This is a genomic window from Leucothrix pacifica, from assembly GCF_003172875.1.
GTDB lineage: Bacteria > Pseudomonadota > Gammaproteobacteria > Thiotrichales > Thiotrichaceae > Leucothrix > Leucothrix pacifica.
In genome coordinates this window covers 1-81,495 of the sequence record NZ_QGKM01000075.1, presented here as the reverse complement: position 1 = coordinate 81,495, position 81,495 = coordinate 1, and the positions used below count along the sequence as shown (strand labels likewise).

Below are 81,495 nucleotides of genomic sequence, written 5' to 3'. Positions count from 1 at the left end.
TTTCAAGCGATTGCCCTGGGCCTGCCTCCTTGATACGTTAGCCAAGAGTCTGGCCAGACAGAGTTAACACCGCCTGTTCCAAACTTATCTGGCAGCGAGCGATGCTTTAGCTACTGCAACCTGAAGCAATACCTGCTCAGGAGCCGTGCCACCAATGTGATTACGAGCAGCTACAGAGCCTTCCAGCGTCAATACATCGAAGACGTCCTCTGTAATGACATCAGAGAACTGTTTCAACTCCTCCAGTGTCATTTCACTTAAGTCCTGCTTGGTTTCAACACCAAATGCCACCGCTTTACCAACCACCTCATGCGCATCACGGAAAGGCATGCCTTTTACTACAAGGTAGTCCGCAAGATCCGTTGCTGTTGCAAACCCTTGCATCGCAGCACGACGCATGCTCTCAGGCTTAGTTTCAACATACGGCATCATATCCGCAAAAGAACGCAAGCTACCGATCAAGGTATCAACTGTGTCAAACAGTGGCTCTTTATCTTCCTGGTTGTCCTTGTTGTAGGCCAGAGGCTGGCTTTTCATCAGTGTCATTAGACTAATTAAACTACCGTATACACGCCCTGTTTTACCACGTACTAACTCAGGCACATCCGGGTTTTTCTTTTGAGGCATGATTGAAGAGCCTGTACAAAAGCGATCAGGCAAGTTGATAAAATCAAACTGGGCAGATGTCCAAAGTACTAGCTCCTCAGAGAAGCGCGACAAATGCATCATGATGACACTAGCTACTGAGGTAAACTCGATAGCAAAGTCGCGATCGCTCACACCATCCAGTGAATTGCGCGAAGGACGATCAAAACTTAACAGCTGTGATGTAAATTCACGATCAATCGGATAACTGGTACCTGCTAAAGCTGCAGACCCCAGAGGCATCACATTGATACGCTTGCGGCAGTCCAGTAAGCGCTCATAGTCGCGCTCCAGCATTTCATACCAAGCCATCATGTGATGACCAAATGTGATTGGCTGAGCCACCTGAAGATGAGTAAATCCTGGTAAAATTGTATGCGCTTCCCGCTCTGCAAGCTCTACTAAGCCTTGCTGCAAACGCGTGATTTCACCTGCGATAAAATCGACCTGCTCACGTAACCATAAACGGATGTCCGTAGCGATCTGATCATTTCTTGAACGACCTGTGTGAAGCTTCTTGCCAGCAATCCCAATGCGGTCTGTCAAACGCGCTTCGATATTCATGTGCACATCTTCCAGCGCAATAGACCATTCAACTTTTCCTTCAGCAGCATCTTTGCGAATTGCTGCTAAGCCCTGTTGAATATCGGCCAGCTCTTGTGCGTTTAGCACACCGACTTTGTGCAGCATTTCAGCATGTGCTTCAGAGCCCTGAATATCCTGATTTGCCAAGCGCTTATCGAACATAATAGAGGCTGTAAAGGCCTCGACAAAGGCATCCGTATCCTCTGCAAAACGCCCACCCCAAAGTTTGTTTTCAGACGTTTTAGTGCTTGTTTCTACAGTGTTTTTTGACATATTCGTTAAGCTTCCAGCAAGTAAAATGTGATTGATCAGCTTAGCATATTGTGGAACAATAGATAAGCGTTGAGTAATTGGCGATGAGCGATAATAAAATAACGATAACAGTTTTTAATGCCCGACTAACGCAACAAATTAGGCGACGACCTAACAACCGTACATAGCGCGGTTTACGTAGAATAATAATAACAAACTATTGAGGAAGCTTTCCGGATTCTTGCGCCATAAATGGCCCTGATAAAGAAATAATAATATTAATGTCAGTAACGGAAATTGATACCCAACGCTTAGGATTCTTGCCGAACCTTTGCTCATTCAAAGCAATATTGCGTGTCGCGATAGCCGCTGAAGTATTAGCAATGGTTTTGGCATTAGCATCGGCAGCTGATACCTATCAGGCCTCTGTGCTAAAGCTAATTCTGACCTCTGTCTTTGTGCAGTGGGTTGTGATCAGCGCCACGATTAGCTTGTGCTTCTATCACAAGTTCGCGGGTCCTCAGGATGTGCTTCGTACGTCTGTTGTAGCGACCGGTATCGTTGTGTTCTTTACCATCTGCGCATCTGTACTGACCATTATGACAGACAGTTACCAGAAGGTAGGTGAGATTTTTTACTGGGATACACCTTTTATCCTGAGAAATATCTTCATCAGTGTAGTGATCACTCTGTTCGCCTTACGTTATTTCTATATTCAGAACGAACGAGATGAGCATCTGCGTGCTGACTCCGGAGCAAAGTACGACGCACTACAGTCACGCATGCGCCCTCATTTCTTATTCAATAGTTTGAATAGTATCGCGATGCTTGTGCATCAGGATGCTGATCAGGCAGAAGAAGCGATTCTTGATCTGGCTGATATTTTCAGAACCACGCTGGATAAGCGCAACAGAATTCCATTACGTGAAGAGCTCGATGTAACACTGCGTTATTTGCGTATGGAAGGCTTGAGACTAGGTAAACGACGACTCAATATCGTCTGGGATATGGACCGCAACACATTGCCATTCGACATGGAAATCCCCCCTTTGTTGTTACAACCACTTGCGGAAAATGCGATTTATCACGGAATTCAACCCCGTGAAGAAGGCGGAACACTAGGAATCAGCTTGTACGATGCTGGTGACAAACTGGATATCGTAATCACCAATCCTGTTCCTCCGGAAGGTACTAACTCGCACCAAAAAGGAAATCATATTGCACAGGAAAACCTTAAGAACCGCCTGAAGCTTGCTTATGGCAATCGTGCAAACTTACAAATAAAAAGATCGCGCCATCAATACCGCGTCTCATTCTCGATCCCGAAGGAGTAATAATAATGACAATGAATATACTCGTCGTTGATGACGAAGAACTAGCTCGTAAAAGAATACAAAGTCTACTTGCAGAGAAATCTGACTACAACGTATGTGCCGAAGCCGAAAACGGGGCCGAGGCATTAATGATGGTGGAACGTCACCAACCGGATTTGATTTTGCTGGATATTACCATGCCTGTCATGGATGGCCTTGAAGTGGCCAAGCACCTTGCCAGCATGCCAAATCCACCAGCCGTAATCTTCACGACCGCGTACGGAGAATACGCGCTTGAAGCCTTTTCAACAAAAGCAACAGGGTATCTAATGAAACCAATAAGACAAGAACAATTATTAAAAAGTCTGGAACAAGCCCGTTCATTAAACCGTGCTCAACGCTCGGAAATGCTGGATAAAACCGAAGACGCGATGGCTAATCGTAAGCACATTTGTGCTCGCCGCCGTGGTAATCTGGAACTGATTCCTATCGAAGATGTTTATTATTTCCAGGCAGATCAGAAGTACGTCACTGTACGCCACAAAGAGGGTGAGGTGATTATCGAAGAGTCTCTGAAGTCATTGGAAAATGATTTGTCAGAGCGCTTTATTCGTATTCACCGTAACGCACTGGTGGCTAAGAGTCGCATTAGTGGTCTATCAAAGTCTCCGATCGGTCGAGTTAAAGTAACCATTGACAAGATCGAAGACGAGCTGGAAGTTAGCCGACGCCATGTCGCCGAAATCCGTCGCTTTGTTCGTGAGCGTTAATATAAAAGATAGTTACTAACTTTGCGTTAAATTGGCCAAGATCAAATGCTTATCTATTTCGTGGTGGCATTCGATTCTTGGCCATATTAGTATTCGCTCAAACAAAAAATGGTTCTCCATGGGCGCTACCGCAACAAATCAAACCGATCAAGAATCTCTCAGACCCTACTTACGTAACTTTGGTAGTGGCTGCATGAGCTACTCTACTCTTCAGGACGAACTCCGACATTTCGTGTTAGAAGGCGTTGGCTACGTTGCCTACCTTCCTTTTAAGCATCTATTCTGGAGCAGACAAGGTCATCGGGTGGTCATTGGGAACCCTGTGTGTGACCCTGCAAATTACACTCAAATACTCAGCGCTTTTTTAGCGGATTCGAAACGCGTGATTTTCGTTCATATCAATGCTGAATGTGGTGATGCATTGACCTCACTTGGTGTGCAGGTGAATGGGTTTGGGATTGAAACTGATTTACCTTGTAGTAATTTTGATTTATCTGGAAAGAAAAGAGCAAAGCTTCGTCAATGGCGCAACAAATGCGAACGCGAAGGCGTCACTGTTTTTGAAAAATCGATCACAGACTTTGAATCACACGATACTGTAAAAGGTCTGAGTCAAGCGTGGCTTGAAGCTAAAGGAACACGCGAGTACGGCATTTTATCGCGCCCGTTTAGTTACGAATCAGAACCCGATGTCAGGAACTTCTGGGCCTCTCATAACGATAAGCTCATTGCAATGGCAGTGTTTGATCCTATTTACAGGAACAATCAAGTCATTGGCTATTATCACAATGTCGACCGGATACTTCCCGAAGCTCCAAATGGCACAGGTGCTTTTCTGATCATGGAGGCTATGAAACAGTTTGAGGCGGAAGGCAAAGCCTTCGTTAGTTTGGGGATGTCGCCACTGTTTATGATCCAATCACGACCGGGTCATAACAAAAATCAAAAGACTCAGAGAATTCTGAAATATACTTATAAAGAACTGAATTTTATTTACCCATTTCAGGGTAATGCCAGTCACAAACAGAAATTTGCCGGTAATCAAACTCAGGTTTACATCGCGGCTACCGAGGGGAATACCTTATGGCAGGTTCTGATACTATTAAAAGCATTGGGCTCACTGGAAATCAATAAAGACACGCTAAAGATTTTCGGTCATATCGCCAAAAAGAGCGCTACTCTCATTAGGGGCAATTCATGAAATACTTCACACCTCCCTACCCTGAGCGGCACAAAACTAAGCCCAGTGCGATTAAAGCTATTCTTCAGGCTAGACAAGATTTACTGTCAATCTGGACAGAAGACTCGTTCAGGTTTGAGTTCATGTCCCAACAGATTCTCAAACAAAAAATCTTTATTGCCAACGACCCACGCATTGTCAAAGATGTATTTGTCACCAAACACCACATCTATGAGAAGAAAAGTCCTCAAATGCAACGCGCACTGGAACCATTACTCGGCGATGGTTTGTTTATCAGCGACGGCGATACATGGACTTCGCACCGCCATATTCAGACACCGCTATTTCATACGGGGTTCGTGCAGAATTACAGTAAAATCATGGTTAACACCATTACTGAAATCGTGGATGAATGGGCAAACCAAAAAAGCTCAACAGTCAATGTGCTCCCTGAGATGGGCAGATTAACTGCAGAGATTATTTCCAGAACCCTGTTTGGTGAAAACCTGGGAAAAGAAAAAGCCTCCAAAGTCGTTAAAGCATTTGCAGATTATCAGTCATCAATCAAGCAAACACCACTGAGTAGCTTTACCGACATCCCAAACTGGACAGACAAATTTAGTATAAAAAGTCACATGGCAATGCGGGCCGCTAAACGCATTCATGCTGTCGTTGATGAAATTATCGATAAAGCTAGTGAAAAAGAAAATCAGGAAACTCTGGTTGCTCACCTACTCGCTGCGAATGAGGACAGAGAGTCGGAAACTGCACTGACCAGAGAACAGATTCGTAACGAAATTATTGTACTGTTTATGGCTGGCCATGAGACCACTGCTAACTCTTTGGCGTGGGTGTGGTATTTAGTGTCTCAGTCACCGGACGTTGAAGCTAAACTTCATGCTGAACTGGATGAAGTACTGGGTGATAAAATTCCAGACTTTTCAGACGTGTCAAAACTACCCTATACCCGTGCGATCTTTGACGAGGGTATTCGCCTGTATCCTCCGGTTCCGATTCTTTCCAGACAAGCATCTGAAGATGATGTGATCCGTAAGAAGAAAATCCCTAAAGGCTCTCTAATGCTGGTTGTGCCATGGCTACTTCATCGGCATAAAAAACTATGGGATCAACCTGATACCTTTATACCAGAGCGATTTTTACCCGGAGCAGAGAACAAACCAAACAAGTTTGCTTACGTGCCTTTCAGCGCGGGACCACGTGTTTGTTTGGGCAAGAGCTTTGGTATTGTTGAATCCGTCCTATCAATCGCGATTATCGCTCAACGCTTCCGTTTAACACTGCCAGAAGGCACTGAAGTGTTACACGAATGCAGACTGACTTTGCGCCCAAAAGGCAATCTTCCTATGACGCTTGAGAAGCGGGACAAGTCTACAAAAGCTTAAGCGCGATATTGCTACAAACCTGCGCTATCGTGTCACTGTGTTGCCTGAATTCATATGATTTAAGTGCTCGATCAGTGACACAAAACATTGCTTATGTTAGCCTGATCTTTTGATTTTTTTCGGCATCATCAATGTCTAAGCGCGTAAAAATTTGCGGTATTACATCGGCTACAGATGCACTCAATGCATGCGATGCAGGGGTCGATGCACTTGGCTTCGTTTTCTATGAAAAGAGTTCACGCTACGTCACGCCAGAGCAAGCCGCCGACATCTGCCAAACACTGCCACCATTCGTGACCACCGTCGGCTTGTTCATGAATGCGGATCAACAGCAAGTTGAAGACACACTATCAGTCGTTAGTCTTGATCTATTACAGTTTCACGGACATGAAACACCAGATTTCTGCCAGAGTTTCGATAGACCCTACATCAAGGCTGTTGGTATTAACGGGATGGAAGATTTCGCAAAATACGCCGACCAATACACCGATGCGCTAGGAATACTCATTGACAGTCATGCACTGGGAAAGGCCGGTGGTACGGGAGAAACATTTGACTGGAAATTACTCCCAAAAAATTATTCAAAACCGATTATACTTGCCGGCGGATTGAATCCCGATAATGTCGCTGACGCCTGCAAAGAGACATCCGTCTATGCGCTTGACCTGAGCAGTGGTGTGGAATCTTCACCTGGCATCAAAAGCAAAGCTAAAATCGACGCATTAATGCGAGAGGTAAAACATGTTGAATCCTGAAATAGATCTTAATACCGTTGACTGGAATGCCATGCCCGATCAGGCAGGTCATTTCGGCATTTATGGCGGACGTTTTGCTGCTGAAACGCTGATGGAGGCGATTGAAGAGCTTAGTGATGCTTATGAGAAGTTAAAAGATGATCCTGAGTTGCTTGCGACCATCGATCGTGACTTGGCTTTTTATGTTGGACGCCCCAGCCCTCTGTACCATGCAGAACGCTGGTCAAAAGAACTGGGTGGGGCACAGATCTACCTCAAGCGTGAAGACCTGAATCATACTGGCGCTCACAAAATCAACAACACGATTGGTCAGGTACTGTTAGCAAAGCACATGGGTAAAACCCGCATCATTGCAGAAACAGGGGCTGGTCAACACGGTGTAGCCACTGCCACTATCTGTGCGCGACTCGGTTTAGAGTGCGTTGTATATATGGGATCTGTTGATATTGAGCGGCAGGCACCCAATGTATTTCGCATGAAGTTATTAGGTGCTGAAGTACGTGCAGTAGATTCGGGCTCAAAAACACTAAAAGACGCATTGAATGAAGCAATGCGTGATTGGGTAACGAATGTCGACAATACCTTCTATTGTATTGGCACAGTAGCCGGCCCGGACCCTTACCCTAAGATGGTTCGTGACTTTCAGGCCGTGATTGGTCGTGAAGCGAAGCGTCAGTGTATTGAGCAAACCGGTCGTCTACCTGATGCATTAATTGCCTGTGTTGGTGGCGGATCTAATGCTATTGGCTTATTCCATGACTTCCTTGGCGATACCGATGTAGAAATCTACGGTGTTGAGGCGGCAGGACGTGGGCTAAACACTCAAGAGCACGCTGCACCACTATGCAAAGGAAAGCCGGGTGTACTGCATGGTAACCGCATGTACTTGATGGCTGACACGGATGGCCAAGTCGTAGAAACTCACTCAGTCTCTGCAGGATTAGATTATCCGGGTGTTGGTCCGGAGCATTGCTGGCTAAAAGACGTTGGCCGCGCTAACTATGTCGGCGTCACAGATGATGAAGCGATGGCCGGTTTCCATGCTCTGACGCGGATCGAAGGCATTATTCCGGCACTAGAGTCGAGTCATGCACTGGCTTATGCCATGAAAAAAGCACCGGAAATGCGTCCCGATCAAACAATCGTCGTATCACTGTCTGGTCGCGGTGATAAAGATATTAATACCGTTGCAGCCCTTGAAGGAATTACATTATGAGCCGCATCAGCAGTACTTTAGAAAACCTCAAGCAACAGGGTAAATCCGCACTCATTCCATACGTTACTGCGGGTGACTCAGATCCTGGCCTTACCGTCCCACTGATGCACTCAATGGTAAAAGCGGGCGTAGATGCGATAGAGCTTGGTGTACCGTTTTCTGACCCGATGGCCGATGGCCCGACGATTCAATTAGCTTGCGAACGCGCACTAAAGCACAACACTAGCCTGCACGACGTGCTGGATATGGTAAAAGAGTTTCGTCAGACAGACGACAAAACGCCCGTCATACTAATGGGCTACCTCAACCCACTTGAAGCAATGGGTTATGAAGCGTTTGCTGTTGCTGCTAAAGAGTCTGGCGTTGATGGCATGCTAACCGTGGACTTACCACCTGAAGAAGCGCATGACCTTCTGTCGGCACTAAAAGCTAACGATGTAGACGCAGTATTCTTACTGTCACCAACGACCCGTCAACACCGAATCAAACGAATTGTTGAAGCAGGCTCTGGTTATCTGTATTACGTTTCCTTAAAAGGGGTTACTGGTTCTAATAAGCTAGATGTTGCAGATGTTGAGTCGCACGTCAAAAATATTAAAGAATACACAGACTTACCGGTTGGCGTAGGCTTTGGTATTAAAGATGCGGAGACTGCCGCTGCAGTAGCAAAAGTTTCAGATGCTGTTATTGTAGGCAGCGTATTGGTCAAAATGATCGAAGAGAACCCGGATGATGACGACATCATCATCACTAAGACGAGTGAATTACTGGCCGATATGCGCCAGGCAATGGATAAAACATTATGAGTTGGTTTGAAAAGCTACTGCCTTCAAGAATCCGTACGGAAGGCTCTACCATAAAGAAAAAGTCAATTCCGGAAGGTTTGTGGCATCAGTGTCCTTCTTGCAGCACGGTGTTGTACAAGCAGGACTTAGAAAAAAACAATGACGTCTGCCCAAAGTGTAATCATCACGTACGTATCAATGCACGTCGACGTTTAGATACGTTTTTGGACAAAGAAGGACGTCAGGAAGTTGCCGAGAATATCGGACCGGTTGATATTCTGAAGTTCAAAGACTCAAAAAAATATAAAGACCGCTTAGCTGATGCACAAAAAAAGACCGGCGAAAAAGACGCACTAATAGTGATGAAAGGAACAGTCTTTGGTGTCCCTGTTGTGGTCGCAGCCTTCGATTTTGAATTTATGGGCGGATCCATGGGTTCGGTTGTTGGTGAACGTTTTGTTCAGGGTGTTAATGTCAGTATCCGTGAGCGTATCCCCTTCATAGTGTTTACTGCCAGTGGTGGTGCTCGTATGCAAGAAGCACTTTTCTCTCTCATGCAGATGGCCAAAACCAGCGCATCCTTGACAAAGTTAGCGGATTTGGAAATTCCTTATATCTCAGTACTGACTGACCCAACCATGGGTGGTGTATCGGCAAGTTTTGCGATGCTCGGAGATATCCAGATTGCTGAGCCAAAGGCGTTGATTGGGTTTGCAGGGCCTCGCGTTATCGAGCAAACCGTCAGAGAGACGCTGCCTGAAGGCTTCCAGCGTAGTGAGTTCTTACTGGAAAAAGGTGCGATTGATCGCATCATTCACCGGAATCAACTCAGAAAAGAAGTCGCAGATTTATTATCAATGATGCAACATCGCCCTCGTCCGGAAGGATTGGATCAGCTTGAAGAAGAGACAGTTATCGAGTTGAGACAACCTGATACTCAGGAAATCCCGAGCGAACTGATCAAAACTGAGGAAGCTGTTACGGAAGAAATCATTGATCCGGTCGTTGAAGAAGTTAAACCTGCTTCCGATACTCCTCCGGAACCGAAAAAATAATCATTTAACCAGAATCTGATAAACCATGAGTCGAACCTTATCCGAGTGGCTTGATTGGCAAGAGAGCCTTCATCTATCAAGTATCGACTTAGGACTAGACAGAGTCGGCAAGGTTGCTCTGCACTTAGCGCTGAGTTCTTTGCCGATGCCCGTCATCACAGTCGCAGGCACCAATGGTAAGGGTTCAAGCGTTACCATGCTTGATAGTATTTACCGTGAGGCGGGCTATCAAACCGGCTGCTATATCTCTCCGCATTTAATCCGCTACAACGAACGGATCAGTATTCATGGGCAACCCGCTTCAGATGAGGATATCTGTGAAGCATTTGAAGCCATAGATCAGGCTCGTGATGACATTAGCCTAACCTATTTTGAGTTCGGCACCCTTGCAGCCGCTTACTTATTTAATAAGTATCAAATTGATGTCGCTATCTTTGAAGTCGGCCTCGGTGGACGTCTGGACGCAGTTAATCTGTGGGATGCAGATTTGGCGCTTATCAGCAATATTGACATCGACCATATCGACTGGCTTGGCGATGACCGTGAGCAAATAGGCGTTGAAAAAGCCGGCATCATGCGCAAAGGTAAAACGGTCGTCAGTGGGGATCCGAATCCTACACTCAGCATTCAGTCAGAAGCTGAGCGTATAGGCGCTTCACTACTTCAACTAGGCAGAGACTATCAATGGCATCCTGGTGAAACTGATGACATCTGGTATCTAACAGCTACCGGCTCAGGCAGTCTGGTACTGCCAAAGCCATCTTTGCGGGGCAAGTTTCAACTCAATAACGCATCCATGGTCATTACCGCGATTAAAAGCTTCTGTGACCAACTACCGGTAAATGACGATAGTATCCGCCAAGGGCTTACAAAAGCACGCGTCATCGGTCGCTTGCAAAAATTAGGTGAATGCCCCGAGTTATTGGTTGATGTCGCTCATAACCCGCAGTCAGCGCAAGCCTTAGCAGATTATTTGAGTGAAAATCCAACTAGCGGCAAGACTGTCGCACTATTTTCTGCATTAGCGGATAAAGATCTGGAAGGTATTTTAGAACCACTGCGTAACTCTTTCGAGGCGTGGCACATTGTCCCTCTCGATGGCCCCAGAGCTCAGGATACGCAGCAACTTCTGGAAAAAATACAGCGCTACGGAGTGAATGGAACGCTGGAAACGCATAGTGACTTCAATGTAGCCATAAAAATGTTACAAAACACCCTGAATTGCGAAGATAGGCTAGTAGCCTTTGGCTCTTTTCTGGTAGTATCCGGCTTTATGCAAGGCTTAACTACGCCAGAATAGCAAACTGTGACTCTATAAGATTCAATGAATTACATGCTATACCTGAAGCGCTACACTCAGTCTTGTGGGGGTTGTTACTAAATTAAAAGATTAAACTTGCCAGACATCCACCGAAAAGCCATTCGCTTGTCGATGTTGGCGGTATTCAGCTTAAAAAGGAAGCTAAGGTATGAATAGAACGACAGTTAAACGTGGTATTGGAGCGGTTATTTTAGCGCTCATCGCTGCTGCTCTTCTTGCATTATTACTCAAAGATAAAGCCGCGCAACGTCAGGACGTTGTTGATATGGCACTGCCGGGAACGACTGAAGGTAGCATTGAAAGCTCTGGCAGCTCAACACGTTTGCCACAACTGAGCACAGACAATAGCGGAAATGGCACGGTGATTGCTCAGGCAGGTCAGGAAGCGGTCAGTAATGCTGCGACAACTGCAACGGATACCGTGGCACAAACAGGCACTTCAGTTAAAGATGCAGCAAGTAACGCTGCGGGCAATGTTATTGCTTCAGCTACCGCGGTGGGTGCAACTGCAGCTGCTACAGTCGCAGCATCTGGTGAAGCGGCCGGCGACGCTGCACAAAAAACGATTGATTTCTCAGTACGTGCGCCACAAAAAGCATCTGAAGAATTTCGTGAGCTTGATCTGGTCAATAATGGCGATGCAACAGCACCTGCGGCAACATCAGTTGCAGCTACTACCAGTAACACACAAGCAAGTCAGACTGTTGCTCAGGAAAGCGTAACGGCTGCTCCTGCTAAACCGGATCAGGGCACAGTCATCGCAAGCACTAGTGCACGTCAGGCAGCGCCTTCAACGACTCGCTCAAGTGGCGGCGGACAAGCTCGCTTAATTGACGAAAAAAGAACGGCAGCGCCGAAGTCTTCAAGAACTACTCAGGTCGTCAGACAAAGCGCTCCGGCAAAACCTGCTCCAAAAGCAACGGAAGCAGCTAAGCCTGCACCTGCAGCAACAAGTCAGGCGAAAAACGGTTACGCTATTCAATTATTAGCAACCTCTAGCTCAAGCCGTGCCAATGATCTGAAAAACGTGATGGCTGGAGAAGGTTACCCAACATACGTCACCAGAACACAGCAAAATGGCAAGCTGCTTTATCGTGTGCGTATCGGTCAATATAGCAACCGCACTGCAGCAGCAAATGCTCAGGCAGCTATGAAACGCCGTTACAAGAAAAACACGTATGTTAACCGTAGTGCAATCGTAGCCCGTTAACTACACACTTGCCTCGGGGCAGGTACATGGATGTATCTGCCCGCTATACTAATAACGACTATCTGGGTGAATACAAAATGGAATTAAACTTTATTGATATCGGTATTGTTGTCTTTATCGTAATTACAGCACTTGTCGGACTTGCACGTGGATTCGTGTGGATGGGATTGTTCTTAATCACATGGATCGCGGCAGCTGTATTGGCCTTCCTATACCATGATGAATTGATGGTCGCCCTGCCCTTCAAGCTTTCAAGCAATGTATTCCAGATGATTGTCGCTGCGCTGATCATTTTCCTCGGTATACTGTTTGTCGGCACACTGATAAATTACTTATTCACCAAAGCGATTCGTGCGATTGGTCTTGGCAGTGTGGACCGCTTGCTTGGCGCAATTCTTGGACTGGCTTTAAGTGGCTTCATTATTGCGATGGCAACAATGTTTATCAGCCTGACTAAGTACACAGAAGAGCCAATGTGGCAAACGTCAATTCTGGTACCAAAATTTGCCGATGCAGCTAACTGGATTCAAGCCAATGCTCCGGAGCAAATGACCGCACTACTTAAAGAAGCTGGCATCAACAACACGCCAGAACAACCAACACTTTCAAATTAAATTTCAGAAAATATAGGTAACACCCGCATGTGTGGAATTATCGGTATCGTTAGTCATTCGGCAGTTAATCAGGAGCTGTACGATGGACTAACCGTCCTACAACATCGAGGGCAGGATGCCGCAGGCATCGTCACCAGCGACGGACGACATTTATGCTTACGCAGAAAAAATGGCTTAGTGAAAGAAGCCTTCAGAACCAGCTCTCACATGCGCAAGTTAAAAGGTAAAATGGGTATCGGGCATGTTCGTTACCCTACTGCCGGCAGCTCTTCTCAAGCTGAAGCACAACCTTTTTATGTCAACTCTCCCTACGGTATCTCACTCGCACACAACGGTAATCTCACCAACAGCAGCTCACTGCAACGGGAGCTGTTTGAACAAGACCGCCGACAGATCAACACCGAATCTGACTCAGAAGTCCTGTTAAACATCTTTGCCCAAGAGCTTCATCACCAAAACTCTTACCGGGTCACTCCGGACGATATATTTAAAGCTGTCGCAGGTGTTCACAAGCGCTGTAAAGGTGCTTACGCGGTAGTGGCAATGATCACTCGCGATGGTATTGTAGGATTTCGTGATCCACATGGCATTCGTCCACTGATCTATGGCGCTCGCAAAACAGAGGGTGGCATCGACTACATGCTGGCATCTGAGAGCACTTCATTAGTCACTCAAGGCTATGAAGTCGTCCGTGACATTATGCCCGGCGAAGCCATCTACATTACCCATGACGGTGAAGTGCACACGAAACAATGCGCTGAAAACCCAACGTACAACACCTGCTTGTTTGAGTACGTTTATTTCGCCAGACCTGACTCTGTGATTGACAATGTATTCGTACATAAAGCACGCATGCGCATGGGTCACAAGCTCGCTGAAAAAGTGCAAAATGAATGGAAAGATCACGACATTGATGTCGTGATACCTATCCCTGATACCAGCCGTACATCGGCTCTGGAAATGGCAATGACATTAGGTGTTAGCTACCGTGAGGGTTTTATCAAAAACCGCTACATCGGTCGTACCTTTATCATGCCGGGACAAAAACAACGCAAAAAGTCAGTTCGCCAAAAGCTCAACCCTATTGATCTTGAGTTTAAAGGTAAGAATGTGATGTTAGTGGATGACTCAATTGTCCGCGGCACAACCTCTAAAGAAATTGTCCAAATGGTCCGCGATTCTGGTGCCAAAAAAGTCTATTTCGCATCTGCATCACCACCCGTCAGATACCCTAATATCTACGGTATTGATATGCCTGCAGCGAATGAGTTAATCGCACATGATCGTACTGAAGGTGAAATTGCTGAACTTATGGGTGTTGATCGCCTGATCTATCAGGACCTGAACGATCTGAAAGACTCAATTACCGAAGGTAATAATGAACTTGTCGAGTTTGACTGCTCTGTATTTAACGGAGAGTATATAACCGGTGAGAATAAGGCTTACTTTGATGAGTTACAGCAAAAACGCGCTGATTCTTCCAAGAAGAAAAAGAATAAACGTGCTGCTGTGGACATGTGTAACAGCCAATAAGTAACAAGCTCATCAGTATGAATAAACAGCCGGTCTACTCTAGCCTCACGGGTAATCAGGAGTTGCTGGATCGGCTGTTCTCAAACTTCTCAGATCACATTTCTAATACGATGTTGCTGGTCAATATCTCTCAGCAATGTCTCTATCATCTACAAGATAATACACTGATCAATAAGTACATTATCTCTAGTGCTCTCAACGGTGTGGGTAGCGAAAACAACAGCGGAAAAACCCCACTTGGCGCACACTGCATTCAAGAGAAATTCGGTGATGACGCGCCCATTGCCACTATCTTCAGGGGACGAGTAGACACTGGGGAGTTGGCTAACATTCTAACTGATCAAAATACTACTAGTGATGCGGATAACATTACTTCACGCATCCTGCGTCTGGCAGGCCTTGAGCCGGGACTTAATCAAGGTGATGGCGTCGATAGTTATAACCGCTACATCTACATACATGGCACTGATGAGGAAGGCAGACTGGGTCACCCCGCTTCCCACGGCTGCATCCGCATGGCTAATCAAGACATTATCAATCTATATCCCACGCTTGAGCTCAATACGTTCGTTTATATTTTTGCAGCCTGACCCTCTTAGTTTATCGGAACACCCAATGTAAGAAGCCCCGAATCACATCCAGTGAAACGGGGCTTTATTAACAACTGTCGAGTCAATCTTTAGAGTAATACTTTCTCAATGCCACCTTTCGTGACTTGTTGTACGAATTGATCAGACCAATCCTTACCCAACATGTTATTACACATTTCAACTACAATGTAATCAGTATCCAGGCCGGTTGATTCTGAGTAACGCGACAAACCTTGCTGGCAAGCCGGGCAGTTAGTGAGAATCTTGACGTTTCCATCTTTAGCCATTTCGTCACCTGTGAACTTCTTCACGCCCTGCTTCAATGTTTCTTCCTTACGGAAACGAAGCTGACTCGCAATGTCCGGACGACTCACTGCAAAGGTACCTGCCTCACCGCAACAGCGATCGGTCAGTGCTACCTGCTTACCCACAAGGGTAGACGTCACCTCTACTGGATTGTATTGCTTAATAGGCGTGTGGCATGGGTCATGATAAAGGTACTGTACGCCCTTAACACCATCCATTTTCATTCCCTTCTCCATCAAGTACTCATGGATATCTAGCAAACGGCAATCCGGGAATATTTTTTCAAACTGATATTTCAGCAACTGATCCATACAAGTACCACAAGACACAATAACAGTCTTAATATCCAGATATTTCAGTGCTTGTGCTAAGCGATGAAACAGGACGCGATTCTCAGTAGTGATCTCGTTGCCCTTTTCAATATCACCACCCGATGTCTGCGGATAACCACAACATAAATACCCTGGTGGCAGGACCGTTGTAGCGCCTACTTCATAGAGCATAGCCAGCGTTGCCATACCGATTTGCGAGAACAAGCGCTCAGAACCACAACCAGGGAAATAGAACACCGAATCGCCCTGTGGCTTTGTCGGATCACGCAAGATAGGTACCGTATTGCTATCTTCCAAGCCTAAGGTTGCACGCGTCGTTCGCATTGGAACACCCACAGGAAGTGGGTGCTTTACAAACTGTATCACTTGCTCTTTGATAACCGTTTTACCTGTTGTCGCAGCAGGCGTTTCATCTTCAGCTAACCAATTTAGCTTCTTAAACAGCTTGTGACCAAACCGTTGTGCTTTAAAACCAGCCTGAATCATTCCCCCACGCATTAATTTAATAGTGGTTGGGTCTTTGATATTCAGAAACGCCATCGACGCTTTGGTAGTGATATTCGATTTTTTCTGCCCGCGCGACTTCAAAATGCTGCGCATGCGAACCGTGACATCACCATAATCGATATTCACCGGACAAGGATTCAAACACTTATGACACACCGTACAGTGATCTGCCACATCATTCATTTCTTCCCAATGACGCAGTGATATACCACGGCGTGTTTGCTCCTCGTACAAGAACGCTTCAATCATTAGGCCTGTCGCTAAGATCTTGTTACGCGGTGAATACAATAAGTTGGCACGCGGAATATGTGTTGTACACACCGGCTTACACTTACCACAACGCAGACAGTCCTTAATATCATCATTCAGTGCACCCAGCTCATTGTGCTCCATCAACAAAGCTTCACGCCCAACTAAGCGTAGAGATGGCGTATAGGCGTTCTCAAGACCAGAGCCTGGCATCAATTTACCACGATTGAAATGACCTTGAGGATCAACTAATGCCTTATAGTCTGCAAATGCGGTACTGATTGATTCATCCAGATACTGCATTTTGGTCAAACCGATACCATGTTCACCGGAAATAACACCATCAAGACTCAGTGCCAACTCCATAACTTCATCAACGATATGTTCTGCTTCCTGCATCATCTCATAATCGTTGGAGTTGACCGGAATATTGGTATGAACGTTGCCGTCCCCCGCGTGCATATGAAGCGCGATAAACAAGCGGCTAGACAAAATCTTCTTATGAATTTCCTCCAACTTGTTGCGTAATGGCTTCAGTTCGTTTCCGGCAAATATTTCCTGAACTGGCAACTTTACTTCGCGTTTGTACGAGATAACCAAATCACGACGCAAAATCAGATCAACAATACGGTCGTCAGGGCGCTGAGCTGCCTTCACTGCATCATCTAATAAATGCTCAAAGCTTGTCGCTGGCTCAAATAAATTATCCAGCAGCGTCTGCCAGTAATCACGCTTTTTACTTAAATGATCTGCTGCGTGCGCTTTCTTATTTTTCAGGAATTCAGCGCTTTCATCACTGGCTTCGAACTTAGCCTGATTCTGCAGCTCCGGACTCGCACCTGCCAGATTCTCAAGCACAGCATCAATCAGTCTCAATTTATTCTTGATGGACTGCTTAACGTTGATGGTCTCGATGCCTTCCGTGTATTCCGCAAGATTTTGCAGTGGAATTACGACATCCTCATTAATTTTGAAAGCATTGGTATGGGCAGCGATCGCCGCAGTACGCGAACGATCCAACCAGAAACGACGGCGAGCTTCAGGGCTAACCGCTGTAAATCCTTCGGCATTACGCGCATTGGCCAGCTTGATCACGGTTGAAGCCGCTTCAGCAACAGCCTCTTCAGACTCACTCACGATATCTGCCAGTAACACCATCTTCGGCAACGTACCGCGAGCGGCTTTAGGCGTGTATTTTACCGCTCTGACATAACGCTCATCCAAGTGCTCAAGGCCGGATAGCAACACAGCTTTGTTATTATCGAGATAGTCTTTTACTTCAACAATCGCCGGTACCGCTTCATGCAAGTCAGTACCATAAAACTCCATACAAACCGTGCGAATATTCTCAGGCATGCGGTGCAGTACCAGCTCTGCAGATGTAATCAGGCCATCACAGCCCTCTTTTTGAATACCCGGCAATCCACCAAGGAATTTGTCCGTAACATCCTTACCCAGACCGTCTTTGCGGAAGAAACGACCTTTGTACTTTAGAATCTCAGGCTCACCCTTTTGCGTAACACCATCGTTTCCGTAGCGAGTCACACGGAACTCAACATCTTCCTGATCATGGATTTTACCCATGTTGTGATTAAGTCGCTCAACCTCTAACCACTCAGCGTCTGGCGTCACCATTTTCCAGGACACCAAATTGTCTAATGCCGTTCCCCACATCACCGCCTTTTTACCACCGGCATTCATGGCAACATTACCACCAATAGTCGAAGCATCCTGAGACGTTGGGTCAACCGCAAAGACTAAACCATTTTCTTGTGCTGCATCAGAGACACGTCTGGTCACAACACCTGCACCAGCGCGTATCACAGAGATAGCTGCACCGTTTTCTGACACACCTTCACGCAGGAAAATCTCACTTAGCCCTTCCAGCTTTTCAGTATTGATGACAGCACTCATTGCATCCAATGGAATGGCACCACCGGTATAACCCGTACCACCACCACGTGGAATGACGGTTAATCCAAGGGCAATACACTCTTGTACTAAAGCTGCAATTTCTGCTTCAGTATCCGGTGTTAATACAACGAACGGTAACTCTACACGCCAGTCAGTCGCATCAGTAACGTGCGAAACACGTGCCAAGCCATCAAACTGAATATTATCTTTTCGGGTTAGTCCTTTAAATGCCTGAACTGCTTTCTTGCGCAAGTCATAATAAGACCCAAACCACTCACCAAACTCTTCAACCGATTTACGGCTGTGCTTTACCAGCTCCATCGTCTCGTGATTACCGGAAGCACGTTGCTGTATACCATCCAGACGCTGATTCATGGTGTCAATAAGTGACTGACGACGCCCCTGATTTTCCAGCAAGTCATCCTGAATGTAAGGATTGCGCATGACAACCCACATATCACCCAGAACCTCCAGCAACATATGCGAGGATATACCTGTTTCGCGGGACTCGCGCAGCGACTCTACCAGCTCCCAGGAGCGTGGGCCGAGTAATCGCAAAACGATTTCACGATCAGAAAAAGACGTATAGTTATAGGGAATTTCGCGATATGGGTTCTCAGTACTCATGACTCTGTCAACTTATTTACCGGGTCGGTATTGTAACCTGATTGAAGCTGCGTTAAATATAAAATATGCTAAACCCACTGTTTATTTACAGCACTTTCATAACAAGCATCAATATCTTATATATTTTAGAGACTTAGCCCCTGTGAAAATAAGCGCGGCGGAAGGAAAAACCCTGAGAAAGTGACGATTATTCTCTACTGATGTAGTAACTTTCAGCACCTTAATAAAATGCTAATCGCTTACTAAAAAACAATGAGGGAATATAACAGAGTTGGGGGACTCTGACGCTAGTCATCAAATCGGTTCAGCGTCATAAAGATACGCGTCAGCGCCCAATGATATAGTGGCCAAATAATCAAACTACCAGCTAGTGATAACCAATATAACCATGCTGCCGGAGAGTTACCCGTGAATCCCAACACCCAAAGATTAATCAGCATGTAACTACCCAATGCCACTAAGAGCACGGTTAATTGATGAGTTAGTGTGTGCACATTGATACGCAAACGCAGACGCATGGTAATAAATACCACAACGGTGAGACCTAGTGCGTGCTGCCCCAAGCTCGAGTTATACATTGCATCCAGTAACAAGCCTGCAATCCATGCCAACACAATACTCACCTTGCGCGGCATAATCAGCACCCAGTGCACCAAAGTGAGCGCCACCCACTCAGGCCGCCATGTGAGTAGATTGTCGGGAACAGGCAATAAAGTTAGCGCAAATGCCAGCAGGATCGACGCTAAAATAGCGCCGCGGAAGCGCAGTATATATGACTCCATCGCTAAGGTTGCTCCTCGGCTTCTGGTTCTTCTAAGACAGTTTTGTGATTAAATCGCCAGATCAATAACACTTCACGGCTCTTACTGAAATCAACCATGGTACGGGCATTGACCCGCATAAACGAATCACCAGGGTTATAAGCAACCGTCGCTACTGAGGCAACCGGGAAGTCTGCCGGAAACAATTGACCAAGGCCGGAACTGACAAACGTATCTCCGGATTTAATATCGACATTAGCCTCAACATTTTTTAGCTCTAGCTGATTAGTATTCCCTGAACCAACCGCAATGGCACCAAGGCCCGTTCTCATATTTCTGACCGGAATAGCATGACGACTATCAGTCAACTGCAGCACAATTGAGGAGGATGGTGAAACACTAAACACCTGACCGTATATACCATTACCAGCCAGCACAACTTGCTTTAGGTAAACACCGTCTTTACTGCCTTTATTGATGCGAATTGTTTTGCGGTATTGATCATTCGAGACCGAGAGAATCTCCGCCAGCATGAATCGCTCCTGTACGGCAGGAGTCGCATTGAGTTGCTTGCGAAAACGAATGTTTTCTTCCGCGATGGAGCGATATTTTTGATCTCTTGCCGCATAGATACCGACGAGCGTTTCGAGCTTCTTATTCTGCGCCATCATTTCGCTGTGATTTTTAAAAAAATCAGAAACCGAAGTGGCTACCCGAAAAGGAAAGTCTACTGCTACCTGCAACGGGTGCAAGATGATATTCAGTGAAGTACGGATGGGCGCAAGACTGGATTCACGGTAATCCATCAAAATCATGGCAATAGAAAGCATCACTGCTACCAAAAATTTTATAAGCAGTGAGCTTTCAAGCCGATTTTCGCCTAACTCGTCGATGAGAATTACCCAGCTAGATTGTTATAAATATTTTTAGAATTAGCCGTACTGTGAAGAGTAGTCAGATGTCCAGAAGTCAAAACCGTCGTCATCCATGCGCTCCAATATGCGACCACCACCACGTGCTACACACGTCAATGGGTCATCGGCAACTAACACCGGAATACCTGTCTCTTCCATAAGTAGGCGATCCAAATCACGCAACAAAGCTCCGCCGCCTGTCAACACAATTCCACGATCCGCAACATCAGCACCCAACTCAGGAGGCGTTTGCTCCAGTGCCGTTTTCACTGCACTCACAATACCGAACAACGGCTCTTGCAGTGCTTCAAGGATTTCATTACTGGTCAGAGTAAAGCTACGAGGCACACCCTCAGAAAGGTTACGCCCTTTCACAGTGATCTCCATTAGCTCCTTACCAGGATAAGCAGAGCCGATTTCACATTTAATTTGTTCAGCCGTCGCCTCACCAATCAACATACCGTAGTTACGTCGAACATAACTGATGATTGCTTCATCTAAGCGGTCACCACCGATACGAACCGACGCGGAGTAAACGATGCCGCGTAATGACATGATAGCAACTTCAGAGGTACCACCACCAATATCCAACACCATTGAACCGACAGCTTCATCAATCGGCACACCCGCACCGATCGCTGCGGCCATTGGCTCTTCAACCAAGTATACTTTTCGTGCGCCAGCACCCATTGCTGAGTCTTTAATCGCGCGACGCTCAACCTGAGTCGCACCACATGGCACACAAATCACCACGCGTGGGCGAGGACGTAATATCCGGCCACTGTCCACTTTACGAATAAAGTGTTGCAGCATTTTTTCAGTGTAGGTGAAATCAGCAATTACGCCGTCTTTCATCGGGCGAATTGCAGTGATGTTAGATGGTGTTCTACCCAGCATCTTCTTCGCTTCAATACCGACTGCCTCGATTTTCTTTGGGCCACCTGGTCCGCGATCCTGACGAATAGCCACCACAGAAGGTTCATCCAGAACAATCCCTTTGCCGCGCATGTAAATAAGCGTATTTGCAGTTCCCAGGTCTATCGAAATATCGTTAGAAAACAAGCCGGAGAAAAATTTAAACATATGAATCCATTTCTAATTGTCGTGGCAAAAACAGCCGTGTTTGAGCGGTTCTGAGATTTATTCTCTAATGTAGCAATGCAGCGCGCTACGGGCAACCATTAGCATCATTATATTGATCATTATCGGGCAGATTATAACTGGATATTTCTTTATCGTTAATGAATACTTCGTGCTAAATTTATACAGCGCTACCCTGTGTTAGTCTACTAAGTCCCACGTGAACAAATGACCACTATGATCCCATTACTACACTACAAGCAATTTGGTGAAGAATCACCCAATAAAAACATCATTTTATTGCACGGTCTGCTGGGGTCTATGGACAACTGGCGAAGTCAGGCATCCAAGCTTGCTCAGCATGACGGCTATCGGGCGATTACGCCGGATATGCGAAACCACGGCCAGTCACCTCACATTAGCGGCATGCGTTACAAAGACATGGCGGAAGATATACTACAACTTGCAGATCACTTGAGCATTGAGCGTTTCGACTTACTCGGTCACTCAATGGGTGGCAAGGTCGCCATGTATCTCGCACTGAATCATGCGGAACGTCTAAACAAGCTAATCATCGTTGATATCGCCCCTAAGCCTTATGAGTTGTGGCACATTCCGGTATTTAAAGCTTTGTTGTCGTTGCCTGTTGCTGAGTTTACATCCCGCAAGCAAGCAAATGACGAACTCGCTAAAAGTATTTCAAATGACGGCGAGAGAGCTTTTTTACTGAAAAACCTCAAAACAACGGATGCCGGTGGTTACGAATGGCGTTGCGATCTACAAGAAATTACGCGCACCTACCTTAACATCGCGAGTTTTAATGTCGCCAACAATGTCAGGTTCAATAAGCCTTGCCTGTTTGTGAATGGTGGTAAATCACCCTACATTGATGCGGAGGAAGATAAGGAGCTGATAAACGGGTTGTTCACACAAGCCACGATTCAAACAATATCAGAAGCAGGTCACCTCCCACATGTCGAGACACCTGCCGACTTTTACCAACGAATTCAGACATTTCTGCAAAACTAACCCACACAAAAACATCGCTCTGCCGAATTATCGTTCGTCTGATTGTACCGTTGGTGACTTGTCATCGGCGCATCATTTGGCATAATTGTGCTCATACCCCGATATAAAAATAATAAATATAAGAGTACATCATGACATTAACCCCACTTGGAAAAACGCTTTGTATAGCGATAATACCGTTGTTGTTTAGCGGTTCAGTGTTGGCAAACACCAGTTTTATTGATGACTTACAATTACTTGGAAATGATCGGTATGAGCAGTCTGGCTTGAGCGCTAGTGACTTCATGGATATCACGGCACCACCTCCACCGCCCAGACAATCTGTTCAGATACCGGTGAATACCTTTACTATTTCGCCTTCTCTTCGGTCGGGACTGAGCCATGCGGCTCGCTATTTGCGAACACAGAATCCGAATCTGGCGGTAGCGCAACGGGGCGTTAATGTATCAAACCGCACACTTGCTCAAACTTTGCATGCTCTTCTGAACTGGGGTGGCGATATCGCCCCACATGCGCTACAGCAGCAATTCGACCTGGTACCTTTACTTAACGGTGAAAGTAAAGCCAGTAAATTCACAGGCTATTACACACCAATTATTCAAGCCAGCGCCAAGCCGGATGCACGTTATAAATACCCCATTTACCGGGCACCAATGAGCCAGCAATTACGTCATCTAAGCCGAAGTCAGATCAGTAATGGTGCGCTGAGAAACAAAGGTCTGGAAGTTGCGTGGACGAATGATCCAATCGGTTTGTTCTATATGCAGGTACAGGGTTCGGGGATTTTGGAATACAGCAATGGGAAACGTGTTTCGCTTAGCTTTGACGGCTCTAATGATAAACCATTCCGCAGTCTATCCCTCTTTATGAAGCAGCAAGGACTGATGAAAGGCAGTATGGGACGCGAGCGCATCCAGAAATGGTTATATGCCCACCCTACTTACCTGACAAAGGCAATGAACAGTAATCCCAGATATGTCTACTTCAAACCCGTACAACGCGGTGTATTAACCGCGTCAGGCATGCCAATTATCCCCGGACATTCTGTCGCCGTTGATACCAATTACATTCCTTTTGGTTCAGTGGTACTTGCTGAAGTGCCCATTATCAATAGTAAGGGACAAACGATGGGGGCTGAGTGGAAAATTCTGCTGCCTCAAGACCGTGGCGCTGCAATCAAAGGTCCGGCGAGAATGGATATTTACACTGGCAAGGGCGAACAAGCGCGCCAGATTGCCAACCAGCTGACCGGGCACGGACGGGCATTCTTACTGCTCAATCGTCAGGGAACTCAACTAAGTCAGCGCGCGATGCAGGCAAGTGATCACCCGACGCTATAGAATTATATTCGACGACTTCTTTAAGGTACGGTTAATAGCTTAAACCGTACCGTTCAAGCTTGTGTACTATCTAAAAAGTGTTGATACAGTATAAATACGTTAAGTGTTATACTCGGAGTGAACGAAACAACGTTAAATCGTTCAATATAAACGATAACAGTAATCAGCATAAGCTGTAGCGAGAATTCTAAGCGTGAGTCAAAAGCCCAATCGATTATCAGTTCCGGTAACCCTCATCAGTGTCGCGACACTAGCGGCTTGCTCAGGTAGTGCACTGGCTGCAGAAGCTGGCCTGTCTCAGGATTCAATTATCAGCATTGTTGTTGCCGCAATTTCCGGTGGTGCATTTGTTACCGCACTGTGGGCACTTTTATTGGGCCGCAAGTCCATGAAAAAGGACAGAGAGTTTGTCACCACACTGAAAAAAAATATCGTGCGTGACCAACGTACCATTGATAAATCGCTACGTTCCATTGAAACCAATGAGGTTCGTGCTGAGAGAATTATTGACCGACTGGTCTATCAAAATAACGCCTTGATCAGCAAACAACACCATGCCTGGTTAAGTGCCGAGAAAATACAAGAACTAGCCGCCCAATCTGAAAGCATTGAGGCTAACTTGCAAGAGCGCAGTGAAGCGCTGGAACGTCGGATTCAACAAACCCAACATATTTGGGATGAGCGCTTGGGCGAAACAGAAAATACAGTTTTACGGGTAGAACAAGAACTCAGAGATGGTCTTAATCATTTAGAAGTGGGTATTAAACGAGTTCAGCAACAAGATGCGCATTCTTACCAACTTGCCCAACACATTACCGCTCAACATAATTTACAATTACATACACTCGAAGCTAACAATGAGTTGGCTGAGCAAGTACGCGCCCGTTTGGATACAACTTTAGAAGAATCCACTCAATTACTCGAACACCTACGCAGTAATCAAGCTAAAGCGGATGCTGCCTACGAACGCTATATGGAGAGCATCAGTGGTTATGAAAATGACCTCTACACAGAGTATGATGCCGCCTTCCAGAGCGCTGACATGGCTCGCCAAGAACTCAGTGCGAGCGTTGACGAAAGCCGCATACACGTTGAGAGCTTACGTCGTTACGAGGAACAGAGTCGCGTTATTAAAGAAACCACTGAAAGCAACCTGAAACAGCTAGATGTCAAGGCGATTAACCAGCTCTCTGATACGCTTGAAACGACACAACAAACCTTCCAATCGCTCAGCAAGAAAGTCGCTGAAGCTCAACAAGCGTTGAATAGTCTGAACGAAGCTGACCTAAATCAAGCCTCATCAGATCACAAACAAAATAGTAATGGCTCTGGCGAAACGCATTATTATCAGGAAGCCGTGGGTGATAACAATCTGGTTCCTTTCTTCAGCTCACGCAAGAACAAAGACACTAAGCACTAAGCACTAAGCACTAAGCACTAAGCACTAAGCACTAAGCACTAAGCACTAAGCACTAAGCACTAAGCACTAAGCACTAAGCACTAAGCATCATGAGCTTGATATCAGTCTGACTCAAGCTGTAAGTCCCACATTCTTCGATACTCACCATTCGCCTGCATCAACTCGCTGTGAGATCCGCGCTCAATGATCGTTCCCTGCGACATAACCAGTATCTGATCAGCATCCACAATGGTTGATAAGCGATGTGCGACCACTAAGGTGGTGGTAGTTGCCGAAATTTCTTTTAAAGTGCGCTGGATGGCTTGTTCGGTCGTACTATCCAATGAAGAAGTTGCCTCATCAAACACCAAGATCGCCGGACGCTTCAGAATTGCCCGGGCAATTGCCACCCGCTGCTTTTCACCACCGGATAGCTTAAGTCCGCGCTCCCCTACTTTGGTATCCCAACCCTCTGGCAAGCTCTCGATAAAATCCTCTATCTGCGCCATGGAAGCTGCCTCACGCACCTCCTGGTCAGTGGCATCAAGCTTACCGTACTGAATGTTGTAGCGAATAGTGTCATTAAATAGCACGGTATCCTGTGGAACGATCCCAATACCACGCCGCAAACTGTTTTGTTTCACCTCACGAACATCATTACCGTCAATGAGCACCTGACCTTGATTTACATCATAAAATCGGAATAACAAGCGTGCCAGTGTCGACTTTCCTGCACCACTATGCCCTACTACCGCCACAGTTTGACCAGCAGGAACCTCAAAGCTGATGCCTTTAAGAATTTCACGATCATCCTGATAACCAAAGTGCACCTGATCAAAGCGGATTTGGCCTTGCTCAACATTCAGATCGGTCGCAGAGTCTTTGTCTTCAATTTCAGGTGTGCGCGAGAGTAGCTTAAAGACCAAATCCATATCTGCCAGTGTGTATTTAAACTGTCGATAAATTATTCCCAGTGCCCCCAACGGTATGAACAACTGCAGCATAAAAGCATTGACCATTACCAATTCACCGATAGTCATCTGCCCATCCACCACCTGACTAGCGGCAAAAAACATAATAATGGTCACACCAATCGCGATAATGGCACTCTGTCCGAAGTTCAGAACTGACATAGAGGTCTGGCTCTTAACCGCCATACCCTCCCACTCTGACAAGGTTTTATCGTAACGAGTCAGCTCCAACTGTTCATTATTGAAATACTTCACCGTTTCATAATTGATCAAACTATCAAAGGCGTGAGTATTCGCTTCAGAATCCAAACGATTCATATTATGCCGATAATTAATCCGCCAATTACTAATCAGGACCGTGAACAACGCATACACCGCGATTGTGCCAAAAGTAATTAGTGCAAAAATACCATCGTAGTTAATTAAGAGAATGGCCGCAACGAGCGTAAATTCTACAAAGATGGGAATAAAACTGAATACCAGAAAGTTCATCATGGTACTAACGGACCGAGTACCCCGCTCTAAGTCGCGACTAATAGCACCGGTCTTTCGTTCCAGATGAAAACGCAGCGATAAATTATGCAGGTGCTCTAATACCTGATTAGAAAGCTGCCGCATCGCGTGATAACGCACTCGAGCAAAGACTGTGTCACGTAACTCGCTAAACAAAGAATTCGCCAGTTTTAACGCACCATAAGCAAGCAATAAGCTCACAGGCAACACCAGCACCTGAGCAGTTTTGTCAAAGCTATCTACGATATCGCGAAGTACCAGAGGAACACCAATATTGGCAAACTTCGCCGCAATCAGACACAACAATGCAAAAATGGCACGCCCACGATAAGCCTGCAGGTAGTAAACAATCCGTTTGATGTTCAGCCAATCGTTTCGGTCGTTGTGCTCTAAAGTGTCACGTTTTACGTACATGAAAAAGCCCCCTGATAGAGGGGGCTAATCATAGAACATTTTTAAGCTATCCGTCGGCTTATTGCCAGTGGAATCACGATTTAGCCGTTGCCGGTCGGCTCGTTGTTATAGAGCTTGGATACCGGACCAACAATTAGCTCATCAGGACGATAGACTACTGAGGTATCTTTATCGTCATAATCTAACTGATCCAGAAAATAACGCATACAACTGATACGAGCTCGTTTTTTATCGTCAGACTTCACCACCGTCCAAGGGGCATCTGCCGTATCCGTATTAAAAAACATGGATTGACGAGCTGCGGTGTAATCATCCCAACGGTCCAGTGATTCGATATCAATCGGGCTCAGCTTCCATTGTTTCAACGGGTCATGTTTGCGCGAACTAAAACGTCTTAACTGCTCCTGACGCGTCACTGAAAACCAGAATTTGAATAAAATAGTATCTGAATTTACCAGCATGCGCTCAAACACCGGAGCCTGACGCATAAATTCCAGATGGTCCCGGTCAGAACAAAAGCCCATCACCTTCTCAACACCTGCCCGGTTATACCAGGAACGGTCAAACATCAAAATCTCACCCGACGACGGTAAGTGACGGATATAGCGCTGGAAATACCACTCTCCCAACTCTCGCTCACTGGGTTTTTCCAAGGCAACTACTCTGGCAATACGAGGGTTCAGGTGTTCGGTAAAGCGCTTAATCGTACCTCCTTTACCTGCCGCATCACGTCCCTCAAACAACATGACGATCTTCTTGCCTTTTAGCTTTGCCCACTTCTGTACTTTTAACAGCTCAATCTGCAGCAGGTACTTCTCTCGCTCATACTCGGCCAGTTTCATTTTTTCAGCATAGGGATACTGGCCATTGGCATTGGTGATTTTTAGCAGATCTTTACCAGACATACTAATTGAGCCATCCATGACTTTCTTAGCATCGGTTAAGCCGACCAGTAACTTTTGAACCTCCTGCTTATTTAATTTTACTTCAGGGCTTTTTTGAGACTGTTTGGATTCTGATTTGTTTTTCTCATTCTTTGTGGACATGACAATTAACCTGATAAATAAAGAGGAAATTAACAAACGCTGAGGGACTATTCAATCACTCATAGCTCAACACCTGCATCAGGTAAACTCAAGTCATTGTTTTACCGTTACCTGTGCTTATATTTCTTGTAGAAACCCTTATAACAAAGCACGCCCTGTGGGATAATGCAGGATACTTTTTTACGGATATATCCTCATGGCTGAACGAATTCAGAAAATGCTCTCCCGCGCGGGTTACGGCTCCCGACGAGAAATTGAACGCTGGGTGGAAGAAGGTGTGATTCTGGTGAATGGACATAAGGCCACTCCCGGACAGGCTATTGAGGAAACAGATCAGGTATCGCTTCGAGGCCAACGCTTAAGACTTCAGTCCCGCCTTCAGTCTAAACCGCAAGTGTTAATTTATCACAAGCGTGTCGGTGAGATTTGCACGCGTAATGACCCCGAAGGTCGGCCCACTGTCTTTCAAAACCTGCCAAAGCCACACAGTGGACGCTGGATTCAGGTCGGACGCTTAGATATCAATACCGAAGGTCTACTACTGTTTACCACTGATGGTGAATTGGCAAATCGCCTGATGCACCCCTCTTATCAAATCGAGCGCGAATATGCGGTACGGGTGATGGGGATTGTTACAGAAGAGATTCTGGCAGCGCTTAAAGCAGGGGTTATTCTGGAAGACGGCCCAGCTAAGTTTGAAAAGATCACTTTTGCTGGTGGTGAAGGCATTAATCAATGGTATCACGTGGTGCTGCATGAAGGCCGCAACCGTGAGGTTCGCCGTCTATGGGAAAGCGCCGGACTTAAGGTTAGCCGGTTAACACGCGTGCGCTATGGCACAGTGAGCATGCCACGCTACTTAAGGCTAGGCTATAGTGAAGAACTGGAAGTGAAAGCATTACGTAATATCTATAAGAGCGTGGACATGCCGTTTGATGAACCAACCCCACCTAAAAAATCCCAAGCCGGGAATAAAAAATTTGGCGGTAAGGGAAAATCTCGCCGATAAATCACATGGGCAACTATTTAATCAACCGAATTGACAATAAATCGGGGTAACAATTGTCACTTCGGTTTGTTTGCTGTCCCAACCTGACACTGGCAAGGGCAGAAAGTGACGATAACCACCTACAAAAGACAACTTTCTGGTAATGACGAAAGGTAGGTCTAAAAATAAAAACGATTTAATAACAAAGACTTAAACTCATTCAGCTAAAGTTTGGCATGCCAAATGCAATATCCTTTTCAGTTACAAACTAACCCCTTAAATAAAACAACATAATAAGAGAGATATAAAAATGAAAAAACAACTCCAGCAAGGTTTTACACTAATCGAATTAATGATCGTAGTAGCAATCATCGGTATTTTGGCATCAATCGCATTGCCGGCTTACCAGACGTATGTTGCTAAGTCTAATATTACCTCGATCCAAGCCTCGGCAGCAGCGGGTAAGACAGAAGTTTGGCAACACTACATTGACAATGGGGCAATGCCAGTCCCTTCTACCACTGTCATTCCTGGTTTGTTCGCAGTAATGGGTGGCGATGGTGTAGCAGCAAATAGTGGTTTACCAGGAGGAAGTGTGACTTCATTTACAGTAAGTAGCGATGGTACTGGTACTAACAACGTATTGACAGGTACCGTAACGCTAGCTGGAATCAACGGTAACGTTAATACTGAAACGATTGCTTTCGCATACATCGATGATGGTGACGCGCTTAAATTCACATGTACTCCTAGTGCCAACCTTGATAACAAGTATCTACCAAAGCAGTGCCAAGACTAAACATTAAACTGTAAAGTTTATAGTTACAGAGGCTCGGGCAACTGCTCGGGCCTTTTCATGTTGATAAACAATTAGCAACAGCAAAAGAAGCAGTAAGACTATGAAAAGCAATCATAATTCAGGTTTCACTCTCATTGAGCTTATAATAGCTGTTGCTATTATAGGTATACTCACCATCATTGCGATACCTGCTTACCAAACATATGTAGCCAAATCCATTCTTTCAACTCTACAAACCTCCGCTTCAGCCGGAAGGTCAGGAATGATGAGCAGATATATGGAGTTAGGTGAGATGCCAGAAGAAGGTATTGGAGAGAATGGAATAAATCAACCAGGAAGCATTACGCAAGGACTAATTAATTCTCTAAGTATATCGCCATATCAATCTTCTTTCACATATACCAAAGATGGCTCAAAAAAAGCATCCATCATTATTACACTGGCTAATGTCAATGGCTCTGTGAATACGAAAAAGTTGAGCTTTGTTTTCGAGGATATTGGAGGTGCTCTTACGATGTCTTGTATTGCCGACTCGAACCTTGCCCCCAAATATATACCCAAGAACTGCACACAATAGTATTATCATTGGATAAAATTATGTAATTCAGAAACAAACCCTTATGGTACTCGCCCAATCTGTAAATGGGCTAATTATATGCTCTATTCAAATACCAAACACATCCTCTGCATAGAAGACGAAGCCCCCATTCGCGACATGCTCCGCTTCTCCTTGGAACGCGAAGGCTATACCGTTCACGACGCTGAAAACGCCGCCCAAATGAACGAACAAATCAGCCAGCAACGCCCTGACCTGATTCTAATAGACTGGATGCTACCAGATTCCAGCGGCCCTCAGCTCATCAAACAACTGCGTAACGAGTCTTTCACCCGCGACATCCCCATCATCATGCTCACTGCCAAAGCAGAAGAGCAAGATATGATTCAAGGTTTAGAGTCCGGTGCAGATGACTATGTCAGCAAACCCGTCTCTCTAAAGTCACTCAACGCACGCATTAAAGCATTACTGAGAAGAAGTGACGCCTTCAATTCAGATGACATTATTCGTTACGAGCCTCTGGAGTTAAATCTGTCGACTCACACGCTATCTATTAATGGAGATAACTTAACAATTGGCACCACCGAGTTAAATCTGCTGCGCTATTTCATGCAAAACCCGGAAAGAGTTCTCAGTCGCGCCCAGTTACTGGATCATGTGTGGGGGCAAAATACATTTATCGAGGAGCGCACGGTGGACGTGCACATTCTAAGACTCCGTAAAATCCTCAAAAAGCAATCAATGGAGCACCTACTGCAAACCATTCGTGGCAGCGGATACAAACTTTCACGCTAAGCTAAATATTTCAAACCTTGTCATAAACCTGTCACATAACCCAACTATAGTTCCGCTCATCGAATTACACACTAATGTTTAAGAGAGAAACGGAATGAAAAAGTTACCATTATTTATCGCTGCCGGGCTTGTCGTATCTGCTTCTGCCGCTTCTGCACGTGATTATATTGAAATTGTTGGATCTTCAACAGTTTACCCATTCACTACCGTTGTTGCTGAAACATTTGGTAACAAGACTAAATTTAAGACTCCAAAGATTGAATCAACCGGAACCGGTGGTGGTGCTAAGCTTTTCTGTTCTGGCACAGGCATCGACACGCCAGACATCACTAACGCTTCTCGTCGTATGAAGAAAAGCGAGTTTGATACTTGCCAGAAGAACGGCGTAAAAGACATCATCGAAGTCCAGGTTGGTTTTGACGGGATCGCTTTTGCTAACTCTAAAAAAGCAGAGCAGATGACGCTCACTCGTAAAGATATCTTCCTTGCACTAGCTAAGACAGTACCGGGCAAGTATGAAGGCGAGTTAATGCTTAACCCGTACAAGACGTGGAAAGATGTTAATCCAGAACTTCCAGACATTAAGATCGAAGTACTAGGTCCTCCTCCAACCTCTGGCACGCGTGACGCATTCGCTGAGCTGGCACTGGAAGGTGGTTGCAAGGCTTTCCCTGCAATTGCAGCGCTGAAGGATACTGATAAAAACCTTTACAAAGCAACTTGTCACGAAGTTCGCGAAGATGGTCACTTCATCGAAGCAGGTGAGAACGACAATCTTATCGTACAAAAACTGGAAGCAAATCCGAACGCACTAGGCGTATTCGGCTTCAGTTTTCTTGATCAAAACTCTGACAAAGTCCACGGTTCAATCATCGATGGTTCAGAACTAAGCTTCGATAGCATTGCAGATGGTGATTACCCTGTATCCCGCCCTCTATACTTCTACGTAAAAGCGGCTCACATCGGTAAAATTCCTGGTATCAAAGAATTCCTGACTGAGTTTGTATCTGAGGATTCATTCGGTGAAGACGGTTACCTGCTTGAAAAAGGTCTGATCCCACTTTCTGAAGAGCAACGTGAATCATTCCGCGCAGCAGCAACTAACATGACTCCAATGTCAATGTAAGCAACTGCTTGTCGCGTAACAGCCTCGGACTTTGTCACTAAAGTCTGGGGCTTGTTTTTGAGTTAGTGAAACGGGTTTATTCCGGACTGAGTCAACTTCAGAAGTCACAACCCTAAAAATAATTTCTGGATGGCTCAGACCCGAATAAATCTCAAATGCTAATTAACAGTGTATATAATCCTCAACCAATTCGGATAAAGTGAGTTTGGCATGCCTTTAAATACGATTCTTATTACCTTGCTCCTATTGCTGGTCTTCAGCTACTTCATAGGCAAAGGGCGGGCGATAGCGGTATCTACAACAAAAAGTAACGGGCGTCGTAATTTACACTCGCTTCCTTCTTACTATGGTTACATGGTCGCATTGTGGACAGTCATTCCTGCAATCGCTATCTTAGTCATTTGGACAATATTTGAGACCCAGATCGTGTCGAGCCTGACTTTCTCGTCACTCCCTGCTGAGCTTCAGCAAGAAGGTCAAAGCTCGTTTGGATTATTACTGAATGAGGTAAAAAATGCCGTCCAAAGCGGTCAGGTCGACTCCTTCACTGACCCGGTAAAAATAGCCGCTGCAGAGCGTTATGAGAGTGTCAGATCAATCAGTTTACTCGCTAAGACAGTGGTTGTATTAGGCGTTGCATTGGTATGCTTATACTTGGGCTGGCGCTATATCAAGCCTGAAACTCAGGCGCGTAACAAAGTAGAAAGTATCGCTCGTTGGGCGATGATTCTTTGTGCGTCAATTGCTATCCTGACCACTGTGGGCATCGTCTTCTCGGTAATATTCGAATCGGTATTATTTTTTAAGTCAGTCTCCATTACAGAATTTTTATTTGGTACAAAGTGGAGCCCGCAAACCTCTATTCGTGCAGATCAGGCCGGCAGCTCTGGCGCTTTCGGTGCCGTTCCATTATTCGTTGGAACATTGTTGATCTCGCTCATCGCATTGATTATCGCGGTTCCACTGGGCTTGATGTCTGCGATTTATCTTTCAGAATACGCAAGCTCAAGATTCCGCTCTTTTGCTAAACCTACGCTGGAAATACTGGCGGGTATTCCGACCGTTGTTTACGGATTTTTCGCCGCACTAACAGTAGCACCATTTATACGAAACCTTGGTGAATCCTTAGGCTTAACGGTTGCCTCAGAAAGTGCATTAGCGGCAGGCCTGGTAATGGGCATCATGATTATCCCATTCGTATCATCACTCTCTGATGACGTCATCAATGCCGTCCCTCAATCACTACGTGACGGTTCCTTTGGAATGGGTGCAACAAAATCTGAAACGATCAAACAAGTGGTTATTCCAGCCGCATTACCCGGCATCATTGGTGGAGTTCTGCTGGCAGCCTCGCGTGCGATTGGTGAAACCATGATTGTGGTCATGGCTGCCGGATTATCCGCTAACCTGACATTCAACCCATTGGAAGCAGTTACCACCGTCACCGTACAAATCGTTACCCTGCTGACGGGTGACCAAGAGTTTGATAGCCCGAAAACACTGGCAGCATTTGCATTGGGTCTGGGCTTATTCCTGATCACACTGCTCCTCAACGTTATCGCACTACACGTCATTCGCAAGTATCGCGAACAATACGACTAAGCACCGGAAGAACTTAGCTATGAATAAAAGCACACAAATTGTAGAAGCCGGTTTACAAAAACGGTACGCAAAAGAAAAGCGGTTCCGCCTGTATGGTCTGATATCAATCCTGATCAGCCTGGCGTTTCTGGTGATTCTGTTAGCTGACATTATTGGAAAAGGCTACCCTGCCTTCCAGCAAACCTATGTGAAGCTGGATGTCACCATTGATGGTGAAGTGTTGGGTTTAACGGCAGAATCTCCTGAAGACAAACTTTACAGCGCCTCCTATTCGAAGGTCATCAGAAACGCACTCAGAGAGAAATTCCCTGGCGTGACGGATCGAAAACAAAAGCGCGCCTTAAGCAATTTGGTGAGTAAATCAGCCGCTTATGAATTGCGCGACATGGTTGTTGAGAATCCAAATCTTATTGGTACGTCTGGCTCCTATTGGTTCCTTGCCAAAGATGATGTAGACGTCTTCATGAAAGGTAATATTGACCGCAATTTACCTGAGAGTGACCGCCGGATAAAAGACTATCAGCTGGAATGGATCGATACCCTAGTCGCTGAAAATCGCCTTGAAAAACGCTTCAATACTGTATTGTTTACGGAAGCTGATTCCCGTGAACCAGAGCAAGCAGGTATTCGCGGTGCATTAATGGGATCGCTCTACACAATGCTGATCACCATGTGTCTGGCATTCCCGATTGGTGTTGCTGCCGCTACCTATCTGGAAGAGTTTGCACCACAAAATAACAAGTGGGTTGATCTGATCGAAATCAACATCAACAACCTTGCAGCCGTGCCATCAATTGTATTTGGTCTGCTTGGTTTGGCGGTCTACATCAACTTCTTTGGCGTGCCCCGCTCCACTCCGTTGGTCGGTGGTTTGGTGCTGACCTTAATGACCTTGCCGACGATTATCATTGCGAGTCGTGCTGCGATTAAAGCGGTTCCACCCTCAATGCGCGAGGCTGCTTTAGGACTAGGTGCATCAAAAGTGCAAACCGTATTTCAGCATGTTTTACCCATGGCCATGCCGGGTATTCTGACAGGAACGATCATCGGTATGGCGCAGGCGCTGGGTGAAACAGCTCCCCTACTCATGATTGGTATGATTGCTTTCGTTTCTGATATCCCGCAAAGCATTATAGACCCGTCAACGGTAATGCCTGTACAGATTTACTTATGGTCAGACAGTCCGGAGCGAGCCTTTACAGAACGTACATCAGCAGCAATTATAGTATTACTGGCTTTCCTGATTACCATGAACTTAGTGGCAATCATGCTGCGTAAGCGTTTTGAGAAGCGCTGGTAGCCCCAGCCCCACACATTGAATAGTACACTGACATACACTACACACTAATTTGCAGGACGATGCTGAAATGAGCACTGAAATAGCTGATAAGAACCGCGATGAATTTGACATCGAAATACTAAATACGGTTGGAAAACCGTTTATCGACAAGCCCGAAGATATCAAAATGGCCACGCGTGACTGTGACGTATTTTACGGTGATAAACAGGCAATATTTGGTGTGGATCTCGACATCGGTAAAAACGAAATCATTGCCATGATCGGCCCTTCAGGTTGTGGTAAATCAACCTACCTACGTGCGCTAAATCGCATGAATGACACTATTGAAATTTGCCGTGTATCCGGCTCATTGACACTGGATGGTCAGGACATCTACAGCAAGAAACAAGACCCGGTTCTGCTACGTGCGCGTGTTGGTATGGTTTTCCAAAAGCCAAACCCCTTCCCTAAATCAATCTACGACAACGTCGCCTACGGTGCTCGCCTTCACGGTTTAGTCAGCAACAAAGCGGATCTGGATGATTTAGTTGAAGCCAGTTTAACTAAAGCTGGTTTGTTTAAAGAAGTTAAAGACAATCTACAAAAGCCGGGTACGGGTCTATCAGGTGGTCAGCAGCAGCGTTTATGTATTGCACGTACCATCGCGGTTGACCCTGAAGTTATCCTGATGGATGAACCAACTTCTGCACTTGATCCGATAGCAACGGCTATCATCGAAGAACTGATGGACGAGTTACGTCACAACTACACCATTGCGATCGTGACTCACTCCATGCAACAGGCGGCACGTATTTCACAACGCACCGCTTATTTCCACTTAGGAAAACTGGTAGAAGTGAATGCTACCAACGATGTCTTCACTAACCCTGAGCACCAATTAACTGAAAATTATATTACAGGCCGATTCGGCTAAGGCACGGGATAATTATGGAAAACGGAGATCATATTCTTCAGTCCTATGATCAGGAACTGGAAGAAATCCGCAGTAAAGCCCTTGAAATGGGTGGACTGGTAGAAAAACAAGTTAGCAATGCACTTCAGGCAGTATTAGAGCGTGATGTAGAGCTGGGTGAGCACGTAGCTTCATCAGACGCTGATATCAATGAGCTGGAAGTTGAGATCGACGAGGAATGTGCAAGTATTATTGCACGTCGTCAACCAGCTGCCGGCGACCTTCGCTTGCTACTGAGTATCATCAAGATCACCACTGATCTTGAGCGTATCGGTGATGAAGCAGAACAGATTGGTCTGTACGCGTCACAACTGGGAAATCATGTCAGTAATCAAGGCATGAGCGCACAACTACGTCACTTAGGTGAACTGGCGCATAGCCTGTTGAAGCTGGCGCTGGATGCATTCGCACGAATGGACGATGAGCAAGCGATGGACGTTGCTAAGAAAAGTCGCCGCGTCAGCCGTGAGTTTGATGACTTATCACGCATATTAATCACTCACATGATGGATGACACCCGCAATATCAAAAATGCCCTGCGCGTAATCTGGTGTGCGCGTGCCTTTGAGCGTATTGGAAACCACTCAACCAATATTTGTGAGTTCGTTATCTATCGGGTAAAAGGTAAAGACATCCGTCATACCAGCCTGAAGAAAATTCGCAAAAAGCTTTACCCTGAAACACTGAAAGACAAGAAATCAGACGACGAATAAACTCAGTCCGCTCAGTCTTGAAAATAACCGCATACCTGCTTCAGGATGCGGTTATTTTTTGTCAAAAAATAAATAAAACCAGTCTAACCTTGTCATATCTCTGACATATAACTTTGTTGTAATAACGGCACTCTAAAAATTAATGTCGATGTAACAATTATCATGGAAACGATACTCCTCGTAGAAGACGAACAGCCCATCCGCCAGATGTTAGGTTTTGCGTTGTCCCGTGCAGGCTACAGAACCCTTGAAGCAGGCGATGCACGACAGGCTCAAATTTCTCTAAGTGAAACACATCCTGACTTAATTTTAATGGACTGGATGCTTCCTGATGCCACCGGTATTGAGCTGATTCGCCATATCAAACGAGATAGCTTTAACAGCGATATACCTGTTATTATGTTGACGGCTAAATCCTCTGAAGATGACAAGATTACCGGACTCAATTCAGGTGCTGATGACTACGTAAGTAAGCCATTTTCTCCTAAAGAATTGATCGCCAGAATTCAGGCAGTATTGCGAAGGAATACTTCCCGCCAGACAGAAGATGAAGTACTCACTGCTCAGAATCTGCGTCTGGATAAAGGAAGTCATCGCGTTACGATTGACGGTAATTCACTTGAACTGGGGCCAACAGAGTTTCGTCTGCTCAATTTCATGATGGAAAACCCAAATCGAGTTTATAGCCGAGGCACCCTACTGGATCATGTGTGGGGCAGGAATACCTATGTTGAGGAACGTACCGTTGATGTGCACATCTTACGATTACGAAAATCACTGGCCCCTTGGCAGTATGACAAACTTATCCAAACCGTCCGTGGTGTTGGCTACCGCTTCTCACCGAATGAGTAAGCATGCCTTATGAGCTGGAACGACTATCTCAACAAGGTAATCGTACCTGAACTCAAACTTCTCAGTCTTATCGTGATTGCTTGCTTGTTGATATCAACAACCGGCATTCCATTCCTGTGGTTAATTATTCTCGGTTTACTGCTGTTCACCGGCTTTCATATCTATCAAATGAAGCTGCTGCTGACGTGGCAAGCCAATAAACAGATGAAAGCGCCACCGGATGAATTACGCGGTATCTGGAGCGAAATTTCGACGCAATTCCACCAGCGAAATAAACACCATCGCAGCACTGAAGCAAAATCCCGTCACCTCATTGCTCAGTTCCGAAAAGTCAGCACCGCCCTGCCGGATGGTATTTTGATTCTTGACTCACTCAACCGGATTGAGTGGATGAATAAACGGGCTTCAAGTTTGCTTGGTCTTCGTCAACAGCAAGATCGCGGCAGTAACATCACCAATCTGGTCAGAGATCCGAGCTTTGTGAAGTTCTACAATAGTAGCGGTGAAGATGAGAATTTGAGACTCGACTCTCCGGCTGGCAATAACATAAAACTCGATATTCGGCTCCTTCCTTTTCACGATAAACACCTGATGATTGTGCAGGACTTCACCAGACTGCATCACATGGAAAAGGTACGCCAGGACTTCGTTGCGAATGTATCGCACGAGCTACGCACACCACTCAGTGTTGTCGTTGGCTACATAGAAACACTGGATGATGATGACTCTCCGGAAATGGAACCTTACCGCGCTATTTTCTGGCAGATGAAACAGCAATCCGATCGTATGACTCGCTTAGTTGAGGACTTGCTAACGCTGTCCAATCTGGAAAACGAACAACACATCAATCACAACAATGAAGTCGCCGTTCCTAAAATGCTGGAAGGAATCGCTGATGATGCCATTATTTTGAGTGGAAATAAGAACCAAAACATTACTCTGGAAGCGGATGAGAGCCTCTGGCTAAAAGGCAATACCCGTGAGCTACATGGTGTCTTTTCAAACTTAGTCTCCAACGCAGTCAACTACACACCCGAGCTTGGTGAGATTGCTATTCGTTGGTATGAGTCTGATGATCATCTCATTATGGAAGTTGAAGATAATGGAATTGGTATTGAACCACAGCACATTAATCGGCTAACTGAGCGCTTTTATCGAGCGGATAAAGGGCGCTCACGCGACGCAGGAGGAACAGGTCTTGGCTTAGCCATCGTCAAGCATGCCTTGCAACGCCACGACGCTCAGCTGTCTATCAGTAGTGAATTTGGTAAAGGCAGTGTATTTCGTTGCTTATTCCCTACTGAACGTGGCATTGATGCCCCTTCCATAGAAGACACCGAAGACCATATACTTAGCGCTTAGCCCCACTAAGGACAGGTCTTATGACTGCTATTGAAAGCGGATCAGCACTACACCAACAAATGATTGGATGGCGTCACTGGTTACACCAACACCCCGAACTTTGTTTTGAAGAATTTAAAACCAGTGACTATATCGCCGAGGTTCTTGAAGATTTAGGCGTACCGTTCCAGCGGGGTCTTGCCACCACTGGCATCGTTGCTACCATCAAAGGGCAATATGAGGGCAAAAGCATCGGACTACGCGCCGATATCGATGCTTTAGAAATCACCGAAGCAAATGACTTTGCTCACAAGTCACTACACGAAGGCAATATGCATGGCTGCGGTCATGATGGTCACACCACCATGTTACTCGGAGCAGCTGCTTATCTGATTAATAACAATGATTTCAAGGGCACTGTCCATTTGATATTCCAACCCGCTGAAGAAGGTGATGCCGGGGCAAAACAAATGATGGATGAGGGCTTGTTTGAACAATTCCCCTGTCAGGAAATCTATGGCATGCACAACTGGCCGGGCTTGCCGGCTGGTCAGTTTGTAGTACACGACACCGCAGTAATGGCAGCGGTTAGAACGCTGAAGATTCTCATCACTGGTAAAGGTGGGCACGCTGCAATTCCCGATCAAACCATTGATCCGGTATTAATTGGCTCACATGTGATTACCGCCTTACAAAGCATTATCTCACGCAATATGTCTCCGGTAGACGCCGCAGTCATCAGCATTACTCAAGTCTCCGCTGGTTTCACTCACAATGTGATTCCGGATGAAATGAAACTCACCGGCACACTGCGTTTCTTTAATCCGGAGCATGGCGTTATGTTGATTCGCCGTATCCGTGAGTTGGTGGAGAGTGTTTGCGCTAGTTTTGGAGCCACCGGTGAACTCACTGTGATTGGTGATTATCCCGCGACCATCAACACTCCACCTGAAGCTCAACACTGTGCCGATGCAGCTGCTAAAGTGGTTGGTGCTGATAATGTTCAACGCAATATGCCACCGAGCATGGCTGCAGAAGATTTTGGTTACATGCTGGAAGCCCTACCCGGTGCTTACATTTGGATTGGTAATGGTGAGGGCGAAGGTGGCTGTATGTTGCACAACGCACATTATGATTTTAATGATGATGTCTCTCATCTCGGTGCGAGTTACTGGGTGAAGTTGGTACAAGACAGACTGAGCTAGTCACTCAACTCCAACAGGTTTAACTATGCGGGTTTAATAGCAATATTTAACTGAGTCGGATGAGTTAGCTTGAGTATCACTATCCTGCTCTGTCTCAAGCTTAAGCTGCCCCAATAACAACTGAAAATCCTCCGCCAGAGGCGCATGAATCGATAAGGCATCACCGGTCACGGGGTGTGCCAGATTCAACTCTCTGGCGTGAAGCATTAAACGCTGCAAATCAAACTGCTCCCGCAAAAAGGTATTTTGCTTGCCATCACCATGCGTCGTATCCCCCACTATGGGATGAAAAATATGCTTCATATGACGACGCAACTGATGCTTCCGACCCGTTTTTGGGTACAACTCCACCAATGAATATCGCACCGTTTCATAGCGTCCCACTGCAAACGGCAACTCAGTTTTGGCGAGTTGTTGATAGTGAGTGACTGCAGATTGCGCGCTTTTATCCTGACTTACTAAATTATCTGTCATTTTATCCCACTGTTCTTGCAATGGGTAATCCACAACCCCACTATCTTGCGTATAGCCTCGTACAATCGCCCAATAGCGTTTGTGCACTGTTCTAGCGGTGAACTGTTGAGTCAGCAACGCGGCTACTTCAGAAGACAAGGCGAATAACAACACTCCGGAGGTTGGTTTATCCAAGCGATGGACTGGATATACACGCTGCCCAATCTGATCTCGTGTCAGTTGGATAGCAAAGCGAGTTTCATGCTTATCGATGGGACTACGGTGTACCAATAATCCTGATGGTTTATTGATCGCAACGATGTGTTCATCTTGGTAAAGAATATCCAGCATAAAAATTAGCAACTCGCTGTTATATGTATAAATTTTTTTTAATTAATTGGAAAACAATTAGTAATCAAACGCGTGACAGAATCTACGCAACAATTAATCAGTGGAGGTTAAAATGGTTAGCCAGGCAATTCAGCCAACAACAGTTAAAGCATTCAGTGCTTTAATGCTAACAGCACTTTTATTCGTTACATCCCTACCCGCCAAAGCGGAACTACCTAATCTAATGGATGTGATTGAAAAGAATCGTAACTCAGTTGTCAATATTGCAACCAAAGGCGCTAGCAGCACTTCGCGCGGTGGCAGTGGGCAGTTTGATCTTGACGCATTACCCCCTCAGTTACGTGAATTTTTCCGTAGCATGCCTTCTCCGGACTCACGCGGACAACGTCCGAGTCAGGACTTTCAGTCACTGGGTTCAGGCTTCATTATTTCAGACGATGGCTACGTAGTCACTAACGCTCACGTTATTGATCAGGCCGAAAGTGTTCGTGTAACACTTAAAGACCGCCGTGAACTAGACGCTAAAGTCATAGGTGTTGATGAAGCGACTGATATCGCCCTGTTAAAGATCGAAGCCAAAAACCTTCCGGCGGTTTCACTGGGTGACTCTGCAAAGCTGAAAGTAGGACAATGGGTTGTTGCCATCGGCGCACCATTTGGTCTTGAGCACAGCGCTTCGCAAGGTATCGTAAGTGCCTTGTCACGTAGCCTTAACCAAGCCAGCACCACTTATATCCCATTCATCCAGACAGACGTAGCGGTTAACCCCGGTAACTCAGGTGGCCCACTGTTTGACCTTGATGGTAACGTGGTTGGTGTGAACTCCATGATCTATAGCCGCAGCGGTGGCTATCAGGGTATATCATTCTCCATTCCGGTTAATACCGTGAAAAACGTCACCAATCAGCTCAAAAGCAAAGGCTTCGTAAGCCGCGGTAAGCTGGGTGTATTGATTCAGGACGTAAACCAAGAACTCGCTGACTCTTTCAACTTACCGGGCCCGAAAGGCGCATTGGTAGCTAACGTTGAGAAAGGCAGTGCAGCTGATACCGCTGGTCTGAAACGTGGTGATGTCATCATTGGTTTCAATGGCGTTAGTGTGTACAAATCTGGCGACCTGCCACCACTAGTTGGTAACACCGAAATTGGAAAACGCGTTCCTCTGACGCTGATCCGTGGCGGCAAAGAGAAAGTCTTTAATGTAGTTGTCGGACAGCTGGATAAGAAACAAGGCAGCGCACAGGCAACGAATACTCGCTCCAAAGATACTTTCGGCGTAGTCGTTGGCTCACTGGATGATGAACAGCGTAAAGCGATTCGTTCTGATAAAGGCGTGGTTGTGAACCAGGTAATGGGTGACAGTCTTGCTGAGAAAGCTGGTATTGCCGTCAATGACATCATTATCTCGTTCAACAATGTCGAGGTCAGCTCAGCAGATGAGTTAAAGAGTGCGATCAAAAACGCACCGAAAGGACGCTCGGTACCCGTACTGGTGATTCGCGATAACTCAGCTCGCTACATTCCGGTACACGTTCCGGAGTAAACAAGCTTCATAGGTAGTACCCTTTGCGCCCCTTAACACTGGGGCGCTTTTTTGTCTGGAATAAACAGCAAATTACAGTTCGATATAGCCCTGCTTAGGCTTTGAATCATTATCACCCGACTCATCATCATCATCATCTGACTCTGGCGGACGTGTTATTTCACTCTCACCGATATCATGAATCTGGTTGAGTTTGTACTGCAGGTAATACACCGAAAACAGCACCAATAAAACACCATTCACCCACAAGCGCTTACCGGGATATGCACCGGTTAACTGATTCAGCAATGTGCGGAAGGTAAATAACCACACCATAGTCATTGCAAACGACATCAGCGCAAAGATACCCTGCGCTTCGACCATCGCCATGCCCAAAGTTGTGCCAGGAAACAACATGCCCATGGCTGACATCAAAAAACTAATCACACCGATGGCAACGGTTGAGTTTGATAACCAATCCGGAATTCGTTTATCAGCCGGTACACAACGGTTAATCATGGCATTACGTGTGTAGATCCATGCATACACATAAAGTCCAAGCGTTAATAATCCCAAACCAATAAACAACAGCGTCGGCAGGCGTGGAAACTCCTGAATAAACTGATGGCCATTCTTAAGCGGTGGCCGAAGGTCTGATTCTGGCGGAGTGAAGGGATTGTTCTCAGACATTGCTGATTCCTTAGTTAAAAATCGTTTGAGGCGCAAGAATACTAGAGGCTGACGCCTATTGTCACGACTACAGACCATTTGTTTGATGCTCAGGTTCAAAAAGCGTCTAAAGACGTGGTTAACAACCGCGAGTCATAACAATCTGTAAGTAAACCCTAAGCCGGAGTTCTGCTAACATTCGTTCAAACAACAAGGCGATCCACATGTATATAGACCAAAAAGATAAAGAACCCAGCTCCAAAGGCGAAAAAATCTTTGTGCTTGTGCTGACATTACTGTTTTTCTTTATGATGAGTATGGAAATGATCAGCAACTACGAACCCCGCAAACTGGGCATGCTGTTCTTTGTTCTTTTCTGGATACCGTTGTTATTTCTGCATGAATTCGGACATGCACTGATGGCAAAGCTGTGTGGCTGGCAGGTAAAACGTACGGTGATTGGTTTGGGCGGTGTACTGCACAAAACCACCCTTTTCGGTGCCCCCATGGAAATTCGCATGATTCCACTGGAAGGTTTCGTCAGTATCGCGCCGGAGAATTTGCATTGGGTTCGTATCAAACATGCGCTGATCTACTTTGCAGGCCCCGGTATTGAACTGTTGGTGTTCTTACTGATTATGCTGTTTTTGGGTACTGATCAGATTTTTGCACTGCACGACAACTATTATCAAATCGCACTACAGAGTCTGGCGTTTGCGGCCTTAGTCGGCGCAGTGATAAATCTGATTCCGCTGGGAATTCGCACCGCTGAAGGGACAGCACCCAATGATGGGCTGGGGATTATTACCAGCCTCACCAGTAGTAAAATGGATTATGAATTATGGATTCGTAACAACCAGAAGTCGTCAGACTAGCGACCCGTTGATTCATCAAATAAGTAGTTAAGTGCGAATGCTGCAAACTCCGGAACGCAGCCTGCATGCGTTGACTGTGTTCTGTCACAGTCCGTCAAGGTAACGTCAACCCCTTCATATCCATTCATTACGCTAGCTGCTGCAACAGAGTTAGCGTAAGGCACGATCTGATCATCCGCTCCATGAAACAAACGAATCGGTGCTTTGGGTGCCCAGTCATACACATCGTTTTTCTCAAGTTGATACTTAAGCGTTAACTCACCAGTGATGCTCGCGTAATCTCTCAAGAAATCACCATCAAACAGCTCGTCCATATTACGCGGCAAAATACTATTGATCGCACTGGATGTTCTGGAGCCATCATAATATCCATCCACCGTGAGGTGATGTGGCGATGCAATGGCCCGCACAGTCAGATTATCCAACTCATAATAACGGTCGTATGCGTGAACCATATAACCAAGCGTTGCAGGAGACTCGATGCGCTGAGTATTTAACAACATTTCGTCCACCGTGCCTCTCACATCATACGGCCCCGCGCCAATCACACTGCCTGTCACGGTGAACTCGTCTGGGTAATCGGTCTCCATTGCTTTATGTGCCGCCATACTGGTGTATGCACCTTCGGAGTAACCTGCTAAAAACAACTGACTATTTAGACTGATGTCATTATCCGCAGCATAAATACGTGCCGCACGAATCAGATCGATTACGCTATTGGCAGATGGTGCAGCCTGAATAAACGGGTGCGTCATCGCGTTGGATGCACCGTAACCGATGTAATCCGGCGCGACGACCACAAAACCTGCTGTCGCAGCATAAGCCGGTGACAGATCAAATAAAGGGTCGTTACTTGGCACAGAGAGATTCGAAAAAATCGTCGCGTGCTGATAACTCAACATAGGACTTGATCCGGCTTTATTCGTAGGGAATGAGAACGTGCCGGATGCCTTCACAATATCACCACTCTCCAGCGCTGTATTGTAAATCAGCTTCACTACTTTAATGCTGTAACTTACCTCTGAGCCGGCAGCCAAAGCCGCAAAACTCAACGTCCCAGGGGCTGAATACTCCGCAACAAACTCACTACTCAGTAACGCTCCGCGCTCAACAGACGCTTGCCCACTGCTATCTTTATCACTACCGCCACAGGCACTCAAAAGCAACATAGCCAGAATCGGCAAGGCATGTAATTTCAGTTTTCTAAGAATTCCCAGCATAATCCGTCTACAAGCAGTACAAATAAGACTCCATTCTATCAATTTACAAGCCGCTTTGTTGAGTTAAATAACCTCACCACCGGGTTTGATCGCGACAATCTGAACCACTGCCCCCATGCCCGTATGCAAGCTGCCCTCTTTAATTTCCCGCTCAAGTGCTTTGGCATGCACGAATTCCAGTCCGGCAAGCTCCTGTTTAAGATCATCCAATGACATCATTAAGTCCGCCACAGGTGGCCCACCGGTTTTAAATGCCAACTGCTCCGGACGATATGCTTCCAAAATAAATACGCCACCGGGACGTAAACCTGTCACGACTTTTTGATGCAGTGCTTTACGAATATCAGACGGTACATGACAGAAAATCGATACGATACCATCCCAACTTTCCGGTTCGATCTCATACTCCGCCAGATCAGCAACCTGAGTATTGATATTCACATAACTTTCGTCAGCCAGGATTTCAGCTTTTTCCAGCCCGACAGCAGACGCATCCACCGCCATCACGTCATAACCTTCCCGTGCCAAATAGACGGCATTGCGGCCCTCACCTTCGGCAAGGCATAACACTTTATTACCGGTAATTCGATGGCTGACGTCGTTTAAAAACTCATTCGGCGTTGTGCCGTAGACATACTCTTCCGTGCTATAGCGTTCGTTCCACATAAGAAAACCTCCATGTTGATTTTCGGGTTCAATACATTCACGCAGAGTTAGCGTGTATCATAGGCGGATACTGTTAAATATTGGATCGCACGATGGCAAAAACAACCTTGTTCTGGCACGACTACGAAACTTGGGGGATCAATCCGCGTAAAGACCGAGCATCTCAGTTTGCAGGTATTCGCACGAATTTGGAATTAGAAATTATTGATGAGCCTGTTATGTTGTATTGTCAGCCAGGCCCCGACTTCATTCCTCACCCCGAAGCCGTCTTAGTCACCGGAATCACACCACAAAAAGCCGCCGCCGAAGGAGTCAGTGAAGCAGATTTCTTCCATCGTGTTAACGAACAACTCAGCAAACCCGGCACCTGTGGGGTTGGCTATAACAGCATTCGCTTTGATGACGAAGTCTCGCGCTTTGGCTTTTACCGCAACTTTATCGACCCTTACGCCCGTGAATGGCAAAACGGCAATAGCCGCTGGGACTTGCTGGACTTAGTTCGCATGACTCACGCACTGCGCCCTGATGGCATTGAATGGCCGGAACGTGAACCCGGTATTCCCAGCTTCCGACTCGAACACCTCACCGCTGCCAATAATATCGAACACGAAGGCGCACACGATGCACTGGTTGATGTCCGCGCCACTATCGCGATCGCCAAACTCATCAAAGAGAAACAACCCCGCCTCTACGAATTCTACTTTGCACTGCGCCAAAAAAACAAAGCCGCGGAATTACTCAATTTAGAAAAGCAAAAAACCGTGCTGCACATCTCCGGGATGATTCCGGCAAGCATGGGCTGTGTTTCCCCCATCGTACCGCTAATGCAGCATCCGGTTAACAGTAATGAATTCATCTGTTTTGACCTGCGCCAACATCCGCAGCAGTTACTCAATGCCAGTGTTGAGGAAATCGAATACAGCCTTTACACACCCAATGCTGAGCGCGACGACGATAGCCCGCGCATCGCATTAAAAGGGGTGCATATTAATAAATGCCCTGCGCTAGCCCCCACTAACACACTGACACCCGAGCTTGCTGAAAAGTGGCAGATTAACTGGGATGAGATCGAGCAACATAAGCAGTTATTACTGGCAGATAGCGGACTGAAAGCTAAGCTGAAAGCGCTGTATTCGGCCCCGCGCGACCATGGGCCGGTCGATGCAGACTCCGCGCTTTACAACGGCTTTATTAACAATGAAGACCGCAAACTGTGTAACTTCGTGATTAATCAATCTGCAGAGCGATTAGCCCATGAGAATATTGCGTTTTCTGATCCGCGCTTGCAGACCTTGCTATTCCGTTATCGGGCGCGTAACTGGCCTGAAACCTTGGACCAGCAGGAACAGTGGAAATGGCAGGAGTTCTGCCGTGCACGCCTGATTGATGGTGAGTTTGGTTGTGAGTTTACGGCGAATGATTTTCAGGATGTGATGCAGGATATTGCTCAGCGAGATTTGAGTGATGGGCAGAAGGTGGCGTTGCAGGGGCTTTTGGATTGGGTTCAGGGGTTGCAGTAGGTGCGAGTGGATTGGCTTGGAGCATGAAAAACTAGAAATGGTACAACACCAAAAACTAATTTTCGTACAACACAATAAGCGAATAATGGTGGAACACGATAAGCGAATTATCGCGACTGAAATCAGTTGCTTAAAATCTCATATTGAGATATTTTGATCTCATGCATATTATCACTCGCAAACGCGTTATCGAAGCTGAAGAGAAATACCCTCAGGTTGCTACTGCTCTGAGAGGTTGGTATCAGACTATCAATCAGGCTGATTTCAACAACTTTTCTGAACTGAAAAACACGTTTAACAGTGTAGATAAAGTGGGTGATCTGTATGTCTTCAATATTGGCGGGAACAAATTACGCTTGATCGCTGCCATACATTTCAATACTGGACGCGTTTTCATTCGGGCCATTTTGAATCATACCGAATACGACCAAGGCAAATGGAAGGAGTAATTCACATGAGTGCAATACAAGAAGCCATGAATCACTGGGAGTACATCGCACCTGTACTCACTGTGCCTAGTAATGAGAAGGAATATAACAAGCTAGTTGATGACCTTGACTCAGTGCTTGACGCTGGTGGAGCAGATGAAAATCATCCACTTGCAGGGCTTGCTGAGCGTATGGGTGATTTAGTTTCTGCCTATGAAAATCAGCAAGGCTTAGTCCCACAGTCTACAGGCATTGATGCGCTTAAATTTTTGATGGAAAGTCATCATATAAAACAATCAGAACTTTCTGAAGTGGGCAGCCAAGGTGTTGTTTCTGAGGTGCTATCTGGCAAGCGATCGCTAAATGTTGAGCAGATTAAAAAGTTGTCTGGACGGTTTCAGGTTTCACCGGCTGTTTTTATTAGTCCTCTTCAAGGTTAAAACCACCGTCTTTAGACGGTCAGATTTATCTGCGATACTTTTCCTTTCAGCTAAGTTTACAGCGGAGAGGCTAAGATGGCGTATCGGTATGGCAGCCACACAGTTTTCAAAATACAGTATCATTTTGTTTTTGTAACAAAATATCGTTACCAAGTACTTACAGGTGATGTGGGAATCAGAGTTCGTGAATTAGTGCGTCAGACATGCGAGGTCTTTGAGATAGAAATTCTGAAAGGGGTTATGAGTAAGGATCATGTTCACTTACTCGTTTCAGCACCACCCACAATGGCTCCCAGTGAAATCATGCGGCGAATTAAAGGACGGAGCTCAGCCAAACTATTTGAGTCCTTCCCCGACTTAAAGAGGCGCTTTTGGGGACGGCACTTTTGGGCTCGAGGCTATTTTTGTGTAACCTCTGGTGATTTAACGGAAGAAATGATTAAGGAGTATCTTGAGCATCACTTCGAGCCTAAAGGAGACGATAATTTTAAAACGGAAGATTAGACGGGTCTACTTGACCCGTATCCGGACTTTCAGTCCTTTATGCTAACCCACCTGCTTTAGCTGGTGGTTGTTGAGTTAATAAGCCGCCTACGTCCATGAACTTTATCGCCGTCAACCACTTTACTTTGGTTAACAGACTCTAACGCCTGCAACACATCAGACTGAACATTAATATTGTCAGCAATTCGCTGTAATGCCGAGCGGGTATTAACCAGCGCCACTCCACAGTAGACTGCTCATCAACAAAATTACACCGTTGATTCATGAGAGTTTCAGTCTATAATCGATGAAACTCTAGCCATGAGCAGCCGATATGCCCACAAACGCCCCCGCGCAGCCCGAACACTACGATATCTTTATCAGTTATCGAACGACGCGTCGCCCGTGGGTAGAAACACTGGCACATAATCTCACCGCACAAGGCTAAAAAGTGTTCCTCGACGCATGGGAGCTCACCGCTGGCGACAACTTTACCCGCAAGATTTTTAGCGCAATGAAACACTCACGATGCGCGCTACTGATCGCGACACCCGAAGCAGCTGAGTCTGGCTGGGTGCAGGAAGAATATGAATACATGTTCAACCTCGCCAAACAACGTGAAGACTTTCACTGGATACCGATTGTATTAGGGGAGTTTCCGGATTTTCCGTTTCTCAGCAATATCCAAGCGGTTGATTTTGAAGACAGTAGCGAAGAAAAATACCGTACCGCTTTTCAAAAACTACTTTGCGGGCTAGATAAACAAGCACCCGGTGCTAAGCCTTATTTTTCAGGCGATTTAGCACTCCCTGAAATGGACACCGCGTCACCAGAACAAACCTCTATTAATGCCCAACACACCTTTATCAAGGACGTTTGGGATCGCTTAGACGCCAGCATGCCACTGATGATATTGGCGCAGGCCGATACCAATACCCAACACTACATTCAGGCACTCAAACAATCCCTGCAACAAGGCTATCCAAACGCCACCTTCCTACACCTGTTTCCACCCGCCAGTGTGCGTGTTGACAGCGCGGCTTACTTTGGGCGATTAGCCAAGCAATGTGGGCTGGATGAAGGCGTGAGTGAAAGCTGGGAATGGGCGGATGCTTTGCGTGAAAAACTTGATCAGGGTGAAGAGTTCGTACTGCTCATTACAGGTTTTGAAAACGGTGCAGAAGATACTCGCGGCGAACTTGCGGGAGAGTTACGCGGTTTACTCAGTAACTACCCCTATTCACTCAAACTCATTGTGATGGGCAGTGAACAACTCGCTGCGGCAAAATACAAACTAGGCAAACACTCCTTTTTTAATGATCTTGATGAAATGCGCCTGCCGGATGTCAGTCTGCAAGATTTAAAAGACATTTATTTGAAGCGTTACGCCGACTTATCGCTGGATGACGACACACTGGAATCACTACTTACCTTCACTGGTAAACACCCTCGTTTATTGGAAAGTGCCTTACAGTGTCTGAAGCGCGGTGATCCCGACTGGCAAGCCAATATCAAAAATAGCGCACTACCGAGTCAGTTATTTACGCGATTTAGAAATGAGACAGATGCGCAACTACTGTGTGATTTACTGCAAAAGCAAATACTAGGGCGTTATGACGCGTGGCCTCAGGATACGTTGATTAGACGACTGTACTGGCAGAATTTAATTACGGACTGTGATGGAAAGTTTGTTTGGCGTTGTGGGTTTGTTCAACAAACAGGACTGGAGTTGCTGCAATGCTAGGACACTTATGGCGATACTTATTAGTGCTCAGTTTGGTAATAAGCACCTGGGGTATCAGCACGTCAATTTTCGCAGAGACGGCATTACCAAAATTAACCACTCATAGCGAAAATTTGAAAGACTTTCCCAACACGGAGATTGTTAGTCAATCACCTTATCAAGCTATTGCTTACAGCCCTGATGGTAAGGTCATCGCGTCCGCACATTCCGACAACACCATTCAACTTTGGAATGCTCAATCCGGACAGACCATTAACATGCTGAAGGGACACTCTCGCTGGGTTAATACCATCGCCTTCAGCCCCGATGGCAAGGTCATCGCGTCCGGATCTCGAGACAAAACCATTCGACTTTGGAATGCACTATCCGGCGAGACCATTAACACGCTGAAGGGACACTCCAACTGGGTTACTACCATCGCCTTCAGCCCCGATGGCAAGATCATCGCGTCCGGATCTCAAGACAACACCATTCGACTGTGGAATGCTCAATCTGGAGAGACCATTAACACGCTAAAGGGACACTCTCGCCCGGTTAATACCATCACCTACAGCCCCAATGGCAAGGTCATCGCATCTGCATCTTCTGACAACACCATTCAACTTTGGAATGCTCAATCCGGACAGACCATTAACACGCTGAAAGGACACTCTCCTTGGGTTAGTACCATCGCCTTCAGCCCCGATGGCAAGGTCATCGCGTCCGGATCTGATGACAACACCATTCGACTTTGGAATGCACTATCCGGCGAGACCATTAACACGCTGATGGGACACTCTGACTCAGTACGATCCATCACCTACAGCCCCGATGGCAAGGTCATCGCGTCCGGATCTAATGACAACACCATTCGACTTTGGAATGCTCAATCTGGGGAGACCATTAACACGCTGAAGGGACACTCTAACTCGATTCGAACCATCGCCTACAGCCCCGATAGCAAGGTCATCGCGTCCGGATCTCGAGACCACACCATTCGACTTTGGAATGCTCAATCTGGGGAAAACCATTAACACGCTGAAGGGACACCCTAACTGGATTCGAACCATCGCCTATAGCCCCGATGGCAAGGTCATCGCGTCAACATCTTTAAGCAACACCATTCGACTTTGGAATGCACTATCCGGCGAGACCATTAACATGCTGAAGGGACACCCCAGCGGGGTTACTACCATCGCCTTCAGCCCCGATGGCAAGATCATCGCGTCCGGATCTCAAGACAACACCATTCGACTGTGGAATGCTCAATCTGGGGAGACCATTAACACGCTAAAGGGACACTCTCGCCCGGTTAATACCATCATCTACAGCCCCGATGGCAAGATCATCGCGTCCGGATCTTTTGACAAAACCATTCGACTTTGGAATGCACTATCCGGCGAGACCATTAACACGCTGAAGGGACACTCCAACTGGGTTACTACCATCGCCTTCAGCCCCGATGGCAAGATCATCGCGTCCGGATCTCAAGACAACACCATTCGACTGTGGAATGCTCAATCTGGGGAGACCATTAACACGCTAAAGGGACACTCTCGCCCGGTTAATACCATCGCCTACAGCCCCGATAGCAAGGTCATCGCGTCCGGATCTGATGACAACACCATTCGACTCTGGAATGCACAATCCGGGGAGACCATTAACACGCTGAAGGGGCACTCAGGCCTGGTTCTTACCATCGCCTACAGCCCCGATGGCAAGGTCATCGCGTCCGGATCTTCTGATGGCACCATTCGACTTTGGGAAAAATCCACTGCACCACCAATAAAAACCATGATTGGTGGAGCAAACGGTAATTGGCTGAGTTATGACAATAAAGGCAACTTTCAGCGTAGCGATGATGGCAGTCTGCTGTTAATCAAAAAAGATGGAAAGCTGGTTCCGGCTGTTCCTAAATCTATTCAGGCAGTTCCGGCAAACTCACTGTCTGTCGCTTATCAGGGAGAAACTGTTCGCTTAACAGAGAGTCAGGGAACCAGTTTCACACTGCAGGTTCACAATACCAGTCAACAACCTCTATTGTGGTTACGTCCCAGATTGATTCAGGGAAATGGTTTTAGCCTGTACAACACGCCAACTATTCAACGCCTAGAAGCTGGCCAACGTGCTGAACTGACCGTAAAGGTAGCTGCGTATATCCCCCATACTCTCACCAAGCAATCCGCAGATGGCGTTGAGTGGGTAGCACCACCAGAAGGTCCATTGCTGATAGAAGTTGTAGCGCCGGAGCAAACCAACTCTAACAAAGTGTCAGTCCCCGTAAAAGTTGTAATGCCAAAACTAGAGTTAGCCCGCGCTGAATTACTGGATAATACGTTGACGGTCTCCATCAAAAATACGGGAGAGCTTCCTGTCTCTGATACACGGTTTAATTTACGCATTCCCGGTATTGAAAGTCTGGATGAACAAAGTGCCAAAGATGCCATTCCAGCGAATGGAGGAACCATTGAACGAGCCTTTGTATTACCCGAAGGCTTTAAACTGGCCAAGGATAGCAACATTGATTTACAAGTCCGAACCGCTGGCCTGCCGTTTGTTATGTGGAATTTTAATAATCAGACGATTCAGATAAAAAATTCTATGTGGTGGGCATATTTAGGTCTGTTGATCCTAAGCTTACTGGTTGCAACTTATGTGTTTTATAAAAAGCGCTATCAGCACCCGATGGTGCTTGAGCTTAGTGAAACACCGACAGCGTTGCTAACAACGCCTGTTGAACTATTAGACGAAGCAAAACGCAGACTCACACAGACCAATCGTTTGGAAAAAGTATTGTCCGGCGCTGATGTCAGCAGTAACACGCTGAAAGCCGCTACCCCTTTTGCAACGCTTGACACACAACAGAAAACCCAACTTATTGCCAGTCGCCTTGGAGCAGACGCTAAACCGATCGATGAAACCCAAGCCAGCGCACCCAGCATGGCACTTTCTCAGCTGACACTAGCAGAAGGGTTCCCGCTGAATATTGACCGCATCCTGCTCTGTTTTCCTGAACAAACGGCTGCTGAAGATGTATTTTCCAGCCTTAAACACAACGCCGAAGCGCATTCCCGCATCACTCTGATCATCGGCAATGACAGCGCCTACCAGCGCAAGCTTTACAACACCACCCGCGACACCAGTAATAAATGGGTTGCCCCACAAGGCGCTGAAATCACTCGCTTATTACTCGCACCGGATGCAGAAATTGCCCTCGCTGAAATCCTTGCGGGGCAATTGTCACTGCAACAAATCTCCCCTTACCGTATCGGTGGTGGCGTGAATAATGAATCCGTTTTCTTTGGTCGCCGCGAGCTGATTTCACAAATCATTAACCGTGATCCAGCCAATTACCTCATGGTGGGTGGTCGTCAGGTCGGTAAGTCCACACTACTTAAAGCGATCGAACGCCGTTATGCCGACAACCCACAAGTCGAGTGTGTTTACCTCACGTTATCCAGCGAGGTGTTAGTGCCACGCTTAGCTTCACTGTTAAAGCTGGAGCGCACAGACGATGCTGAAGTACTCGCTACACAGCTAGATGAGCGCATCCGCGAAAGTGGTCAACGTTATGTGTTCCTGATTGATGAAGCGGATCGTTTTATCGCGCAGGAAAAATCACACGATTACGCCATTCTCAATGTATTCCGTCGCCTCAGTGAAGAAGGAAATTGCACCTTTATTCTGGCGGGTTTCTGGCAGTTGTATCAACATGCTGTCATGAACCTGTCTTATGCTAATGAAACCTTGGTTGAACATATTGTCGATTCCTGCGGCCAACGCGCCAACCTGATTGCCATCGTCTGTCAGCATGTCGTGCGTAACCTGCCACCACAGCAACGCGTGATTGAAGCCGGAGACGTTGCCTTTGCTCTTAAAAGTGATGAAGTACGCCGTGCCTTAAGTGGTTGGGTCGTCGGTGAAACAGATTTTGAACAAGCCTATGAGCGCATGGTGGTTTACAGCACAATTGGCATGCCATCATTCAATACAGGTGAGCTGCTGGCGCAGGCCAAAGAACATGATATTGCAGTCGATACATTGGAGCTAGATCGCACCTTATCACGCTTAGAACTTTCGTTTGTGCTGGGGCGCAAGGAGGGGCGGTGGTTCTATCGTGTGCCGTTATTTGTGGATTATATTGCTGAAGATTCGCCGGAACTGAAGTTGCAGGCGGAGTTGAAACGTATCGTTCAGCAATAGTACGCTACAATAAATGGCAGTAATCATCCTTGTATAGCGAGTCATCCATGCATTGTTACAGCACTATCGGAAAAGGCCTTTTTGGTCTCGCCCTATTCTTCGTCGTTGGAGCGTTATTGACTTTATTCGACAATGATTCGGACTCAAGCGATGCAACACTTGGGTTTATTATGTTTGCAGCCCTCGCTGGCATTCCAGGGTGGATCTTCTGCCGACGCGCCAACCGCAAGCAAAGCGCGCTCGTTCAACAACTTCAGGGATTTATTCGTAGTCGGGATAGCTTCTCGATGGCAGAGCTTGCCAACGCGATTGATTTGGATGAACAGGTCGCCCGCAAAAAAGTACTGACCATGATTCAGAATCAATCGTTGGATTTAGTATTCGACACGGACACCGAACGGTATATGCGTCGGGATAAATTGGCAGCGCTTAAAGTGATTGAAAGTTGCGGCTCTTGTGGCAGTCAAATTGCAGCGAGTAGGCAAGCAGAGCATCAGTTGGTGAATTGTCCTTATTGTGGGAAACCAATCTAGCACCACTTTATGTGAGTTTGTCAGCCTGTCCGGCCAAGGTCATTCTAAATGGACGGAAATTTGACCGAAGCGAATGGTATAAGAGTTAGGTGTGTACGGTGACAACTCAACACTAACTTAGGGTAGAATAAACAAATCAATATCGTTTAAGGAATTCATCATGGGTGAGGTCAACGTTCAACTAATCACCGAAGAGATAAACACACTTACTCCTCGTCAGCTGGAGGAAGTCATGCATTTTGTTGGCTACCTTAAAAGCCTTCCGATTACTCCACAGTGCCAAGATGAATCTGAAGAAACCCGACAGGAAGTCATTAAAAACTCCTTAAAGCTACTACATAAAGCAGGTACATTTAGCGATATTGACGATCCTGTTGAGTGGCAGCGTGAAGTTCGAACTGACAGACAACTTCCCGGTAGAGCAAACTAGGATCTGCAATGTTACTTGATAGCAATATCTTAATTTATGCTTCTAAAGCTTCTCCTTTTCAAGATAAAGCTACCGAATTTCTGTGTAACCCGGAAGCCTGTATATCAGCAATCACCTATCTGGAAGTACTTGGATATCATAAGTTAGGCACTGACGAAAAAGCGGCTATCGAAGCGATGATAAGCCGTATTGAAATGTACCCTATTTCAAATCAAATTATTCAAATGGCTACCGAACTACGTCAGCAAAAGAGCATATCACTCGGTGACGCCATCATTGCAGCAACAGCACTCCACTATCAGCAACCAATAGTTACTGCTAATGTTCAAGACTTCAAATATTTAGAAGGAATCCAGCTGATTAACCCACTGGAAAAATAGCTTATTTGCGATCGAACATTTAAGTATCTGAGTAAGAATTAGTCCTCAGGTTTTATGGTTGTTATGACGGCAACTCAAACCCAATCACCATCCCCAACATAGCCTTAGCCGCATTACTCAAACTCCGCTTCCGATGCAGCACCACCCCCAGTTCCCTTTCAAACGTCACCCCACCCGCTTCCACAAACACCTCCTCCACCGTCTCATCCAGCAGCGTTTCCGGCAGCAAAGTCCAGCCAAACCCAGCCCCAACCAGCATCTTCAGCGTATCCAGATTATTATTCGTCATCTGCACATTCAACGTCAGTCCGGCACGTTCCATTTCGCGACTGATCACCCGATAAGTTTCGGTACTTTCACTCGGCAGCACACAGGGATACTCCGCCAACTGCGCAAAACTCACTTTATTCTGCTGCAATAAAGGATGATCCGGCCCAACCACGAAGTGCAGGCTATCTACCCACAACACCCGCTTTTCCAAACTATCCGGCAGCGTTCGGGGCAGCGTGACAATGGCCAGTTCTATCTCCCCACGCTCCACCAACTTGCACATAATGTCCGACTCACCAAAGGTCATATCCAAATGCACATCGCGATACTCTCGACGATACTCTCTGAGAATGGGCGGCAACCGGTGCATGCTGACGTGGTGACTCGTGCCAATCAGCAACTCCCCTTTTATCTCATCGGATAATGACGTGGCATAGCGGCGCATATCATTCAGTTCATCGACCAGCGTCTTGGCTTTAGGCAGTAACTTCTGTCCGGCATCGGTGAGCGTGACTTTACGACTGATGCGGTTAAACAGCTGTACGCCCAAATCATCCTCCAGCGCAGCGATGCGTTTACTAATGGCAGGCTGGGTAATAAACAGCGTTTCACAGGCCAGTGAAAACGACTCTTTTCGGGCGACTTCGATAAATGCTTGCAGTGAATTGATGTCCATTCCCTAAGCATAAAGCCAAGTATTACCAAAAGGAATGCATTTCATGAGAATAATGACTTTGTATTATTCATGATGATCTATTAATCTAGCGCTCACAATTTCTTTGGGGGTATTCATAAAGACTAACCCTCATGTTTTGGTGATTTGAACAGGGAGCACGCAAGTTCAAACCACTGAAACACCACACACATCCCGTAAACTGACGTTTAGAGAGACACGCAATGAGCACACAGCCAAAAACGATGTACGAGAAAATCTGGGACTCGCATTTTGTTCACCAGGAAGAAGGCCAGGCACCGTTGTTATACGTTGACCGCCACCTAATGCACGAAGTGACCAGCCCACAGGCTTTTGAAGGCTTGAAACTAAGCGGACGCCCTGTTCGCAATAAGCACAGTATTTTGGCGACGCTTGACCACTGTGTACCAACTAAAATGTTGGACCGTATCAACCTGCCTGACCCAATCGGTGCTAAGCAAGTTGCAACAATGATCCAGAATTGTAAAGAGAACGATCTGGAACTGTACGAAATGGACAGCCAGAACAACGGTATCATCCACGTGGTTGTGCCTGAGCACGGCTTTGTACATCCGGGAATGGTCACAGTTTGTGGTGATAGCCACACAGCGACTCACGGTGCATTCGGTGCATTAGCATTCGGTATCGGTACCTCTGAAGTTGAGCACGTCATGGCGACGCAGACGTTGCCACAAATGAAGTCTAAGACCATGCTAGTCAAGGTTGATGGCGAGCTATCTCCACTAAGCACTGCAAAAGATATTGCGCTAGCAATCATCGGTAAAATCGGTACAGCAGGTGGTAATGGTCACGTGATCGAGTTTGGTGGTGAGGCGATTCGCGCACTATCCATGGAAGGTCGTATGACGCTATGTAATATGGCGATCGAAGGCGGCGCACGTGCAGGTTTGGTCGCACCGGATGAGAAAACATATGCATTCTTAGAAGGTAAAGAGTACGCACCAAGTGCTGAGTACTGGGACGACGCGGTTGCTTACTGGAAGTCATTACCATCTGATGACGGCGCAGTTTTCGACACGGTAGTTGAGCTAGACGCTGCTGAAATCGCACCACAAGTCACTTGGGGAACCTCTCCTGAGCAAGTGGTTGCAGTGAATGCTTCTGTTCCTGCACCGGCTGATTTTGATACAGCAGGTAAAGCAAACGCCTGTCAAAGTGCATTGGATTACATGGGTCTGGAAGCAGGCACACCAATGACTGATGTTAAGGTTGACTATGTATTCCTTGGCTCTTGCACCAACTCGCGTTTGGAAGATTTCCGCGCGGCTGCTGCTGTCGCTAAAGGTACTAAAGTTGCAGATGGCGTAACCGCTATCGCAGTACCGGGTTCTTATCAGGTTAAGAAGGATGCAGAAGCAGAAGGCATCGACAAGATTTTCATGGATGCAGGTTGGGAGTGGCGTGAGCCAGGATGTTCCATGTGTCTGGCAATGAACGGTGACCAATTGAAGCCGGGCGAGCGTTGTGCATCAACCTCAAACCGTAACTTTGAAGGTCGTCAGGGTAAAGGTGGACGTACTCATCTTGTTTCTCCTGCGATGGCTGCTGCGACAGCGGCTGCTGGCCACTTTGTTGACATCCGTACTCTTTAATCACGATTCCACCGAGGACACTATATTATGCAACCTTATAGCAAACACACTAGTATCGCTGCTGCGATGAATCGTGCCAATGTCGATACTGACCAGATCATTCCTAAGCAATTCTTGAAGAAAGTTGAGCGTACCGGTTTTGGCCAGCACTTGTTCCACGACTGGCGTTTTACTGATGACGCGGGCAAGATCGACAACCCAGAATTTGAACTGAATAACCCAAAATTCGCAGGCGCTAAAATCTTAGTGACTGGCGACAACTTCGGTTGTGGTTCGTCTCGTGAGCACGCGCCATGGGCGATTGAAGACTATGGTTTTAACACCATCGTTTCGACCAGCTTCGCGGATATCTTCTACAACAACTGCTTCAAAAACGGCATCCTGCCAATCGTGGTTAGCCCAGCGGAATTAGACTCGCTAATGGCTGAGATCAATGGCAACGAAGGCGTTGAGTTTACGGTTGATTTGGAAGGCCAGAGCCTGACAACACCGGGTGGCTTATCCATCAGCTTTGAGCTAGATGCAGTTCGCAAGAGCAACTTAGCACTAGGCTTAGACGATATCGGCCAGACCATGCAGCACGTTGACCAAATCACTGCTTATGAAACCAAGCACAAAGCACAGTTCCCTTGGTTATGGGCAAATGCGAATGGCTAAACAACGTCAAATAACGTTGATGGATACTACCCTGCGTGATGGTGAACAAACGCAGGGGGTGTCTTTTGCACCGGAAGAGAAAGTCAGTATGGCAACCGCCTTACTCGGCAAACTCAAGGTTGATCGTATCGAAGTCGCGTCTGCCCGTGTATCAAAAGGTGAGCAGGAAGCGGTGGCCAAGATCAACGCATGGGCTGAAAAATCTGGTTACGCGAATTGTGTGGAAGTGCTTGGTTTTGTAGACCACACACGCAGCGTTGACTGGATTGTGGAAGCCGGTGGCAAGGTCATCAACTTATTGACGAAAGGCAGCGAAAAGCACTGCCGTGAACAGCTACGCATCAGCCATGAGGAGCATATCAGCCGCATTAAACAAACGGTTGAATATGCACAATCTCAAGGCTTGCTGGTCAATGTCTATCTGGAAGACTGGTCGAATGGTTATATCGACTCGCCGGAGTATGTGTTTGCACATACCGAAGCGCTGCGTCACTTAGGTATCAAGCACTTTATGTTGCCGGATACCTTAGGCGTGATGTCGCCTAAAGAGGTGTTTGACAGCCTGACCGACATGACCTCACGCTTTCCGGAATTGCATTTCGACTTTCACCCACACAACGATTATGGCCTAGCCACGGCGAATGTCATGGCAGCGGTTGAGGCGGGCATTAGCTCGATTCACTGCACCATCAACTGTTTGGGTGAGCGCGCGGGTAATGCCTCACTGTCGCAAGTGGCAGTGGTACTGCGCGATAAAATGGACATGAAGATCAATATCAGAGAAGACCATATCGTTGATATGAGTCAGATGGTTGCGAGTTTTTCAGGGAAATTTGTCGCCAGCAATACGCCGGTATTAGGTGCGGATGTCTTCACTCAAACCGCGGGTATTCATGCCGATGGTGATCAGAAAGGTGGCTTGTATGAAACTAAGCTCAACCCGGAACGATTCGCCCGTAAACGTGAATACGCTCTGGGTAAAATGAGTGGAAAAGCCTCCTTAGCCAAGAACCTACAATCACTCGGCATTACCTTGTCAGAAGAGAATCAGGCGAAGGTATTAGCACGCGTGGTTGAGCTGGGAGATTCCAAGCAAAAGATCACTACAGACGATCTGCCCTTCATTATCGCCGATGTCATTACCGGCAGCGACTATCAACATATTACCCTAACCGGTTGCTCGATCAGCAGTCGTTTGGATGAAAAGACCCATGTGGCCATTGATGTTGATATATATGGCGAGCCACACACCGCGACTGGTTCAGGAAATGGTGGTTTCGATGCGTTTACGGTTGCCGTGGATAAGATTCTTAATCTTTACCAGATGTCACTCCCGACGCTGATCGACTATGAAGTGCATATCCCAAGAGGTGGTCAAACCAGTGCCCTGACTGAAGCAATTGTTAGCTGGCAACTTGAGAATGGCAGCAAGACATCCACGCGGGGTGTGCATGCCAATCAGGTGTATGCCGCGATCAATGCTGCCTTGCGCATGGCGAATATGTTGCTGCAAACGGCCAAGCAAAAACAGATTAGTTAATTACTTAATGCATCGGGTTTGATCGACGGATTCCAGCATCGTTGAACCAACCCGGCGCGACTCATTTATTTATTAGGAGAATATTGTGTCAGACAATATCAAGAAGATTGCGATTCTGGAAGGTGACGGAATCGGCCCGGAAGCAATGGCTGAAGGTATTAAAGTACTAAAAGTTATCGAAGCACGTAACGACATCACGTTTGACCTAGTTCACGCGCCATTTGGTGCAACAGCTTGGTTCTCACACGGAAGCTCTTTCCCTGAAGAAACTAAAAAGCTAGTTGACGAAGCAGATGCTGTTATCAAAGGCCCTATCGGTCTTAGTCACGAAGAGTCGAAGCAGATTCCAGTAGACGAGCAGCCTGAGCGTGGCGCACTTCTGCCAATGCGTGCGCGCATGAACACTTACGCGAACTACCGCCCTGTTTTTCTACCTAAGGCACTTGCTCACTTCTCACCTTTGAAGCCAGAAATCATTGGTGAAGGTATCGACCTTATTATGGTTCGTGAGCTAGTTGGTGGTGTTTACTTCGGTAAGAAAGAAAGAGGCGTAAACGCTGAAGGTAAGCGTTATGTGACTGAAGCGCTTGAGTATGATGAAGATCAAATTCGTAACATTTTGGTTAAAGCATTTGACCTGGCGATGACACGTAAGAAAGTCCTTCACAACATTCATAAAAGTAATGTACTGAAGTCTAGCGTGCTGTGGAATGAAGTACTGGAAGAAGTGAAAGTTGACTATCCAGAGGTTGAAGTCATCCATATGTTGGTTGATGCAGCGGCTACTCACCTTTGCCTGAACCCAACACAGTTTGATGTGATGGTGATGGAAAATATGTTTGGTGACATCCTGAGTGACCAAGGTGGCGGAATCCTAGGTTCTCTGGGCCTTATGCCTTCTGCATGTATCGGCCCTAACTCTGCATACTACGAGCCATCTCACGGTTCTGCACCTGATATCGCTGGTAAAGGCATTGCGAATCCGTATTCATTGATCGGTTCATTCGCGATGATGCTTGAGTACAGCTTTGACATGAAAGAAGAGTCTAAGAACATTTGGGATGCGATGCAGGCTGTGTTTGCAGCTGGCTTCTCTACTTCAGACCTGTCTAAGCCGGGTTCTGGTGTGACTATGCTTAGCACTAGTGAGTTTGGTGATAAGGTGGTCGAGTATTTGGAGAAGAATGCTTAATTAAAACGGATATGGATAACGGCTGAGTAATCGCCGTTATTTTAGTGTCTAGTGGAGGGCTGCTTTTTAGTAGCCCTTTTTTATCTCAGTCTTTGAAGAAATATTAGTATTGACCAGTAAATTCCAAGCTAAGCCCTCGGATTAGTCTGGTCTAGCTAAAATATTAAGCCTCTAAGCAATCTACTCAACCCCCTCCATATCCCACTCATGCCCCACTGAATTCGTAGACGCCCCCACTGACACAATCATATACAACAGCGAGTCCGAATCACTGCGATTAATAATCCGATGGTTCTGATCCGCCTGATAATACGCCGTATCCCCCTGATTCAACTGCACAATATCCGAACCAGACACCACCTCAACAGAGCCACTATGCACCGTAATAATCTCCCGCGTACCACGAAAATGCGGCTTACTGTTTAGCTGTCCCGATGGCGGCAAGGTCACCCGATAAAACTCCGTCGCATCCATACTTGGCGACGTCAGTACTTGCACCTGACCACTTTCATCATCGCGCATTACATTAGCCGGATCATCACCTCGCACAACCTCGATCGTCGGTTGTGTCCAAGGCTCTTCGACCAACTCTGAAATTGAAATATTCAGCGCCTGAGCAATACGACAAGCAACTGCCAAAGTCGGGTTAGCTTTGCCCCGTTCAATCTGGCTCAGCATGGAGCGACTAACGCCTGACTGGTCAGCCAATTGATCCAGTGTCCACTGTTGATTCTTACGGCATTTCTTTAGGCGCTCGGCCAAGGTATTCAAGTTCGGATCGGACATTCAGATTCTCATTGTTAGCAACAAATTCCACTATAACATATTTTTTTCTTGCATCACGTTATAAACCAATGACACTATATTGGAAATTATTCCACTAAAAGGAATTTAAAATGAAAGCCTTAGTTAAAACGAAAGCAGAGACCGGACTCTGGATGCAACAAGTTGAAATGCCTAAAATGGGTATCAACGACGTGCTGGTCAAAGTACACCGCACAGCGATTTGCGGCACCGATATGCACATCTACAACTGGGATGAATGGGCGCAAAAAACCATTCCCGTTCCCATGACAATTGGCCATGAGTTTGTCGGCGAAATTGTAGATGTCGGTTCCAATGTTATCGATTTCTTCCCCGGCCAAATCGTTTCTGGCGAGGGTCATGTCGTCTGTGGTCGTTGCCGTAACTGTATGGCAGGTAAACGTCATTTTTGCCCGAACACTTCAGGGATCGGCGTCAATCGCACTGGGGCATTTGCAGAATACATCGCCCTCCCCATGTCTAACATCTGGCTACACCGCCCCAATATCGACAAAGATATCGCGGCAATTTTCGACCCTTTTGGTAATGCCACTCACACTGCATTGCAATGGCCATTACTTGGGGAAGATGTTCTGATCACAGGCGCTGGTCCCATTGGCAGCATGGCCGCCGCGGTTGCTAAACATGCCGGTGCACGCAATGTCGTGATTACCGACATCAACCCATTTCGCCTTGAGCTTGCTAAAAAATTAGGCGCTACCCGCTTGGTCAATGCCGCTGAAGAGAACTTGGCCGATGTGCAGAAGGAGCTCGGCATGGTGGAAGGTTTTGACGTAGGTCTGGAAATGTCAGGTAACCCACAAGCACTGAATGACATGATCAATAATATGAACCACGGTGGCAAAATATCGCTGCTCGGCATTCCTTCTGGCGATGTGGATATCGACTGGAATAAAGTCATTTTCAGCATGCTGACTATCAAAGGTATTTACGGTCGTGAGATGTATGACACGTGGTACAAAATGTCGATGATGGTGGAATCTGGTTTGGATTTAAGTCCGATCATCACACACCGCATGCACTACAGCGAATTCCAACAAGGCTTCGACGCGATGCTAAGTGGCCAAGCCGGCAAAGTAATTCTCAACTGGGAAGATTAAAAATGGATACCAATACACGCGCAATTTACGCAGAGCAACTTGACGGCATTCGTGCGGCGGGTTTGTTTAAAAATGAACGAGTCATTACCTCACCGCAAAACGCCAGCGTTGCACTTTCGGACGGCAAACAGCTGCTAAATCTATGCGCCAATAATTACCTTGGTCTGGCCCAACATCCTGAGGTGAATGCAGCGGCTAAACAAGGTCTGGAAGATCATGGTTATGGCATGGCCTCGGTGCGTTTTATCTGTGGTACGCAGGATATTCATAAGCAACTGGAATCACAAATCACTGATTTTCTGGGCACAGAAGACACCATCCTCTACCCTTCCTGCTTTGATGCGAATGGCGGATTATTTGAAACCATTCTTGGCCCTGAAGATGCAGTCATTTCAGACGCACTCAACCACGCCAGCATTATTGACGGCGTGCGTTTGAGTAAAGCGCGCCGTTATCGTTACGGCAACAGTGATATGTCTGAACTTGAGGCCTGTCTTAAGCAAGCGGATGAAGACGGTGCTCGCATAAAACTCATCACGACTGACGGCGTGTTCTCCATGGATGGCTACATTGCCAAGCTTGATCAGATTTGCGATTTAGCCGACCAATATGGCGCGATGGTTCATGTCGATGACTGCCATGCCACGGGTTTTGTTGGCGAAAATGGTCGGGGCAGCCATGAGCACTGTGGCGTGATGGGTCGTATCGATATTCTAACTGGAACGCTGGGTAAAGCGCTTGGCGGTGCCAGTGGTGGTTACACCAGTGCACGTGCTGAAATTGTCGAATTATTGCGTCAACGCTCACGGCCTTATTTATTTTCCAATACCGTCGCACCACCGGTAGTTGCAGGCGCGATTAAAGCATTGGAAATTGCCAGTGAGTCCTCGGAATCTCGTAATAAGCTACGTGAAAACACTCACTATTATCGCAATGCTTTGCAGGAATTGGGCCTTGATATTTTACCCGGTGAGCACCCGATTGTGCCGGTGATGTTATACGATGCAAAGGTAGCTGCCGAATTCGCTGAGCGGATGCTAGCGCACGGTGTGTATGTGATTGCATTCTCGTACCCAGTAGTGCCGGATGGAAAAGCGCGGATTCGTACTCAGGTATCAGCAGGTCATAGTCGTGAGGATTTGGATCAAGCAATTCAAGCATTTGCAGCGGTTAAGGCTGAAATGAATATGGATTGATAGCCCTCATAATAGTGGCTAAGTCACACTGGCCACTATTACTGAAAATGGCAGTTATTGTCTGAATTTCCAACGCCACTCAAGCCGCAAGGCTCGATTGTATTTGTATAATCAGGTATTGGCTTTAATTAGACTCCCCGGCTCATTCCATGATATAAATCGCCTCCAATTTAACCGGCCCTCATGGCCCCTGTCGTAGCACCAGGTAAAAAACACTATGAAAGCAATGATCGTCTGTTCGGGCGGGCTGGATTCAGTCACGCTCGCGTATAAAGTGGCCGCCGAAGGCAGCCTCACTTCTTTAGTTTCATTTCAATATGGCCAGCGCCATGATAAAGAGCTCGGCTATGCGGCACGTTGTGCAGAGCATTTCGGCGTTCCGCACCACATTATTGATATCAGTAATGTCGGCGCACAGCTGACAGGTTCGGCACTCACCGATGACGTGGATGTGCCTGACGGGCACTATGCCGAAGACAGCATGAAACTCACTATCGTCCCTAATCGCAACGCGATTATGCTCACGATTGCTTACGGAATGGCAGCCTCTCAAGGCGCAGATACCGTAGCCATTGCCGTGCATGGTGGGGATCACTTCATCTATCCGGATTGTCGCCCTGACTTCATCGAGCAATTCGCTAAAATGCAGAAAATGGCCTTGGATGGCTATGCGGATATCGACATCTACGCGCCGTTTTTACACGGCAGTAAAGCCGATATCGCCGCTGCTGGTGCAGCCTTAAACGTGCCGTTTGAAGACACTTGGTCTTGTTACAAAGGTGGCGAAAAACACTGCGGTAAATGCGGAACCTGCGTAGAACGTGCAGAGGCATTTCATGAGGCTGGCGTGGTTGATCCAACGGATTATGAAGATCCGGATTTTTGGCGCACTGCGGTCGCTGCACATGACTCGGGGGCTGCGTAGATGTTTCGGATTAGTAAAGAGTTTCAATTCTCTGCCTCACACCAACTCAAGCAAATGCCCGCGGATCATCAGTGCGCGCGCTTGCATGGTCATAATTATATCGTGGTCGTGGAGCTGAGTTCACCGACGCTGGATCAGTATGGTTTTGTGCGGGATTACACCGAGTTAAAACCGCTGAAAGACTACATCGATGACACCTTAGATCACCGTCACCTGAATGATGTGTTAGGTGATGACTGTGCCACTGCCGAGTTGTTAGCCAAGCATCTATACGACTGGTGCAAAGCGAAATGGCCTGAGACCAGCGGCGTCAAAGTCAGTGAAACCCCCAAAACCTGGGCGGAGTACCGACCATGAGCCAGTTAATTATTAGTGAAGTATTTGGCCCGACGATTCAGGGTGAAGGTGCACTCGTGGGCAAACCAACGGTATTTGTTCGTAGCGGTGGCTGTGATTACCGTTGCAGCTGGTGTGATACCTTATACGCGGTGGAGAAGAAGTACAAAAACGAGTGGCACACGCTGAGCACTGAGGAAGTCTGGTCACAAATTCAGGCACTTAGCCCTACGCCGATTCTCATCACTTTATCCGGTGGCAACCCAGCGCTACAGGACTTTGCCAAGCTTATCGAGATTGGTCATAAAGCCGGTTACACCTTCGCCATGGAAACACAAGGCAGTCTTTCAAAGCCGTGGTTTAAGCAAATTGACTACCTGACACTAAGTCCAAAGCCACCCTCTTCCGGCATGGAAACCAAGTGGGATGCCTTTGAGAAAAGTGTCTCGCTGGCTAAAAGCCCGGAAGCGATCAGCATAAAACTGGTGGTGGCTGATGATATCGATTTCAAATGGGCACATGAGGTTCAGCAGCGTTACCCTCAGTTCGATTACTATCTGCAACCCTGTAACCTTCAGGCCGATGAAGTGACGCTGGAGCAAGGTCTGCAATCTACCCGTGAATTGATTGATCAGGTGGTCGCAGTCGGTTGGCACCAAGCCACGGTATTACCGCAGCTGCATAACATCCTCTGGGGCAATCAACGTGGCGTTTAACTTCGCAATCAAATTATTATGTTAAGTAAACTAAGGAGCATAGCTTCATGAGTGACAATATTTATCAAGATTTACAGCAGTTAGGTGGCGATACGGTGCTACCGGACACGCCCGAAAATGCCATTTTAGAAAGTGTAAAAAACCCACAAGCTGATGTGGATTACATGATTCGCTTTACTGCACCGGAGTTCACATCACTGTGTCCAATGACCTCACAACCCGACTTTGCGCACCTGGTCATCGACTACATTCCGGATCAGTTATTGGTCGAGAGTAAATCACTCAAGTTATTCCTCGGCTCCTTCCGTAATCACGGCGCATTTCATGAAGACTGCACCGTTAGCATTGCGCGTCGTTTGATTGAAGAAATTAAGCCGAAATGGATTCGTATCGGTGGGTATTGGTATCCGCGCGGTGGGATTCCGATTGATGTGTTTTTTGCGCAAGGTGAGATTCCAAAAGGCGTTTGGGTGCCTGAGCAAGGTGTGGCTGGCTATCGCGGACGCGGGTGATTTTCGCTTTGCGACCACCCCGCACTCCTCAACCTGATTTTGGGTATTGCTTTCATAAAGTCCTTACGAGCACCGCAAGTCGGCTTAATGACAGCAACACCCTAAATCAGAACCACACAACTTAATGAACTGAGATATTCACCTTAGTGCTGTTAGTACGCCCATGCTGATCTCTCAGCACATACCAAAGCTCATCCACACCTCGAAAACCGGGCTTTGGCGTATAAGCAATATAAGATCCACTATAGTCATTCACCACCCAAGCCTGACCACCATGCGTTGTCCAAGGGTTAGTTCTGTGTACACTCAAACCCACACCCTTATCATTCGCCAACACATACAGGGCAATCTGACCTGATCCGGAGTAAGTCGTGTAAGCATCTGCGCGCCCGACCGGCACACTTCCACCACCCCAGTGTTTTTGGCCGGAGTGACGATTGTGGTGCTGTTTGGGTTGACTGATCTGCGCTTGCCAGCCACCGGGTTTGGAATAGCTGAGATTAAATCCCGGCTTTGACCATTCAATGCTGTATGACGGTTTATGGGGTTTGTGATAATGCACCGGCTTGTGATGTCTTTGCCCATGACCACCGCTCACGTGAACCGTCACTTTGGAACTATTCGTCCTACCGTGCGAGTCGGCTATTTCATACCAAAACTCATCAGTCCCCGTAAAGCCAGGCTTTGGCGTGTAGTGAATCTTGCGACCATCCACCACATATGCACGACCACCTCGTACCGAGTAACTATTAACATTCGACACCCAAAAATGGCCGCCGGTATCATTCCAAAGCACCTCAACCGTCTTCGCCTGACCGACTGTGGTATTTAAGCGATCCGGCTGAGCCGTTAATGCATTGGCCTGAGAAGCAGCCAGGAAAGAGAGTAAAACCGCAGATGCAAGCTGCGACGAGTTGCGTAGTAATTTATTTTTCATTGATATCACCATGTCCTTATGGAGTGTTGTAAGATTATCCTTAACAACTTAGGCGCACCAATGCCTCGAATGACTCACTCAAGTGGGTTTATTTCTGACAAAAGGCAGTTACTCAGGAATGAACGGTACAGCCTCACATACCTTCAGCGAAGCCCTTTATAATCAGTCACAGCAACCAAGGACTTAAACAATAATGACCAACGTACTTTTTATCTGCATGGGGAATATCTGCCGCTCACCAACCGCTCACGGCGTCTTTGAACACAAAGTAGCGGAGCAAGGTTTAAGCGACCAAATCAATGTAGACTCTGCCGGTACACACGCCTACCACATCGGTGAAGCACCCGACCCACGCTCACAAGCCATGGCACGCTCCAGAGGCTACGACCTATCCGCCCAACGCGCCAGACAAGTAGAAACCAGCGACTTCACCGCATTCGACTACCTGATTGCCATGGATCGCGCGAACTATGACAACTTGCTAAAAATCGCCCCTGAAGACCAAAAGCACAAAGTACACCTGTGCTTGTCATTTGCAAAAAACCGACCTGAAACTGAAGTCCCTGATCCCTACTACAATGACGGCTTTGATGACGTATTGGAGATGATTGAAGATGCCAGCGACGGTCTTCTAGATCACATAAAAAATAACTAAGTCTTTCGGGTATTAACTTCACGAAGCCCTCACGAACAAAGGGAATCGACGTAGTGCCCTTACCCGCTCACACCACCACACCAAGGCCTTTCGGGTATTAGCTTCACGAAGTCCTTACGAGCGAAGGGAGTCGGCGTAGTGAAGCTAATACCCGAAAGGCCGACTACAATCGATCCCGCATGCCATAGTAGGTCATCGCCAGCGCCAACAGCGGCCACCGCAGTCCCGCCCCACCCGGAAACGGATAAGTCTTCAGCCCCGCCATCGTATCAAACCGCGCCAGCTTGCCATCCACCATATCCGCCATGATCTTGCCTGCTAATGTCGCCATCGCCACACCATGTCCGGAGTAACCACTCGCCGATACCACCCCCTCAGACGACTTCGCAAAGTACGGCATACGGCTGACAGTAATCGCTAAGGTGCCGCCCCAGCCATAATCAATCCTCGCCTCTTCCAGTTGAGGGTAAACCTGCAACATGTGTTTACGAACAAATCCCGGAATATCCTTCGGAAACTTAAAACTGTAGTTTTCACCGCCACCAAACAACATGCGTCGGTCGGCACTCAGGCGAAAGTAATTCACCACAAACCGCGAGTCAGCAACAGCATGATTCTCACTTAGTAGCTCACTAGCTAAGGACTCAGACAGGGGTTCGGTAGCGACAATATAGTTGTTAATCGGCATCACCCGCGCCTCGACTTTCTTATCTAAGGTATCCAAATAGCCATTACAGGCTAGCAGCAATTGCTTGGTTGTGATCGTGCCATTTTCCAGTTTTACAGTAACGGTCGAACCACCTGCCCCTGAACCATCGGAGTAACTTAAAACTGGTGATTCCTGATAAATTACCGCTCCAGCTTCGTGTGCAGCATCAGCTAGCCCCAGTGCAAAATTTAGCGGGTGAATATGTGCTGCACGCGTATCCAGCATGCCACCAAAATAGGATTCAGAACCGACTAGTTGACGAATTTCATCCTGCTCCAGATAACGGATATCTTCGTAGCCATATTCCGTTTGCAGCTTCTCCACGTAGTCGCGGGAATGCTTAAGATAACGCTTACGATGATCTGCGTGAATGATTCCGGGTGTTAGATCACAATCGATGGCATGCTCATGGATTAAGTCTTTACAAAGCTGATTCGCCTCCAGACCAATATCCCAAAGTGCACGCGCGTGATCCTTGCCGTAGCGTGATTCCAGCGTGTCCTGATCGCTTCGCTGGTCGCTGGCCAACTGCCCGCCATTTCGCCCCGATGCACCCCAACCGACCCGATGCGCATCCAACAAAATCACTTTATAGCCTGCTTGTGCTAAATGTAGTGCCGCCGATAAGCCGGTATAACCCGCCCCCACAATACATACATCTGCCGTCTCCTCACCGAATTGGCGAGGAAATTCGGGGATGGTATTGGCGCTGGCGTGATAATAAGAGTCCGGATATTTTCCGACTTCATCATTGCTATAAAGAAACCCCTTTTTACCCAATCCTGGCATTTGGGAACTCCCTAGAAACGTCTTGAGCCATTCAAATTTAAAGCGGACGCAGCGCAGAAACCGCAATGCACGGGGAATACATGAAGATTTCGAGCAGCGTCTAACACAGAAATTGCAGAGCGCAATCGCTTTATAGGGATTCCCATCAGAGATAGCCTGCTTCTTTGGCAGCAGCATAAGTCAGATCCAGCACGGCAGTAGCTTTAGCAATTAACTCATCAGCCTCATCATGACTCAACACCAATGGCGGAGAAATAATCATGGTATCGCCTACTGCTCGCATGACTAAGCCATTATCAAAACAGAACTCACGACACATTAATCCAACCGTCCCCGCTTTGACTGCAAACTTCGCGCGAGTCGCCTTGTCTGGTGTTAATTCCAGCGCACCCATCAGACCAACCATACGAGCCTCACCCACTAGCGGGTGGTCAGCCAGCTTCAGCCAACGCTCCTGCAGATAAGGGCCGATGTCGTTTTTAACGTAATTCGGCAGGTCTTCACGATCCATAATTTCCAGCACCTTAAGCGCTGCGGCACAAGCTGCGGGGTGTCCGGAATAAGTGTAGCCGTGCTCGAACTCTCCGCCTTGATTGATCACCACATCAGCCAAACGATCACTCAGCATCACTCCGCCAATCGGCAGATACCCCGAACTTAACGCTTTAGCGATACAAATCACATCCGGCTTTAAATCGTATGTCTCACTGGCAAAACGCTCACCGGTACGACCAAAGCCAGTAATCACTTCATCAGCCACCAATAAGATTTCATACTTGTCACAGATGCGTTGCACCTCCGGCCAATAACTATCCGGTGGAATAATCACCCCACCCGCACCTTGAACCGGCTCTGCGATAAAGGCCGCGACTTTATCTTCACCTAACTCAAGAATTTTTTCTTCCAGCTCACGTGCCCGCAGCAAGCCAAACTCATCAGGCGTTAAATCGCCCCCTTCACCATACCAATAAGGCTGGCCGATATGGGTGATATTGGGAATCGGCAAGTCACCCTGCTCGTGCATAAAGGTCATGCCACCCAAGCTTGCACCCGCCACTGTCGAACCGTGATAAGCATTTTTACGCGAGATAATCACCTTTTTACTAGGCTTACCTAACGATGCCCAGTAGTGGCGCACCAGTCGCAACATGGTGTCGTTCGCATCCGAGCCACCGCTGGTAAAGAAAGTGTGATTAATCGCTTCAGGTGAAATCTCTGCCAGCTTTTTAGCTAGCTCAGCAACCGGCTTATGAGTAGTCTGGAAGAAAGTATTGTAATACGGTAATTCCTGCATTTGCGCATGCACCGCATCAGCCACTTCAGTGCGACCATAGCCAATGGCCATGCACCACAGGCCAGCCATCGCATCCAGCATTTTATTGCCCTGATCATCCCAAACGTAAACACCTTCACCGCGATTAATCACGCGCGCACCTTTTTTATTCAGCGCTTTGGTGTCTGTAAACGGGTGAATATGATGTCCGGCATCCTGCAGTTGAATCGCATTGTGCTGAGAGGCGGGTGGATTATTTGTCATAGTATTTTTCCTTACCGAGGTCAGTCGGCACTAAACGGTCAGTAGCAAGTGTTCACGCTCCCACGGACTCACTACCATCATGTATTCATTAAATTCGTGCTGTTTCAGTGCTTTGTACAAATCACAAAACTCTTGTCCGAGAATGGCCTGAAATTCCGGCGCTTCATCGAGAACAATCAGTGATTCCAATAATCCACGCGGTAAACCAAAGTCAGCTTCGTGGGCATCGCCTTTGAATTCTTCCTGACATTTAATTTTATTCATCATCCCTAAATAGCCAGTTGCCAGACTGCTGGCTAAGGCCAAATAAGGATTGGTATCCATGCCTGCGATGCGATTCTCCACACGGCGCGAGTTCGGACCGCTGTTAGGCACACGCAGACCAGCGGAGCGATTATCCTTAGACCACTCCAGATTAATCGGTGCGGAATCACCCGGCATCAGGCGACGATAAGAATTCACATAAGGAGCCAACAAGCAGGTCGAGGCTCCCAAATATTTTTGTTGTCCACCAATAAAGTAGTGAAACAAATCACTGGCACTGCCATCCTGATTACTAAAAATATTCTGACCGGTGCTGATATCCACCACACTCTGGTGAATATGCATGGCACTGCCGGGATGGTTCTTCATCGGCTTAGCCATAAACGTGGCATAGCAATCATGTCGCATCGCCGCTTCACGAATCAGGCGCTTAAAAACGAATACCTGATCCGCCAGATCCAGAGCATCACCATGTGCCATGTTCACTTCAAGCTGAGCAGGCCCCCCCTCCTGAGTCAGGGTATCGATTTCCAAGCCCATGACTTCTGCGAATTTATAGATGTCTTCAATGATCGGCTCGTACTCATCAATCGCCATCATGGAAAATGACTGACGCCCGACACTTTGACGGCCCGAGCGCCCTATCGGTGGCTGCAACGGTAAATCCGGATCAGTATTTCGTTCGGTCAGATAAAACTCTATTTCCGGCGCAACCACCGGCTTCCAGTTTCGGTCCTCATATAATTTGAGTACGCGCTTCAATACATTACGCGGGCCACTTTCTACCGGACGACCGTCCTGAAACATCAGGTCATGGATCACCATTAAGCTGGGAGACCGCGCCCAAGGCAAAGTCCTGACCGTGGTCAAATCTGGCACTAACTGAATATCCACTTCTGTCATATAGGCTTCAGAGTCAAACTCTAAGTAATCACCAGTGATGCTTTGGAAGAAGATACTGTAAGGCAAAAACGTCGGATTCAAGGCAACGAACTTACTCGCTGGCATCAGTTTGCCGCGCGCCACACCATGAATGTCTGCAATGGTGCATTCCACCTCCTCGATTTTGTGACTAACCACAAGTTTTTTTAGCTCTTCTACCGAGTCAGGTGCAGACACTATTGGTGCGTATTCCATGAGACAACCGTTAATTAAAATTATGTGATCACATTTTGGTGAGGCGACTTCTAAAAGTCAAGCGAACAAACAAAACACGCACGCTAATAAGTATGTAAAACACTCAGGCCATATTGTAATGTGATCACATAAATTGACTTACCCACCACTTTATGCAAGATTATCCACGCAACGCAGACCTCAAACATAAATGATTCAGGAGCCCCTCACATGATGATGAAAAAGAAGTTGGTTATTGCCGTATCCTCGCTTTGCTTTGCCGCAGGCGCTTTATTAGGGAATGTGGCGAATGCCGCTGACAAAGTCGTCAATGTTTATAACTGGTCTGACTATATCGATGAAAGCGTGCTGGAAGACTTCACCAAAGAAACCGGCATCAAGGTTAATTACGATGTGTTTGATACCAACGAGCTACTGGAAACCAAGCTATTAACGGGTGCGTCAGGCTATGACGTTGTCGTTCCCAGTGCCACCTTTATAAGCCGCCAAATCAAAGCTGGTGCGTTTACCAAGCTGGACAAAAGCAAACTGCCCAATCTGAAAAATGCCTGGGATACCATCGCTGAGCGCACTAAAGAATATGATCCGGGCAATGAGCACTCATTCACCTACATGTGGGGAACCACTGGTATTGGTTATGTTGAAGAAAAGGTCAAACAGCGTCTGGGAGATGATGCGCCGCTCAACTCTTGGGATCTGATATTCAAACCAGAAATCGTGGAGAAACTGGCTGATTGCGGTATTCACTGGTTGGATGCACCGACTGAAATTATGCCGGCAGCATTCCATTACCTTGGGCTAAACCCGAATGAATTCTCCAAAGAAAACTTAGAAAAAGCTGAAGCATTAATTGCAAAAGTACGTCCTCATGTTCAGAAGTTCCACTCCTCTGAATACATCGGCGCACTGGCTAATGGCGACATTTGTGTAGCGGTTGGTTACTCCGGTGATGTACTGCAAGCGCGTGACCGTGCTGATGAAGCAAAAAATGGCAATACCGTTGCGTATGTGATTCCAAAAGAAGGCGCACAGATGTGGTTTGACCAGATGGCGATTCCGGCAGACAGCAAAAACAAAGACGAAGCCTACGCCTTTATGGACTATATCCTGCGTGCTGATGTGGCTGCAAAAGCCAGTAACTACGTGAGTTATGCCAATGGAAACCTTGCTTCGCAGCCTCTACTGGATGACTCAGTATTTAAAGACAATGCGGTCTATCCTGATGAGGAAACCCTGAAAGGTTTGTACGCGGTACTCGCGCCAGAGCCTAAAGCACAACGCCTGCTAAACCGTAGTTGGACACGTATCAAGAGCGGAAAATAAGGCATATTCATGGCGGCTTCTGGCAATACCAGTGATGTATTTGCGCCGTGGAATGATGCGTCGGCAACGCCCTTAATTCGATTTGAGGGTGTGACCAAACGCTACGGTGATTTCACGGCAATTGATAATCTAACGCTGGATATTTACGAGCGGGAATTCTATGCCCTGCTCGGCCCTTCCGGCTGCGGCAAAACAACCCTATTACGACTTCTGGCAGGATTTGAAGAAGCCACTGAAGGCCGTATTCTGATTGGTGGCAAGGATATTTCAAAAGTCCCGCCTAATCAGCGTCCGGTGAATATGATGTTTCAGTCCTACGCCCTGTTCCCGCACATGAGCGTAGCGAAAAACATTGGCTTTGGTCTAAAGCAAGAAGGTCGCAGCAAAGACGAAATTGCCCAGCGCGTTGCTGAAATGTTGACGTTGGTGCAGTTGCAGGAGTTTGCCAAGCGTAAACCACACCAACTCTCTGGCGGTCAACGTCAGCGGGTTGCACTGGCACGTTCGTTAGCAAAGAACCCGAAACTATTACTGCTTGATGAGCCACTCGGCGCATTGGACAAAAAGCTTCGCGAGCGCACTCAGTTTGAGCTAATGAATCTGCAGGAAAAACTAGGCGTTACTTTTATGATCGTCACCCATGATCAGGAAGAAGCCATGACAGTGGCCAGCCGTATCGCGATTATGGACAAAGGCATCGTGGCACAGGTTGATACCCCAGCAATGATCTACGAAGCACCTAAAAACCGCTATGTCTCCGACTTTATCGGTGATGTGAATTTCATAGAAGGCACTGTCACCGCTCAGCAAGATCATGAAATCACTTTACAGTCAGCCGCAGGTCAGGATTTTATCCTGCACAGCGACAAGCCTTTGGCAATTAGCTCCACCGCTTGGCTCGCTATTCGACCGGAAAAAATCGCTGTCAGCAAAGAACCGCCCGAAGACCGACGCAATAAACTGCAAGGCATCGTCGATGACATCGCTTACTCCGGCAGTATTTCAACGTATCACGTCAGACTCAGTAACGGCGATCTGATCAAAGCGCAAATGACCAACCAACGTCGTTTAAGCAATCGCGCCATTACCTGGGAAGATAATGTCTGGCTTTCCTGGACAGACACCGCAGCCATCGCGTTGACGGAGTAATCAGTGACTATTAACTGGCGTCGTTTCCTACTAATCGGCATTCCAATGATTTGGCTATTGGTATTCTTCCTGATGCCATTTTTCATTGTGCTGAAAATATCACTATCCGATATGGCAACCGCCATGCCACCGTATACGCCAAACTATACGCCGGAAGCTGGTATTCAGGGTATGGTGAATCTATGGCAGGCCTTTGACCTTGAGAACTTCATTTGGCTATTGGAAGACAATATTTACTGGTTGTCTTATCTATCCAGCCTGCAAATTGCTTTGGTCTCAACCTTGTTTACACTACTGCTGGGCTATCCGATTGCCTATGCATTGGCACGCTCACCGGAAAAGTGGCGCGGACTGTTAGTTCTGATGATTATTCTGCCCTTCTGGACCAGCTTTCTGATTCGTGTGTATTCATGGATTGGAATATTAAAAACCGAAGGCTTTCTCAATCACTTCCTGTTGTGGCTAGGTGTGATTGATACACCATTAGCCATGATCAATACCAACTTTGCAGTTTACATCGGCATTGTGTATTCCTATCTGCCGTTTATGGTGTTACCGCTTTATGCTGCGCTGGAAAAAATGGATGACTCATTGATCGAGGCCGCACTGGACCTTGGAACGACACGCCTCGGTGCCTTCTGGCAAGTCACCTTCCCGCTGTCATTACCCGGTATCGTGGCTGGTTGTTTTTTGGTGTTTATTCCGGCCATGGGTGAGTTTGTGATTCCTGACTTATTAGGTGGCTCTGAAACACTAATGATCGGTAAAACGCTGTGGGGTGAATTCTTCTCCAACCGCGATTGGCCAGTGGCGTCTGCGGTTGCGATTGTCTTGTTGATGTTACTGGTGATCCCTATTTTGCTATTCCAACGCCAGCAGGAAAAAGCACAGGAGGCGGCCTCATGAACCAAAAACGATTCACTTGGTTTAATGCAACCAGCCTGACCTTCGGCTTTGTGTTTTTGTATCTGCCGATTATGCTGCTAATTATTTACAGCTTTAACGACTCTAAATTGGTGACGGTTTGGGGTGGCTTTTCCACGCGCTGGTATACCGCCCTATTCCAAAACGAGTCGTTTATGAATGCGGCTTGGGTGACGTTCAAAGTCGCAGTATTAAGCGCCACTATCGCCACCGTGCTGGGTACACTGGCAGCGCTGGTATTGACGCGTGCCGGGAAATTTCGTGGGCGTATGTTGTTCTCCGGCATGGTCTATTCACCACTGGTGATGCCTGAAGTGATTACCGGTTTGTCGTTGCTGCTGCTGTTTGTGGCTATCGGCTGGGATCGTGGATTCTGGACCATCACTATTGCGCACGTGACCTTCTCTATGTGTTATGTCGCGGTGGTTGTTTCCTCGCGTTTAATCAGCTTTGACCGCTCCTTAGAAGAAGCCGCGCTCGACTTAGGCTGCAACCCTTTCAATGCCTTTATGCAGGTGACGTTACCCATTATCATGCCGGCTGTAGTTGCTGCATGGCTATTGGCTTTCACGCTTTCTCTGGATGATTTGGTGATTGCATCCTTCACCTCAGGCCCCGGTGCAACCACGCTACCCATGAAGATTTACAGTCAGGTTCGCCTGGGCTTGAAACCTGAAATAAATGCCTTATCTACACTCCTGATTGTTGCGGTATCCGTCGGGGTTATCGCTGCCTCCCTCATCGCTAAGCGCGCCGAACAAGTGCGCGCACGCTCCGGTGATGGATAGCTGCCTTCGGTATCATCGGTCAATAATGTAATTCCTGTCACAGCAAACATACGGTGTTTGCTGGCAGGCCAAAATACTATACGAGCAGCGTCGCTTCACTATGAAACAAGAAATAGAACAATTCAAAGCCAACAACCCTGATATCAATGAAGTTGATTTAATAATTCTGGATATACCGGGTAACTTTTATGGCAAGCGATATGCCATTGATGACCTGGAAAAGCTCGCGGAAAAAGGACTTAAATTCCCTCGCGGCATGCCGCTGATGTCAGTTCAGGGACATGCGATTGATGCGCTGGGTCATGGCATTGAAGACGGTGATCCGGATGCAGATATCGAACTAATTCCCGGTTCCATCAAACGTGTTTCATGGGAATCCGAGCCACGCGCGCAAGTCATGGTTCGCTACGCTCAGGGGCAAAGTGATTCGCCGTTTTGGGAGCCACGCAATATTCTGAAACGTGTGCTGAAACGCTTTGAAGATGATGGAATCTTCCCCGTGGTGGCTTATGAGTTGGAGTTTTATTTATTCGACCAGCAGCGCAACGATGACGGTTTAGTTCAGCCTGCCATTGGGCCACGCTCCGGGCAACGTGACAACTATGCCGTTCTGAATATGGATCGCTTGGCGGACTTTGGTGACTGCCTGAGTGATATCACCCGAACCTGTATCGAGCAAGACGTTGCGGTTGGGCCAATTTCAGCTGAAGTCGGCTTAGGGCAATATGAAATTAACCTACTACACAATGCCGATGTGATGGCAGCTGCGGACCAATGCGTGATGTTCAAACGCATCGTCAAAGGCGTCGCGATGAAGCATGGTTTTCAGGCAAGTTTTATGGCCAAGCCGTATTTGGATCATGCCGGAAACGGGCTACACCTTCATACTAGTTTGTACGATAAAGACGGTAATAATCTGTTTAATGAGGAGCTGGAAGGCAAGTTACTGCATGCTGTGGGTGGTGTGCTTGAGGTGATGCCGGAATCCCTATCGATCTTCGCACCCAATCTCAATGCATTCCGACGCTTAGCACCAAACAATAATGTGCCACTCAGTCCGACTTGGGGTTATGAAAACCGCTCGGTTGCTGCGCGTATTCCTTCATCAGATGCCAAAAACCAGCGCATTGAATATCGGGTTGGGGGTGCGGATGCTAATCCTTATCTGGCGTTGGCGTCATTGATGGCGTCGATTCATTGGGGATTGAAGCAAGCTTTACAGCCCGGGCCTGCTACTGAGGAATTGTCAGTTGAGTCTTCTGGATTGCCTACTGATTTGCGGGCGGCGTTGCGGTTGACTGAGACTTCGGAGGTGCTGAAAGAGTATCTTGGGGAGGATTTTATTCCGGTTTATTGTGCGCAGAAACGTAGTGAGATTGATGCGTTTGAGGATGCGATTTCGGCGCGGGAGTATGATTGGTATTTGTAGGGACGGTTTAATACTGCGCATAACCTGAATTATGTCTAGCCTAGGTTCATAGTATGCAATGGATACTTACCTCCCATTTTCAGGGTTACATCAACCTTTTTCTAACTGAGTACACTCAAAATGCGTACGTTATTCTGAATGAGCTCACGACGTGTAAGAAGCCTCTAAATCTCATGACCCCTCTATAGCTCAAATCACTAAATTAAACAGTTGCGCACAATATTAGATTATTGTGCGTAATTACGGTTTACTTTGATTAGGCTACTATTTAAAATACCAATTAATTTTACTAATTTAGGTTAATATAGTGGCATTTAGAGCGAATGAGGCAGTAACTGATGGTTTTGAATCTGCTCGGAATTATTTGATTCCTAGGGATCTTGAAAGTAGCGAAAGAGAGAAAAGCGAGCGTATGCTTTTAGATATAACTAAAAGATATGGGCCAGCTATCAAAGAGTATCCTTCGTGGCATCCTTTAGTCGCAGCACAAAATGAGCCCTTTGTCCGGTGGCCTGATACAGTCCCTAGTCATAAGTGTGGCTACCGAGGGCTAGACCATACGACGTATTTTGCTAATGCGTTTATTAGTTGCCCATACCATGAAGAAGCACTTCTGGAATCTGTCGAGGCGCTGAAATATAGTTCTCATGTTGCGGAAATTTCCGCAACAAAGTTAGATGTTAAATTTTATCATTCCGATGCTATTCCAATACTTGTGAAATGTGATTGGCATCATGAAATATACCAAAATGGAATGATTCCAGCGGCAGTTGCAGTACCTCTTATGCTAAAAAAAGAAATTCCGAATTACGAGCAAGCGAAATATGCAGAAAACTGGGAATCTATGCGCCCACACTTTCTTGGTGTACCTCATGGCAGCAGATCATCACTTTTTGTAGATCAAAAAACTGCGCTATCGATGAAAAAAATATGGGATTTACTGGTTGAAACTGGAATGTTTGGTCCGGAAAAAAATAAACACAAAGTGTACTAATAAAAAATATTTTTTCAGCCTCTACTGGAAGACCATCGCCTACCTTTAGATCAAGAAGATATTCAATTGAACAATCAACATAGGGATTATTTATGTTTTTTAAATACAATTATAAAAAGTACCTCAAAGATGTAGAGGCTATAATTTATGAAAAGGAAGGAACCGTACTCCTTAAAAACTTATCTGGAATGATACAAGACACTGAAGAGTCAAAGCATTTTTTATTGGCTCACGTTAGCTTAGTGGGTTGCTTATTCTTTGAGTACATCACCGATTTCCCCGTTGAGATGACCAAAATCGAACCAGAAGTGCATATGAAAAAACTCTCTGGTTTGTTTCTCAAACATGCATCTTCGCTAGGGTTCGTCGTAGATGATAAGTCGCAGGAGGACTCTTATCGTGAGTACTTTGAAACATCAGTTCGAAACTTAGTTGGTACAAATATCACTGCCGAAATATTATGCGAGCAATATATTCAAGATCCCCTTTCCAAAACTGTTTATGCTCAATGAGCTATGGTCAAGAGTAGT

The 81,495-nt window shown here is 46.8% G+C and carries 74 protein-coding genes and 1 pseudogene; 58 read left to right on the top strand and 17 right to left on the bottom strand.

Features of this window, described 5'->3' with window-relative positions; genetic code table 11:
• Nucleotides 1-84: 84 nt before the first annotated feature.
• Nucleotides 85-1,503: an argininosuccinate lyase gene (argH, locus tag DKW60_RS19235; RefSeq protein ID WP_109839289.1), complete on the bottom strand. Its 1,419-nt coding sequence runs from the start codon at nucleotides 1,501-1,503 to the stop codon at nucleotides 85-87.
• A gap of 260 nt (nucleotides 1,504-1,763) precedes the next feature.
• Here argH and DKW60_RS19230 point away from each other — a divergent pair, with 260 nt between their 5' ends.
• The 13 genes and pseudogenes from DKW60_RS19230 to DKW60_RS19170 all read left to right on the top strand — a co-directional run bounded on the left by DKW60_RS19230 (nucleotide 1,764) and on the right by DKW60_RS19170 (nucleotide 15,227).
• Nucleotides 1,764-2,816: a sensor histidine kinase gene (locus DKW60_RS19230; protein WP_109839288.1), complete on the top strand. Its 1,053-nt coding sequence runs from the start codon at nucleotides 1,764-1,766 to the stop codon at nucleotides 2,814-2,816.
• Nucleotides 2,817-2,821: 5 nt separating this feature from the next.
• Nucleotides 2,822-3,565, top strand: coding sequence for a LytR/AlgR family response regulator transcription factor (locus DKW60_RS19225; protein WP_181389799.1), 744 nt, complete (start codon nucleotides 2,822-2,824; stop codon nucleotides 3,563-3,565).
• A gap of 193 nt (nucleotides 3,566-3,758) precedes the next feature.
• Nucleotides 3,759-4,766: a DUF2156 domain-containing protein gene (locus DKW60_RS19220; RefSeq protein ID WP_181389798.1), complete on the top strand. Its 1,008-nt coding sequence runs from the start codon at nucleotides 3,759-3,761 to the stop codon at nucleotides 4,764-4,766.
• Nucleotides 4,763-6,148, top strand: coding sequence for a cytochrome P450 (locus tag DKW60_RS19215; RefSeq protein ID WP_109839286.1), 1,386 nt, complete (start codon nucleotides 4,763-4,765; stop codon nucleotides 6,146-6,148). Before DKW60_RS19220 ends, DKW60_RS19215 begins: the two co-directional genes overlap by 4 nt.
• A 131-nt stretch (nucleotides 6,149-6,279) precedes the next feature.
• A complete protein-coding gene (locus tag DKW60_RS19210; RefSeq protein WP_109839285.1) occupies nucleotides 6,280-6,903 on the top strand; it encodes a phosphoribosylanthranilate isomerase in 624 nt (207 codons plus the stop codon).
• Entirely contained in the window at nucleotides 6,890-8,119 is a 1,230-nt protein-coding gene (trpB, locus tag DKW60_RS19205) for a tryptophan synthase subunit beta (protein WP_109839284.1), read from the top strand. The genes DKW60_RS19210 and trpB overlap by 14 nt, the downstream gene beginning before the upstream one ends.
• Entirely contained in the window at nucleotides 8,116-8,925 is an 810-nt protein-coding gene (trpA, locus tag DKW60_RS19200) for a tryptophan synthase subunit alpha (protein WP_109839283.1), read from the top strand. The genes trpB and trpA overlap by 4 nt, the downstream gene beginning before the upstream one ends.
• Nucleotides 8,922-9,785, top strand: a pseudogene (gene accD, locus DKW60_RS19195) (acetyl-CoA carboxylase, carboxyltransferase subunit beta); the annotation flags it as partial. The gene trpA and the pseudogene accD, both read left to right, overlap by 4 nt.
• 199 nt (nucleotides 9,786-9,984) lie before the next feature.
• Nucleotides 9,985-11,259, top strand: coding sequence for a bifunctional tetrahydrofolate synthase/dihydrofolate synthase (gene folC / locus DKW60_RS19190; RefSeq protein ID WP_109839281.1), 1,275 nt, complete (start codon nucleotides 9,985-9,987; stop codon nucleotides 11,257-11,259).
• 169 nt (nucleotides 11,260-11,428) lie between these two features.
• Nucleotides 11,429-12,490, top strand: coding sequence for an SPOR domain-containing protein (locus DKW60_RS19185; protein ID WP_109839280.1), 1,062 nt, complete (start codon nucleotides 11,429-11,431; stop codon nucleotides 12,488-12,490).
• A gap of 26 nt (nucleotides 12,491-12,516) precedes the next feature.
• Nucleotides 12,517-13,104: a CvpA family protein gene (locus DKW60_RS19180; RefSeq protein ID WP_109839279.1), complete on the top strand. Its 588-nt coding sequence runs from the start codon at nucleotides 12,517-12,519 to the stop codon at nucleotides 13,102-13,104.
• Between the two features lie 27 nt (nucleotides 13,105-13,131).
• Complete coding sequence (gene purF, locus DKW60_RS19175; protein ID WP_109839278.1) at nucleotides 13,132-14,637, top strand: amidophosphoribosyltransferase; 1,506 nt, start codon at nucleotides 13,132-13,134, stop codon at nucleotides 14,635-14,637.
• A gap of 17 nt (nucleotides 14,638-14,654) precedes the next feature.
• Nucleotides 14,655-15,227, top strand: coding sequence for a L,D-transpeptidase (locus tag DKW60_RS19170; RefSeq protein WP_109839277.1), 573 nt, complete (start codon nucleotides 14,655-14,657; stop codon nucleotides 15,225-15,227).
• 89 nt (nucleotides 15,228-15,316) lie between these two features.
• Here the strand turns inward: DKW60_RS19170 and DKW60_RS19165 are convergent, their stop codons facing one another.
• From DKW60_RS19165 to DKW60_RS19150, 4 genes are all read right to left on the bottom strand, one after another.
• Nucleotides 15,317-19,162: a DUF3683 domain-containing protein gene (locus DKW60_RS19165; protein WP_109839276.1), complete on the bottom strand. Its 3,846-nt coding sequence runs from the start codon at nucleotides 19,160-19,162 to the stop codon at nucleotides 15,317-15,319.
• Nucleotides 19,163-19,449: 287 nt separating this feature from the next.
• Nucleotides 19,450-19,944 carry a rod shape-determining protein MreD gene (gene mreD / locus DKW60_RS19160; RefSeq protein ID WP_109839275.1) on the bottom strand — a complete coding sequence of 165 codons (495 nt, stop codon included), beginning with the start codon at nucleotides 19,942-19,944 and terminating at the stop codon, nucleotides 19,450-19,452.
• 2 nt (nucleotides 19,945-19,946) lie between these two features.
• Nucleotides 19,947-20,774, bottom strand: coding sequence for a rod shape-determining protein MreC (gene mreC / locus DKW60_RS19155; RefSeq protein WP_281271869.1), 828 nt, complete (start codon nucleotides 20,772-20,774; stop codon nucleotides 19,947-19,949).
• An 81-nt stretch (nucleotides 20,775-20,855) separates the two neighbouring features.
• A complete protein-coding gene (locus DKW60_RS19150) occupies nucleotides 20,856-21,920 on the bottom strand; it encodes a rod shape-determining protein (protein WP_109839273.1) in 1,065 nt (354 codons plus the stop codon).
• A gap of 225 nt (nucleotides 21,921-22,145) precedes the next feature.
• Between DKW60_RS19150 and DKW60_RS19145 the strand changes: the two genes are divergently transcribed.
• The 3 genes from DKW60_RS19145 (at nucleotide 22,146) to DKW60_RS19135 (ending at nucleotide 25,706) form a co-directional block, all read left to right on the top strand.
• Nucleotides 22,146-22,946 carry an alpha/beta fold hydrolase gene (locus DKW60_RS19145; RefSeq protein ID WP_245929746.1) on the top strand — a complete coding sequence of 267 codons (801 nt, stop codon included), beginning with the start codon at nucleotides 22,146-22,148 and terminating at the stop codon, nucleotides 22,944-22,946.
• A 131-nt stretch (nucleotides 22,947-23,077) separates the two neighbouring features.
• The gene (locus DKW60_RS19140; RefSeq protein WP_109839272.1) at nucleotides 23,078-24,286 is read left to right on the top strand and encodes an MltA domain-containing protein; all 1,209 of its coding nucleotides are present in this window, start codon (nucleotides 23,078-23,080) and stop codon (nucleotides 24,284-24,286) included.
• 193 nt (nucleotides 24,287-24,479) lie between these two features.
• The gene (locus tag DKW60_RS19135) at nucleotides 24,480-25,706 is read left to right on the top strand and encodes a coiled-coil domain-containing protein (RefSeq protein ID WP_109839271.1); all 1,227 of its coding nucleotides are present in this window, start codon (nucleotides 24,480-24,482) and stop codon (nucleotides 25,704-25,706) included.
• A gap of 101 nt (nucleotides 25,707-25,807) precedes the next feature.
• Here the strand turns inward: DKW60_RS19135 and DKW60_RS19130 are convergent, their stop codons facing one another.
• Nucleotides 25,808-27,583 (bottom strand): ABCB family ABC transporter ATP-binding protein/permease, encoded by a 1,776-nt coding sequence (locus DKW60_RS19130; RefSeq protein ID WP_109839270.1) that lies wholly within the window; start codon nucleotides 27,581-27,583, stop codon nucleotides 25,808-25,810.
• An 80-nt stretch (nucleotides 27,584-27,663) separates the two neighbouring features.
• Entirely contained in the window at nucleotides 27,664-28,488 is an 825-nt protein-coding gene (gene ppk2, locus DKW60_RS19125) for a polyphosphate kinase 2 (RefSeq protein ID WP_219988841.1), read from the bottom strand.
• A 337-nt stretch (nucleotides 28,489-28,825) separates the two neighbouring features.
• Between ppk2 and rluB the strand changes: the two genes are divergently transcribed.
• The 12 genes from rluB to DKW60_RS19065 all read left to right on the top strand — a co-directional run bounded on the left by rluB (nucleotide 28,826) and on the right by DKW60_RS19065 (nucleotide 40,858).
• Nucleotides 28,826-29,638, top strand: coding sequence for a 23S rRNA pseudouridine(2605) synthase RluB (gene rluB / locus DKW60_RS19120; protein WP_109839269.1), 813 nt, complete (start codon nucleotides 28,826-28,828; stop codon nucleotides 29,636-29,638).
• Between the two features lie 289 nt (nucleotides 29,639-29,927).
• The gene (locus DKW60_RS19115; RefSeq protein ID WP_109839268.1) at nucleotides 29,928-30,416 is read left to right on the top strand and encodes a pilin; all 489 of its coding nucleotides are present in this window, start codon (nucleotides 29,928-29,930) and stop codon (nucleotides 30,414-30,416) included.
• A gap of 100 nt (nucleotides 30,417-30,516) precedes the next feature.
• Nucleotides 30,517-30,993: a pilin gene (locus tag DKW60_RS24395; protein ID WP_109839267.1), complete on the top strand. Its 477-nt coding sequence runs from the start codon at nucleotides 30,517-30,519 to the stop codon at nucleotides 30,991-30,993.
• A gap of 78 nt (nucleotides 30,994-31,071) precedes the next feature.
• Nucleotides 31,072-31,767, top strand: coding sequence for a phosphate regulon transcriptional regulator PhoB (phoB, locus tag DKW60_RS19105; protein ID WP_109839266.1), 696 nt, complete (start codon nucleotides 31,072-31,074; stop codon nucleotides 31,765-31,767).
• A 94-nt stretch (nucleotides 31,768-31,861) separates the two neighbouring features.
• Nucleotides 31,862-32,893: a PstS family phosphate ABC transporter substrate-binding protein gene (locus DKW60_RS19100; protein WP_109839265.1), complete on the top strand. Its 1,032-nt coding sequence runs from the start codon at nucleotides 31,862-31,864 to the stop codon at nucleotides 32,891-32,893.
• Between the two features lie 210 nt (nucleotides 32,894-33,103).
• Nucleotides 33,104-34,495: a phosphate ABC transporter permease subunit PstC gene (gene pstC / locus DKW60_RS19095; protein WP_109839264.1), complete on the top strand. Its 1,392-nt coding sequence runs from the start codon at nucleotides 33,104-33,106 to the stop codon at nucleotides 34,493-34,495.
• Between the two features lie 19 nt (nucleotides 34,496-34,514).
• A complete protein-coding gene (gene pstA, locus DKW60_RS19090; RefSeq protein ID WP_109839263.1) occupies nucleotides 34,515-35,795 on the top strand; it encodes a phosphate ABC transporter permease PstA in 1,281 nt (426 codons plus the stop codon).
• Between the two features lie 67 nt (nucleotides 35,796-35,862).
• A complete protein-coding gene (gene pstB, locus DKW60_RS19085) occupies nucleotides 35,863-36,708 on the top strand; it encodes a phosphate ABC transporter ATP-binding protein PstB (protein WP_109839262.1) in 846 nt (281 codons plus the stop codon).
• 14 nt (nucleotides 36,709-36,722) lie between these two features.
• Nucleotides 36,723-37,460: a phosphate signaling complex protein PhoU gene (gene phoU, locus DKW60_RS19080; RefSeq protein WP_109839261.1), complete on the top strand. Its 738-nt coding sequence runs from the start codon at nucleotides 36,723-36,725 to the stop codon at nucleotides 37,458-37,460.
• Between the two features lie 162 nt (nucleotides 37,461-37,622).
• Nucleotides 37,623-38,312, top strand: coding sequence for a phosphate regulon transcriptional regulator PhoB (gene phoB / locus DKW60_RS19075; protein ID WP_425451368.1), 690 nt, complete (start codon nucleotides 37,623-37,625; stop codon nucleotides 38,310-38,312).
• A gap of 9 nt (nucleotides 38,313-38,321) precedes the next feature.
• Nucleotides 38,322-39,674: a phosphate regulon sensor histidine kinase PhoR gene (gene phoR, locus DKW60_RS19070; RefSeq protein WP_109839259.1), complete on the top strand. Its 1,353-nt coding sequence runs from the start codon at nucleotides 38,322-38,324 to the stop codon at nucleotides 39,672-39,674.
• Nucleotides 39,675-39,694: 20 nt separating this feature from the next.
• Nucleotides 39,695-40,858: a M20 aminoacylase family protein gene (locus tag DKW60_RS19065; protein WP_109839258.1), complete on the top strand. Its 1,164-nt coding sequence runs from the start codon at nucleotides 39,695-39,697 to the stop codon at nucleotides 40,856-40,858.
• A 33-nt stretch (nucleotides 40,859-40,891) separates the two neighbouring features.
• On the opposite strand, the gene truC is transcribed toward DKW60_RS19065, so the two are convergent.
• Complete coding sequence (truC, locus tag DKW60_RS19060; protein ID WP_109839257.1) at nucleotides 40,892-41,662, bottom strand: tRNA pseudouridine(65) synthase TruC; 771 nt, start codon at nucleotides 41,660-41,662, stop codon at nucleotides 40,892-40,894.
• 112 nt (nucleotides 41,663-41,774) lie between these two features.
• Between truC and DKW60_RS19055 the strand changes: the two genes are divergently transcribed.
• Nucleotides 41,775-43,205, top strand: coding sequence for a DegQ family serine endoprotease (locus tag DKW60_RS19055; protein ID WP_109839256.1), 1,431 nt, complete (start codon nucleotides 41,775-41,777; stop codon nucleotides 43,203-43,205).
• Between the two features lie 72 nt (nucleotides 43,206-43,277).
• On the opposite strand, the gene DKW60_RS19050 is transcribed toward DKW60_RS19055, so the two are convergent.
• Nucleotides 43,278-43,874 carry a hypothetical protein gene (locus DKW60_RS19050; RefSeq protein ID WP_109839255.1) on the bottom strand — a complete coding sequence of 199 codons (597 nt, stop codon included), beginning with the start codon at nucleotides 43,872-43,874 and terminating at the stop codon, nucleotides 43,278-43,280.
• Between the two features lie 203 nt (nucleotides 43,875-44,077).
• Here DKW60_RS19050 and DKW60_RS19045 point away from each other — a divergent pair, with 203 nt between their 5' ends.
• The gene (locus DKW60_RS19045) at nucleotides 44,078-44,728 is read left to right on the top strand and encodes a M50 family metallopeptidase (protein WP_109839254.1); all 651 of its coding nucleotides are present in this window, start codon (nucleotides 44,078-44,080) and stop codon (nucleotides 44,726-44,728) included.
• Here DKW60_RS19045 and DKW60_RS19040 read toward each other — a convergent pair.
• Both DKW60_RS19040 and DKW60_RS19035 read right to left on the bottom strand, forming a co-directional pair.
• The gene (locus DKW60_RS19040) at nucleotides 44,725-45,948 is read right to left on the bottom strand and encodes a lipase family protein (protein ID WP_109839253.1); all 1,224 of its coding nucleotides are present in this window, start codon (nucleotides 45,946-45,948) and stop codon (nucleotides 44,725-44,727) included. The two genes, DKW60_RS19045 and DKW60_RS19040, sit on opposite strands and share 4 nt — an antisense overlap.
• Nucleotides 45,949-46,011: 63 nt before the next feature.
• Nucleotides 46,012-46,614, bottom strand: coding sequence for a class I SAM-dependent methyltransferase (locus DKW60_RS19035; RefSeq protein ID WP_109839252.1), 603 nt, complete (start codon nucleotides 46,612-46,614; stop codon nucleotides 46,012-46,014).
• 92 nt (nucleotides 46,615-46,706) lie between these two features.
• On the opposite strand from DKW60_RS19035, the gene sbcB reads away from it, so the two are divergent.
• The 10 genes from sbcB (at nucleotide 46,707) to DKW60_RS18985 (ending at nucleotide 56,754) form a co-directional block, all read left to right on the top strand.
• Entirely contained in the window at nucleotides 46,707-48,134 is a 1,428-nt protein-coding gene (sbcB, locus tag DKW60_RS19030) for an exodeoxyribonuclease I (RefSeq protein ID WP_109839251.1), read from the top strand.
• Nucleotides 48,135-48,295: 161 nt separating this feature from the next.
• Complete coding sequence (locus tag DKW60_RS19025) at nucleotides 48,296-48,583, top strand: type II toxin-antitoxin system HigB family toxin (RefSeq protein WP_109839250.1); 288 nt, start codon at nucleotides 48,296-48,298, stop codon at nucleotides 48,581-48,583.
• Nucleotides 48,584-48,588: 5 nt separating this feature from the next.
• Entirely contained in the window at nucleotides 48,589-49,002 is a 414-nt protein-coding gene (locus tag DKW60_RS19020; RefSeq protein WP_109839249.1) for a helix-turn-helix domain-containing protein, read from the top strand.
• A gap of 75 nt (nucleotides 49,003-49,077) precedes the next feature.
• Entirely contained in the window at nucleotides 49,078-49,506 is a 429-nt protein-coding gene (gene tnpA, locus DKW60_RS19015) for an IS200/IS605 family transposase (RefSeq protein WP_109839248.1), read from the top strand.
• A 430-nt stretch (nucleotides 49,507-49,936) separates the two neighbouring features.
• Nucleotides 49,937-51,229 carry a toll/interleukin-1 receptor domain-containing protein gene (locus DKW60_RS19010; protein WP_109839247.1) on the top strand — a complete coding sequence of 431 codons (1,293 nt, stop codon included), beginning with the start codon at nucleotides 49,937-49,939 and terminating at the stop codon, nucleotides 51,227-51,229.
• Nucleotides 51,223-52,242 (top strand): WD40 repeat domain-containing protein, encoded by a 1,020-nt coding sequence (locus DKW60_RS19005; RefSeq protein WP_109839246.1) that lies wholly within the window; start codon nucleotides 51,223-51,225, stop codon nucleotides 52,240-52,242. The genes DKW60_RS19010 and DKW60_RS19005 overlap by 7 nt, the downstream gene beginning before the upstream one ends.
• Nucleotides 52,217-55,411: a WD40 domain-containing protein gene (locus tag DKW60_RS19000; RefSeq protein ID WP_109839245.1), complete on the top strand. Its 3,195-nt coding sequence runs from the start codon at nucleotides 52,217-52,219 to the stop codon at nucleotides 55,409-55,411. The genes DKW60_RS19005 and DKW60_RS19000 overlap by 26 nt, the downstream gene beginning before the upstream one ends.
• A gap of 47 nt (nucleotides 55,412-55,458) precedes the next feature.
• Nucleotides 55,459-55,944 (top strand): hypothetical protein, encoded by a 486-nt coding sequence (locus DKW60_RS18995; RefSeq protein ID WP_109839244.1) that lies wholly within the window; start codon nucleotides 55,459-55,461, stop codon nucleotides 55,942-55,944.
• 160 nt (nucleotides 55,945-56,104) lie between these two features.
• Nucleotides 56,105-56,374 (top strand): hypothetical protein, encoded by a 270-nt coding sequence (locus tag DKW60_RS18990; protein WP_109839243.1) that lies wholly within the window; start codon nucleotides 56,105-56,107, stop codon nucleotides 56,372-56,374.
• 8 nt (nucleotides 56,375-56,382) lie between these two features.
• The gene (locus tag DKW60_RS18985) at nucleotides 56,383-56,754 is read left to right on the top strand and encodes a type II toxin-antitoxin system VapC family toxin (protein WP_109839242.1); all 372 of its coding nucleotides are present in this window, start codon (nucleotides 56,383-56,385) and stop codon (nucleotides 56,752-56,754) included.
• A gap of 61 nt (nucleotides 56,755-56,815) precedes the next feature.
• Here the strand turns inward: DKW60_RS18985 and DKW60_RS18980 are convergent, their stop codons facing one another.
• On the bottom strand, nucleotides 56,816-57,700 hold the full coding sequence (locus tag DKW60_RS18980; protein ID WP_109839241.1) for a LysR family transcriptional regulator: 885 nt from the start codon (nucleotides 57,698-57,700) through the stop codon (nucleotides 56,816-56,818).
• Between the two features lie 221 nt (nucleotides 57,701-57,921).
• On the opposite strand from DKW60_RS18980, the gene leuC reads away from it, so the two are divergent.
• From leuC to leuB, 4 genes are all read left to right on the top strand, one after another.
• A complete protein-coding gene (leuC, locus tag DKW60_RS18975; RefSeq protein WP_109839240.1) occupies nucleotides 57,922-59,331 on the top strand; it encodes a 3-isopropylmalate dehydratase large subunit in 1,410 nt (469 codons plus the stop codon).
• A 27-nt stretch (nucleotides 59,332-59,358) separates the two neighbouring features.
• Nucleotides 59,359-59,988, top strand: a complete 630-nt coding sequence (gene leuD / locus DKW60_RS18970) for a 3-isopropylmalate dehydratase small subunit (protein ID WP_109839239.1) — start codon at nucleotides 59,359-59,361, stop codon at nucleotides 59,986-59,988.
• Nucleotides 59,981-61,528 (top strand): alpha-isopropylmalate synthase regulatory domain-containing protein, encoded by a 1,548-nt coding sequence (locus tag DKW60_RS18965; RefSeq protein ID WP_245929745.1) that lies wholly within the window; start codon nucleotides 59,981-59,983, stop codon nucleotides 61,526-61,528. The genes leuD and DKW60_RS18965 overlap by 8 nt, the downstream gene beginning before the upstream one ends.
• Before the next feature lie 85 nt (nucleotides 61,529-61,613).
• Nucleotides 61,614-62,720 carry a 3-isopropylmalate dehydrogenase gene (gene leuB, locus DKW60_RS18960; protein WP_245929744.1) on the top strand — a complete coding sequence of 369 codons (1,107 nt, stop codon included), beginning with the start codon at nucleotides 61,614-61,616 and terminating at the stop codon, nucleotides 62,718-62,720.
• A gap of 180 nt (nucleotides 62,721-62,900) precedes the next feature.
• On the opposite strand, the gene DKW60_RS18955 is transcribed toward leuB, so the two are convergent.
• The gene (locus DKW60_RS18955) at nucleotides 62,901-63,506 is read right to left on the bottom strand and encodes a helix-turn-helix domain-containing protein (protein ID WP_109839238.1); all 606 of its coding nucleotides are present in this window, start codon (nucleotides 63,504-63,506) and stop codon (nucleotides 62,901-62,903) included.
• 110 nt (nucleotides 63,507-63,616) lie between these two features.
• Here DKW60_RS18955 and tdh point away from each other — a divergent pair, with 110 nt between their 5' ends.
• The 6 genes from tdh to queF all read left to right on the top strand — a co-directional run bounded on the left by tdh (nucleotide 63,617) and on the right by queF (nucleotide 68,330).
• Nucleotides 63,617-64,645: an L-threonine 3-dehydrogenase gene (gene tdh, locus DKW60_RS18950; RefSeq protein ID WP_109839237.1), complete on the top strand. Its 1,029-nt coding sequence runs from the start codon at nucleotides 63,617-63,619 to the stop codon at nucleotides 64,643-64,645.
• Nucleotides 64,646-64,647: 2 nt separating this feature from the next.
• A complete protein-coding gene (gene kbl, locus DKW60_RS18945) occupies nucleotides 64,648-65,841 on the top strand; it encodes a glycine C-acetyltransferase (RefSeq protein WP_109839236.1) in 1,194 nt (397 codons plus the stop codon).
• 217 nt (nucleotides 65,842-66,058) lie between these two features.
• Nucleotides 66,059-66,766 carry a 7-cyano-7-deazaguanine synthase QueC gene (gene queC / locus DKW60_RS18940; protein ID WP_109839235.1) on the top strand — a complete coding sequence of 236 codons (708 nt, stop codon included), beginning with the start codon at nucleotides 66,059-66,061 and terminating at the stop codon, nucleotides 66,764-66,766.
• Nucleotides 66,767-67,123, top strand: a complete 357-nt coding sequence (gene queD, locus DKW60_RS18935) for a 6-carboxytetrahydropterin synthase QueD (protein WP_109839234.1) — start codon at nucleotides 66,767-66,769, stop codon at nucleotides 67,121-67,123.
• Entirely contained in the window at nucleotides 67,120-67,818 is a 699-nt protein-coding gene (queE, locus tag DKW60_RS18930) for a 7-carboxy-7-deazaguanine synthase QueE (protein ID WP_109839233.1), read from the top strand. The genes queD and queE overlap by 4 nt, the downstream gene beginning before the upstream one ends.
• A 47-nt stretch (nucleotides 67,819-67,865) precedes the next feature.
• The gene (queF, locus tag DKW60_RS18925; RefSeq protein ID WP_109839232.1) at nucleotides 67,866-68,330 is read left to right on the top strand and encodes a preQ(1) synthase; all 465 of its coding nucleotides are present in this window, start codon (nucleotides 67,866-67,868) and stop codon (nucleotides 68,328-68,330) included.
• Nucleotides 68,331-68,451: 121 nt separating this feature from the next.
• Here queF and DKW60_RS18920 read toward each other — a convergent pair whose 3' ends face one another.
• Nucleotides 68,452-69,267, bottom strand: coding sequence for an Ig-like domain-containing protein (locus tag DKW60_RS18920; RefSeq protein WP_109839231.1), 816 nt, complete (start codon nucleotides 69,265-69,267; stop codon nucleotides 68,452-68,454).
• A gap of 193 nt (nucleotides 69,268-69,460) precedes the next feature.
• Here DKW60_RS18920 and DKW60_RS18915 point away from each other — a divergent pair, with 193 nt between their 5' ends.
• Nucleotides 69,461-69,922 (top strand): low molecular weight protein-tyrosine-phosphatase, encoded by a 462-nt coding sequence (locus DKW60_RS18915; RefSeq protein ID WP_109839230.1) that lies wholly within the window; start codon nucleotides 69,461-69,463, stop codon nucleotides 69,920-69,922.
• A gap of 163 nt (nucleotides 69,923-70,085) precedes the next feature.
• Here DKW60_RS18915 and DKW60_RS18910 read toward each other — a convergent pair whose 3' ends face one another.
• The 3 genes from DKW60_RS18910 to DKW60_RS18900 all read right to left on the bottom strand — a co-directional run bounded on the left by DKW60_RS18910 (nucleotide 70,086) and on the right by DKW60_RS18900 (nucleotide 74,358).
• Entirely contained in the window at nucleotides 70,086-71,420 is a 1,335-nt protein-coding gene (locus DKW60_RS18910; protein WP_109839229.1) for an NAD(P)/FAD-dependent oxidoreductase, read from the bottom strand.
• Between the two features lie 145 nt (nucleotides 71,421-71,565).
• A complete protein-coding gene (locus tag DKW60_RS18905; protein ID WP_109839228.1) occupies nucleotides 71,566-72,957 on the bottom strand; it encodes an aspartate aminotransferase family protein in 1,392 nt (463 codons plus the stop codon).
• 30 nt (nucleotides 72,958-72,987) lie between these two features.
• Entirely contained in the window at nucleotides 72,988-74,358 is a 1,371-nt protein-coding gene (locus DKW60_RS18900) for a glutamine synthetase family protein (protein WP_109839227.1), read from the bottom strand.
• Nucleotides 74,359-74,568: 210 nt separating this feature from the next.
• Between DKW60_RS18900 and DKW60_RS18895 the strand changes: the two genes are divergently transcribed.
• The 7 genes from DKW60_RS18895 to DKW60_RS18870 all read left to right on the top strand — a co-directional run bounded on the left by DKW60_RS18895 (nucleotide 74,569) and on the right by DKW60_RS18870 (nucleotide 81,477).
• Nucleotides 74,569-75,681 (top strand): polyamine ABC transporter substrate-binding protein, encoded by a 1,113-nt coding sequence (locus tag DKW60_RS18895; protein ID WP_245929743.1) that lies wholly within the window; start codon nucleotides 74,569-74,571, stop codon nucleotides 75,679-75,681.
• A 9-nt stretch (nucleotides 75,682-75,690) separates the two neighbouring features.
• The gene (locus tag DKW60_RS23805) at nucleotides 75,691-76,830 is read left to right on the top strand and encodes an ABC transporter ATP-binding protein (protein WP_181389797.1); all 1,140 of its coding nucleotides are present in this window, start codon (nucleotides 75,691-75,693) and stop codon (nucleotides 76,828-76,830) included.
• 3 nt (nucleotides 76,831-76,833) lie between these two features.
• Nucleotides 76,834-77,736 carry an ABC transporter permease subunit gene (locus DKW60_RS23800; RefSeq protein WP_245929742.1) on the top strand — a complete coding sequence of 301 codons (903 nt, stop codon included), beginning with the start codon at nucleotides 76,834-76,836 and terminating at the stop codon, nucleotides 77,734-77,736.
• Nucleotides 77,733-78,542, top strand: coding sequence for an ABC transporter permease (locus DKW60_RS18885; RefSeq protein ID WP_109839226.1), 810 nt, complete (start codon nucleotides 77,733-77,735; stop codon nucleotides 78,540-78,542). The genes DKW60_RS23800 and DKW60_RS18885 overlap by 4 nt, the downstream gene beginning before the upstream one ends.
• A gap of 100 nt (nucleotides 78,543-78,642) precedes the next feature.
• Nucleotides 78,643-79,971: a glutamine synthetase family protein gene (locus DKW60_RS18880; protein ID WP_109839225.1), complete on the top strand. Its 1,329-nt coding sequence runs from the start codon at nucleotides 78,643-78,645 to the stop codon at nucleotides 79,969-79,971.
• A 307-nt stretch (nucleotides 79,972-80,278) separates the two neighbouring features.
• Nucleotides 80,279-80,965 (top strand): hypothetical protein, encoded by a 687-nt coding sequence (locus tag DKW60_RS18875; protein ID WP_109839224.1) that lies wholly within the window; start codon nucleotides 80,279-80,281, stop codon nucleotides 80,963-80,965.
• Nucleotides 80,966-81,057: 92 nt separating this feature from the next.
• Nucleotides 81,058-81,477, top strand: coding sequence for a hypothetical protein (locus DKW60_RS18870; RefSeq protein WP_109839223.1), 420 nt, complete (start codon nucleotides 81,058-81,060; stop codon nucleotides 81,475-81,477).
• Nucleotides 81,478-81,495 lie beyond the last annotated feature (18 nt).

What these genes read in the sequence shown, in the direction of transcription:
- DKW60_RS19150 (WP_109839273.1), bottom strand. Translation starts at nt 21,920, where the DNA reads ATGTTTAAATTTTTCTCCGGCTTGTTTTCTAACGATATTTCGATAGAC.
- pstA (WP_109839263.1), top strand. Translation starts at nt 34,515, where the DNA reads ATGAATAAAAGCACACAAATTGTAGAAGCCGGTTTACAAAAACGGTAC.
- DKW60_RS19215 (WP_109839286.1), top strand. Translation starts at nt 4,763, where the DNA reads ATGAAATACTTCACACCTCCCTACCCTGAGCGGCACAAAACTAAGCCC.
- DKW60_RS19185 (WP_109839280.1), top strand. Translation starts at nt 11,429, where the DNA reads ATGAATAGAACGACAGTTAAACGTGGTATTGGAGCGGTTATTTTAGCG.
- DKW60_RS19020 (WP_109839249.1), top strand. Translation starts at nt 48,589, where the DNA reads ATGAGTGCAATACAAGAAGCCATGAATCACTGGGAGTACATCGCACCT.
- DKW60_RS23805 (WP_181389797.1), top strand. Translation starts at nt 75,691, where the DNA reads ATGGCGGCTTCTGGCAATACCAGTGATGTATTTGCGCCGTGGAATGAT.
- phoB (WP_109839266.1), top strand. Translation starts at nt 31,072, where the DNA reads ATGCTCTATTCAAATACCAAACACATCCTCTGCATAGAAGACGAAGCC.
- phoU (WP_109839261.1), top strand. Translation starts at nt 36,723, where the DNA reads ATGGAAAACGGAGATCATATTCTTCAGTCCTATGATCAGGAACTGGAA.
- folC (WP_109839281.1), top strand. Translation starts at nt 9,985, where the DNA reads ATGAGTCGAACCTTATCCGAGTGGCTTGATTGGCAAGAGAGCCTTCAT.
- DKW60_RS19230 (WP_109839288.1), top strand. Translation starts at nt 1,764, where the DNA reads ATGTCAGTAACGGAAATTGATACCCAACGCTTAGGATTCTTGCCGAAC.
- queD (WP_109839234.1), top strand. Translation starts at nt 66,767, where the DNA reads ATGTTTCGGATTAGTAAAGAGTTTCAATTCTCTGCCTCACACCAACTC.
- DKW60_RS19025 (WP_109839250.1), top strand. Translation starts at nt 48,296, where the DNA reads ATGCATATTATCACTCGCAAACGCGTTATCGAAGCTGAAGAGAAATAC.
- DKW60_RS19225 (WP_181389799.1), top strand. Translation starts at nt 2,822, where the DNA reads ATGACAATGAATATACTCGTCGTTGATGACGAAGAACTAGCTCGTAAA.
- queF (WP_109839232.1), top strand. Translation starts at nt 67,866, where the DNA reads ATGAGTGACAATATTTATCAAGATTTACAGCAGTTAGGTGGCGATACG.
- mreD (WP_109839275.1), bottom strand. Translation starts at nt 19,944, where the DNA reads ATGGAGTCATATATACTGCGCTTCCGCGGCGCTATTTTAGCGTCGATC.
- DKW60_RS24395 (WP_109839267.1), top strand. Translation starts at nt 30,517, where the DNA reads ATGAAAAGCAATCATAATTCAGGTTTCACTCTCATTGAGCTTATAATA.
- DKW60_RS19100 (WP_109839265.1), top strand. Translation starts at nt 31,862, where the DNA reads ATGAAAAAGTTACCATTATTTATCGCTGCCGGGCTTGTCGTATCTGCT.
- DKW60_RS18880 (WP_109839225.1), top strand. Translation starts at nt 78,643, where the DNA reads ATGAAACAAGAAATAGAACAATTCAAAGCCAACAACCCTGATATCAAT.
- DKW60_RS18885 (WP_109839226.1), top strand. Translation starts at nt 77,733, where the DNA reads ATGAACCAAAAACGATTCACTTGGTTTAATGCAACCAGCCTGACCTTC.
- sbcB (WP_109839251.1), top strand. Translation starts at nt 46,707, where the DNA reads ATGGCAAAAACAACCTTGTTCTGGCACGACTACGAAACTTGGGGGATC.
- DKW60_RS18920 (WP_109839231.1), bottom strand. Translation starts at nt 69,267, where the DNA reads ATGAAAAATAAATTACTACGCAACTCGTCGCAGCTTGCATCTGCGGTT.
- DKW60_RS18990 (WP_109839243.1), top strand. Translation starts at nt 56,105, where the DNA reads ATGGGTGAGGTCAACGTTCAACTAATCACCGAAGAGATAAACACACTT.
- DKW60_RS18980 (WP_109839241.1), bottom strand. Translation starts at nt 57,700, where the DNA reads ATGGACATCAATTCACTGCAAGCATTTATCGAAGTCGCCCGAAAAGAG.
- tnpA (WP_109839248.1), top strand. Translation starts at nt 49,078, where the DNA reads ATGGCGTATCGGTATGGCAGCCACACAGTTTTCAAAATACAGTATCAT.
- DKW60_RS19180 (WP_109839279.1), top strand. Translation starts at nt 12,517, where the DNA reads ATGGATGTATCTGCCCGCTATACTAATAACGACTATCTGGGTGAATAC.
- rluB (WP_109839269.1), top strand. Translation starts at nt 28,826, where the DNA reads ATGGCTGAACGAATTCAGAAAATGCTCTCCCGCGCGGGTTACGGCTCC.
- DKW60_RS18955 (WP_109839238.1), bottom strand. Translation starts at nt 63,506, where the DNA reads ATGTCCGATCCGAACTTGAATACCTTGGCCGAGCGCCTAAAGAAATGC.
- DKW60_RS19065 (WP_109839258.1), top strand. Translation starts at nt 39,695, where the DNA reads ATGACTGCTATTGAAAGCGGATCAGCACTACACCAACAAATGATTGGA.
- pstB (WP_109839262.1), top strand. Translation starts at nt 35,863, where the DNA reads ATGAGCACTGAAATAGCTGATAAGAACCGCGATGAATTTGACATCGAA.
- DKW60_RS19165 (WP_109839276.1), bottom strand. Translation starts at nt 19,162, where the DNA reads ATGAGTACTGAGAACCCATATCGCGAAATTCCCTATAACTATACGTCT.
- DKW60_RS19145 (WP_245929746.1), top strand. Translation starts at nt 22,146, where the DNA reads ATGACCACTATGATCCCATTACTACACTACAAGCAATTTGGTGAAGAA.
- DKW60_RS19170 (WP_109839277.1), top strand. Translation starts at nt 14,655, where the DNA reads ATGAATAAACAGCCGGTCTACTCTAGCCTCACGGGTAATCAGGAGTTG.
- DKW60_RS18915 (WP_109839230.1), top strand. Translation starts at nt 69,461, where the DNA reads ATGACCAACGTACTTTTTATCTGCATGGGGAATATCTGCCGCTCACCA.
- DKW60_RS18995 (WP_109839244.1), top strand. Translation starts at nt 55,459, where the DNA reads ATGCATTGTTACAGCACTATCGGAAAAGGCCTTTTTGGTCTCGCCCTA.
- DKW60_RS19220 (WP_181389798.1), top strand. Translation starts at nt 3,759, where the DNA reads ATGAGCTACTCTACTCTTCAGGACGAACTCCGACATTTCGTGTTAGAA.
- DKW60_RS19210 (WP_109839285.1), top strand. Translation starts at nt 6,280, where the DNA reads ATGTCTAAGCGCGTAAAAATTTGCGGTATTACATCGGCTACAGATGCA.
- DKW60_RS19000 (WP_109839245.1), top strand. Translation starts at nt 52,217, where the DNA reads ATGCTCAATCTGGGGAAAACCATTAACACGCTGAAGGGACACCCTAAC.
- DKW60_RS19115 (WP_109839268.1), top strand. Translation starts at nt 29,928, where the DNA reads ATGAAAAAACAACTCCAGCAAGGTTTTACACTAATCGAATTAATGATC.
- phoR (WP_109839259.1), top strand. Translation starts at nt 38,322, where the DNA reads ATGAGCTGGAACGACTATCTCAACAAGGTAATCGTACCTGAACTCAAA.
- DKW60_RS19045 (WP_109839254.1), top strand. Translation starts at nt 44,078, where the DNA reads ATGTATATAGACCAAAAAGATAAAGAACCCAGCTCCAAAGGCGAAAAA.
- phoB (WP_425451368.1), top strand. Translation starts at nt 37,623, where the DNA reads ATGGAAACGATACTCCTCGTAGAAGACGAACAGCCCATCCGCCAGATG.
- DKW60_RS18895 (WP_245929743.1), top strand. Translation starts at nt 74,569, where the DNA reads ATGATGATGAAAAAGAAGTTGGTTATTGCCGTATCCTCGCTTTGCTTT.
- pstC (WP_109839264.1), top strand. Translation starts at nt 33,104, where the DNA reads ATGCCTTTAAATACGATTCTTATTACCTTGCTCCTATTGCTGGTCTTC.
- DKW60_RS18900 (WP_109839227.1), bottom strand. Translation starts at nt 74,358, where the DNA reads ATGGAATACGCACCAATAGTGTCTGCACCTGACTCGGTAGAAGAGCTA.
- leuC (WP_109839240.1), top strand. Translation starts at nt 57,922, where the DNA reads ATGAGCACACAGCCAAAAACGATGTACGAGAAAATCTGGGACTCGCAT.
- truC (WP_109839257.1), bottom strand. Translation starts at nt 41,662, where the DNA reads ATGCTGGATATTCTTTACCAAGATGAACACATCGTTGCGATCAATAAA.
- DKW60_RS18905 (WP_109839228.1), bottom strand. Translation starts at nt 72,957, where the DNA reads ATGACAAATAATCCACCCGCCTCTCAGCACAATGCGATTCAACTGCAG.
- leuD (WP_109839239.1), top strand. Translation starts at nt 59,359, where the DNA reads ATGCAACCTTATAGCAAACACACTAGTATCGCTGCTGCGATGAATCGT.
- argH (WP_109839289.1), bottom strand. Translation starts at nt 1,503, where the DNA reads ATGTCAAAAAACACTGTAGAAACAAGCACTAAAACGTCTGAAAACAAA.
- DKW60_RS18910 (WP_109839229.1), bottom strand. Translation starts at nt 71,420, where the DNA reads ATGCCAGGATTGGGTAAAAAGGGGTTTCTTTATAGCAATGATGAAGTC.
- DKW60_RS19130 (WP_109839270.1), bottom strand. Translation starts at nt 27,583, where the DNA reads ATGTACGTAAAACGTGACACTTTAGAGCACAACGACCGAAACGATTGG.
- kbl (WP_109839236.1), top strand. Translation starts at nt 64,648, where the DNA reads ATGGATACCAATACACGCGCAATTTACGCAGAGCAACTTGACGGCATT.
- DKW60_RS18985 (WP_109839242.1), top strand. Translation starts at nt 56,383, where the DNA reads ATGTTACTTGATAGCAATATCTTAATTTATGCTTCTAAAGCTTCTCCT.
- DKW60_RS19055 (WP_109839256.1), top strand. Translation starts at nt 41,775, where the DNA reads ATGGTTAGCCAGGCAATTCAGCCAACAACAGTTAAAGCATTCAGTGCT.
- DKW60_RS19005 (WP_109839246.1), top strand. Translation starts at nt 51,223, where the DNA reads ATGCTAGGACACTTATGGCGATACTTATTAGTGCTCAGTTTGGTAATA.
- DKW60_RS19140 (WP_109839272.1), top strand. Translation starts at nt 23,078, where the DNA reads ATGACATTAACCCCACTTGGAAAAACGCTTTGTATAGCGATAATACCG.
- DKW60_RS19050 (WP_109839255.1), bottom strand. Translation starts at nt 43,874, where the DNA reads ATGTCTGAGAACAATCCCTTCACTCCGCCAGAATCAGACCTTCGGCCA.
- queE (WP_109839233.1), top strand. Translation starts at nt 67,120, where the DNA reads ATGAGCCAGTTAATTATTAGTGAAGTATTTGGCCCGACGATTCAGGGT.
- queC (WP_109839235.1), top strand. Translation starts at nt 66,059, where the DNA reads ATGAAAGCAATGATCGTCTGTTCGGGCGGGCTGGATTCAGTCACGCTC.
- purF (WP_109839278.1), top strand. Translation starts at nt 13,132, where the DNA reads ATGTGTGGAATTATCGGTATCGTTAGTCATTCGGCAGTTAATCAGGAG.
- ppk2 (WP_219988841.1), bottom strand. Translation starts at nt 28,488, where the DNA reads ATGTCTGGTAAAGATCTGCTAAAAATCACCAATGCCAATGGCCAGTAT.
- trpA (WP_109839283.1), top strand. Translation starts at nt 8,116, where the DNA reads ATGAGCCGCATCAGCAGTACTTTAGAAAACCTCAAGCAACAGGGTAAA.
- tdh (WP_109839237.1), top strand. Translation starts at nt 63,617, where the DNA reads ATGAAAGCCTTAGTTAAAACGAAAGCAGAGACCGGACTCTGGATGCAA.
- DKW60_RS19040 (WP_109839253.1), bottom strand. Translation starts at nt 45,948, where the DNA reads ATGCTGGGAATTCTTAGAAAACTGAAATTACATGCCTTGCCGATTCTG.
- DKW60_RS18965 (WP_245929745.1), top strand. Translation starts at nt 59,981, where the DNA reads ATGGCTAAACAACGTCAAATAACGTTGATGGATACTACCCTGCGTGAT.
- trpB (WP_109839284.1), top strand. Translation starts at nt 6,890, where the DNA reads ATGTTGAATCCTGAAATAGATCTTAATACCGTTGACTGGAATGCCATG.
- DKW60_RS18870 (WP_109839223.1), top strand. Translation starts at nt 81,058, where the DNA reads ATGTTTTTTAAATACAATTATAAAAAGTACCTCAAAGATGTAGAGGCT.
- DKW60_RS19035 (WP_109839252.1), bottom strand. Translation starts at nt 46,614, where the DNA reads ATGTGGAACGAACGCTATAGCACGGAAGAGTATGTCTACGGCACAACG.